Raw genomic sequence first — 107,340 nt, 5'->3', positions numbered from 1 at the left:
CCTTGGACGAATTCCAGCACGTTTACAACACCCAACGACCGCACCGGGCACTGAATCGAAACACGCCAGAACAGTGGTACCAGCGCACCCTCAAAGCACGCCCCAACCTCATAGCTGTAACCCGTGATCGCGAGTTTCGCATCCGCTACGATCGCATCGACACGGACGGCAAAGTAACCCTGAGGCACGAAGGAAAACTGCACCATTTAGGGGTACGCAAAGTCCATCGCAGAAAGAAAGTCATGATGCTCATCGACACCGTCGAAGTCACCGTGCTGGATCTCGAGACCTCAGAAATCCTGAGCAGACATTTGATTGACGCGGAGCGAAACTACTGGCCGGATAAGCAGAAATCCCCCGGCCGGTGGCCGAGGGATTCCGATCAAAATTTGTAAAGTATGTCTCGACTCATCTGTCAACGATGTCTCGACTCTTCACACTCTATTTTCCGTAGAACGTTTTTGCTTTACCGTTTCCATTGCTCTTTGCGTTGGGGTTAAACGCGACCCACTTAGTGTAGGCTTCCGTTCCACCAGTCCCCCATTTCCGCCCAGAACTCGTGATCGCTCCGCTATATGGCCAGTAGTGAACGAGTTGAGCCGTGGTATAGTGCCGGGTTCCAGCCCACGTAGTCCAACCGTGGGAACGCTTGTGCGAAGTTCCGCTAATTACTTTCGATTCTGCTTTTCCAGTGTGCTTCACAGACGAAGCCATGGAAAACAAGATCGGTGCCGTTGCGGGTTGTGCAATATTGTCACTCCCCTCTGTCCAGCCACCCAAAACTCCAGGTGATGCCTGAGCTGCAACTGTACTCGCACCTATCAGAAGTGCGGCCGCAGCGCTTGCTGAAATAACGCGTGTAAATCCACGCATAGAATTACCTACTTGAATGTAGTAACCAGATCGACCCAGTTATTGTGTCGACTGAGTTGATATTACATAATCAAGTGGAGTTAAACAGAATAGCTTTCATACATGTCTCATCCTTGACTTCACGGTCGAATATAACTGAGGCTTGATGCGTGTTTTTTGTTCCGGACTCCCGCGGATCAAGAAAGAGTTTGTGTATATCTAATGAAATTATGGATACAATGGGTCAGCTGGGCAATGACGTCCCAAAATCCGTGGCATCTGTAAAAGCAGGTTCAAGACGACTGTAGGTGCCAGGCATACGAAAACTTGAGTTAGGAGCTCATGTGTGGACCTATCCTCATGCCGGTAATCGTACTGATTCAGGGCAACTGGCGAGTGGGTGTTCCGGCTAACGCATTTGCTTCTACTGCCGAAGCGCGAACCCATAGTTGCATCGGTATTCGAAACTACAGGTCAGCCGTCATAGCGTTTTTGCGAGCACCGTCTCAAGATCACATGCTCTTTGGATCAACATGCGTGACTTCGTGGATAGCAAGTACTCATCTACCGCGATAATCTGTAGCAATTCGACCCATTACGAGTTTTTCTACCTTCAGTGCAGGATCTCTAAACGAAGATCAATAGACCAGCTACCGGTCTAGTCTCGCGATACGTTACCCAGCAGTCACGTACCTAAGTTTGCATGAAGCCTCAACACTTTACGAGGCGCTGGACTCGCTCTCGCCAAGTCTCGCCACTGAACAGGGTATAAGCCGGTCGGGAACTAAACCACTAGCCCGGATTTTTTCATAGCGGCTACAACGGCCACCGAAATCCACTCCCAAGGGATCCCCGGCGCCCGTCTCCGCTTCTGCCCACGACATGAGTGCCCGAACTACCAGAGCTGAATGCCAGGCTCCACCAACCCGGGGTGAAATGACCTTTCGAAACCAAAGAAACAACAGGGCAACCACTAGTTCAGGCGGCCAACTCGCCGTGCCGCCACCGCTGGAACAACATATCGATGCCTTCGTGCAACTGGAATAACAGCTTCGCTTCAGGCGCTTTGTCTGGAATCAGCAGCCGACGTTGCCGACCGCCGCTGACGACTTTCCCGGCCATCGAGAACAGCCGGTACCGCCACCGCTTCAGATCCCACACCGAGGCTTCATGGCCAACAGGCAGCACAGCAAGTTGCAGCCACGACACCAAATTCAGTGCGAACATCGCCAAGTCAGCCCACGCCTGGTTCGCGACAAAAGACCAATACGGCAACTTGCCCAACCCTGCGCTCTTCAGCGTCTTGATGTGGTTTTCGCACCGGCCCCGCGCCCTGTGCCGGGCATCGAGGAAGGCCGCGTTGAACCGCGGGCTGTTGGTCAAGAATGCAGTGACGCTGTTCCCGTCCGTATCGAACAAGGTCGCTTTCGCTCCGGGATGCAACGGTTCAGCCCGCAAATAGATCCGGGTTCTTGGAGGGTAGTCCTTCAGCTCGATCACCTTGGACGCGTCGATCACCCACGCATCATCGCGCTGGTCTCCGTCAGCGGTCAGCACTGGTTCCCAGTAGTTCTTCTCATCGATACACCGGATGAACCGCTCCTTGAGCACCGGCAGCGAATACGAGGTGGAGAACTGGATCCCCAACGGATCCAGGTAGTGCAAGAACTCACGAGAAGAGCCGGCGCTATCGGTGCGGACCAGGACCTTCTCGCCACACAGGTTTCCGTGCTCGTCATAGAAATCATCAGCCAGCTGTGCCAACGCCTGGTTGAGGACCTCGATATGGGACTTTGCGGAATTCGCGCCCCGATTGCCCGGACGCAACTGCACGGCGAGGACTTCGCCGGTTCCATTCGTCTTGCCGTAGTCGGCCATCGCGATCATGGGCGCGAACCCGTACCCGCCCTTATACGTGCCGGCACTGTTCTCTTTATCGGAATGGACGTGCACCAAGGAGGCATCGATGTCGATGACCAGCGGATGAGCTGGCGTAGCCAGCCGGGCAGGGCTCCGTGGCCCGGCCGCAGCCCAGACTTTGGTGCGCAGGCTGCGGGTCATGGTGGCAAACCCGTGGGAGAAAGCGTCTGGTTGTTCCTTGATCCGTCCCATGAACCTGCTGACCGTGGCATCCGACGCTACGGGTCCGAAGAGCTCTGGTGCGGTTCGCAGCTGGTCGATGTCGGTGGCTTGCTCGCCGCCGGCGGCCAGGGCCAGAGCGCCGAGGATTTTCCCGGCCGGTGGGTTGCGGTGGCTGGCACGAACTGGCTGAACCGGTCTTCGCAAAGAGCGCGGAAGCCCACCGCGTTCAAGAAACTGGTGAGCACCGACAGCCCAGCGTGGGAGACGAGGGTTTGGCTGGTGAGTTGGGTCGGGATGGCAGGGAAAAAGCGAGGTAGAACGGTCCACCGAAAAGGTGATCCTTCGATTTGGTGATTTAGTGTTTCGACAACTCCTATTTGTCCAGTTCAGGTCATCTTATCGTCCTTTGTGTCAGTTATTGACTGTCGTTGTCATGAAATACCCGGGCTAGTAGGATCTGATTATGCCTCCCAGCCCGACAAATCAAGAATCCGTAGCAGCCGAATATTCGATTGATCCACAGTCCCTGCGCGAAATAGTTACCAATCGGTCAGGTGCGGAAGCAAGAATTCGCCAGCTTGAAGAGCTGGGGACATCAGGCGAAGCAGAACGTGTCGGGTGGCTGAGAATGATTGGGCGACTGGAAGAAGCCGAAGAGCTCGCGTGGACCTGCCTGCATCGAAGCGGCTTTGACAGCCACGATCTCGAAGGCGGCAGTCCTCTGCCCTATTCTGGCGTTTCTGCGGCGCTTCGACTGGCGCACGTTCTGCATTGGCAAGGTCGTTTTGACCGAGCGCATGCGCTCTTTGAGTCAGCGCTCGTGTCCATTCAGAATACGGATTGCCCCTCAAATGCCGAGAAACGCGTCGCCTCCACCCTTGAAGCTTTCGCCCTGCAACATCAGGGCAAGCTCTATTTTGACGAGGGCCAGTTTGGACAGGCCTTGGATTGTTTCCGCAGATCCTTGTCCATCAGGCAGTCGATCAACGCCTCTGATGACCAACTCGCGTCATCGCGTCTAGCTATCACCGCAGCTGAATCCCGTCTCCAGGGCTAAACTTGGTTCTCGCGGAACCCTCGGCCTTCTGAAACGAAGTTTGCCCTCCTGCCGAACCGGCATAGGCTGAAGCCATGGGTCCTTCACTGGTGCTTACGCTGATGGCCACGACGGATACGGATTTCGTTGCACGCCTCGCGGCAGATGAACGCGTCACGGCCTTTATCGGAGATGGCAGTGCCTGGAGCCACGAATACACCGCGCAACGCGTGGAGCACGCTCTGAGCGATCCGGCGATCTCCTGGTTCATCGCGCGCCGCCAGAATTCACCGGTTGGCCTCTTCACCGCTACCGAACGCGGACAGGCCACCGAAATCGGCTATTGGATCGACCCGGAGTACTGGGGCCAAGGCCTGGCGAAGGCAGTCGTCGGCGAAGGGCTCTCACAATTGCAGGAATCCGGCCGCAGCGCTTTTATCGCACGGGTGGACGACTCGAATATCGCGTCGCTGAAAGTGCTTGCCCGCTACGGGTTCATCGCCCAGGCGAAGGAAAGACCCGGGCTCATTACGCTGACACGGGCTATGCCCACCGTACCGATGCCGCCTGCCAGCTAGGGCGTGAACGTTTCCGAGGGGCGAAGCGGATCGGGTGCTTCTTCCTCCACCGAAACGCTCGGGGTGGGCGGCTCATCGAGGTGGGTTCCTGCACCGCGCTGGATAAACAGCACCGCCGCCCATCCGGCCGCGATGAGCACGGCAACGGCCAAGATGCCGAGGAAGAACACCAGCAGCACAGCACCGCAAGAACGCAATCCCTTCACTTCCAGCCTCCTGCTGCATCTCGACGCCGTGTCGGTTCATCCCAGATCAAGTGTAGACCTCAAACATGCAGTCCCTGTGCACGGCCAGAACGCGAAATGCCCTGCTGCTATCCCGATTCCCGGGATAGCAGCAGGGCATGCGGCACATTCAGGGCCTAGCGCTGGGTGGCACCGAACTTCTCAGTAGCCACGGCCACTGCGGCGGCGCGGGCCTCGGACGCCTCATCGGCGGTCAAGGTGCGGTCGGCGGCACGGAAACGCAGGCCGAAGGCCAGAGACTTCTTGCCGTCTTCGATGCCCTGGCCCTGGTACACGTCGAACAGCGCGATGTCCTCGAGCAGTTCACCGGCACCTTCACGCAGCGCGTCGCGCACATCGCCGGCCACGACGTCCTGGTCGACAACCAGTGCCACGTCCTGGGTAGCCAGCGGCTGTGTGGACAGGTGCTGCTGGGCGACCACCACGGCAGGTGCAGCGGCCATCATGGCAGCGGCGTCCAGTTCCATGGCGACGGTTCGCGCTGGCAGGTCCGCATCCTTCAGCAGCGCCGGGTGCAGTTCGCCGGCGTAGCCAACGACCTCGCCGGCAACCTTCAGCGCCGCGACGCGGCCCGGGTGGAAGGCCTGGTGGCTGCCCTGGGCAACCTCCAGCTCGACGCCGAGGATATCCGCCGCGCAGTAGGCGGCATCCAGTGCGTCGGCCCAGTCCCAAGCACGCGGTGCGAAGCCGGCAGCAGGCGTTGCCTCGCGGCCGGTGAGCACTGCGGCCAGGTGCCATGGCTGGTTCGGGACGCCGTTGAACAGCTCGGCCAGGACCTCATCGCTTGGCTTGGCGCCCAGCGGAGGCAGCACCGAGGAGCCCAGCTGCTCACCTGGCAGGAAGACGAGTCCGCCCTCGTACAACGCCAGATCGCGGAAGCCGCGGCCGATGTTGCGGCGTGCGGTGTCCAGCAGGCCTGGCAGCAGCGAGGTGCGCAGGAAGCGGAATTCCTTGGAGATCGGGTTGGCCAGCGCAATGGACTTCACCTCGGTCCCCGCCTGCGCAGCACCGAAGGTGCTGTTCTGCGCTTCAGAAACGAACGGGTAGTTCAAGACCTCGGTCAGCCCTGCATCCGCCAATCCCTGCAGCAGGCGGCGGCGCTGGGACTGGGTGCGGGTCAGGCCGCGGCCCGGAGGTGCCACCGGCAGGGTTGCCGGAATCTGGTCGTAGCCGACGACGCGGGCTACTTCCTCGACCAGGTCTTCCTTGATGGCCAGGTCCGGGCGCCAGCTAGGCGCGGTGACGGCGAAGCCCTCGGCGTTCTGCTCGACGCTTGCGCCGATGCCTTCCAACGCGGTAATGGTCTGCTCGTCGGTGTAGTCCACGCCGACCAGTGCGCCAGCGAAACCGGCCGGCAGCTGGATCGTGGTGTCGGCAGGAATCTGGCCCGCATCGGTGACCTTGGCGGTCTCGGTGCCGCCGGCCAGCTCCACCAGCAGGTCCACTGCGCGCTGCGCGGCGATCTGCATGACGCGCGGGTCCACGCCGCGCTCGAAGCGCTTGGAAGCTTCGGACGGCAGCTTGTGGCGGCGGCGCGAACGGCCGATGGACACGGCATCGAAGTGCGCGGCTTCGATCAGCACGCGGCTGGTCGAATCCGAGACCTCGGTGGCCGCGCCGCCCATGACGCCGGCAATGCCGATGGCGCCGGACTCGTCGGTGATCAGCAGGTCCTCGACGGACAGCTCGCGTTCCTTGTCGTCAAGGGTGGTGAGCTTCTCCCCTGCGGCGGCACGGCGCACGGTGATGGCACCGGTCAGCTTGTCAGCGTCGTAGAAGTGCAGCGGCGCGCCGAGTTCCAGCATCACGTAGTTGGAAATGTCGACCACCAGCGAGATCGAGCGCATGCCGGCCAGCTGCAGGCGCGATGCCATCCAGCGCGGGGTCGGACGGCTCGGGTCGATGCCGGTGACCTCGCGGGTCACGAAGCGGGTGCAGCCTGGCACGCCGTAGATCGGCGCCTCATCGGCCAGCACGACCTCATGGCCGGCTTCTGCCGCGTCGGAGACGACCACCTTCGAAGCCGGATCGGTGAAGGAGGTGCCGGTGGCCAGCGCGTACTCGCGGGCTACGCCGCGGATCGAGAAGCAGTAGCCGCGGTCCGGGGTCACGTTGATCTCCGCCGCCTGGTCATCCAGGCCGAACAGCTCCATGACGTCGGTGCCCAGCTGAGGGTCCAGGCCCAGGCGGGAAAGCACGATGATGCCGTCGTGGTCCTCGCCGATGCCCAGCTCGCGGCTGGAGGCGATCATGCCGGCCGAGGTGTGGCCGTAGGTCTTGCGCGGGGAGATCTTGAAGTCCCCGGGCAGCACGGCACCGGGCAGGGTGACAACAACCTTGTCGCCTTCCACGAAGTTGTGCGCGCCGCACACGATGCCCTGCACGCCGGACGGGTCGATGCCCTTGCCGGCCAGGGTTTGCTCGGCCCCTTCGGGAACCACGCGGACCTGGCACCAGTTGATGGTCTTGCCGTTGGAGGCGACTTCCTTTTCCAGGGACAGCACCTGGCCGACCACGATGGGGCCCGAGAGCTCATCGGAGGGGCGGTGGACGTCTTCTTCCTCCAGGCCGACCTTGACCAGGTCTGCCATGACGTCTTCAGCCGAGGCGTCGGCCGGTACCTGCGCGTACTCGCGCAGCCAAGATAGTGGAATACGCATTGCTTAGATCTCCATCCCGAAGTGCTGGCTGAAACGGATGTCGCCCTCGATCATGTCGTGCATGTCGGGGACATCGTTGCGGAACATGAGCGTGCGCTCGATGCCCATGCCGAAGGCGAAGCCGGAGTACTCTTCCGGATCAATGCCCGCAGCGCGCAGCACGTTCGGGTTGATCATGCCGCAGCCGCCCCACTCGATCCAGCGCGGACCGCCCTTGGCGCCCGGGTGCCAGATGTCCAGCTCGGCCGATGGCTCGGTGAACGGGAAGTAGGCAGGGCGCAGGCGGATCTGCGCTTCGGCGCCGAACATCTGCCGGGCGAAGTGCTCCAGGGTGCCGCGCAGGTCTGCCATGGTCAGGCCCTTGTCCACGGCCAGGCCCTCGAACTGGTGGAAGACCGGGGTGTGGGTGGCGTCGAGCTCATCGGTGCGGAAGGTGCGTCCAGGGCACAGCACGTAGACCGGCACATCACGCTCGAGCATCGAGCGGACCTGCACCGGGGAGGTATGGGTGCGCAGCACCAGGTGCGCGTCGGCAGGCTCCACGAAGAAGGTGTCCTGCATTTCGCGGGCCGGGTGATCCGGCTTGAAGTTCAGCGCATCGAAGTTGAACCATTCGGATTCGACTTCCGGGCCCTCGGCGATTTCCCAGCCCATGCCGACGAAGATGTCAGCGACACGGTCCTGCAGCACCGAGAGCGGGTGGCGGGCGCCGACGCGGCGGCGGCGAGCAGCCGCGGTGACGTCCACGGTTTCCTCGATGAGGATGCGGGCGGCTTCGGCTTCCTCCAGCACCACGGTGCGGGCGGCCAGCGCCTTGTTGACCCGTCCGCGGGCACCGCCCACGAGCTTGCCGGCCACGGCCTTTTCGGACTTGTCCAGCTTGCCGATCTGCCGGTTGGCCAGCGACAGCGCCGACTTTTCGCCGGTATGGGCCAAGCGGGCTTCCTTCAGTTCGTTCAGGTCGCCAGCTGCCTCGATGGCTGCCAGGGCGGCGTCGACCGCATGCTGGATGCCTGCTTCATCGGTTGGGTGCGGAACATTTGACTCCCCGACAGGAGCTTGTTCAGTTGTCTGATCAGACATGGGATCGATCGATCCTTACTCTTATCTTGTACTTACGCGTAGAATTCTCTGCTTCCATTCTATGGCTAAGGGCCCGTGATCGTTTCACCGATGACGGGCCCTTGGCGTGAAGCTTCTTACCTTGGAGCGGGGTTGCCGCTTTCTAGTGAGCTTCCTTGGCGGCCTTGGGTGCGAATGCAGCCACGAAGACCAGGCTCAAGACCAGCAGCGCACCGCCGAACACTGCGGAGTAGAACATGGCGTGGTTGACCTTGCCGGTGGCCTCGTAGGCGGCGGCGCCCTGGATCATGTCGAAGGTGACGGTGTGGTGCTCAACGGTACCCGGGGTGTGCGAGGTGACAGCTCCCGGGAAGGTGACGTGCAGGTTAGCTTCGGTGAAGGAGGAATCCACGGCTGCCTTGTCGCCCGGCATCGAGAAGGTGTATTCCTGCCCGTCGTCGCTCAGGTTGATCTCGAAGCCGAAGAGGCTGAATGCGTCGGCCAGTTGGACGTAGGTCATCGGGCTGGTGGTCTCGAAGCGCAGGCCCACGTTCTCGCCATCATCAACGTTGCTGTAGCTCCACTGGTCCCCCAGCTGCTGTTCCATCGCTTCGATGTCGATCTGGCTGTTGAGCACTTCCTCGAAGCTGACGCCGTTGAGCGTCGACTTGTGCAGGGTCAGCTGCATGGCCCCGGCGACCTTGTCCTTGCCCAAGATGTCTACTTCTGCGTTCATGTTGACGCAGCCGGAAAGTGCTAGGACGGCGGCGAAGGCCAGAGCGATAACGCTCATAATTCGCTTCACGAAGTGTGCTCCTCAAAAAATATCGGCGATAGGCAATATGCCAGATGTTGGCGTGGTATCAAGCTTACGGGTGTTTAGCCCTGCGCCCCTGCACGTGCCTGGGCCAGGCATGCCGCAACGATCGGCGCATCGGCTGAAATCCATGGGACGATAGCGCCCAGCGAGTCATCGAGCTGGAGCCAGGACAGCTGGTCATGCCCGTCCAGGGGTGCTGGTTCGCCCTCGGTGATCTGGGCGAACCACATGCGCATGGCGGCCTTCTCGTTCAGTTGCCAGCCTTGCGGATGCGGGCCCGGGATCGGGGCGCCAAGACGCAGCTGCACCCCGAGTTCTTCGCGCAGTTCGCGGTGCACGGCCTGGATTTCGCTCTCCCCCGGTTCGACCTTGCCACCGGGAAATTCCCAGAGTCCGGCGAGGGCTGCTGGGCGGTTGCGGCGCGCGGCCAATAGCTTGGTGGGCTTCGCCAGGTCATCGACGATGGCCACGGCGACAATTTGCTTGAGTTCAGTGCTCATGGGTATTCAGGACGCTCTTCTGCGCTTAGCGCTGGGCTCGGGCGGAGGCGTACAGGCAGACGGTGGATGCGGTCCCCACGTTCAGGGATTCGGCGACACCGTAGAGCGGCACTGCCACGCGGTAGTCGGCGGCGTCCTTCTCGTGCTCGTCCAGGCCTTGGCCTTCGTTGCCGAACAGCCACAGGGTGGGCGCTTCGAGCACCGGCTGGCCTTCGGGTGTGGCGGTGCCTGGCTGGTGTGCGCGCAGCGCGGCGGCATCCTGCAGGGTATCGAGGTTGTGGGCGGCATAGCCGTCGGCTGCCAGGACCTGGCTTCCGGTGCTCTTCGCGGCGGCGACCAGGTGGTCGAATTCGATGTTGCTCAGCACCGGCAGATGGAACAGCGAGCCGGCGGTGGAGCGCACGGCTTTCGGGTTGTAGATGTCCACGCTGCCCTTGGTCAGGATCACCGCATCAGCTCCGGCGGCATCGGCGGCGCGCAGGATGGTGCCGGCGTTGCCCGGATCCTGCACGCGGCAGAGCACGGCGATCAGCTTCGGCTTGGTGTCCAGCACCTCGCTCAGCTGCGGCTGGGACATGGCGACGACCGCGAGAATGCCCTGCGGGGTCTGGGTGTCGGCCATGGCGTGCAGCACCTCGCCAGTGACGATGCGGGTTGGCACCTTCGCCTCGTCGAGCAGCTGCGCGAATTCCTCGTGGCTTTCCAGGAACCCGCCGACGGCGTAGACGCCTTGGACCAGGTTGTCGTCCTCCAGATGGGCCTTGAGCGCTTCGCGAACAGCCTGCGGGCCTTCGGCGAGGTATTCGCCGGTGGCTTCGCGGCCCTTGCTCTTGGCCAGCCGCGCGATGGCCTTGACCCGTTCAGCGCGTGGATTGGACATCACTTCTGGAGGAAAACTGCTCATGACTCGAGAATACCGGTAGATACACGCAAAGGACGGGTCCGCGCTATGCGCGGGACCCGCCCTTCGTTGTGATCTGTCCTACCTGAGCCTCAGCTCAAAGGGAGAAGAGATTTACTTCATCTGCTGACGGGATTCTCCGCCAGCTGGTTCGAAGCCTGCAGCCTTGGCAGCTTCGATGGAGTTGAACCAATACTCTGCTTCAGTCTGCTCGTACCAGGTCGAACCTGGAACGTGGTACTTGTTCGAGCCGGCGTTGCCCTTGATGACGAAGCCCTCAGGAGCGTCTTCGCCTTCAACAGCCTTGATTACGCCTTCACCCTCGACAGCCTTGGCAGCAGCCTTTGGAGCCTTCTCAGCCTTAGGGGCAGCAACCTCAGCAGCAGCCTTTGGTGCGTTGACGTCAGCTGGAAGAGCGTCCTTTGCAACCTTCACCAGGGTGGCGAAAGCGTTCGAGTCCGAAACAGCCAGCTCTGCGAGCATGCGGCGGTCAACCTCGATCTGAGCAGCCTTCAGGCCCTGGATCAGGCGGTTGTAGGTCATGCCGTTGGCGCGGGATGCAGCGTTGATGCGCTGGATCCACAGGCGGCGGAAGTCGCCCTTGCGCTTGCGGCGGTCGTTGAAGCTGTAAACGAACGAGTGGAGCAGCTGCTCCTTGGCCTTACGGTACAGGCGCGAACGCTGACCGCGGTAACCCTTTGCGCGTTCCAGAACGACGCGACGCTTCTTGTGGGCGTTTACTGCCCGCTTCACACGTGCCACGTGTGTACTCCTTCAAGTCAGTTCCCCAGTGCCCGCAATGCCGCGGGATGGGTGAAATCTATGGGTGGTGGGGTATTGCTTCCCCGTAGTGCGAAAGGGAGAGCTTAGAGGCCCAGCATCCGCTTGATGGTCTTCACATCGGCCTTGGCGACGATCTGGTCAGAAGCCAGGCGACGGGTAACGCGCGAGGACTTGTGCTCCAGGTAGTGGCGACGGTTGGCCTGCTGGCGAGCGAGCTTACCGCTGCCGGTGAGCTTGAAGCGCTTCTTGGCGCCACTGTGAGTCTTGAACTTCGGCATAGCTGCCGTTCTCCTTACGTGCTCCACCCGGTAAGGCACCGGGTGGGGATCATCCGAAGCGGGCCCCGATAAAGGTGACCGCTGTTGTTCTCTTGTAGTTGGATCTTCCCGAAGGAAGTTCCTTCACCGTGAACGGTGACGGGCCCGAAAGCCCAACAGGCTTGGCTAGGCGTCGCCTTCAGCTGCCTGACGTGCCTGCTCCAGCTTGGCGCGGGCGTCATCATCCATGGAAGCTGCGACATTCTGGCCCTCGGTCTCAACCGGAGCGTCGGTGCGGATCTTGCGCTTGGCCGAATTGCGGCCACCCGACTTCTGCTGCTGCTCGCGGCGAGCCTCTGCCTTGTTCTTCAGCGGACCAACAACCATGACCATGTTTCGGCCATCGATGCGCGGGCTGGACTCAATGACCCCAACTTCGGCGACGTCTGCTGCAAACTTTTCAAGCAAGCGGATGCCCATTTCTGGACGCTGCTGCTCACGACCACGGAACTGGATCATGGCCTTGACCTTGTCGCCTGCGCCCAGGAAGCGCAGTGCGTGGCCGACCTTGGTCTCGTAGTCGTGGGTGTCGATCTTCAGGCGGAAGCGGACTTCCTTCAAGACCGTATTGGTCTGGTTCTTACGAGCTTCGCGAGCCTTGACGGCGGCTTCGTACTTGTACTTGCCGAAATCCATCAATTTGCACACTGGAGGCTTGGCGCTGGGTGCCACCTCGACCAAGTCCAGATCGGACTCGAGAGCAAGACGAAGCGCGTCCTCAATGCGGACGATGCCTACCTGCTCACCATTAGGGCCGACGAGACGTACCTCTGGCACGCGAATGCGCTCGTTAATGCGTGGATCGCTGATGTGTCACTCCTGAAATTCGTAATCCATGACCGCAAACAAAGAAGGCCTCCGTCTGCGATTGCAGGCGAAGGCCAGAAAGAACGACATAGCCGAACACGGGAAAGTTCCCGCGTAAGCGCTAGGGGATCGCATTGCTGCGATCCTGCCGAATTACCCGGAAGCCTGAAACGGCGACAGCGGGTGGGAGTTGGCCTCCACTTGCATGGCTCAATACTAGTACGAATCCCTCATCCAGGGCTAACTGGAGAACTGCGAGAAGTACCGGCATCGAGTCGGTCTGTGACAAGCTTAGCAGTATGACTAACGAAGACACCAACTCGCACCAGCACTCTGTGGACCAGCAGGTGCGCGATATCGCTGAAGTTGCAGCAGTTGAAATCATCACCACCGCCGCTGTCCACCTGATGAGTGCAGCAGCAGTCAAGTGCGGCCTTGCAGAAGGCGAAGATGCCAATGAGCTGAAGGATCTCGACGAGGCACGCAAGCTGATCACCGCGCTGGCAGGCCTAGTCACCGCCGGTGCGCCGGAGATCGGCTCGCAGCACGCAGCGCCTTTGCGCGACGGCCTGCGCAGCCTCCAGCTGGCCTTCCGCGAAGCTTCGATCATCCCCGATGCACCAGGCAAGGGCCCGGGCGAGAAGTTCACCGGACCGGTCAACTAGGTAATATTGGCTGAATTTTAAGAGATTAACATCATGGACTCGTTTCCTTCGGGAAACGGGTCCATTGTTGTTTGGATCACCGGCTAGGTTGGAAGCATGAAGATGCTCGAACAGCCAGTGCTGGACGCCGGGGCCTACCGCCTGCGCCCCTTCCAGCCCAGCGACATCCCTGCCGTGCGGCAGGCGTCCGCCGACCCGTACATTCCTCGGATCACCACTGTCCCGGCACAAGGGACCGAAGCGGACTACGCAGCATTCATCAAACGCCAGCACCGCCGGGTCGCCGAGGGCAGCGGCTACTCATTTGCCATCGCCGACGCGGCGACAAATGCTGCCGTCGGGCAGATCGGCCTCTGGCTGCGCGATGCCCATCAGGGCCGGGCCAGCATCGGATACTGGATCGCCCCGGGGTTCCGGCGCCGGGGCATTGCCAAGCAGGCGTTGATGGCGCTGGCGGCCTGGGGCTTGGAGCATCCGGGCATCGAACGGGTGGAGCTCTACGTGGAGCCCTGGAACGAGGGGTCGTGGCGGACCGCCGAAGCCTGCGGCTTCCAGCGCGAAGGGTTGCTGCGCAGCTGGGAACGGGTGGGCTCCGACCGCAAGGACATGTACATGTACTCGCGGCTCAGGCCAGCGCCTCGCGCCTAGGCGATCGTTTCCAGACGACGGCGGCGGGCACGGCGCACGCGACGGCGGATCTGCTGGGCGATCAGCGCGATCACCACAACCAGCGCGGCCATCGTGCTGATGCCGATGAAGGCCGGGGCCGGACCGAGGTTGTCGACGAAGATGCCGGTGATTGGAGAGCCCAGCGCGGTACCCGCGGTCATCGCCGAACCGTACCAGCCCATGGCTTCGCCGCGGCGCTTTTCGGCCACCAGGTCGGTGAGCCATTCGGAAGCCGCCGACAGAGTTGGCGCGCAGAGGAAGCCGGGCAGGGCGGACAACAGCGCCAATGACCAGGTATCCCACGCAAAATACATCGGTATGGTCAGCACTGCCATGCTCAGCAACAGCACCAGCGGAGAGATGACCCGGGTCATCGACCCGTAGATCAGGCCGCCGATCAGCGAGGCGCCGCACCAGAAGAAGAACACCAGCCCAAGCTGGTGGCTTTGCGCCGACGCATCCAGTTCGGCCACGATGGCCACCTCGGTGCCGGTGAGCAGCATGCCCGCTCCGGCCGAGGCGATGAAGACCGCCAGGACCGAAGCGCTGACCCAGTTGAAACGGTTCTTGAAGTTGCGTCCGCGCTGCTTGATCCGGGCACGGGCGGATTTCATGCCGGCGGCAATCAGCTCGCCTTCGACTTCGGGCACGCCCATCGGTGCGGCGGCAATGAAGCTGGCTTCCGCGCCCAGGCGTTCTTCGTGCACGTTGGCCCGCGAAGCAATCGCCTTGGGGTCGTCGCTGCGTGTTGGCGGATTCAGGATCATCAGCGCCAAACCGGCCACCGTCGAGGTTACGCCAATTACGCTCAAGCCGATGACGCTGCTGACCTGGGTGGCGACAATGCCGGCACTGGCCGGGCCGACGATGAACACCAGTTCGGTGGCGGTTGCGTCCAGGGCGAAGGCGGTACGGCGCTGCTCACCGGTGGTCATGATGCCCAGGGCGGTACGCACCACGGAGAAGACCGGCAGTGCGAAGAGCCCGCCGATGAAGGCCAAGGGGTAGACCCAAACCAGCGGAACATGGGGCACCGTGCACCAGACGAGGGTTTCGACGATCACCGAGGGGATCATCGCGCGGCGCAGTCCCCAGACATCCACGCGGGCTCCGCGCCAGGGGGCGCCGATGGCGATGCCCAGGGTCATGACTGCCGTGACCAGGCCCGCTGAAACCCAGGATTGGTCGAGGTTGTTCACCAGATGCAGGAGCAGCAGCATGCTCAAGGCAGAGTGCGGCAGGCGGGCAATCATGCCAATCAGCAACAACAGTGAGATCTGCGGCTGGCGCAGGATCTGCCAATAGCTTTTCATGCCCGGAAAGTTCCTTATCTGGTCAAAAGGAGCCCGCCGGTCTAGCTCGGCGCGCTGTGCAAACTGAGTTCGAGGGAATCCACTGCTTCAGCGAATTCGGTGTTCTGGGACAAACGCCCGTGGATTGCGCGAGTTGCCTCGCGTGCGTCGTTCTCGCTCGTTCCAGGAGCAAAGACGAACTGCAGGTTGAGTTCCGGTCCGGAACCTCCGCCAAGGACAACTTGCCCGTCCTTGCTGCGGGAGCCGACTCCCCTGCCCGGGGCAACCTTGACGGTCTGCAACTGGCTGAAGCCTTCGGTTGCATCCTGCACCAGGTTGGCGATCTGCTGATTCTGATAACTCGGAATCCACTCGATCTGCTTAGCCAGGTTCCAGACCCCGGGTCGTCGAAGCACGAAGGTGAAATCGCTTCCGGGATCGAGGACCAGCAGCTGGCATTCCTCGCTGACTGCCGAGAGGGCCGCCCGCGGGGCGTAGACCGCCACCGGCCGGGCTTCCTTGTGCCACGTCTGAAGCCGTTCAACTGTGGTGAAGATCGGCAGGGCCATGCGGCCATCCGGAGCCTTGATCTTCACCAGCGCCATATCGGCTTCCTTATCGGAGGCGAAGCCGTGTTCAGTCATCGCTTCTTCACCGAGCTGGGCGACCACCGCAACGAAAACGCGCGCCTGTGACAAGGATTGATGCACTTCGCCCTCCCCCGCGGTGCCGGCTCGCAAGGCTGCCAAAGCGGCAACGACATTGGCGTCGGCCTTGCCGTCGTCCTTGTCGAAGTTATGCAGGGGGTTGCCTTCGCCGCTCAGGTCGCGGCCTTCCCAATCCTGGCCGGCAGAGTCGGTTTTTGAACCTGCCTGCGCCAGCGCAGCGACAATATGTCCCGGCAGATGGCGTTTGGGTGCAGATTCAGGTTGCTCGGTGCTCATAGCTCCATGCTATCGGTGGTTTCGAGGTTGTTGGCAGGAAGTTCCAAAACTGCATTCATGAGCTTGGACACCCCGAGCGGGGCATTTCAGATTTCATCCCCTGCCGGCTGTGCGCCATCGCTGCCAGGAGAAGGTATTGCAGGAATCTGGCTTCACAAATGGAAAGGCGATTCAGAAGCAGGGAGCTTCTGAATCGCCTTTCGCGGATGGTGCTTGGTGCCTAGCGGCGGCCTGCCACATCGAGCGCTTCTTGCAAGGTGAACTGGCCTGAGTACAGCGCCTTGCCCATGATGGCGCCTTCGATGCCTTCAGGAACCAGCTCACGCAAGACGCGGAGGTCTTCGAGCGAGGAGATGCCGCCCGAGGCGACAATCGGCTTGCTGGTCTTGGCAGCGATTTCGCGCAGCAGTTCAACGTTTGGACCGCGCAGCGTGCCGTCCTTGGTCACGTCGGTGACAACATAGCGGGCGCATCCGGCGTCTTCCAAGCGAGCTAGGACGTCCCACAGGTCGCCGCCGTCCTTGGTCCAGCCGTGGCCGGACAAGGTGGTTCCGCGCACGTCCATGCCCACGGCGATCTTGTCGCCGTGGCGGGCGATGGCCTGCTTCGTCCATTCCGGGTTTTCCAGTGCGGCGGTACCGAGGTTGACGCGGGTAGCACCGAATTCCAGTGCACGTTCCAGGGAGGCGTCGTCGCGGATGCCGCCGGAGAGCTCGACCTTGATGTTCAGTTCCTTGGCAATGCGCTGGACGATCTCGACATTGCTTCCGCGGTCGAAGGCTGCGTCCAGGTCAACCAGGTGCAGCCATTCGGCCCCGGCGTTCTGCCAGGAAAGCGCAGCTTCCAGCGGGTCGCCGTATCCGGTCTCGGAACCGGCTTCGCCCTGGACCAGGCGCACTGCCTGGCCGCCGGCGATATCTACCGCAGGCAGGAGTTCGAGGATTGGTTGCTCGCTCATGATGTCCTTAGTGAAGAAGTAAAAAGTGGTTAGTAGGTCAGGGCCCAGGCTGCGATCAGGCTCATGCCTGCAAGCACCCAGAGCGCGATGATCCATGAAATATGGGCCTTCTGGTTCTTCAGCGAAATGGCCCCGCCGATCAGGAAGGCCCCGATAACACCCAAGATGAGGCTCCACATGCCTAGAGTGTCCCCAACCAGTTGCGCAGCAGCTGTGCGCCAGCGTCGCCGGACTTCTCCGGGTGGAACTGGACTGCCGAGAGCGGGCCGTTTTCGACGGCGGCCACGAATGGCGTCCCGTGCGTCGACCAGGTCACCTGCGGCGGGGTCATCGCCGGCTGGGTGACGTCGAATTCCCATTTCTGCACAGCGTAGGAGTGCACGAAGTAGAATCGCTCGTCCTCGATGCCTGCGAAAAGCTTGGATCCTTCCGGCGGGCGCACCGTGTTCCAGCCCATGTGCGGAATGACATCCGACTGGAGGCGTTCAACCTTGCCCGGCCATTCGCCGATGCCTTCGGTTTTCACCCCATGCTCCACGCCTTCTTCAAAGAAGACCTGGTGGCCCACGCAGATCCCCAAGACCGGCAGGCCACCGGCGATGCGGCGACCGATCCAGCGCAGGGAACCGGTTGCGGTCAACTGCTCCATGACCGAGGCGTAGGCGCCGACTCCCGGGACTACCAGTCCGTCGGCAGCCACGATCTTCTTCGGGTCTGCGGTCAGTTCCACCTCGGCGCCGGCGGCTTCCAAGGCGCGCACGGCGGAACGGACGTTGCCTGAACCGTAGTCCAGGACAACTACTGTTTTCTTCTCCACTTACAGGGCACCCTTCGTGGATGGGATCTTGTCGCCCATGCGCTCATCGCGCTCTACGGCTTCGCGCAAGGCGCGGGCGAAGGACTTGAATTGCGCTTCGACAATGTGGTGCGGGTCGCGGCCCGAGAGCACCTCGATGTGAGCGCAGATCTGTGCGTGGAAGGTGATGGCTTCGAAGACGTGGCGGGTCATCGAGCCGGTGAAGTGCCCGCCGATCAAGTGGTATTCCTGGCCAGCAGGCTCGCCGGAGTGCACGAGGTATGGCCGGCCCGAGACATCGACGACTGAACGGGACAGCGCCTCGTCCAGCGGAGCGTAGGAGGTGCCGAAGCGGCGGATGCCTGCCTTGTTGCCCAGCGCCACGCGCAGCACTTCGCCGATGGTGATCGCGGTGTCCTCAACGGTGTGGTGGACATCGATGTGGGTATCGCCGGTAGCACGCACGGTGAGGTCGATGAGCGAATGCTTGGAGAGCGCAGTCAGCATGTGGTCATAGAACGGCACCGAGGTGCTGATCTCCGAGACGCCGGTTCCATCGAGATCCAATTCAACGAATACGGACGATTCGCTGGTCACGCGTTCCATGCGGGCGCGACGTGCGCCAATCAATTCGGCAGACATGTCTTCCTTCGCTTGTCTTTGATTACTTCTGCGAGCCGAGCAGTTCGGCAAGTCGTTCCAAGAAGGCTGTGGTTTCTGATTCTGTTCCGGCCGTAACACGCAAGGTCCCCGGAATTCCATTGTCGCGGATGATGATGCCGGCTTCCAACAGGCCTTCCCAAATAGCGTGGGGGTCTTCGACGCCACCGAAGAAGACGAAGTTGGAGTCGGAGACCGATGGCTTCAGGCCCAGTTCCTTCAAGCGCGCGACGATGCGGTCACGTTGGGACTTGATGTCTTCGACCTGCGCCAGGAGCAACTCGATGTTCTTCAAGGCGGCGATCGCCGTTGCCTGGGTCACGGCCGACAGGTGGTACGGCAGCCGCACCAAGCGGATGGCATCGGTGACCTCTGGCGCAGCGGCCAGGTAGCCGACGCGTGCGCCGGCCAGGCCGAATGCCTTGGACATGGTGCGCGAGACGATCAATCGCTGGCGGCCTTCAAGCAGGCTCAGTGCGGACTTGGTGCTGGCCAAGGAGAATTCGGCGTACGCCTCGTCAACGATCACCATGCCGTTGTGCTCGCTCATGGCTTCGTACACGGCCGTGATGACATCAAGGCCAAGCGCGGTGCCGGTGGGGTTGTTCGGCGAGCACAGGAACACGATATTCGGCTTGTGCTCGCGGACCTGCGCGGCTGCAGATTCGGCGGACAGGGTGAAATCCTCGGCGCGTTCACCGGCGATATAGGTGGTATCAGTACCACTGGCCAACAGCGGGTACATGGAGTAGGTGGGGCCGAAGCTCATCACGGTACGGCCTGGACCACCGAAGGCTTGCAGGATCTGCTGCAGGATTTCATTCGAACCGTTCGCGGCCCAGATGTTCTCCTTGGTGAGCGAGTGGCCGAGGTAATCGGCAAGAAGTTCACGAAGCTCGGTGAACTCGCGGTCGGGATAGCGATTCAGAGTTGCCGCTGCCTTGGCCACTTCCTGGGCAATGGCGTCTACGACTACCGGTGGCAACGGATGGGTGTTCTCGTTGACGTTCAACTGGATCGGCACGTCAATTTGCGGTGCGCCATAAGGGGATAGCCCGCGGAGATTCTCACGCAAGGGCAGCTGACTCAAAAGTTCACTGCGGTCATTCACGCATCAAGTCTACGTGCGCAGCGAGCCCGCCAGTGAATCCGCTACGGCTGCAGGTAACAAACACTGGACAGCGGGGGAAGCTAGCCGGCAAGGACCGGAATCGACAAGGTATCTCCAACCTGGATTTCGCTGCCGTCCAAGGCGTTGAGCTCCGCGATGTGGCCAACTGCGGAAGTCACGTCGTAACCGGTGGCATAGTCGCGAGCCAAACTCCATAGCGTATCTCCGGGGATCACGGTGACATCGATGGTTCCAACCCCAGCAGGATCTTCTGCCGCGGCATGCGCGTCAGAGGCGAACATGGAGAAGAAGAAAGCAGCAGCGATCGTGAGTGCGAAAACGGGCATCCCCACCAGCACAGCCCAACCGCGGCGGTTGATGCGGATTTTCAGCGGCGCTTGGGTCTGATCTGAGTCAAGTGCGACGGTAGCCATGACGTTGTCTCCTCAAGAAATTCAAGTGATGCGAATTTTTATTCGAAAGAACTGATTCGAAAACTTGTTCGAACCTCGTATATCTGTTCTAACAGAGATTCGCGGAACTTGTCCAGAAGTTTTCGAACAAATCTTTGAAAGAAGCTCGCTTATCTACTAAGATTTCGAAGTAGACGAGCAATGAAAACATCTCACCATCTAGCTCCGACAGTTTGGACACGCAAACTTTCGAATGATTGCTAGGGAAGGCAAAATCTCATGTCAGCATCACAACGCACTCCCCGATCGAATGCACGTTCGCTGACGATTCGCCAAAAGAAGATCCTTGAGACGATCCAGCGGTCTATCGGCAAGAACGGTTATCCGCCATCGATGCGTGAGATTGGCGACGCTGTCGGACTCAAGAGTCTGTCGAGCGTGACCCACCAGTTGAGCCAGTTGGAAAAGCTCGGCTATATCCGTCGAGACCCACGCCGTCCGCGCGCGATGGAAATCCTGCTGCCGCTGCAATTGTCCGACGATGCCGAAAAGGCCGAGGCCTCGGAGCCGGTCGAGCCGGCTGCCAGCGAAGACGCCAAGATCATTGAGCTGAGCACTTCTGCTGACACCACCATGGTTCCGCTGGTTGGCCGTATTGCTGCTGGCGGTCCGATCCTGGCAGAACAGTCCGTCGAGGATGTTTTCTCGTTGCCTCGTCAGCTCGTGGGCCACGGCGAACTGTTCATGCTCAAGGTGTCCGGCGATTCAATGGTTGACGCCGCGATTTGCGACGGCGACTGGGTAGTTGTCCGCCGACAGCAGACGGCAGACAACGGCGACATCGTCGCAGCCCTGCTGGACGAGGAAGCGACCGTCAAGACCTTCCGGCAGCGTGATGGGCATACTTGGCTGCTTCCGCAGAACTCGCGCTACGAACCGATTTTGGGTGATGCAGCAAAGATCATGGGACGCGTCGTCTCGGTCATGCGCTCGCTCTAGATTTCGTGTGGATATTGCGCTGGTGCTTGGCACCAGCGCAATTTTCGTTTAATCAGCTACTCGCCGGCCTCGAGCTCGATCTGGGCGGCCGCGGCGAAGATCATCCAGCGCTGGACTGCCGTCGAGAGCCGGCGCGGTTCCTGGTCGATCAGATGGCCTGCAGTTGCCGTGACCAGTTGCCTGGCCTGCTCCCTGCTTGCTGCTTCCAAGCGGTGATCTTTCGCGGCGAGGGCCAGATACCGGCACAGGATTCCGGCAAAAAGGTTCCCGTCTCCCCCGCGGTTGAACGCGAGTACTCCGGGCGCGGAAGACAGCGAGTGCGTGGTCGCATCGATCAGCACCTGGGCGTGAGCCAGATCGGCTGGCTCGCCAAGCTCAAGCAACGCGCCTAGCACCGTGCCCTGGTTATAGGTATAGATCGCTGGCTCCACCGTATGCCCCTGGCTGGCCAACCGCAGCCCGTCCAAATACAGCCCACGCTCGGCGCTGAACAGGTTCTTCTCCAGCCATTGGAGAACCTGCCGTGCGGTGTCCTTCTGTCCGGTTCGGCCGAAGAACAGGGCTGCCGGCCCATTGGCCGGCGTATTCTTGAAATCCCGTTTTTTCGACCAGTACAGGCCGCCGCCCAGCACCTCGTCCATGCCAGCTTGAAGCTGTTCTCCCAGCACCCGCATTGCAGTCCGAGCAGCGTGGTTTCCTTCTCCCGTCACGGCCAGCGTGAACTGCGCCAGACGGCCGCTGGCCAAGGCAAGCCACGCCATATCGTCGAAGAAGTAGTTGGGCAGCATCCCGAAGTTGCGAATTCGAATGCCACGCAACAGATGATTGGCCCGGGCCAGCTCGGCACGCGCCGATTCCGCGTCGCCTGCTGCCAGATAGGAGTGGCCGTCATCAATGATGGCATCCAGATAATGCGCCTGCCACCAATAGTTCCACTCCGAAAACGGGTGCGCGCAGCCATTGAGATCGCTGAGCAAGCTTCCGTCGCGCAACCGGTGCGCCCTGCTGTAGTTCTGCCCAATCCAGGTTCCGGGCAGCCGCAAGAGGCGCCGTCCGAAACGCTGGTGGGTGTCGATGGCGGCTTGGTGTGCCAATTCCTGCATGGACTCCATGGTGCCTTCCGGTTCACGCGGCATCAGTTCTTGTCACAGACCTTAGTGCATCTCCAACCATCCTGCTGATAGTGCTTAAAGAACTTGAGCTGCCCCAAGTCCAAGGACAGCTCAAGTTCATGCTCTGGCTGCAGCTATTTCCCGTCCGGGTTCAAACGCTGGAGAACTCCGGTGATGACCTTCTTGTCGACAGTCGGCCACATCGGCGGCAGGGTCGCTTTCAAGAAGCTGCCGTACCGTGCAGTGGCCATGCGCGAATCGAGGATCGCCACCACGCCCTTGTCCCCGACCGAACGGATCAGGCGTCCAGCGCCCTGGGCCAGTCGAATCGCGGCATGGGTGGCGGCCACCTGCATGAAGCCGTTGCCGCCATGCTTGGCCACGTCCTCGGAACGGGCTTTGGAGATCGGGTCGTCCGGGCGCGGGAACGGGATCTTGTCGATGATGACCAGCCGGCAGGAATCTCCTGGCACGTCCACGCCCTGCCACAGGGTCATGGTTCCGAACAGGCAGGTGTCGCGTTCGCTGCTGAACTGCTCGACCAGCGACTTCATGCTGCCCTCGCCCTGGCACAGGATCTCCACGTCCAGGCGTTCGCGCAAGATGCTTGCCGCTTCTTCGGCGGAGCGTTTCGAAGTGAACAGAGCCAGTGCACCGCCGCCGGAGGCCTTGATGAGATCCTCGATCTCATCCAGCGTCTCGGCGGCCAGTTGGCGGCCCGGCTTGGGCAGATGCTTGGCTACGTACAGGATGCCCTGCTTCGGGTAATCGAAGGGACTGCCGACGTCCACGCCGGTCCAGGACGGAGCCCCGGCGCCCATCAGACCCAGGGAGCCTGCGACCGAGTCGAACTGCGAGCCGATAGCCAAGGTAGCGCTGGTCAAGACGACCGTGCGCCCGTCGAAAAGCCCTTCGCGCAGCTTGCCGGCAACGGACAACGGAGCAACGTTCAACGTGGCTGGCTGGGTCTCGTCAGCTTCGACGTAGCCCCGGCCTTCGACAAACTCCCGCGGACGGGTGGTGTACAGCACCTCGCGGCGCTCTTCGGATTCGAGCATGCGAATCGCATCGTCCATCACCGCCTGCAGCTGGGAGCGGGCGGTCTGACGGCCACCGTCAGCCGGAGCATTGGCTTCGGGCTTGGACAGCGCCAACGCCAGCCGGGCCTGTTCCACGATGTCGTTCAGGGCAATGCCCATGTCTTCGCGCAGGCCATGTTCCAGCAGTCCCGTGGGCACACCGGTCAACGACTTCTCCAAGCGGTTCGCCGCCTTGACCATCTCGTCCACGTTCACTCCGCAATGGCGTTTGGCGCCGCCAGCCGCGGTGAGCACCATGCGTGCGGAGAGTGCCCCGGACACCGAGCTGGTCACGCGGTCTTGCAGTTCGTGGGCCTCATCGATGATTGCGACTTCGAAGTCCGGGAGGACCGAAAGCCCCTCGAAGGCCGATACCGCCAGCAGGGCGTGGTTGGTAATGACCACGTCCGCCTCCGCGGCACGGGCACGAGCCATCTCCGAGAAGCATTCATCAGCCATCGGGCACTTCTGCGACCCCAAGCACTCCATGGCCGAAACCGAGACCTGCTTCCACGCCTTGTCGCTGACCCCGGGCACCAGCTCATCGCGGTCACCGGTCTCAGTCTCTTCAGCCCATTCGCGTAGCTTCATGACCTCGCTGGCCAACGGCGAATAGGTGGTGCCGGCAGGAGCTGCCGGCTCATCCATCGAGAAAAGCGTGCCTTCGTCATCTGGGTACCCGCCGCCGAGCTTGTACTGGCACAGGTAGTTCGAGCGTCCCTTGAGCAGGGCCACATCCATCGGGCGCGAGAGCTTGCCCTTGAGCGATTCGAGCAACCGCGGCACGTCACGGCCGACAATCTGCGATTGCAGCGCCAAGGTCGCGGTGGAGACGATCACCGGCTTGGCGCTGGTCTGCGCGTGGGCCAATGCCGGAATCAGGTAGCCCATCGACTTGCCGGTGCCGGTGCCTGCCTGCACCAGCAAGTGCTTTTCATCTTCCAGCGCGCTGACCACATGCTTGACCATTTCCTGCTGGCCGGTGCGCATGGCACCGCCCATGGAAGTGACCGCGGCCTCCAGGAGCCCCAGGGCCTGCTCTTGCTTATCCATGAAGGTTGAAGGTCTCCAACTCTGCAGCTAGGGAATCGCGCACCTTGACGATCATCCGGGTGCCCTCCTCCAGGTGTTCGCTTTCCAAGATCTCTGATTCGCTCTGGTGCAGCTTGGCGATCAAATCCCCGCGGTTGTAGGGAATGAGCACCTCAAGCTGGATGCCGGGGCGTGGAATCGATGAGCTGATCTTTTCGAGCAGCTCCTGGATGCCCTCACCGGTGTGCGCGGAGACGACCACGGTGTTGGATTCCCGGTTGCGGATGCGTTCGACGACGAACGGGTCAGCCACATCGGCCTTGTTGACCACGATGATCTCTGGAATGTTCAACGCGTCGACTTCGCCGAGTACGGTGCGCACGGCCTGGATCTGCCCTTCGGGATCAGGGTGGGACCCGTCAACGACGTGCAGGATGAGATCCGAATCGGCGATTTCCTCCAGCGTGGATCGGAAGGCTTCCACCAGCTGGGTCGGGAGGTTGGATACGAAGCCGACGGTATCGGCCAGCGTGTAGGTCAACCCGTCCTCGGTCGCCGACTGGCGGACGGTTGGATCCAGGGTAGCGAACAGCGCGTTCTCCACCAGCACCCCGGCGTTGGTCAAGCGGTTGAGCAGCGATGACTTGCCGGCGTTGGTGTAGCCGGCAATGGCCACGGCTGGAACCGCATTGCGCTTGCGGTTAGCACGCTTGGCTTCACGCGCAGGCTTCATGGCCTTGATCTCGCGGCGCAGCTTCGCCATGCGGTCGCGAATGCGGCGGCGGTCCATCTCGATCTTGGTTTCACCCGGTCCACGCGAACCGATGCCGCCACTGGCGGCACCTACGCGGCCACCGGCCTGGCGGGACATCGATTCGCCCCAGCCACGAAGACGCGGCAGCAGGTATTCGAGCTGGGCCAGTTCAACCTGGGCCTTGCCCTCGCGCGATTGGGCATGCTGCGCAAAGATGTCCAGGATCAGGCTGGTGCGGTCGATGACCTTGACCTTGACGATGTCTTCCAGGGCGCGGCGCTGCGATGGCGCCAGCTCTGCATCGACAATCACGGTATCGGCACCCGTTGACGCAACGATTCCGCGCAACTCTTCGGCCTTGCCCGAGCCGAGGAAGGTCGAAGGGTCCGGCTTGCTGCGGCGCTGCACCAGGCCATCGAGGACCTCGGAACCTGCGGTCTCCGCCAAGGCGGCGAGCTCGCGCAGGGAGTTCTCGGCGTCGGCGACGGTTCCATCGCTCCAGATGCCCGCCAGCACGACGCGTTCCAGGCGCAGCTGGCGGTATTCAACCTCGGTGACGTCTTCCAGTTCCGTGGACAGACCTGCGACGCGACGCAGCGCGCGGCGATCCTCCAGATCTTCCTGGTCCCCGTCGAAATTGCTGAGGCCTGAGGAAAAACGGTTCAGTGCAGTAGCCTGGCCAGCGAAAATGGAATTCTCTTCTTCGCCGAAGTGCTGAACCTGCGGGCTCTGCGCATCATCGGCTGCGAGAATTCGATCGATGGCGGCCTGGATCTGGGCATCATCCATCGATGCCGAATCGTGCTCGTGTGACTCGGAGTTAGTCATGGTCTCCTTAGAAGTACTTCGCTTTCCAGAATAGTGCGGGTGGACCCCACTTTGCGACGTGGCGCGTTCAGTTTCGGTTGGTTCATCAAACATTCGTGGTCCTTTGCAAGGAGTAAAGGTCTATGGGCAGACAGGTGAATGCATGGTTACCGGTAAGCAAAGGCGTGTGCGGGGTTCTGGAAAGAAGAACTGCCAGATAATGGGAAATGACTTTGCCGTCTGCTGATTCAGCCCGGTGGGCGCGCAAGAAGCGCGCGGCCAGCTCGTGGAACCGCGGGTAACCAAGAGGGCTACGTATTAGACGAAAATGAAAGTCATAGGGAAAACTCTATCAGTGATATCTGCTCACGCCCATATCGCCTTGCTCACGTTGCCGACGCTGATCTTTGGGGTATCCGTACTGGGCGATAAGCTTTGCCTATGACCTCGGATCACTACTTCACCGCCAGCCCGGCCTCGGCAGATGAACGGCGCACCATCGAAGTCGAGCTCAACGGCTCGTTGCGCAAGGTGCAGACGGCCTCGGGAATCTTCTCCCCCGCCGGTCTGGACAAGGGAACGGCGGTGCTGCTGCAGTACGTGCCAACCCCTCGCGGACGCATTCTGGATATCGGGTGCGGCTGGGGACCCATCACCCTGGCCGCCGCCGAGCAGTCCCCCCAGTCCGAGGTCTACGGCGTGGATGTCAATGAGCGTTCCATCGACCTGGCCCGCTTGAACGCCGCGGCGCTCGGCTTGTCCAACGTAGTTGTCGGCACCCCTGAGTCCGTGGATCCGAGCCTGCAATTCGACACCATCTGGTCGAACCCGCCCATTCGCATCGGCAAGGATGCCCTGCATGAATTGCTGATGCTGTGGTTGCCGCGGTTGGCCCCGGGTGGCGAGGCATGGATGGTGGTGCAGAAGAACCTGGGCAGCGATTCGCTGCAGAAGTGGCTGGTTGAGCAGCTTCCCTCTGATTGGAAGATCACCCGTGAAGCGACCGCCAAGGCCTTCCGCGTGCTGAAGGTAGCGCGTCCGGCCTGATTGCCAAAAGCAAAATCGCAGAATCGCTCGCGAGGCTATTCTGCGATTTTTGCTATAGAGCCGATCAGGTCTACTCCGAACCGATGATCCCGCGGGCAACCAGGTCTGCCGGGCCGCTGAGGATCGTATCTTCGCCGCCCTCTGCATTGCCACGGAATTCAACGCCGACGACACCGCCGGGCACCTTGACAGCCCACTGGTTGATCAGCGCGGTGCTGCGTGCCCAGTAGCGTACGGCTGCCGCGGCCGCACACGCACCGGTACCGCATGAGAGCGTCTCGCCGACCCCGCGTTCATGGACGCGCATCTGGACCTGGGCAACCCCGTCCTCTTCGATCAGCGGCTCGGAAGGAACCACGAATTCCACGTTGGTGCCGTTGGCCGGGACGGGAGAAACCTCTGGGGCTTGGAACAGGTCCAGTTCTTCAAGCATCTGGACGTCTGGCAAGGCAACTACGGTGTGCGGGTTGCCCATGGTGATGCTCAAGGCCGGCAGCGCCTGCTCCCAGCCTCTGGGCTTGACCATGGAGTCCACCGATTTTTCCGCGGCTTCCGGCTCGAAGATCAATCCCCAGGGGCCGAGGTTCACCGCGTAGCCATCAGCGAGTCGGGTAATTTCCTTGACGCCGGCACGGCTGCCGATCTGGAAACTTTGCCCTACCTGGAGGCTCACGAGCCCCTCGGCAATCAGGTAGTGAGCGAAGGCGCGTACGCCGTTGCCGCACATCTCGGCGATGGACCCATCGTTGTTCCGGTAATCCATGAACCAGTAGGCCTTGGGATGCTCCAGGAACTGCCCTTCGTATCCGGGAACCTTGGCGGTGGGCACGGCACGGATCAGCCCGTCACCGCCAATGCCGAAGCGGCGGTGGCACAGGGCGGCCACCTGTTCGGCGTTGAGATCCAGCTGCGCTTCCGGGTCGGCAATCAGCACGAAGTCGTTGCCGGTGGCATGGCCCTTGGCGAAACGTTGTCCGGCCAGCTGACCTAATTCGGTGCGGTACATCAATGCTCCTAGAGTTTTCGTTCGTACGTTGGCTAGCCGATGATCTTCAGTGTTTTTTCCAGCAGCCCAGGTTCCAGCGGGTTCAGCCAGTTGACCCGCTCATCTGCGTTGAACCAGGTGATTTGGCGTCGCGCGAACTTGCGGGTGGCAATGACCGTCTGGTCAATGGCTTCGTCCCGGGTGATCTGCCCGTCGAGGAAGTCGATGTACTGCTGGTAGCCGATGGCGCGCGAGGCGGTCTTGCCGTCGCGCAATCCCTGGCCGAGCAGTCCCTCGACTTCCGCGGCCAATCCCATGGCATCCATCTTGTGCACTCGGGTTTCCAAGGCCTCATGCAATGCCTGGCGGTCGTAGTTCAATCCGATCTGGATTGCCGGAGCGGCATACTCGCGTTGCGGCATGAAGGAGCTGAAGGCCCGACCGGAAATCTCGTGGACTTCAAGTGCGCGGATCGCGCGGCGCAAGTCAAGATTGCGTGCTGCGGATACCGGGTCAACCTCGGCCAGCCGGCGGCGCAGCGGTCCGTCTCCTTGAGCCTCGACCTCGGCCTCCAGCCGTTTCCTGACGTCTGGATCTGTCGGCGGGAAATCGATGACATCAAGGGCCGCCCGCACATACAGTCCCGAACCTCCGACCATCACCGGAACCTTGCCGCGGGCACGGATTTGGGCGAAGTGGTCGCGGGCTTCGGCTTGGAAGGCGGCAACGGATGCTTCCTCGGTGATGCCCATGGTGTCGAGCAGGTGATGCTCGATGCCCCCACGCTCATTCACCGGCAGCTTCGCGGTGCCGATGTCCATGCCGCGGTAGAACTGCAGGGCATCGGAATTGACGATTTCCCCGCCCAGTTCCTGCGCCACGGCGATGGCCAAGTCCGACTTGCCGGTACCTGTGGGGCCGACGATGGCAATCACCGGCAGGTTCGAAGTGGCCATATGGCTAGCTGCGCACTTTCAACGTCGGCATGCCCAAGCTCGTGCGGCCTTTCGATCCGTTGGCCGCCGGCGCTGGAACCCCGCAGCTTTCGGCCTGCGCCCGGTCCCACGCATCCCCGGCGCGTGAACGGCGCAGGGAGTACTGGTCCACGGTGGGATCCGAGATCAGGTGGAATGCCGCCACTTCGGTGATCGGCAGGGTTACCAGGTCGCCAGGGCGCGGGGCCTGGGCACCTTCAGGTACCGAGAAGTGCACCAGGCGCTGGTCCTGCGAGCGTCCGGATAGACGGTGGGTCTCTTCGGCCTTGCGTCCGGACTGTTCGGTGGCCATGACTTCCACGGTACGGCCCAGCTGCTTCGCGTTCTCCTCCTTGGAAATGCGGTCCTGCAACGCCGTCAAGCGCTCATAGCGTTCCTGCACCACTGCCTTGGGAAGCTGCTCGTCCAGGTCGGCTGCCGGGGTGCCCGGACGCTTGGAGTACTGGAAGGTGAAGGCCGAGGAGAACCGCGACGCTTCAACCACGTCGAGGGTGGCCTGGAAGTCTTCTTCGGTTTCACCCGGGAAGCCGACAATGATGTCGGTGGTGATTGCCGCATGCGGGATGCGTTCGCGGACCTTATCCAGGATGCCGAGGAATTTCTTGGACCGGTAGGAGCGGCGCATGTCCTTGAGCACCTTGTCCGAGCCGGACTGCAGCGGCATGTGCAGCTGCGGCATCACGTTAGGTGTTTCCGCCATGGCATCGATGACGTCATCGGTGAAGGCCGCCGGGTGCGGGCTGGTGAAGCGCACGCGTTCCAGTCCTTCGATTTCACCGCAAGCGCGCAGCAGCTTGCCGAAGGCCAGGCGGTCTCCGAATTCCACGCCGTAGGAGTTCACATTTTGGCCCAGCAGGGTCACTTCGATGGCGCCGTCGTCTACGAGGGCCTGGATTTCGGCGAGGATCTCGCCCGGGCGGCGGTCCCGCTCCTTGCCGCGCAGGGAAGGGACGATGCAGAAGGTGCAGGTGTTATTGCACCCTACGGAGATGGAGACCCAGCCGGCGTACACGGATTCGCGTCGGGTAGGCAACGTGGAGGGGAAGACATCCAGGGATTCAAGGATCTCCAGTTGCGCCTTCTGGTTGTGGCGCGAGCGGGCCAGCAGCGTGGGCAGCGAGCCGATGTTGTGCGTGCCGAAAACCACGTCGACCCATGGGGCCTTCTTGATGATGGTGTCGCGGTCCTTCTGAGCAAGGCAGCCGCCGACGGCAATTTGCATATTGGGGCGTTCAGCCTTCAGGTTCTTGAGCATGCCCAGGTGCCCGTACAGCTTGTTGTCTGCGTTCTCACGCACTGCGCAGGTGTTGAAGACAACAACGTCGGCGACTTCTTCGGCCAGCTCTTCCGGCTTGCGGCTCAGCCCTGCATCTTCCAGCAGGCCAGAGAGGTGCTCGGAGTCGTGGACGTTCATTTGGCAGCCGAAGGTACGTACCTCATAGGTACGGGGTAGTTCTTCGCTGCCGATGTTGCTCAAGGTATGTTGCTCAGTCACCCTTAAAGATTACCGAAGATCGGGTGCCGCTGAAATGTAGGCGAGCCTCCGCTGGACTCCTGGTTGCCTGCACGGCTACGGCCTAGTGGCCGTCGGTGCGCGCCTTCGGGTGGAAGGCCAGGAAAAGGAATAGGCTTTTCGATAGCTGATTCGGCGCATGAAAGGGCAATCTGTGGAAAACCATTCGCCAGGCAAGCACCAGAAAACCGGCAAGTACCGACCGTTGCGGTTGTCGCGCGGAATGAAGATCTTCCACTGGTGGATGGCAGGATTATCCGCGCTTTTCCTTCTCGCCATCCCGATCGCTATTGGCATCATCCCGCCCATTGATGGACAAACCGACAGCCTGCTGTTCAATATCGGTGTCGGCTCGATGCTTGCCGGGGTCCTGGTCTTGAGCCTCTGGGCCTACCAGGGCATTGACGATTGGCTTGAGCGTCGGAGAAACGCACCAGGGCGGCATCCGAAACGAAATCAGTAGCGATTGCCGAAGCGCTCTTCCCATTCCTCGCGGGCGACCCTGAACGCCATGCCGCCGTTGTAGCCTTTGCGGCCCAGCATCCCCACGAGCCGGCGCAGGGCTTTGTCCCGATCGGCGCCCATGGATTCGGGACGCAGCTTCGCGCGCACCAGTTCGCGGGCTCGCTGCTCCTCCGCTTCGTCATCGATTTGCTCCAGCGCTTCAGCGGCCTGCTCGTCGTCCACCCCCTTGGTGCGCAGCTCGCGCTTGATCGCACCGCGGGCTAATCCACGCGAGCGAGCGCGGGCAACGACCCAGGACTTCGCAAAGCGTTCATCATCCACGAGGTTGATCTCGGCATAGCGGTCGATGACCTCATCGGCAATGTTTTCCGGGCATTCATTCTCAAGGAGCTTGTCCTTGAGCTGTTTGGCGGTCTTGTCGCTGGCCGTGAGCTGGCGCAGCAAAATTCCGCGCGCCTTTTCCCGCCAATGGTCGTCGCTGAGCTCTTCAGGCTCCCCCGCTTGGCGGGCAGCTTTTCGCGCTTCGCGCGCTTCGCGGCGTTCCTGCTTCGACGGTTTGGCCGGCGCGGGCGCAGCCACAATCTGCTCCATGGCCGCGCGCAGCTCTTCGATGCTGCCCGGTTTCGCCGGCTGCTCGGAGAAGCTGGCAATGGTTCGCGAGGTGCTGCCGGCCGGCATTGCAGGCGCCGCAGCGCGCTGGGATGCCCGCTGAGTCGCCCGGTCCCGCTTGGCTAATTCCTCAGCCGCTTGGGCTTCCAATTCTTCCGGGCTGGGCCTGGCCCAGTCCGGCATGTCTTCGAGGTCGCCCTGGAACTCTTTGGAAACGGACGTAGCGTCCGACCCGGAATTCTTTCCGGGTCGGACGCTACGTCGTTGGAAGCCTGAGGCCACTACTGATCGCCCTCGACGACTCGCAGTTCTGTCTCGTCTTCTTCAACTTCTTCCATTGGCAGGACGCCGAGCTTCTGCAGGATCTGGCGTTCGAGCTCGTTGGCCAGATCCGGGTTGTCGCGCAGGAAGCGGCGGGCGTTTTCCTTGCCCTGGCCCAGCTGGTCTCCGTCATAGGTGAACCAGGCACCGGACTTCTTGACCAGGTTGTGCTCGACGCCCATGTCGATGAGCGAGCCTTCCTTGGAGATGCCGTGGCCGTACAGGATGTCGAACTCGGCCTGCTTGAAAGGAGGAGCCATCTTGTTCTTGACGATCTTGCAGCGGGTACGGTTGCCGACCGCGTTGGTGCCCTCTTTCAGGGTCTCAATGCGGCGGATATCGATGCGCACCGAAGCGTAGAACTTCAGCGCCTTGCCACCTGTGGTGGTTTCCGGGCTGCCGAAGAAGACACCGATCTTCTCACGCAGCTGGTTGATGAAGATTGCGGTGGTCTTCGAGGCCGAGAGGCGGCCGGTGATCTTGCGCAATGCCTGGGACATCAGTCGAGCCTGCAGGCCGACGTGGCTGTCGCCCATCTCGCCTTCGATTTCGGCGCGGGGAACCAGTGCCGCCACGGAGTCGATGACGATGATATCCAGTGCACCTGAGCCCACGAGCATATCCATGATTTCCAGTGCCTGCTCGCCGGTATCCGGCTGGGAGACCAGCAGCGCATCGGTGTCGACGCCCAGCTTCTTGGCGTATTCCGGATCCAGCGCGTGCTCGGCATCGATGAATGCCGCGACGCCGCCGGCCTTCTGTGCGCTGGCGACTGCGTGCAGGGCAACCGTGGTCTTGCCCGAAGATTCCGGACCATAGATCTCCACCACGCGGCCGCGTGGCAATCCGCCAATGCCAAGGGCGGCATCCAGGGCAACCGAGCCGGTAGGGATTACTTCAATGGGTGCGCGGGTTTCGTCGCCCAGGCGCATGACCGAGCCTTTGCCATAGGCCTTGTCAATTTGGCCCAGGACAGCCTCTAGCGCCTTTTCCCGATCATTTTTTGCTGCCATGGTTCACCTTTGCTCTTGCAAGCCTGCTACGTACTTGCTCATGATTTTTGTCCTGCAATAGACAGTATGCTTGCCCACCGACACTTTGGACTCCGATAGCCCAGAAGTGTGGACAATCCCAGTGCTTAAGTTCTTGGCGCAGTTTCCTGCGTTGTTTCCAGCATAACCCTATCCGAACAGGTGTTCGAAATTCAACACGGCGTGTTCGAAGAATTACTGCATGGGTATTCGAATGGAATCCCTACGATTGCTTCGGCTCGATATCCACGCCAAGCCAGCGTTCAGCCGGAACATCTTGCGCCCGGCACAGGGCTTCCCAGATCTGCTTGGGCTTGATGCCCCTATCGAGCGCCTGTGCTGCAGTCAGGCTGCCGAGTTCGGTCAGGGCCATGGAATCGGCCAGCACGCGGGAGTACCGCGGGCCGAACTCGTTTTCCATATTTCGCCAGAAATCGCTGATTTTCACCTGATAATTCTCCCACGCAAAGGCAAGGAGCCCGCGCATTTCGCGCAGGCTCCTTGCATGGCTGCCGGCAGTCTCGATTACTGAGTAGCGGCGGCCTGGAAAAGATGATGCTAGACCGAGGCCAGTGGCTTGCTGTTGCCCTTGGCGGCAAACTCGTCGGCCATATCCGTCGGGACGGTATCCGGGATCGCAATGCCCTCTGCCAGGGCAACGCGCTCGGATACTTCACGGAGCATCAATGACAATGGGATTTCCAGCGCCACGCAGATTGAGGAGAGCAGCTCCGAAGAGGCTTCCTTCTGGCCGCGCTCAACCTCGGACAGGTATCCGAGGGAAACACGTGCGCTGTGCGAAACCTCGCGCAGGGTACGACCCTGGCGCTGTCGGACGTCGCGCAGGACATCGCCGATTTCATGACGGAGTACTACCATTTTGTGCTCCTCCTTCTCGGGCTGGACCATATGGGCTTCTCCCATATCGCGCCAACGGACGACACCATTGACAGTTACGGGTTGCTTGACCATGAATTTAGCCTCTGCTCCTAGGTCCATCTCGAAGATCTAATCAAATACGGGGGCCATCCTTGCGGCCCTGCAATTCGTACAACGACAGGTCATACGATTTTGTTCCCGTACGTTCACCCTAATCGCATAAATGCGAGCTACGCCACATCCGGGATGATTTTTGCGTAATATCTCAGGAAGAAAAGTATTTCGTGTCTTACTGTGAAGAAGCTTTATCCAAGATGGCAGCGAACTGGTGAAGTGCCGCTTGGGTGCTCTGCTCGCGAATTTGCGCCCGGTCCCCCACAAAGTGGTGGGCCTCGGACCCGGAGTCGGCTCCCACGGCCCATCCAATATACACGGTGCCCACGGCCTTGCCATCGTGCGGCTCGGGGCCGGCGACTCCGGTTGCCGAAATCGCCGCGTCTGCGCCGCAGGCTCGCTGCGCGCCGACGGCCATCTGCCTGGCCACCTCGGGATCCACCGAGCCGTTGGCCGCCAGCAGTGCTTCGTCGACGCCCAGCAGCGAGGCCTTGACCTCGGAGGAATAGCTGACGACTCCCCCGCGCAATACGGCCGAGGCGCCGGGAACTTCGGCCAGGCGCGCGGCGATCATTCCGGCGGTCAGCGATTCCGCGGTCGCCAGCTGCACGGCGCCGTCGATGGCCTTGGCAATCACCTCGGGGGCTGCGGGCTTCATCTGTCCCTACTTCCGCTTCTTGGCGGCCGCCACCAGCTGGCCGGCCTTGATGAGGTATTCGATGCCGGTGACCAAGGTGACCGCCAGGGTTAGCAGCATCAGGTACCAGGCGGCGGTGCCCAGCCAGTCGATGGTGTGGGTATAGGGCAGCAGGTACACCCCGATCACGATCGCCTGCAGCACGGTCTTGATCTTCCCGCCCATGTTCGCGGCGATCACGCCGTAGCGGATGACCACCACGCGCAGCAGGGTGATGCCCCATTCGCGGACCAGGATCACGATGGTGACCCACCAGGGCAGCTCGGCCAGGATCGAGAAGCACACCAGCGCCGAGCCGGTGAGCAGCTTGTCCGCGATCGGGTCGGCGATCTTGCCGAAGTTGGTGATCAGCCCGCGGCTGCGCGCCAGGTCCCCGTCGAGCTTGTCGGTGTACATGGCCACTACGAACAGTGCCAGCGCGACCCAGCGCCACAGGCCCTGCTCGTGGTTGTCTGCCATCAGCGCCCAGATGAAGAACGGCACCATGATGATGCGGATGGTGGTGAGCACGTTGGCGATGTTCAGCGTCGGTACCGGTGGCTGGGCACTGCGGCCAGCTTGCTCGCTCATGGGTATCAGTTTCTTCCTGTCAGGTTCCAGGCGTCCTCGCCCGAATCGTCGTCATCGGAGCCGTCGAAGTAGTCCACGGCCTGCGGGCGATCCTCCAGATCCCTGGCGACCAGGTCCTCGGCATAGTCGGTGACCGGCTCGGCATGGTTCACATTGGCCTCGGCGACCAGCGCCGCCTCGGTGGCCGATGGGGTGCTGGTGGCTGGATCGTCCCCGCGCATCGCGGCCAGCACCATCGGCAGGTCGTCCGGCTGGATCAGCACGTCGCGGGCCTTGGAGCCCTCCGAAGGGCCGACCACGCCGCGCGATTCCATCAGGTCCATCAGGCGACCTGCCTTGGCGAAGCCCACGCGCAGCTTGCGCTGCAGCATCGAGGTGGAGCCGAACTGGCTGGTGACCACGAGCTCGGTGGCCTGCAGCAGCAGCTCCAGGTCGTCTCCGATGTCCTCGTCGATCTGCTTCTTCTTCTCGGCGGCCGGGATCACGTCGTCCCGGTATTCGGGCTGCAGCTGGCTCTTGACGTGCTCGACGACGCGGTGGATCTCCGATTCGGTGACCCAGGCGCCCTGCACGCGCATCGGCTTGGAGGTGCCCATCGGCAGGAACAGCGCGTCGCCCTGGCCCAGCAGCTTCTCCGCGCCGGGCTGGTCGAGCACCACGCGGGAGTCGGTGACCGAGGAGGTGGCGAAGGCCATGCGCGAAGGCACGTTGGCCTTGATCAGGCCGGTGACCACGTCCACCGACGGGCGCTGGGTGGCCAGCACCAGGTGGATGCCGGCGGCACGCGCCAGCTGGGTGATGCGCACGATGGACTCTTCCACATCGCGCGGGGCGACCATCATCAAATCGGCGAGCTCGTCGACGATCACCAGCAGGTACGGGTAGGGCTTGAGCACGCGCTTGGAACCCTCGGGAGGGTGCACCTTGCCGGCCTTGACCGCCTTGTTGAAGTCATCGATGTGCTTGAAGCCGAAGTTGGCCAGGTCGTCGTAGCGGGTGTCCATTTCGCGAACCACCCACTGCAGGGCCTCGGCGGCCTTCTTCGGGTTGGTGATGATCGGGGTGATCAGGTGCGGCACGCCCTCGTAGGCGGTGAGCTCCACGCGCTTGGGGTCGACCATGACCATGCGCACCTCGTCGGGGGTGGCGCGCATCAGGATCGAAGTGATCATCGAGTTCACGAACGAGGACTTGCCCGCGCCGGTGGCGCCGGCCACCAGCAGGTGCGGCATCTTGGCCAAGTTGGCTACGACGAAGCCGCCCTCGACGTCCTTGCCCACGCCCATCACCATCGGGTGCTCGGACTTGCGGGCGTTGGAGCTGCGCAGCACGTCGCCCAGGGCGACGACTTCCTTGTCGGTGTTCGGGATCTCGATGCCGATGGCGGACTTGCCCGGGATCGGCGAGAGGATGCGCACATCCGAGGAGGCCACGGCGTAGGAGATGTTCTTGGACAGCGCGGTGACCTTCTCCACCTTGGTGCCCGGAGCCAGCTCGATCTCGTAGCGGGTCACCGTCGGGCCGCGCGAGAAGCCGGTGACCTGCGCGTCGACCTTGAACTGCTGCAGCGTGTTGGTCAGCGCGTCGACCACCACCTGATTGGCTTCGGAGGCTTCCTTGGCCGGCGGGCCGGCAGGCAGGTAGTGCTCCTCGGGCAGGGTGTAGGTGACATCCCCGGAGAGCTGCAGCTGCTCGCTGCGCGCCGGGATCGGCGCCTGCGGGGAAGTTCCGAGCCCGGCGGCGCGCGAGGAGACCTGGTCCATCGCTGAGGTGGTGGCTTCGGGTTCGGCCTTCAGCCCGATATTGGCCATGATCTCGGCCATTTCGGCCTCGGCCTTGGTGGGGCGTTTGACCCCCGGCGGCGGGCCGGCCGGTTTCGGGATCGCCACTGTGGTGGCGTCTTCGCTGGCATCGGCGGGGCCGGAGCCATCCAGCTGCGGGCGGGCGATGGCCTGGGTGGCCGCCTCGTCAGCGTCGAAGATCTTGCCGGAGTTGCGGTTGACCGCAGGCATCGCGTCGGTGGCAGGATCATCCTCGCCGATGACCGCTTGGTCGTAGGCGATATCGCCGGAGCGGTCGGAATTCTCCGACCCATCCACGTCGTAGACTTCGGTGACCTTGCGGGCGGCGGCTGCACGGCGCTCGAAGAAGCCCGGCTTCTTCTTTTTCGGTGCCGGGGCCTCGGCCTCGGGATAGAGGTAGGACTGGTCGTGGTCCTCGCGGGTGGCATCCAGTTCCATCGCGGCGGTGGCCCGGGTGGCGCGCGGCGCATCCGGATCCTGCCCGAGCAGGCGGTTGTAGCCGGCGCGCACGCGCGCAGGAATCTGCATCACCGGGGTGGCGGTGACGATCAGGATCGACATGAACACCAGGAAGATGAACACCGCCATGGCGCCCGGAACCGAAATCAGCAGGCCCAGCGGGGTGCCCAGGATGGACCCGGCCATGCCGCCGGCATTCCACAGCGCTTCGAAGTCGTCGGTGACCGCCGGCGAGCCGTTGGCCAGCGAGGCGATGGACGAGCCGGAGAGCGTCATGATCAGCAGCCCGATGCCGATGCGGTTGTTCGCGGTGACAGCTTCGGGGTAGCGGAAGAGCCGGAAGGCGCCGATGAACAGGATGACCGGCAGCAGCACCGCCATGAAGCCCAGGGTGCCGCCGGCGACAGCGTGCACGCCGGTGCCGAACCAGCCGGCATCGCGCAGGCCCCACCATTCGATGACCGCGACAATGATCGCGATCAGCGCGAGGAACAAGCCGGTGCCGTCGCGGCGCAGCTCGTAGTCAGGCTTGACGGTTCCGCCGATGCGGCGGAACGCGCCGCCGAAGATCCGGGCAATGCCCATCCACACGCTGCGGATTGCGCGCAGCGGCAGGGCGAGTTCCGCCTCCGGGTTCTCGGGCGTTTTCTTGGAGGACGAGGAGCTGGACGCCTTGGGTTTGCGCGTCGCAGTCTTCTTCGTCCCCTGAGACTGGGTACGTGAGGCCATACTCCAAGGGTATCGCCATACGCTGGATGCACCCCGAATTTACACGTCTGCACGGGTGCTGCAGCGGCTAGATAATCATCACGCCGCAGGACCGGGCTATGGCGTGTACTCGATCACCAGGGTGTAGCCGCCGGGGCTTGGCATGCAGGCATGGCTGTCCACCTGGTAGCCGGAGGCCTCGAAGGCATCCACCGTGGCAGTTTCCATCATGGCGCAGGTGCCGGCACTGGAGACTTCCTGGGTGTAGGCCATGGTGCTGGCGTAGGCGGCCGGGATGGCTGCCAGTGCCCACGCCCCGGCCAGCATCGTTGCCGCGGCGCAGGCGGCGAGGCGGCTTGCGGACTTCATGCGCTCTCCTTCTCTGCGTTGGAACCGGCGCCTGGACCTGGCGCCCGCCTCCCAACCTGCCACAGCGAGCGGTGCTCGGCCAGCGGCGCCCAGCTGGCAACCAGCTGGTGCTTGGGCCGTCGCTCCCCCGAGATCTTCAGCCTCGGGCGGTGCAGCAGTTGAGCCCGGCCAGGATGGCGGATCCCGCGGCGAAGCACACCACCAGCAGCCCCAGGGCAGTACCGAGGAATGGTGCCGGATTCGTATCGCCCAGGCCCATGGCGGCGATCGCCACCGCGGGAAGCATGGCGGCGACGGCAGCTCCGAAGCCGGCGGCTGCCGATTGCCGGGTGCCACTGGCCTCCGGTTTCCCCGCGGCTTGGATTTCAAGGGCCGCATGCGCCCCGCTGCAGCAGATCAACCCCATCAGCACGCCGGCTATCGCGCCGTAGGCCAGCGGCAAGCCCAATTCGCCGAGGCTGCTGCCGTAGCCATCCTGGCCGATCGGCCAGAACATCCAGAGCACCGCCAGCATGCCCAGACCCAGGCCCACGCCCGCGGCGATCAGGAACATGCTGCCGGTCTTCGAGGTCGCGGTTCGCGCGGTATTCCGAGTCATGGCTTCAGCCTAGGACAGCGTGGCGCCATTGGCTACTGTCCTGCGGATTCATCTGCCGGCGGCCAGTGAACTGGCCGGCTTCGGCAGCTAGGAGAAATCCAGGCCGAGCAACGCGTTCTCGGTGACTTCCGGCAGGGCCGGGTGGATCCAGTACTGCTTGGTTGCCACCTCGCGCACGTCCAGACCGAAGGCCATGACGGTGATCATCTGCTGGATCAGCGTCGAGGCCTGCGGGCCCATGTAGTGCGCACCGAGCAGCTTGCCGGTGTCCCGGTCGGCGATGAGCTTTGCGATGCCGGTGCCATCTTCCATCGCCCAGCCGTAGGCCACGTCCCCGTACTTCTGCACCTTGGTGGTCACATCATGCCCGGCCTCGCGGGCTTGATCTTCGGTCATCCCGACGTAGGCGATCTGCGGGTGGGTGAAAACCGCGGCCGGCACGTGCTCGTGCGGCATCTTCACCATGTCCTGCGGGTTCAGCAGGTTGTGGCGCACCGCGCGCATCTCGGCGTTGGCCACATGCTTGAGCTGGAAGGGCGAGGAAATATCGCCCAGCGCCCAGACACCTTCAGCGGAAGTCGAGCGGCCGTATTCGTCCACGCTGACCTGCCCGTCGTCCGAGGCGATGCCTGCATTCTGCAGGTCCAGCTGGTCGCCGTTGGGCACCCGCCCGGTCGCCACCAGCAGCACCTCGGCGCTGGCGGTGGAGCCGTCATCCAGGGTCAGCACCACCCCGTCGCTTTCCTGCACGGCGCTGGCCACCGTCCGTCCCATGCGCACGTCATAGCGTTCGGCGGCCAGCTGGTTGAAGGGCTCGCGCAGGTCGGCATCCAGGTGGCGCATCAGCTCGGAGCGGGCCAGGATGGTGACCTTGGTGCCCAGCGCCTCGAAGACGTGGGCGAACTCCATCGCGATGTAGCCGCCGCCGATGATCACGATGGACTTCGGCTGGCGGGCCAGGCGCATGATGTCCTCGTTCGTGTGATAATGCACCCCCGAATCAATGATTTCCTGCGGAATGAAGGGTCGCGAACCGGCGGCCAGGACAACCTGGTCCGCGCTGATGGTCTTGGCTTCTGCTCCCTGCCCGGTGCGCAGGGTGCGCTCGCCGACAAAACGCGCGTGCTGGTCATAGACGTCGATGTTCGGCGTCTGCTCGCCGCGGCGATACTCCTCTCCACCCCGGGCGATCGGATCGATGCGCTTGCCGAAGACCCGGCTGACGATGCCGGGCCAGTCCACGGAATTGACTTGGGCGTCGATTCCCAGCCTCGCCGATTCCCTGGTTTCCAAGGCGACGTCTGCGGCATAGACATACATCTTGGTCGGGATGCAGCCGACGTTCAGGCAGGTGCCGCCGAAGGCGCCCTTCTCGATGATGGCAATGGACTGCCCGTCGAATTCGGGACCGGGAATGGAATTGCCCGATCCGGTGCCGAGGATGATCAGATCGTAGTGCTTGTCTGCTTCGATAGCGGCGGAAGACGTCATGGCAGGTGTACCTTTCACGGTCAATGCTTGGGGCCCGGCAGGCAGGCGCGCTGACAGCGCTTGCCTACCGGGCAGGCTATCATCCGGGCACCGGACTTCCGCTATGTTGCAGTTCTGGCTCATCGGCCAGGCTGAACACCAGCTGCAGGATCCCGTAGACCTGCAGCAGGAGTTCGGGCGCCAGCACCTGGTGGGGCGTCCCCGCGGCGATGATTCCGCCGTTGGCCAGCAACACCAGCTTGCTGCAGTAGCGGGCGGCCAGATTCAGATCGTGCAGCACCACCACCGTGGTGGTTCCCAGTTCTCCGACCATGCGCAGCAGCTCATGCTGGTGGCGGATGTCGCTCGACGCGGGAGTGCATGTCCTTCACCGAGCCGGCGGCTACCTGTTCGGTGCCGAAGAGCTGTCCGTAGGATTCCACATCCTTGTAGATCTGGTCGAAACCGCTCAGTCCTCCGGTGGATCGATCCTCGAATCCAGCGCAGTACCCGCTGACGGTCAGCATCTTCACTCCGGCGCTTTCCAAACGCTCTGCCAACGAATCCAGATCGATTCCGGCTGCGATATCGGTTCCGATCACCACGTCCGCACCCGAGTCCAGGATCATTTCATAGGAGACGTCATGGGAGTCTTCGGTGATCCGATCGGCCTTGCGCACCACCGCCATGGTTTCTTCGTCGAAAGGCACCTGCATGCTGCCTGCGTAGTGCGTGAGCTTGTCTCCCGCTCCAGCGGCAGTCAATAGGGCTGGCGCTTCCGAGCCCACAGCGAGAACGCTTTCCGGGGCCTTGTCGAAGACTACTTGCCTTCCGCAGCTGTCTAGCACAAGGTTTGTCGCCTCGGCACCCTGTGGCGCGCCGTTGGCGGATCCGGCCGGCGTGCTGCACCCGGTTACCAAAGCCAAGGCTGCAACTGGCACGGCCAGCTTCCAGGGGTTGAGTTTATTCATCTATCAGTGCTCCATTCATGGCAAGCAGGCGTCGACCGCCGAATTCCAGGGAGTCCTCAGCCAACAACACTAAACACTAATGAGAATCATTATCGATAGTCAAAATATGTCAGCACCGCGCTCTTCCCAGCCCTAGCCGTTTTCGGGCAATGAAAAGCAGCCGCACTGCCCGATATTGAACGGGCGGCACGGCTGCCGTGATGCTGCTTTTCTGTGCTGGATTGCGGGCTAGAGTCCCTCGGAAGCCAGCCAGGCCGAAGCGATGTCGGCTGCCGATTTCTTGTCCACGGTGCTTTGGACATTCAGGTTCACCAGAACCTGCGCCGTCAGTTTCTCGCTGACCGGATTGAGGACTTCCGCCAATTCCTCGGATTGATCAGCAGCCACCAATGGCACGACGTTTGATGCCAGGAACAGCGACTTCGGATCTTCCAGAACCACGAGGTCCTCGGTCTGGATGCGCGGATCGGCGGTAAAGACGTTGGCAATGTTCACCGTGCCGGCGACCAGGTCTTCAACGGTCGTATCGCCCGTTGCAGAGAACTCCGCCTTCACGCCGTAGGTGCTTTCCAAGCCCTTGGGGCCGTAGGGGCGCTCAGCAAGTTCGGGCGGGCCGCCCACGGTCAATGGTTCGGAGATGCCGGCAAGGTCCTCGATGCTGGTGAGGCTGTTGGCTTCGGCGAATTTTTTCGTCACCGTATAGGAGTCCTGGTCCGAAGCCTCGGCGGCTTCGAGCACCGCGAGTGATTCAGGCAAGGACTTCTTCAGCTCGTCATAGACTTCCTCGGAGGAACGTGCTTCGGTGTCTTCCTTGTAGAACTGCAGCAGGTTGCCCGTGTATTCAGGGAAGACGTCAATGCTTCCGTCTTCCAGCTGAGGCATGTAGGCATCGCGCTGCCCGATGCTGAATTGCCGTTCTACTTCCATGCCGGCTCCTTCAAGTGCCTGGGCATAGATCTCGGCGACAATTTCATTTGAGTAGTAGGCCTGCGAACCTACCACGACCGTTGTCCCGCCATCCTGGGCGGCATCGCTTTCCGTGGCCAGCGGGTCCGCACTGGAGCATCCGGCCAGTACCAGGCTTCCGGCCAGCACGAGAGCGCTTGTGGAGAAAAACTGCTTCCTGTTCATGACATTTCCCTTTCGAGGGTGATTTGGTCATCGGTATAGTGGAACTTCTTCTTCGTGCGCGCACCCAGACCGCGCGGTACGGCAGCTTTCTGGGCCATGGCAAATGCCAAGTCCAGCACAAGGGCCAGCGCCGCAACCATCAAGGCTCCACCCAGGACCATGTCGAAGCGCCGCAGGTTCAGTCCGGTGATGATGGGCAAGCCCAGGCCGCCGAGGTTCACGTAGGCGGCGACAGTTACCGTGGCCACCACTTGAAGCACTGCGGAGCGGATCCCGCCCACGAGCAGGGCGAGGCCTAGTGGAATCTCGACCTTGAAGAGTGTCTGCCATTCGGTCATCCCCACGGCCCTGGCAGCGTCAATGGTTTTGCGGTCAATGGCTTCGAAGCCGGTGTAGGCTCCCGCAAGCAGTGATGGAATCGCCAGCACAACGAAGGTCAGCAGGGCCGCTTCTGGCTTGTGCAGTACACCGAGCAGCAGCACCAGCAGGATCAGCAAGCCGAAGGATGGCACCGCCCGGGCAATGCCGGCGATGCCGACCGCAATTTCGCGCCCTTTGCCAGTGTGCCCGATTGCCCATCCGGCGGGGATGGCAATCACGCCAGCGATCAGCACTGCCAGCACGGTGAACAGCAGGTGCTGCCCCAGCAGGGCAGCCAGTCCCCCATCGCCCTGCCACTGTTCAGCTGCGAAGATCCATGACAGCGCATCGGAAATCAGATTCATGATGCCGCCTGTTCAGTGGACTTCGGCGCCGGCGTTCGCCGCTTCAAGGTGCTCGCCGTGGTCCACGGCATCAGCCAACGACCCGCCAAAAGCAACAGCAGGTCGACCAGCAGGGCGATCGCTGCCACTGCGATAATGCCGGCCAGGACTTCCTCGATAATGCGGCGCTGCAAGCCGTTGGTGAACAAGTAGCCCAAGTTGGTGACGCCGACCAGGATGCCAACCGTCGCCAGCGAGATCGTGCTGACCGCGGTCACGCGCAATCCGGCCAGAACCACGGGACCGGCCAACGGGAGGTCAACAGCAAAGAAACGACGTGCCGTTCCGTAGCCCATGGCCGTTGCCGCCGACCTGGTTGCCGGGTCGACCGAGTTCAGCCCGTCGACCACGCTGCGCACCATGATGGCGACCGCGTAGATCGCCAGAGCGAGAATCAAGTTGGCTTCGCTGATCGCGCTCATCCCGGTGAGCACGGGCAGTATCATCAGCAAAGCCAATGAAGGGATCGTGTAGAGCAATCCAGTGAGGCTCACGACTGGTCCGCGAAGGAGCTTGTATTTCCAGGCCACCCAACCCAGCGGGATCGACGCAGCGAATCCGAGAACGATTGCTATCACGGACTGGCGCAGGTGCTCCAACGAAAGCGACCCAATGAGTCCGAGGTTTTCCAGGATCCAGTTCACTGGACTGTTCCGTCCTCGACAAGCTTGCCCTGCGTCCGACCTTGCGCATCGATAAGGACGGTTCCATGTTCCGTCTGCTTCAGGCTCAATGCCCGGGACCCGCGCTGCGCACCGATGAAGGAGGCGACGAAATCATTGGCTGGATGCTCAATAATTTCACTGGGGCTGCCTACTTGGAGCTTCTGTGCGCCGGCCGCCAGAATCACTACCTGGTCTCCCAGCAGGAAGGCCTCGTCAATATCGTGGGTAACAAAGACAATGGTCTTGTCGAGTTCTCTTTGGAGTCGAAGCAATTCTTCTTGCAGCTCGGCGCGAACGATAGGATCAACCGCGCCGAAGGGCTCATCCATGAGCAGGATGTTCGGGTCCGAGGCAAGTGCCCTGGCGACACCGACTCGCTGCTGCTGGCCTCCCGAGAGTTGGTGCGGATAGCGGTCGGCCTGCACAGGAATTAAACCTACGGTTTCCATGAGTTCGAGGGCTCGTTTGCGTGACGCGGCTTTGGACATGCCTTGAAGCCGCGGCACGGTAGCGATGTTCTCCGCGACGGTGAAATGCGGCATGAGTCCCGAGTTCTGCATGACGTAGCCAATGCTTCGACGCAGTTCCACCGCTGGCTTGTTGGTGATGTCCTCCCCATCGATCCGAAGCACTCCATGGCTCGGATCAACCATGCGGTTTACCATCCGCAGCAAGGTCGTCTTGCCGCAGCCTGAGGATCCCACGAAGACTGTGGTGCGGTGTGCCGGAATTTGCAGGCTGAAATCCTTGACGGCAACCGTGCCATCCGGATAGTGCTTCGAGACGTTCTCGAACTCAATCATGCGCATTCCTCCTGGGCGGTTTCATTCCGAACCTTGTGCGATGTTTGAGCATGTTTCGTCTCCTTGAGCTGACGTTGAGCCCAATTCTGCCTCAAAAGCGCTGTGACAGCACCCAATGCCGGGAATCATTCAGCTTCAAACAGTTTGGCGCTTACCGTATTCCTACCAGAATGTCGGTAGACTGAGCCAAAAGCATTTATACGGCATTTGGAGAATGCATTGCACAAACGCTCGAAATTCATGGCTACTGCCGCTTTGGCAATTGGTGCCTTGGCTCTATCGTCACCAGCAATAGCTGACACGCAAGGTTTTACCCCAACCGGTGATTGGGACAGCGCAGTTATCATGGACACTCGCACCGGAGAGGTTCTGGAGCGGATCGATGCGGACCAGTGGGATTCGGTCATTGTCATGGACGCGCAAACGGGGCACGTCGTGCCGCAAAGTCCTGCTCCGGCAATCGAACGGCCTGACTGGCCGAAGCCTGCATTCTTGAGTTTCGTTGGATGACACTGAATTTCTACACAGGCACTGTTGGAGCTGTCCAAAAAATTATTGCCTCGAACCATAATTGGTTCGAGGCAATAATTCCGGAAGTCTAGGCTTCGAGCACTACCGGGACGATCATTGGGCGGCGGCGCAGCTTGCGCGATACCCACGAGCCGATCACGCGGCGGGTGATCTGCTGCAGCTGGTGCGTGGTGTGGTTCGGGTTGTTGCCCACTGCTTCCACAATCGCGGCTGCAATCTTCGGCTTGATCTCGTTGAAGACCGAGTCCTCTTCCGCCACACCGCGTGCGTGGATATCCGGGCCGGAGATGATCGTGCCGTTCTGGCGGTTGATCACGGTGATGACCGAGATGAAGCCTTCCTCGCCCAGGGTGACGCGGTCCTTCAGGTCATCGTCGGTGATGGTGCCGACCTTGGAGCCGTCAACGTAGACGTATCCGCATTCGACCTGGCCGACGAGCTTCGCAACGCCGCCCTTCATGTCGATGACCGAACCGTCGTCTGCCAGCAGCACGTTGTCCTCCGGGACACCGGCCTGCGCGGCCAGCCGGCCGTTGGCAATCAGGTGGCGGGTTTCGCCGTGCACCGGGAGCACGTTCTTCGGGCGCAGAATGTTGTAGCAGTACAGCAATTCGCCAGCCGATGCGTGGCCGGAAACGTGGACCTTGGCCATGCCCTTGTGGATGACCTCCGCGCCCAGGCGCATTAGGCCGTTGATCACGCGGAAGACCGAGTTCTCGTTGCCCGGGATCAAGCTGGAGGCCAGGATGACGGTGTCGCCCGGGTTGACCTGGACCTTGTGCTCGCCGTTGGCCATCCTGGACAGGGCGGCCATCGGTTCGCCCTGCGAACCGGTGGACATCAGCACGACCTTGTGGTCCGGCAGCGAGTCGATCTGCTTCAGGTCGACCAGCACGCCCTGCGGCACGTCGAGGTAGCCCAGGCGTTCGGCGATGCCCATGTTGCGCACCATCGAGCGGCCAATGAAGGCGACCTTGCGCCCGTGCATCGCGGCCGCATCCAGCACCTGCTGCACGCGGTGCACGTGCGAGGAAAAGGACGCGACAATGATGCGGCGGCGGGCGCGCGCGAACTTGGCTTCGAGGACCGGGCCGATCTCGCGTTCGGCCACGGTGAAGCCAGGGACTTCGGCGTTGGTGGAGTCCGGCAGGAACAGGTCCACGCCTTCCTCGCCCAGACGCGCGAAGTGGCGCAGGTCGGTGATGCGGCCGTCCAGCGGCAGCTGGTCCATCTTGAAGTCGCCGGTGTGCAGCACGGTGCCGGCCTCGGTGCGCAGGAATACTGCCAGGGCGTCGGGGATCGAGTGGTTCACGGCAACGAATTCGCATTCGAAGTTGCCAACCTGCGCGATCTCGCCCTCCACCACGATGTTGGTGTTGGCCTTGATGCGGTGTTCTGCCAGCTTTGCTTCAACGAAGGCCAGGGTCAGCTTGGACCCGTACAAAGGGATGTCTTCGCGCAGGCGCAGCAGGTAAGGAACAGCACCGATATGGTCCTCGTGGCCGTGGGTCAGCACGAGGCCCACCACGTCGTCCAGGCGGTCCTTGATGTAGGAGAAGTCCGGCAGGATCAGATCCACGCCAGGCTGGTGCTCTTCGGGGAAGAGCACGCCGCAGTCGACGATCAACAGTTTCCCGTTGAGTTCGAATACGGTCATGTTTCGGCCGACCTCGCCCAAGCCGCCGAGGGGAACAATGCGCATTGTCCCCTTCTTCAGCTTCGCCGGAGCCTGCATACGCGCAGCGTCAGCCTTGCCTACTGAACTCTCAGTCATATGTGGTTAGTCCCTTTCGTTACAGATCCCATCCACCTTCACGTAGGTCCGCGCGGATGGCATCTAGCTCTGCGTCCGACGGTGCCAACAGCGGCAGCCGGACGACGGTGTTCGGCAGGACACCCTGCCAGTGAAGTCCATATTTTGCGGCAACGGCGCCCTGAATGTGGCCCATGATGCCGCGCTGGATCGCGTCCAGCTCAAAGTGTGTGGTGCGTGCAGTTGCCAGATCTCCTGCATGCATTGCATTAACTAGCGTACGGTACTTGGCGGCTGCAACGTGAGCGGTGACCGAAACCACGCCGACCGCACCGGCTGCCATCAGCGGCAGGGTCAGGCCGTCATCGCCCGAGTACACGTGCAGATCGGTGTTGGCCAGCACGGTGGTGGTGGACTGGTAATCCGCTTTGGCATCCTTCAGCGCAATGACCTGAGGAATCTTGGCCAGCTCGATAATGGTTTCCGGTGCCAGCGCAATGCCGGTGCGTCCAGGGATGTCATAGAGCATGATGGGCAGCTCAACAGCTTCGGCGATGGCCTTCACGTGGGCGATAACGCCTGCCTGGCTTGGCTTGTTGTAGTACGGGGTGGTCAACAGCACACCGTCGACGCCCGCTTCCTTGGCAGCCAGCGACAGCTTGATGGAGTGGCGGGTGTCGTTGGTGGTGGAACCGGCCAGCACCGCGGCCCGGCCGCCCACCGCCTCGGCGACGGTACGGAACATCTCGATGTTCTCTTCATCGGTCAGGGTCGAGGTCTCGCCGGTGGTGCCGGTGACAACCAGTCCGTCGCAGCCATCATCAACCAGCTTCGTTGCCAGTTTTGCGGCCAACGCGTAATCGACTTCACCCGCTTCGTCGAAGGGCGTGACCATAGCGGTCAGCACGGTTCCGAACGGATATGCCTGATTATCAATTGCACTTGTAGCCATGGGATTAAATCTACACTCGCGCATGTTGCATTGGCATCCCTGGCACTATTCGTGGTGCGATGATTCCATGAACGATTCGGGTAGTTCCCAGCGCCTCCTGGGCGTGGATGCGGCGCGGCTTGCCGCCATCCTCGGCATGTTCGCCGCGCACGTCTTCGCACTGTATAAAATCAGCGGCGCACCCGCCTACTCCCCAACGTTTACCGGGGCTGTCGTCTCCGGACGGGCATCAGTTCTGTTCATGGTGCTGGCCGGATTATCCCTGGGTTTGCTCTCGAAATCCTTGGCCCGAAAGGGGTTCTCCCACCCTAAGGTTTACTCAGTCCTTGTGCTGAGAGCATTAATAATTGCCGTGCTCGGAATGGCCATTGGGTCAGTAAATGAAGCCATCGCAGTCATCCTTGTCCACTATGGGCTACTATTTCTATTGCTTCCACTGGCCCTGAAGCTCTCAAGAATAACCATTTGGGTAGTCTCGGCCCTCTGGCTGCTGCTGATGCCGGTTCTTTGGCGACCGCTGGCCAACAGCTGGATGGGGAATTCCCTAGGCCATAATCCAAGCTTCGGCGACGTTCTGACCCCGCAACTGCTGTTCAAGGATCTGGCCGTCACCGGATACTACCCGTTGCTAATCTGGTTCGGATTCGGCCTGCTGGGAATAGCCATCGGCCGATGCGATCTTCGCAGCGCTAAAACTGCAGGCCTGCTGACTGCGGGCGGGACTCTCATCGCCGCGGCGACCTATACAGCGGGACATCTGGTGAGCATGAAGAATGCCGGGATCATAGCCCAAGAACTGGGTCTGGACTTATCCCTCGTTCCAACAATGATCACCACCGGGCGCTTGCCGGGCACCAATCTCGATCCGCTCCTGGATAATCCCGCCTACCTCTGGTTGCCAACCGGCCACAGCAATTCCTTGCTGTCCACGCTGCAAAACGCCGCCTGCGCTGCCGCTATCATCGGACTGATATCGCTGCTTATTGGCCGACTTGGCGTGCTGGGCCGGATTCTGGCTGGCGCCGGCCGCGCACCACTGACCCTATACGCCGGACACATCATCTTGCTGCCGGCGATGAAAGAGAACATGGATCCGACGGCCATCTGGTGGATTCTCTGTTCAGCCACTGCCGTCTGCGGAATTTGGCTCGGCTTCAGCCGGGCATCCGGTCCACTGGAATATGGCGTCAGGGTACTCAGCGGAGCTGACACCGATCCCGAAACGAAGATGAAGTTCTAGATCGACGGCCCGGGCTCGTAGGAGCCCGGGCCATCGGCAAGATGCTGGTATTCGTGATTTCTACTGGCTGACCTTCTGATCTGCTTGCCAAAAGGTGATCGCCCTACGCATGGATTTGCGAGCCCGCGGCTTATCGCCACAGGCTTCATATGCCAGCGCCAGGCGGTACCAGGATTTCCATGACTCCGGGTTCTCTTCCACGTCCCGCTGGTGGTTGGGGAAATCCGCGTCGGCGGCCGAACGGATGAAGCGTCCCGATGGCATGCGGGGAAGATCTTCTGGCAGCTCACCCGAAGCGGCTAAGGCCTTGCCCATCTTCTCGGTGCGTAAACCGAATAGCACTTCGCGAATCAGTATCCAGACGCACAAGGCAGGAATCACCAAGATCGCAATGCCCATGATCTGGGCGACCAGCTCCCCGGTATTCAGCAGTCGGATGGCCTGGGTGAATGTCATGCCAATGTACAGCGCGAACAGCAGCAGAATGCCGCCTACCCAGAGTTTGGTTTTCACTGGCCCAGCTCCAGGTAGCCGTCGAGCCCATAGGTCAACCCCGGACGGGAACCAACGGTGCGCAGGCCCAGAAGGACGCCCGGCATGAACGAGGCACGGTCAAAGGAATCATGGCGCAACGTGAACTGCTCGCCGGGTCCACCAAAGAGCACTTCCTGGTGGGCTACCAAGCCACGCAAGCGGACCGAATGGACGTTGATTCCATCGACAACTGCACCGCGGGCACCGTCGAGCTGGGTCTCGGTAGCATCAGGGCTGGCTGGTACCCCAGCGGCTTCACGCGACTTGGCGATCAGTTCAGCGGTACGCACCGCGGTGCCGCTGGGAGCGTCCACCTTATTGGGGTGATGCAGTTCGATGATCTCGACGGATTCGAAGTACTTCGCTGCCGTGGCAGCGAACGCGCTGGCCAGCACGGAGCCGAGGGCGAAGTTGGGCGCAATCAGCACACCGGCTTCGGGATGCTCGCTCAGCAACGCTTCCAGATTTGCCCGGCGGGCATCATCCCAGCCGGTGGTGCCGACGACCGCATGCAGTCCATGCTCAACGGCGAAACGCACATTGTCTTCGGTGGATGCTGGCACGGAAAGGTCAACGATGTGGGTTGCTCCGGCTTGGAGGATCTGCGACAGGTCGTCGCCTCGCCCCAAGCTTGCAACCAGTTCCATGTCTGCAGCCTCAGTCACGGCCTTGACCGCTTCCGAGCCCATTCGTCCTGCCGCGCCGAGCACGGCCACCTTGATCTGTGCACTCATGGGCTTAAGCCTATCCTCCTGAACGCACCAGTCCTGCCAACGATGACGTGATCTCTCTCGAGTTTTGCAACGGCTTCTCAGCAGGGAGCAGTCGGCAAATCATTGCGGAGGCACCCTACGGCCAGTCCAACTTGTTTTGCCCAGCAAATAGGGGAAAAATATGTGTCAGGAGTTCCCCAATAGTGAGCAGGGCCATGGGTCAGAAAATTAAGCGTATCGGTTTCGGCATCGGTGCAATCCTCGCCGCGACCTTCGCATGCACTTCCTGCGGTTCTGGCAGCGAACCGATCACCCTGTCGGATGACGAACGAGCATCAATCATCGATATCGTCCAAGAGCAGGGAACAGTTATCGATTCACCGACATGCCAGGTAGAAGTTTTCCGAATCGAGGATTCCACGACCTACGGCTGGGCTACCTGCGCACCCGATAGGCAGGAATCCGCGGATGCCGCGGCTCAAGCCGACGCCTTCCCATTCCGCATCGACGGGCAAGAACTGCGTCGTCCAAGTGACGGTTCCGACTACGAAAAAGACGTGAAGGAACTCTTCCCGGAAGATCTCCGTTCCGCCATTAATCAGCATTCAACCGGGGTGGGCGGCTAGCTCCCTTGGTGCTCGTCTCGCCATTTCTGGCGAGCATGCCGATTTTCCCTACCGATAGTATGTGCGCACTTTTCGCACGATGAAAGGCTGGCGTGCGCCACGAGTACTTTGGGCATTTGCCCGAATCCTTGAAAACCAGGCTCTCGGTTCGAGTCGCGGGCCACGGGCCTGACGTGGTGCTTCTGCATGGGCTCGGAGCTTCCAGCCGCTATTTCACTCCGCTGGCAAACATCTTGGCGCAGAAGCATCGGGTGATCGTTCCCGAGTTGCCCGGCCATGGCAAGAATCTCGATGATGGCCGCCCGGTGACCGTACCGCGTTTTGCACACGAAGTGGCACTGGCGTTGCGCGAGCTGAAGGTTGAGAACGCAATTGTCCTCGGGCATTCCATGGGTGCGCAGGTTTCCATTGAGCTGGCTCGCGCGTGGCCGGATCTGGTCAAGCACCTGATCATTGCAGCTCCAGCGGTCAACGACCGCGAGGCGACGCTCTTCAGGCAGGCACGCCGGCTCTTCGAGGATTTACCGTATGAGTTGAACTCGGTGAAGGCAATCTTGCTCGTCGACTACCTGCGTTGCGGTATCCCCTGGTGGGCCAAAAGCTGTGCCCAGATGCTGGATTACTCCACCATCGATTTGCTCCGCACGGTGCACTGCCCGGTTGATGTCGTATGCGGCACCCGGGATCCGCTATCTCCCCCGGAATTCGGTCTTCGCTTGGTCGCCAAAACACCGCAGGCCAAGCTTACTGTCATGCGCCATGGTGCGCATGGTTTCAATTTCTCCCACGCGCCCGAGCTTGCGGCGCTAGTAGAATCCGCAGTTTGAACCAATAAAACGGCAGTGCCCCGTGAATCAAGATCCTCAGATTCGATTCAAGGGGCACTGCCGGTGGATTCTAAAGGCCTATCGCGGCTTCATTCTCAAACGGTCCTACCACGGTGATTACGCGATCCTTGGCCGCCAGTTCCTGGGCCAGCTGCTGCACGTCCTGGGCGGTGACTGCGTTGACTCGAGACAAGGCTTCGTCGATGTCTTGGAATTCGCCGGTAATCATTTCTGCCCGGCCCAAACGGGACATGCGGCTTCCGGGATCTTCCAAGGCCAGCACTGTTCCGCCGGATAGTTGGCCCTTGGCCTGCGCCAATTCAGACTCGCTGATGCCGTCCTTGGCCAAGCGATCTAGCTCGTCGCCGAGCAACCCGATAACTTGAGCCGCCTTGGCCGGGGCACAACCGGCGTACATGCCAAAGTATCCGGCATCCGTATAGGCGGCGGAAAAAGAATAAGTCGAGTACACCAGTCCGCGCTTCTCCCGGATTTCCTGGAACAAGCGCGAGCTCATGCCGCCGCCGAGCACAGCGTTCAGCACCGCGAGCACCTGGCGCCGGTCGTCGTGGCCGGTGATGCCCGAGCAGCCCATGATGATATTGGCTTGCTCGCCCGGGCGGTTGATGACTTCCAGCCCGGCCTTCGAGGTGATCTGTGCCGGCTCGCCCATGCGGCGTGGCTCCGGTACGGCCATCGGGTCCAGTTCCCAGCCAGCTTCAGCCAGCGCCTTGAGAACCAGCTCGCACAGCTTGTCGTGCTCCAGGGAACCTGCGGCAGTAACAATCAGCTCGCTTGGGCGGTAGTGCGCACGGTAGTGCTCCATGACTGCCTCGCGGGAGATCTCCATGATCTCTTCTGGAGTTCCGCCAATAGGCCGTCCCAGCGGGTGATCGCCCAGGACGTTGGCAACGAAGCGCTCGTGGGCGACGTCCATCGCGTCATCTGCATCCATGGCAAGTTCTTCGATGATCACCCCGCGCTCCTGCTCCAGTTCCTGCGGATCGATCACCGCTGAGGTGACCATGTCAGCGATGACCTCCAGCGCCATCGGCAGATCAGTATCCAGCACCCGGGCGTAATAGCAGGTCGATTCCTTGGCGGTGGCTGCGTTCGATTCGCCGCCCACTGCGTCGAAGGACTGGGCAATTTCCAAGGCAGTTCGCTTTGCAGTGCCCTTGAAGAGCAAGTGCTCCAGGAAGTGGGTGGAGCCGTAGTGTCCTGCTTCCTCGTCGCGGGAACCGACCGGAACCCAAAATCCCACAGTGGTGGACCGCTGTCCGGGCATCGCTTCCGTCAGAACCCGTACGCCACCGGGCAGGATGCTGCGCCGGACTTCAGAGCCGCCTTCGCCGCGGTGGACCAACGTCGGGTCCGCCGGGTCAATCGGAGAAAACTGCGTGGTCTCCACCGAATGCAACGGCAATGGAATCATGGCCACGAATATACGTCCTTAATTCGTCGAGAATAGCGATTTCAAGCTAAGTACACTGTCTTTCATTCTCCCATAGAAACGTTATTTGAAAGCAATAGCTCATTAGTGACGGGGCAATCACATTCTGGGAGATTTCGAGATCGAACCTCGGCTCTCGAAATACCGTCAGGCAGATTTGCAGGTCATGTCGCATCGAGATATCCGCGTTTCGCGGCATCAGCGCACACTGGGGTCTGCCGCGATGGGTCGCTGGAGGCGCAGGCAAGGTAAACGGTGTTCGCGGCATCTTCTGTACTCAATTCCAGATATCCCATTGATCCGGGATTATAGGAGACAGCAGTGCTCCACTCATCGAGGTCCTTGCAAGCACTAAGCGACTTTTTCTCGGCTTCGCCGATCATCTCTTGGGATGATTCAGGATCGGACCAGGCTTCGTTCTGCCGCTGGATTGCCGACTGGCATTCCTCGCCGATGCTGGATGTCCTTGCCGCATCGAAATCCATGCATCCGCTAATAGCCAACGACATGGCGCCCAGTACCGCTGCCAAGGAAAGAACTCTGCGCATGGTCTTCATGCTACCGACTGCTCGCAGTGATTCTGCGGCTTATTTGCGGCTTGGCGCCTGCCTTTCTGCCAGGCGAGGAAACAGCCAGACAAGGAAAATCCCGTGCGTCCCCAACGGAACACACGGGATTTCCAGTTCTCAAGCTACGGCTTAGGCAATCTTGGAACGATCGAACGCGTCAAGGCTGATGCCCTGTTCCAAGACGACCTTCGCCCATTCGCGAGCCGAGTGCAGCGAATGGTCACGATAATTGCCGCAGCTCACGGCTTCGGTTCCCGGAACATCCTCCCAGGTAACCTTCTCGGCAATGTCTTCCAGCGAGCTCTTGATGGCAGCGGCGACAACCGCCGGGGTCGGTTCGCCCCACAAGATCATATGGAAGCCGGTGCGGCAGCCAAATGGGGAGAAATCAATCAGGCCGTCAATGCGGGTACGCAGCAAACCAGCCATGGTGTGCTCGATGGTGTGCAGGCCAGCCGTTGGAATCTCACCGTGGTTTGGCTGGACTAGACGGATGTCGTAGTTGGTGATGGCATCGCCCTTGGGACCGTGTTCCACCCCGATTTTGCGCACATACGGCGCCTTCACCTTGGTATGGTCCAGTGCAAAGCTTTCAACTTCAGCAAGTTCAATATCACTCATATGCAAAGTCTATCTGCTCACCGACTGGCGAATCGAGACCTCAGCGAAGGAGGTAACCGATAGACTTCTTAGGACGTTCGGGGCAGCACTCCCCGAGCAGATTTCTTTAGAGGGGAAGTTCATGTCGGACCAGAAGTCCTTGCTCGTCTTTGCGCACGCAGACGAAGCCGTAGCCTTTGCAGATGTCGAGCACCTAGTTTCCGGTGTTGGCAAGATCAACGCATCGGTAGCCTTGGCTGGCGCGCTTGCTGAAGGCAACATCAAGAACGTCGTAGTACTGGGCACCGCCGGCGTTGTCGGCCATGCCGGTGAAGATCGTCCGAGCCTGGACACCATTTACCAGGTCACCAAGCTGATCCAGCACGATTTCCCGCTGCCTTCGGCAGATGTGGATCCAGCAGGTGAAATCCTGCTTCCCGATTTCCAGGCCACCATGGCTACCGGCGACGTTTTTGTCTCGGATGACGCGCAGCGCATCCACATCAAGTCCTTAGGTGCCTCGCTGGTCGATATGGAAGGCTACGCCTACGCCAGCATCTGCCAGCGCTTCAACGTACCGTTGCAGATCTTCAAGATCCCCTCCGATTACGCCGATGATTCGGCGTCGATCGACGAATGGGATGACATCGCCAAGCAGAAGAGCGTCCAGCTGCGCGAGTTCTTCGACAAGCATCTGAGCTGAAATTCAGGCACTGGCCCCAGAGCCAGATTCAACCTGCACTGGACACTCGGCTGGTTTCCAGCCGGGTGTCCTGCTTAACTGGGTCGTCTCGCGGAATTCTTCCGCTCCGTGCATGAGCAGGTCGGCCCGGGTTCTCGGAGCCCGGGAATTCCTGGCGTAAACTCACCTCAAGAAAATGTCTAGCTCAGCCGCCACCGCTTTGAGCAGCCGACTAGGAAAGTAATGCCTTCATGCTGCGAACAGGGGGCACAAGGAGGATTCATGGTAAGAGCACTGAGCTACGCAAAGCAGTCGCTGCGCGGAATCTGGTTCCGGGCCACAGTATTCACCGTAGCTGGAATCCTTCTGGCCATCGCCGCACCAGCACTGGGCAATCTCATTCCGGCGAACCTGCTGGAAGCGCTCGGCAACGATGCTGCCGCGACACTGCTGCAGATCCTGGCCACTTCAATGCTGGCTGTCACGACGTTTTCCCTGACCACGATGGTCTCGGCATACTCCACTGCCACGCAAATCGGCACTCCCCGCTCCATCCAGCTGCTGATTGCCGACCGGACCTCGCATACTGCCCTGTCCACCTTCGTGGGGGCTTTCGCATTCTCCATCGTCGGGATCATCGCCTTGTCCTTGGATGTCTATTCCAGCTCGGAAAAAGCGCTGCTGCTGTTGGGAACCATCCTGGTCATTGCCGTGGTGCTGGTGACCTTGCTGCGCTGGATCTCGTTCCTCACCACTTTCGGCCGCATGGCGGACATCATCGACCGGGTCGGCGATGCCGCCTCGCAGGCCATGTCGGACTACGCCGAGCAGCCGCTGCTCGGCGGACGGCTGTGGGTTGATCCGCCCGCGACAGCCATCCCGCTGGAATGCGACCATCCAGGATTCGTGGTCAAGGTCGACGTGGCAGCGTTGCAGCGCATTGCCGAGCAGGAAAACTGCCAGCTCTGGGTCGAACGCCGCCCAGGCTCAAGGATCTTTGCCGGTCATCCCATTGCCTACCTGAGCGGCAAGGTGTCGGAAGAGAGCCAGGAAGCGATCCAGCGGGCCTTCGTGATCGCCAACCACCGGACTTTCGAACAGGACCCGCGGCTCGGGCTGCTCGCGCTGTCGGAAATCTCCAGCAAGTCGCTCTCCCCCGGAATCAATGATCCGGGAACCGCCATCGAGGTCCTGGAAGCAACGCACCGCGTACTGGACATCGCCATGCGGGCAAGGATTCCGGATTCCCCGGACGCCGGGCGGGTCCACCTTCGCCTGCTTGAGCCGCAGGACATGCTCCAGGATGCCTTCCGGGCGACCTCGCGCGATGGCGCTTCGGACGTCGAAGTCATGATGCGGATCCAAAAGGAACTCGGTGCCCTGATTGCGCGCTCCGATGCCCCATGGACGGCAGCCTTGAAAGCTCAGGCAAAGGATTCCTTCGACCGGGCCGAGCGGGCACTGGAGCTGGAAGAGGATCGCCGCGAGGTCGAAGTCCTGCACTTCGAGGCGCTGAGCGCCACCGGCATCAGCAAGGATGCGGCACCCGCGTAGGCGCTGACCTGCCAGCCGTGCCAATCAAGCTGGTCTGAAGAGAAGGAAAACCCCGATTCACCAAAGTGAATCGGGGTTTTCCTGCAGGAATCTAAAGACTACTCAGCAGCTACTGCTTCTTCAGCTTCTTCCTCGACGACTGGAGCCAGCGACAGCTTGCCACGGTCATCGATCTTGGTGATCTCCACCTGCAGCTTCTGGCCAACGCCGACAACGTCTTCGACGTCCTCGACACGCTTGCCGTCGTTGATCTTGCGCAGCTCGGAGATGTGCAGCAGGCCGTCCTTGCCCGGGGTCAGCGAAACGAACGCACCGAAGGTGGTCAGCTTCACGACGGTGCCCAGGTAGCGCTCGCCGACCTCAGGAACCTGGGGGTTGGCGATGGCGTTGATGGCCGAACGGGCAGCCTCGGCGGATTCGCCGTTGGTTGCGCCGATCAGCACGGTGCCGTCATCCTCGATCGAGATGTCTGCACCGGTGTCTTCTTGGATCTGGTTGATCATCTTGCCCTTAGGGCCGATGACCTCACCGATCTTGTCCACTGGAATCTTCACCGAAATGATGCGCGGGGCGTTGACGTTCAGCTCATCCGGAGCGTCGATAGCCTGGTTCAGCACGTTCAGGATGTGCAGGCGTGCTTCGCGGGCCTGGGTCAGCGCGGCGGCCAGCACCGAAGCCGGAATGCCATCCAGCTTGGTATCCAGCTGGATCGCGGTCACGAACTCGGAGGTGCCTGCGACCTTGAAGTCCATGTCGCCCATGGCGTCTTCGGCGCCGAGGATATCGGTCAGGGCAGCGTAACGGGTTTCGCCGTCAACGGTGTCCGAAACCAGGCCCATGGCGATGCCTGCAACCGGTGCCTTCAGCGGCACGCCGGCATTCAGCAGCGACAGGGTCGAGGCGCAGACAGAGCCCATGGAGGTCGAGCCGTTGGAGCCCAGTGCCTCGGAGACCTGGCGGATTGCGTATGGGAATTCCTCGCGGCTTGGCAGCACTGGAACCAGTGCGCGCTCTGCCAGTGCGCCGTGGCCGATTTCGCGTCGCTTCGGCGAACCAACACGGCCGGTCTCGCCGGTCGAGTATGGCGGGAAGTTGTAGTTGTGCATGTAGCGCTTGGACTTCACTGGGGACAGCGAGTCGATCTGCTGCTCCATCTTCAGCATGTTCAAGGTGGTGACGCCCATGATCTGGGTTTCGCCACGCTCGAAGATGGCCGAACCGTGCACGCGAGGCAGCACCTCGACCTCGGCGGACAGCTGGCGGATGTCAGCCAGGCCGCGGCCGTCGATGCGGATCTGCTCGGTCAGGATGCGCTGGCGCACGATGTGCTTGGTCACCGCACCGAAGGCCTTGGAGATCTCGGATTCGCGGCCTTCGAAAGCGTTGCCTTCGCCAGCCAGCGATGCCAGGATCTCGTCCTTGTAGTCGCTTGCGGCGTTGTCGCGCTCCTGCTTGTCAGCGATGGTGTAGATCTCTGCCAGGCGGGTCGAAGCGGCAGCCTCGACAGCGGTGAAGGCATCGTCTTCGTAGTCGCGGAAGACCGGGAACTCAACGGTTTCCTTGGCAGCGCGGGCTGCCAGGTCGGCCTGGGCCTCGCACAGGACCTTGATGAATGGCTTGGCAGCCTCGAGGCCTTCGGCCACAACCTCTTCGGTCGGAGCCTGGGCACCGCGTTCCTTGATCAGTTCCCAAGCGTTGTCGGTTGCTTCGGCTTCCACCATCATGATGGCAACGTCATCGCCAGCGATGCGGCCGGCAACAACCATGTTGAAGACGGCGTTCTTCAGCTCGGAGTGCTTAGGGAAGGCAACCCACTGGGCGCCGTTTCCGTCATCAACCAGTGCAACGCGAACGCCGCCGATCGGGCCGGAGAATGGCAGGCCCGAAAGCTGGGTGGACATCGACGAAGCGTTGATTGCCACGACGTCGTACAGCTCATCCGGCTCGATGGACAGGACGGTGACGACAACCTGGACCTCGTTGCGCAGGCCCTTGACGAAGGCTGGGCGCAGCGGGCGGTCCATCAGGCGGCAAGCCAGGATGGCTTCGGTCGATGGGCGGCCTTCGCGGCGGAAGAAGCTGCCCGGGATGCGGCCGGCAGCGTACATGCGCTCCTCGACGTCCACGGTCAGCGGGAAGAAGTCGAAGCCTTCGCGCGGGTGCTTGCCGGCGGTGGTTGCCGAGAGCAGCGCAGTCTCTTCGTCGATGTAGACCATTGCCGAGCCAGCTGCCTGCTTGGCGAGGCGGCCGGTTTCGAAGCGGATGGTGCGGGTACCGTAGCGGCCGTTGTCGATCAGCGCTTCGGCGAATTGGATTTCTGGACCCTCCATTAAGGGGGTGCTCCTTTCGATCGCTCCCACGTGGTGGATGAGCGAACCGTATGGCCCTACCCAGATCTGGTCTTCGATCGAGACCCGCGCTGGGGCAGCTATTTGCCCTAGCGAAAGTCACTACCGAGGACCGGGAAACTGGCGGTCGGGACCAACGGTCAGTCAGTCCTGGGAGTTATTTTCATTCGGGGCCCGCACAGAACATGCAGACCCATGTACTAGCCTACCGGGAATTGGCAAAAGACGCAGTTCTTGAGCGATGGGCGCATGCCAGCAACTTGTGGGTTCGCCATTCACTGTTGCAGCGATGCGTTGCGATGCCTGAGCAACCAGCAGAGATCACGCGGCACCGTTGCGCCTGCGATCCGCGGGCGCAGCCAGCATAGATCTACGTCCATCACGGCTCCTCGCCAATCGGATGAGTCAATGATCCTTTGAGCCCGATAGCCTCCGGTGAAAGTCCAGATCGCCCAAAGGGCAGGCAACATGGAAAGCGCTACCGTTTGGCCAGTGCCGAGGCCCGTATCGACATGGGCTGCCAGTGCCGTGAGCGCCGTCCATAGGCTCCACCACAGTCCGCGGGAAAGCGAATTGAGGCGGATTTTCTGCAGGGCCAACTCCAGCAGATCCGAATGCATTTCCCGGTTTTGCAAGCTGGCGTGCTGCTGCAGGTCATCACCCCGTTCGCGTAGTTGGACGGCGTGATTCCGGGTGTCGGCAAGTTCCTGCCTGAGCCGTGCGTTCGCCTGCTCCAGCGACGAAGTCCGGGAACCCTGTACCGACAGTTCCCGGGCCAGCTGTTCTATCTTCGTCTTGAGCTGTTTGGAGGTCGGCTGGCCGGCGAACCAGCGCCGGTTGTTTTCCGTTCTGATCGCGATCCCGGCCGTTTGCGACACATCGAAGCTGGCCGTTGCCGCACGCGCAGCCAAGGGCACATGCTCACTGTGTCCAAGTGCGGTGATGACCGGAAGCGCGCATTGGCGAATAGCTTGGATCAGTTCGCGGTCGTCGAAGGCGACGAAGTCCGCATACGACCCCCCGCCGCGCAATACGATTACGGCATCGGCCTGGCCCGGTTTGAGGCTCGAAAGCTTACGCGAGATTTCGCGCACGGCACTGGGCCCTTGGACCCTGAGCTCGGCAACTTCGACAGCAACCCGTTTCTTCACTCCTTTCGGGTGCAGTCCACGAACAAAGTCCAGGAGCACTTGGTTGTCCCGGCCACACAGCACTAGCACCTTGGAGATCTTCCCGCCCGGCTCTATAGTCTCCAAGTTCTGGCTTGACTCTAGCGGGAGGCCGAATTCCCGGGATGTTTCTTGCCTGAGCAGCGCCCAAGGGCCTTTGTCTCTCGTTGCTTGAACTGCGAGTTGACCGTGATTCTCATAGTTACCAACGGCAACCCACACTGGATTTCGTCGCCAGGAGTCGATATTTGGCCTCGCTGTCACCGTCAGTTGGTGGCCATCTCCCAGCCATGATGGGCACATGGCCGCAGGGAATTCGACTTCCACTGCACAGTCGCCGTCAAACAGCGTCGCCCATCTCTTCGATCCCATTTTTCTGACTCGTCCCACGATTTCACCTCGAAAATGCGCCGGAGGCATTCTCAAAACACTGTCTGCCAGGCTCTTTCGCAGCTGTGTTAGGGATTGAACTTCCTGGATTGCCAAATCGCTTGAATTTCTCGCCATGGCACCGACTCTAAAGGCGACCTCCGACACTATGGAAGCGCTGGATGAAGAGCTTGTGCAGGGTTGAACACCAGTTTGGCAGTAACTGATCAGCATTATTCCTATGGAGGCAGCGGAACGGCGTGGGAAATTTACTCAGACCGGGATTATTCATAGCCTGCCGATTGTTGTTCTCCATGGGCCACGCCCTGATGGACTGCGGCGATCGCCGCAGCCCAGAACATTGCCAGTCGCAACCCGCAAGACAAAGGAAATACCCTGATGGCAACTATGGTCAACGCATACGCAGCGCACTCTGCGGCTGAAGGACTCATCCCGACACAGATTGAGCGCCGTGCTGTAGGTCCGCACGACGTCTTGATTGATATCAAGTTCTCCGGCATCTGCCACTCCGATATCCACACGGTCCGCGGTGAATGGGGAAACCAGAACTATCCGCTGGTCCCGGGCCACGAAATAGCTGGCATCGTCACCGAAGTCGGCTCAGCAGTCACCAAGCACAAGCTGGGCGATCGCGTTGGCGTGGGCTGCCTAGTCAATTCCTGCATGGAATGCGAAAACTGCCTGGCTGGCGACCAGCAGTTCTGCGAGCAGAGCGTGGGAACCTACGGTTCGCTCGACCGTGATGGCAGCATGACCCAGGGCGGCTATGCAACGCACGTCGTGGTTGACGAGAACTTCGCCTTGAACATCCCCGAAGGCATCTCCTTGGATGTCGCCGCACCCCTGCTCTGCGCCGGCATCACCACCTTCTCCCCGCTGAAGCACTGGGGTGCAGGACCGGGCAAGAAGGTTGCCGTGGTGGGACTCGGCGGCTTGGGCCATATGGCAGTCAAGCTCGCCAGTGCCATGGGCGCTGAGGTCACCGTGCTGTCGCAATCGCTGAAGAAGAGGGAGGACGGCCTGAAGCTGGGCGCCAGCGATTACCGGGCCACCAGCGACGAGAACACCTTCAAGGATCTGCGCAAGAGCTTCGATCTGATCATCAACACCGTCAGCGCCTCGATCGACATCAGCTCCTACCTCGGACTGCTGCGCGTGAACGGCACCTTGGTCAACGTTGGAGCGCCGGCTGAACCATTGCCGGTCAACGCCTTTGCTTTGATCGGCGGACGCCGTTCCTTCGCCGGTTCGCAGATCGGCGGCATCGAGGAAACCCAGGAAATGCTGGACTTCTGTGCCGAACATGGAATTGGCGCAGAAATCGAGGTCATCGGTGCCACGCAGATCAACGAGGCCTACGAGCGCGTGCTGGCGTCCGACGTCCGCTACCGCTTCGTGATCGATACCGCGACGCTGGCCTAGCCTAGCGATCCCAACGCACGCGCATCACGGGAACGGCGCCGGTGCTGCCTCTGCATTGCAGGGCAGCACCGGCGCCGTTTACTTTCTGCCAGATTAGCGGCTATTCGCCGCGGCGCGAGCGTCGCGTGCGGGGACTGCCCGTTTGGTTCCCGAGCTCCGTGACACCTGCTGTTGTGGCGGGCGCTGGCAAGATCGCCTTTATCTCGGCGAGCTCGGCCTGCAGTTGCACCACCGTACCGCGGAGATTCAGCATCTCCTTCCGGCGCCGGCGGGCAGCCCGGAAAGTCCGGATCATAATGGCAATGATCAATGGAATGGCCACGAGCAGTGCCCAGCCGCTGCGCGTAAAGAAGTCGAGAGCCACCGGCAGGGCCTGCCTGAATTCCCAGAAGGAGTTCACTCCCCCGGCGATTGCTTCCAAAGCCGATTCCAGGGGAACCAGTTGCTGGCCCACGATCGGGGTTCCGGATAGTTCCGGTGCGCTCACCGGGGGCTCGCCTGCGGTCCACCGCGGATCACCCAGCCGTTTCAGGATATAGATCCCGGCGCCGGCGTTGAGAGTAGCGAACAGGAGCACCGAGGCAAGCGCGACAGCCACCAGTTGGCGCCGGCGCCATAAACCCACAGCGACGGCAAAGGCCAGCACCAGAATCCAAATCCACAGTCGCAGTTGCTCCAGGCCAATGCCGGTCAAAATTTCCATGAGCCTTACCTTATAGTTCTTGGCCGTCATGGCCCCATTTGCGCGGGAATTTATCCCTCGTAGGTAGCGTATCCCCGGTAGCGGACTATCTGCCGCTTGGCTGGTTAGCGGCGTTCGAAATCGAGGTGTCCGAGAGGTTCTGTGTCATCTCTGGCATCAGATGGGGTGGCGCAGCCTTCCAAGCCAAAGACCCGAGGCGCGTTGGCCACCAGCTCTTGCCGAGAATCTGGTTCCCGTTGCCGCACTGGTCCATCTTCTGGGTTAATGGGTCTGGGTCTGCTAATCGGCGGATCATCCGAAACCCCGGAGGCAGGCATTGACGGAACCTAATTTCGCCGAGTACTACTGGGAGTTCCTTGAACGGGGAACCATCTTGGCAGTAACGCTCAGCGGACCGGCCAATCTCCGATTGATGGATCCAGAGAATTTCGCGGCGTTCCAAGACGGAGAAAAATTCGAAGCATACGGTGGGCTGGCACGCCGGGCACCCTACCGGATCAAGGTGCCTAGATCCGGCCCCTGGTTCCTGGCGATTGATTTGGCCGGTCTTGGCGTGCGCAGGGTACGCCACGAAGTCAGCGTCGTGCCTCCGCAGAAGCTGGAGTCGAGGCGCACTTCCCGCAACTAGCGGGATCCCCGGACAGCGACCTTAGCCTGCAAGATCGTTTGAAATATCGATGAGCTCCTGCATCCGCATTCCGGGCCAACCGTGGACCATCTCCACCCAGTCGTTTGGAATGCTCTGCAAGCCGGAGGCCGCGCCGATAAGCGATCCGGCGATGGCTGCCACGGTGTCGGTATCCACGCCTCCACGTACGGCAGCTTCCACCACCGGAACCAAGCGGGCTTTCCCGTCCACCGCATCGGCGGTGGTGACGGCGCTCCAGGCCGCCTGGAATGCTTCAACAACCCAGCCATTGTTGCCGAAGTCCCGAGGCCGTTGGGTTTCGGCCTGCCCGATGCGCTGTTCCCACACGTGGGCGCGATCTGGCTTGAGAAGCTCAAGCCCGATGCGAATATCAAGTTCTCCGGTGAGCACCGCGTGCTGAATGGCGACGGTCCACAGACCGCACGCTTCAGCGGCTTCGTCATCGAAATGGGTCAGCTTGCTGATGGCTGCCGCTGCGTCGAATGCGGCGGCTGGCGTTCCGGACAGATAAGCCAGTGCAACCGGTGCTGTGCGCATCAGGCTGCCGTTGCCTCCCGAGCGGCCGGTTCGCCGGTGGATCTGCTCGGAACCGGCGAGCGCATCTGCGGCGTTGGGTTCAGTTCTCCCGTCAGCAGACGCGGTGTTCTGGGCATAGGCGAGGACGGCACGGGTCTGGTTGCCGACGTCCGGTGCTTTCACCGCCCATTTGGCCCATTCGCGGACCATGTAATCGCTTGCGTCGCCGTCAAGCTGGCCCTTGGAACCCAACAGGCCCTGGGCAACGACTATCGCCATCGAGGTATCGTCGGTCCACTCCCCGGGTGCAAAGTTGCCCAGCCCTCCGCCGATCATGTCCACTTGCGCGGAATCGGGCAACGGCGCATTGAATTCATAGCCCGCGCCCAGGGCGTCGCCGGCAGCCATGCCGGCCATGACCCCGAGAATCCGATCTTGCACTTCTGATGGATATGCCATGCGTGCCTTTCAATGGGTGGTCGCCAAGGCAGCGGAGAACTGCCTGGGTTCACTGTACCGATGCGCACCGACACCATGGCAGGCCGCGCGGTTTCGGATTACCGCAGCCGCAAATGGCCAATGCCCTGCAGGAACCGGGTTCCTGCAGGGCATTGGATGTCTTGGCTTGGGTCACGGTGTCTGGCCGAACCCAGGTGATGGCGGGGTCGTCGGGTCTGAGGGGTGCCCCGGTGGCGGTTGCGTGGGATCCAGCGGACCTGGAGGCGCCATCGGGCCGTCCGGGTGCGAAGGGCTCGGCGGCGCATCCGGGTGGGATGGGCTTGGAGGTGCGTCGGGAGCCGGCGGCTGCGCGGGAGGCTCAGGCTGGTCGGGAATACTCGGATCGCCCTGCACCGGAACACCTGATTCGTTTAAATGGTTCATGGGAACCTGCCTTCCTTCATATCGATCCGACCATTCAACGACGGATCACCGGTGCGACGCAACGGCATTCAGGCTTCGCAAAGCTGGGACAGCAGCAGACCCGGGCGGAAGCCGCCCGGCCCAGCTACAAGAGCAGGCGCACGATCGGTGTCGCGATGAGGATTGTCAGGACAACGCGCACGAACCAGATGGCAACCATTTGCGGGATGTTCAGCGGAATCTGCGTCGCCAGGACGCATGGCACCAGCGCCGAGAAGAAGATGATCGCCGAGACGCAAACAATGGCGATCACCATGCGCAGCTCGATCGATTCATGTCCCGCAACCAGGGTCGCTGGAAGGAACATTTCGGCAATGCCGGTCGCCGACGCCTTGCCGGCCAGCAGCGAATCTTCCAACCCGACGATCCAGGCGAAGGGAACGAACAGGTAGCCCAGCCAGTCGAAGACCGGAGTGAAGCGGGCCACCACCAGCCCGAGCAGTCCGACGGAAAGAATGGATGGCAAAATCGCCATGGCCATTTTCAATCCGTCCCACACATTGGCGCCGATGTTCTTGGCCAGCGACGGTGCCCGCCGAGAGGCGGCCAGTGCTTCGTTCCAGGCAACGCGTGCCCGGTTGCCCGTCACCAGTTTTTCCTTGTCGTGCTCCATGCCCAGGTAGGTGGTGTCCGGGACCCGGCTCAACGGCGGAATGCGCACCGAAATTGCAGTCACCGCAAAGGTGACGACCAGCGACAGCCAGAAGTACAGGCTCCAATGGTCCATCAGATCCAGCGCCTTGGCAACGATCACCATGAAGCTGGCTGACACCGTGGAAAAGCCGGTGGCGATGATGGCGGCTTCCCGACCGGTATAGCGGCCGCCGCGGTACATGCGGTCGGTGATCAGCAATCCCAGCGAGTAGCTGCCGACGAAGGACGCCACGGCATCCACGGCCGAGCGTCCTGGGGTTCGCCAAATCGGGCGCATGATCGGCTGGCAGAAGACGCCGAGGAATTCCATCAGGCCGTAGCCCACCAGCAGGGCCAGGAAGATGGCACCCACGGGAACGATCAGGCCTACGGGAATCACCAATTTTTCCAGCAGGAACGGCCCCATGTCCGGATCGTTGAGCCATGCTGGGGCGAAGTCGAACAGCAGGGAACAGCCGACAACCAGGCCGAGGATGTTCAAGAACGCAAAGAGGCCCCGGACCTTTGATGCCTTCCAGCCACCGGTGGCGAAGGGAAGAACCGTACCGCAGACGAGCATCAGCACGATGATGTACGGAACCACCGGTGCCGCAGCCGTCTGGATCCAGGTAATCAGGTGGTCCAGCGGGATGGTCCTCTTGCCGTTGATGGTGATGGGCAGGAATGAAGAACACGATGCCGATGAGGCTGTAGACCACGAATCGCAGAACGACTGGAAACGCGCCTTGGGTTTCAACGCTTGAAGTTGTCATTGGATACCGCTTTTCGATGAGGACAGGGCCATCAAAATGAATCGATGCGATATCCATTACAAGGCGATCTTCACCCTCGGATGTGACGGAGATCACTTTTCTTGTCTGGAGTTTCAGACTTGTTTCTCATCAGCTGTGCGGATGGAAGAAAGGCCACAGGATGAGCGGCCCGCTTTTCATGATTCTCTTAGGACTAGTCTGTAGGATCGATATAGTCTGCATAGATCCTGCATCTAGCTTTCGGCTGAAAACTCGCGCTCAAGTGCGTCTTGGCGCGATGCAGGGAATAACCTAGGGAGCATACATACGCAGCCCTGGGCACTTTCCCATCGGCACAGACGTTTCAACGCAGTACGCAGCATATAGATAGTCCAGCAGAAACGAAGGCACCATTTTGAACGGCAATGCCACCTTTAAGCACCACAACGTTGCGCTTTTATCAGTGAACAGCGTTCTCGCACCAGAGGTGGTGAGCTCGGCAGAATTCGATGAGCGGCTGGCTCCCAGCCTGAAACGCCTGCGCCTGTCCAAGAAGCTTCTGGAACGTGTCTCCGGTGTCAAGGAACGCCGTTGGTGGTCCGACGGTGTCGGCTTTGACGATGCCGCGATCATGGCCGGCAAGAAAGCCCTGGATGCCGCTGGTGTCGATGCCAGCAGCATCGGACTGCTCATCAACACGTCGGTGACCCGCCGCAACCTGGAGCCATCGGTGGCCTCCAAGGTGCACAACGGCCTGGGCTTGCCCTCCTCGGCGATGAACTTCGACGTGGCCAACGCCTGCCTCGGTTTCGTCAATGGCATGAGCCTGGCGGCGAACATGATCGACTCGGGCCAGATCAAGTACGCCCTGATTGTTGCCGGCGAAGATTCCAAGCCGACCCAGGAAACCACCTTCCAGCGCCTGAACGCCGAGAATTCCACGCGCGATGACTACATGCGTGAATTCGCCACCCTGACCCTGGGCTCCGGTGCCGCGGCTGCGGTCATCGGCCCGGCCGATGCGCACCCGGATGCGCACCGCATCCTCGGCGGCGTCTCGCGAGCCGGCACCGAGCACCACGAACTGTGCGTCGGAGGCCCCTCGGGCATGTACACGGACACCAAGGGCCTGCTGGACAACGGCCTGGAACTGGTGGTGAACGCTTGGAACGAAGCCCATCAGTCGGGTTGGAACTGGAAATCCATGGACCGCTACGTCACCCACCAGGTGTCCAAGTCCTACACCAACGCCATCATCAAGGCCGTCGGACTGGTCAAGGACCGTGTGCCGATCACCTTCTCCAAGTGGGGCAACGTCGGTCCGGCTTCCCTGCCGATGACCCTCTCCCAGGAAGCTGATTCGCTGAAGAAGGGCGACCGGGTGCTCTGCATGGGCGTCGGTTCCGGCCTGAACACCGCGATGATGGAGATTGCCTGGTGACCGAGCTGTTCCCCGGTGTAGATGCAATATACTCGGCGTATCTTCAAGTGCCGTCCACCTCGCAGGTGGACACCCCGGGCAGCACGCACCGGTGGCACATCCTGGACAACCATGAAGAACTCCAGCAACGTGGCATCGATCCTGTTGGCACCTTGCTGTGCGTGCATGGCAACCCCACCTGGTCCTACCTCTGGCGCAGCCTGCTGAACCACGTCAGCGAGCACTCATTGCCGTGGCGCGTGGTGGCAGTCGACCAGCTGGACATGGGCTTCTCCAAGCGGACCGGTACCTTCCGCCGCTTGGCCGACCGGGTCAACGACCTGGGCGACCTGACCGGCGCGCTGGGGCTGACCGGCAAGGTCACCACCGTGGGCCACGACTGGGGCGGCATCATTTCCCTGGGCTGGGCCGTCTCCCATCAGGAGCAGCTGGAAAACGTGGTGCTGACGAACACCGCAATCCACCCGGCAGGCTTCGAGCTTCCCGCCGCGCTGAAACTCGCCTCCCACCCTGCGGTGCATTCCTGGGGCACCAAGACCTCCCCTGCTTTCTTGCAGGTCACCCACTCGCTGGCGCAGCCGGCCTTGGATCCTGAGGTCCGCAAAGCCTTCATGGCCCCGTACACCAGCGCCGCGAAGCGCGATGGCGTTGCCAACTTTGTCGCCGACATCCCCTTCTCCCCCGAGCACCCGAGCCGTCCTGCCCTGGACGAGATCTCGCAGGCCGTGCGCTCGCTGAAGGTGCCGGCCCTGATGCTCTGGGGTCCGAAGGACCCGGTCTTCTCCGACCGCTACCTGCGCGATCTGCTCTCCCGCCTACCGCACGCCCAGGTGCACCGCTTCGAGGGCTCCAGCCATCTGGTGGGCGAGGACAACGACATCGCCACCCCGATCTTCCAGTGGCTTGCCGGCGAGAAGGAATCCAGGAACACCTCGCGGGCCGAGTCCCTGGGCGATTACCTTCCGATGCTTGCCGAACTCGATTCGCGCACCAATGACCATTCGGCAGCTGTGGTGGACATCAACCCTGCGCGCTCGCTGTCCTGGGCCGAGCTGGGGCAGCGGGTGAACGCCCTGGCCACCGGCTTGCGGCAGATCGGGGTGAAGGCCGGAGACCGGGTGAATCTGCTGGTGCCCCCGGGCATCGAGCTGACCTCACTGATCTACGCCTGCCTGCGCTTGGGCGCGGTCATCGTGGTGGCTGATGCAGGCCTGGGCACCACGGGCATGGGACGCGCCATCAAGGGTTCCGGCCCCAGCTTCCTGATCGGCATCGAGCGTGCCCTGACCGGCGCACGGCTCTTCGGCTGGCCAGGCACCAGGATTTCTGCAGACAACCTGCCAGCTGCCAAGCGCAAGCTGCTGGGCGTCGCCCACACTCTGCCCGAGCTCTATGCAGCCGGCGGCAAGGCAGCCACCGGTTCCTCGGCGTTCGAGCCGGCCGACCCGGATGCCGACGCGGCAGTGCTGTTCACCTCCGGTTCCACCGGCCCGGCCAAGGGCGTGGTGTACACCCATCGCCAGCTGGCAGCCATGCGCGATACCCTGCGCGAAACCTACAACCTGAAGGCCGGTTCCGCACTGGTGGCAGGCTTCGCTCCGTTCGCACTGCTCGGGCCTGCGCTGGGCGCCACCTCGGTCACCCCCGACATGGACGTGACCGCCCCGCGGACCTTGACCGCACAGGCATTGGCCGACGCGGCGGCCGCCGTGCACGCGACCACGGTCTTCGCCTCCCCCGCGGCGCTGGCCAACGTGCTGGAGACCAAGGATGCGTTGGACCAGTCCCAGCGCGAATCCTTGGCCGGGGTCTCGCTGATGCTTTCTGCCGGGGCGCCGATCCCCGAGCCGTTGCTGGCCAAGGTGCAGGAACTGGTTCCGCAGGCAAAGGTCCACACTCCCTATGGCATGACCGAGGCCTTGCCGGTCACCGATATCGACCTTCCCGGCATCCGCACCGCCGGCCAGGGCAATGGCGTGTGCGTCGGCACGGCTGTCGCCGGGGCCACGGTTGCCATCGCGCCGATTGATGCGTTGGGCGTGGCCGGCGATAAGCCGGAATTCACCCCGAATGCCACAGGCGAGATACTGGTGCGCGCGCCACACGTCAAGGACCGCTACGACCGCTTGTGGATCACCGAACAGCACAGCAGCTCGATCCCCGGCTGGCATCGCACCGGCGATGTCGGGCACCTGGATGACCAGGGCCGGCTCTGGGTCGAGGGCCGCCTGGGCCATGTGCTGCGCACCGCCAAGGGTGCCATCACCCCGGTGGCGGCCGAGCACGCTGCCGAGTCGGTTGCCGGGGCCGGCCGTGCCGCGCTGGTTGGCGTAGGACCCGACGGAACCCAAGCGGCGGTCGTCGTCATGGAGACCGTGCCCCCGGCCCGCAAGCCGGGCCCGGCCAGCAGCGAGCTGGCGCGCCAGGTGCGCTCCGCGGTCGCTGCCACCGGCACCGACGTGGCAGCCGTGCTGGTGGTGCCCAACCTGCCGACGGATATCCGCCATAATTCGAAGATTGACCGTGCCGCGCTAGCCGACTGGGCCGCAGCTACGCTCGCCGGTGGAAGGATCCGCAACCCGTGAGTGCTCCTGAAACTGCTTCGACCCCGCGCCGCGTGCTGGTCACCGGCGCCAGCGGCATGCTCGGTGGCGCCGTGGCACAGCTGCTGCGCGACAACGGCCACCACGTGCGCACCTTCCAGCGCGGTGCCTCGGCCGGTGCCACCGATGAAGTCCGCGGTTCGCTGACGCATCTGGACGCCGTGGCTGCTGCCGTAGAGTCCATGGATGCGGTCATCCACCTGGCGGCAAAAGTCTCCTTTACCGGCCAGTGGGAGGATTTCGTCGCCACGAATATCGACGGAACCAGCAATCTGCTGGAAGCCTCCAAGGAATCAGGCGTCAAGGATTTCGTTTTCGTTTCCACGCCATCGGTAGCCCACTTTGGCGATTCGCTGGCCGGTGCCGGGGCCGGCGAAGCCGATCCGCAGCAGGCGCGTGGATTCTATGCACGCTCCAAGGCGGCCGCCGAGCTGGAGGCCCTGGGCAACGATTCGCCTGGGTTCCGGGTAACAGCGATCCGCCCGCATGTGGTGTGGGGGCCAGGCGATACCCAGCTGGTGGAGCGGGTCATCGCGCGGGCCAAGGCCGGACGGCTCCCGTTGCTGGACCATGGCGCGGCGTTGATCGACACCACCTATATCGACAACGCGGCGGCTGCCATCGTTCGCGGCTTGGAGCGCATGGACCACGCCCATGGACGTGCCCTGGTAGTCACCAATGGCGAACCCCGTCCGGTGGGCGAATTAATTGCCGGCATCTGCCAGGCCGGCGGGGCCCCTGCCCCGAAGCTCAACGTTCCGGGCTGGCTGGCCCGCGGTGCCGGTTCAGTGATCGAGAAGTTGTGGCTGGCCGCCGGTTCGCGCAACCTCGTGCACGATGAGCCGCCGATGACGCGTTTCCTCGCCGAGCAACTGTCTACCGCGCACTGGTTCGACCAGCGGGCAACGCATGAAATCCTCGATTGGAAGCCCGAAGTCACCATCGACGAGGGACTGCAGAAGCTCGCCGCGCACTACCGGAACTAATTGGCCTGCGGGGCGCCCGGCAGCAGCCTCGACGTCATCTGCTTTCTCCGATTCCGGCCCCGCCATGGCGCTGGGATATGTTGGTTCAATGCGCAAGAAGATTTCCTACCAGGGCGAGGCCGGCTCCAACTCGAACATGGCCTGCATGCAGCGTTTCCCCGAGATGGAAGCCATTCCGTGCGCCAGCTTCGAGGATGCCTTCGCCATGGTGGAAAACGGCGAGGCCGAGCTGGCAATGATTCCGATCGAGAATTCCATTGCCGGCCGCGTTGCCGATATCCATGTCCTGCTGCCCGAATCGGATCTGCACATTGTCGGCGAGCACTACCTGCGGATCCGCTTCGATCTGCTCGGGCTGCCTGGCAGCAGCATCGCCGAGGCCACCGAGGTGCACAGCCACATCCACGCGCTGGGCCAGTGCCGCAAGATCATCCGCGAGCACGGGCTGACCCCGGTGATTGCCGGCGATACCGCAGGTTCGGCGCGCGAAGTGCGCGACTGGAATGATCCTGCCAAGCTCTCACTCGCACCTCCCATGGCGGCCGAGCTGTACGGCTTGGAGGTACTGGCCTCCGGGGTCGAAGATGACCAGACGAATACGACCCGCTTCGTAGTGCTCGCCCGCGAGCAGCAATTGCCGCACCGTTCGCAGCTTCCGGACTCGGTGATTACCACCTTGGTGTTCCAGGCACGCAACGTGCCCAGCGCCCTGTACAAGGCATTGGGCGGATTCGCGACGAACGGCGTGAACATCACCCGTCTGGAAAGCTACATGGTCGGTTCGTCCTTCGCCGCCACCACCTTCATGGTGGACATCGAGGGCCACCCCGAGGATTTGCCGGTGCGCCTGGCTTTGGAAGAATTGGAATTCTTCACCTGGGAAATCAAGATCCTCGGCACCTACGCGGCCAGCGAGCATCGCCAACGCAATTCGGCGGCATTCGTCTAGGCCAGTCTCTGGAGAACTATGCCCGCCAGGAGTAGCGGCGTTCGGGCCTGCCAACTCCCCCGTAGCGCAGATTCACCTGCGCCAAGTTCTCTTCGGCAAGATACTCCAGGTACCGGCGAGCGCTGACCCGGGAGGTTCCGAGCTTTTCAGCCGTTTCGGTGGCCGAGATGGGTTCGGCGGTTTCCTTGACGATGTTCTGGACCAGCTCCATGGTTTCGGCGCTGCAGCCTTTGGGCAGCGGGCGGCGCTGCTGTCCGGCGAGGCCGAAGAGCCTGTTGACGTCGGCCTGCTGCAGTTCCTGGTCGGTGGCCTGCCCCAGCGGCTGGTAGGTCCTGGCGTAGTGCTCCAGGCGCTCGCGCAGGTCCTCGCGCGAGAAGGGCTTCATCAGGTAGTGGACAATCCCTCCGCGCAGCGCACGGCGCACGGTCTCCATTTCCCGCGCCGCGCTGATCACCAGGACGTCGAGTTCCGGCTGGACTTCGCGCAAACGCTGCAACAGGTCCAGTCCATTCATGTCGGGCAAGTGGATGTCGAGCAAGATCAGATCCGGAGATAGCGCGGCGGCGGCCTTGAGCGCGTCGCTCGCGGAGTGCGCCACGCCGACCACGGTAAATTCAGGCTCGCTGTTGACGAACCCTGCGTGCACCTTGGCGACCATGAAGTCATCGTCGATCACCAGTACTTTGATCACTTCTTGCTTCCTACTTCCTGAGCGTGGCGGTAAACCGGGCACCGTGGTCATTGGCTGCGGCCAGCTCCCCGCCGCGGCGCCGGCACACGAGGCGGCTGATCGCCAGGCCGAAGCCCCGGCCGCCGGAGACCGAGCTGTCTTTCGTGGAGAAACCCTGGGTGAAGATCTCGTCGATGGCAGCTTCGGCGATCCCTTCTCCATTGTCGCTTACGATGACGCGGACCAGCTCGTTGGTTTCCTCGATGCCGACCTTGATTTGAGGCGTGGATGCCGAGATGGCCGCGTCCATCGCATTATCGACGAGATTGCCGATCACCGTGGTCAGATCCCGCGCCAGCTGCTCCTCGCACCGGCCCAGCGCCGAGTTCGGCACCATCGCCAGGTGCACCCCGCGTTCGGTGGCGACGCTGGACTTGGCAATCAGCAGCGCGGCAATCGTGGGTTCTGCGATGCAGGCGGAGACGTCCTCGAAGATCTTGCTCCTGCTGAAGCTCACGCCATCGATGAAGCCCACGACCTCGTCGTATTCCTCGAGCTGGATCAACCCGGAAATCGCGTGCAGCTGGTTGGCGAATTCGTGGGTCTGCGCCCTGAGCATGTCGGCCGTGGCCTTGCTGTCGCCCAGTTCCTGCTCCAGCAGGGTCAGTTCGGTCTTGTCGCGGAAGGTGGTGACGGAGCCCAGGTCCCGCCTGGCGGTCTTGACCGGCATGCGGTTGAACACCAGGACCCGCTCGCCGACAAGGAATTGGCGGTCGGGCTGCTCCTGGCTGGTGTTCAGCGCGTGCCGCACCTGCGGCGCCACCTCCAATTCGTCCAGGGTCTTGCCCACACAGTCATCAGGCAGTTGCAGCAGCTCGACGGCGATGTCATTGGCCAGCATCACCCGGCTGTCCGGAGACACCGAGATGATGCCTTCCTTGACTCCGTGCAGCAGGGCCTCTCGGTGCTCGAACAGCTCCGCGATTTCGCCCGGTTCCATCCCGCGGGTCTGGTGCTTGACCCTGCGCGAGAGCAGCACCGAGCCGGTGGTTCCCAGCACCAGGGAAATGAGCAGGGTGGCCAAGGCGCTGGGAGCGATATCCTGGATCATTTCGCCGGTACTGGGATAGCTTTGGCCTGCGCTGACAATGCCGACCATCTTCCCGTCGTTATCCAGCACCGGTACCTGGGCAATCAGCACATGGTTGCCATTGCGCCAGATTTCCCCGGTCCATCCGCGGCCTTCGGCGACAGCGGATTCGGGGTGCAGGATCGAGGTTCCCACTTCATCGGGGTAGCTGGAGGTGATGACGGTGCCCTGGGGATCGGCGATGATCACGAATTGCAATCCCGAGGTGCTGCGTACCGATTCACCCATGGCAGGCAACGCCGAGCCCATTTCCGGCTCCGCTTGCGGAAGCAGAACGCGCAGCAGCGGGTTGGCGGCCAGCGATTCTGCTGCCGAGAGGCTGCGGCGCCCCTCGATCTTCTCGAAGTTATTGGTGGCCTGGGTCAGCGCGACCGTGATGACTCCGGCGAGCACCACTGCGATAATCAGCAATTGCAGGACCAGGTACTGTCCGGCCAGGGTCATCCTGCGGCGCGGGTACAGCTGAGCGAGAAATAAACGCATGGACTTCATTGCCTCGCCCCCCCAAAAATCCAGAATTCCACTGCGCCCACGGCAAACCCCCGCTGGGCGGCTTGCAGCTGGCACTGTGCTACCTTACCGAAGATTTGAATGGTTCAGATCACAATTTCCGGTTACACAATGAACAGTATTTTCTTTGAGTACGCAAGAGTGACCTGATTCACCATCGCGCATAGGTTGGAATCACTCGCAACCCCGATGAAAGCAAAGAGGCTGAGTCAACATGAAACCATTCAAGTCCTTCCGTGCGCTGACGGCGCTGGCCGCGGCTGCCGCGCTTGCACTGACCGCCACCGGCTGCGGCGTGACCTCCGAGACCTCCAGCACCGACGCTGCAGAGTCCAAGGGCCCAATCGCGAACCTTCGCATCATGGTGCCGAACACCCCAGGCGGCGGCTACGACACCACCGCTCGCGTTGCTGCCAAGGTGATGGATGACGCGTCGCTGGCCAGCAACCCAGAAGTCTTCAACCTTGCAGGTGCCGGCGGTACCGTCGGCCTGGCGCGCATTGTCAACGAGAAGGGCAATGGCGATTTGGCCATGCTCATGGGCCTGGGCGTGGTCGGTGCCAGCTACACCAACGAAACCGACGCCAAGCTGACCGATACCACGCCGATTGCCAAGCTCATCGAAGAGCCCGGAGCGATCATGGTGTCCAAGGATTCGCCATACAAGACCATCGACGACTTGGTGAAGGCCTGGAAGGAGGATCCGAGCAAGCTCTCGGTCGGGGGCGGCTCCTCCCCTGGCGGACCTGACCATCTGCTGCCGATGCAGCTGGCCGAAGCCGTGGGCATTGATCCCAAGGACGTGAACTTCGTATCCTACGACGGCGGCGGCGATTTGCTGCCTGCCATCCTGGGCAACAAGCTGGCCTTCGCGGCCTCCGGTGCCGGCGAGTACATGCAGCAGATCGAAGAGGGCTCCGTGCGCGTGCTGGCCACCAGCGGCGAAGAGCGCCTCGAAGGCGTGGACGCGCCAACCCTGAAGGAATCAGGCATCGACCTGGTGTTCTCCAACTGGCGCGGCTTGGTGGCTCCACCGGAGATCTCCGAGGAGGACAAGGCCAAGTGGGTCAACCTGATCACCGAAATGCATGATTCGGCCGAATGGCAGGAAGCCTTGAAGACCAACGGCTGGAGCGACGCCTTCATGACCGGCGATGAGTTCTCCGCCTTCCTCACCGAGCAGGACGAGCGCGTTGCCAGCGTCCTGAAGACCCTGGGTCTGGCGTGAGCGAGGTAAGCACCGCAAAGAAGAAACGCGTCGAACTCCTGTTCGCCGCGTTTCTTCTTCTCGTCGGAATCATCGTGTTTGTTGATGCGTCGCAGCTGCATGTGACGTACTCCCAAGCAGACGTGGTCGGCCCCAAGGCCCTGCCCTACGTCGTCTCGGGCATTCTCGTACTTTCAGCCATTGCCTTGGCCATCACCGTGATGCGCGGAAACCTCGCCGAGGGCGAAGAAGGCGAAGACGTGGATCTGAGCCAGCCCTCGGACTGGAAGGTCCTGCTGCCGCTGATCGGCGTCTTCGTGCTGAACCTGCTGATCGTGAACTGGGCCGGCTGGGTCATCTCGGGAACCATCATGTTCTTCGGTGCGGCGACCTGCCTGGGCGCCCGGCGCTGGGTTTTGACCCTGGTCATTTCCCTCGCACTGGCTCTCGGTTCCTTCTACGGCTTCTACCTTGGCCTGGGCATCAAGCTTCCGGCCGGAATCCTCTCGGGGGTGCTGTAAGTGGAAACTCTTGACCTCTTGATGGGCGGCTTCGCCTCGGCGCTGACCCCGATCAACCTGCTCTTCGCCTTCGCCGGAGCCCTCCTGGGCACCGCTGTCGGCGTGCTGCCGGGCATCGGCCCGGCCATGGCCGTGGCCTTGCTGCTGCCCCTGACCTTCGGCATGGAAACCTCCAGCGCCCTGATCATGTTCGCGGGCATCTACTACGGCGGGATGTACGGCGGGTCGACCACCTCGATCCTGCTCAATACCCCTGGCGAATCCGCGACAGTCATCACCGCCATCGAAGGCCACAAGATGGCCAAGGCGGGCCGGGCGGCGCAAGCTCTGGCCACCGCGGCCATCGGCTCGTTCGTTGCCGGCACCATCGGCACCGCGCTGCTGGTGACAGTTGCCCCGATCGTCGTGAAGTTCGCGGTGAGCCTGGGCGCACCGAGCTACTTCGCAATCATGGTCCTCGCTTTGGTCACCGTGACCGCGGTGCTGGGTTCTTCCAAGGTCCGCGGTTTCGCCGCCTTGGGCCTGGGTTTGGCCATTGGCTTGGTCGGCATGGACCCGGTCTCCGGGCAGAGCCGCCTGACCTTCGGCTTCGCGCCACTGGTCGACGGCATGGACATCGTGGTGGTCGCCGTGGCGATCTTCGCCATTGGCGAGGCGCTGTGGATTGCCGCGCACCTGCGCACCAGCCCTGCACGCACCATTCCGGTGGGTGCCCCGTGGATGGGCAAGGAAGACTGGAAGCGTTCGTGGAAGCCCTGGCTTCGCGGAACCGCCTACGGGTTCCCCTTCGGCGCGCTGCCTGCCGGCGGTGCCGAAGTTCCGACCTTCCTCTCCTACGTCACCGAGAAGAAGCTCTCCAAGCATCCGGAGGAGTTTGGCCACGGCGCCATCGAGGGCGTTGCCGGCCCTGAAGCGGCGAACAACGCCTCGGCCGCTGGCACCCTGACCCCGATGCTGGCTCTCGGCCTGCCCACCAACGCCACCGCTGCGGTGATGCTGGCGTTCTTGACCATGAAGGGCATCCAGCCCGGTCCGCTGCTCTTCGAGAATGAACCCGACTTGGTGTGGGCGCTGATTGCCAGCTTGTTCATCGGCAACACGCTGCTGCTGCTGATCAACCTGCCGTTGGCACCGCTATGGGCTAAGTTGCTGAAGATCCCGCGCCCCTACCTGTATGCGGGCATCTTGTTCTTCGCTACGCTGGGTGCGTTCTCGGTGAACATGCAGGTCGCCGACCTCTGGCTGCTGCTGATCATCGGCTTGCTGGGCTTCGCCTTGCGCCGCTTCGGCCTCCCGGTGCTTCCGCTGATCCTCGGCGTGATCATCGGCCCGATGGCCGAGGAACAGCTGCGCAAGACCTTCCAGCTCAGTGCCGGCGAGGTCTCGGGGCTGTGGAGCGAGCCGCTGGCCGTGGGCATCTACGTGCTCATCGCGATCCTGCTCCTGCTGCCGGTGCTGATCTCCATCATCCGCCGCAAGCGCGGAACCGGATCGGACGCTGCAGAAGCCCTGCTGGGCGAGAACTCAGCTGGCGGCGACCAGACCGAGCTGGCAGAGCCTGCCCACCGCAATGAGCACAACCAGGGTGCTGGAAGGAATGAATCATGACGATCGTTGTGGGCTACATCCCCTCGCCTGAAGGCGAAGCCGCCCTGGAACGGGCGATCATCGAGGCTAGGCGCAACGAGGCGCGATTGATCGTGGTGAACTCCTCCAAAGGCGACCAGCTGGTGGACGACAGGCTCATTGATGCGAAGCAGTATCACGAGCTGGAAGCCCGGCTTGCTGAGGCAGGCATCGATTTCTGGATCGAACGCCATTCCCAGGGAGCCGATGCGGCAGACCAGATCCTGCACATCGCCGAGGCGCAACGTGCCGAGCTGATCGTGATCGGTCTGCGCAAGCGCACGGCCATGGGCAAGTTCCTCATGGGGAGCAACGCGCAACGGATCCTGCTCCAGGCCTCCTGCCCGGTGCTCTCGCTGAAAGCATCCAGCGACTGGTAATCCTGCCAGTCCTTCGCGCGAAACGGCCGATGGCCCGCACCAGTGGTGCGGGCCATCGGCCGTTGTCCCTACTTCTGGTAGGGGTTGGCTGGCGGAGTGTTGTTGCCGCCATTGGCAGTTGGATCCTGCGGCTGCTGCGGAGCCGGAGGATTGCCCGGGTGCGGGCGGTAGCCGCCGTCTGCCGGCGGGATGCCACCGGCCAGGCGAACCAGTTCAGTGGTGTTCTCCGCGGTGCGGATCTGCGCCAGCAAGGATTCGAGGCTTGCACGGACCAGAACCAAGTAGACCAGGGACACCAATGGACCGACGATCAAGAGCATCAGGAAGCCGAGCATCGCGTCAGCCATGAACCCGGTAATCACCAGTCCGAGGTAGCCGATAGCCAACAGGACCATGATCAAGATGTAGACGATCTTGATGATCGATGGCGTGATGAACTGCCTGAAATCCAAGTCGAAGAGGGACTTCACCGTATTTCCTGCTTTCTTTAGAGAAATCGTGCTGTCACGCCCACGCTATCGAATTTCTCAGGAATCGCACAGTAGCTGGAGCGGAATATCATCATTTGTTGCAAAAAATTTCGCCAACAATTCCCGAACAGTCACTGCAGCTATTCTCCCAAGCTACGCCAGGGCCTAGACTGGTGGAATGCCAAGCCCACTGAAGCCGACCGTCATCCCTGCCCGAATGCAAGCCGGAGACGCCGTCAGGGTCATCGCGCCCTCGTGTTCCCGCACCTTCGTGATGGAATTCGACAATACGCAGTGGGTCAATGAACGCTTCGATGCCATGGGGTTCAAGCTGGAATTCGGCGAGCACGTGGATGAGAATGACGATTTCGACAGCTCGTCCATTCCATCGCGCGTGGCCGATCTGCACGCCGCATTTGCCGATGCATCTGTCGCCGGGATCATCTCGGTCATTGGCGGCTTCAATTCCAACGAACTGCTCCCCCACCTCGACTGGGAGCTCATTGCCGCCAACCCCAAGGTCTTCTGCGGCTACTCGGATTTCACCGCCCTGGCCAACGCCGTCCACGCCAAGACCGGGTTAGTGACCTACGTCGGCGCGCATTGGTCCAGCTTTGGCATGCGCGATCATTTCGAGCCGACCGGCCAGTGGTTCCGGGCCGCAACCCACGAGCATGCATGGAGCATCGAGCACGCCACTGAATTCACCGACGACCTGTGGTTCATGGACCAGGACAATCGCACCGCCAACGCAACCAGCGGACCATGGATCCTGAACGAAGGCGCTGCCACGGGCATGGTGATCGGCGGGAATCTGGGCACGCTGAGGCTGCTGCAGGGAACCGAGTTCATGCCGCCCTTGGACGGGGCTGTGCTGTTTGTCGAGGACGACGACGCCGCAGACGTCCACGAATTCGCGCGCAGCCTTGCCTCGCTGCTGCAGATTCCTGGAGCCGAGAACATCCGCGGCCTTGCCATCGGCCGATTCCAGCTCGAATCCAGCATTTCGCGTGACCTGCTGGAACAAATCGTTGCCAAGCATCCGTTGCTCTCCACCGTGCCGGTGGTCGCCAACCTCGACTTCGGGCATACCTCGCCGATGTTCACCATCCCCATCGGCGGCATCGCCCGGCTCGAAGCCCGAGGTCTGGTGCCCCGCATGGATTTTGCCCACGTGGCGCACCAGCTGGATTAGCAGGCATTCCCAGCCGCACGGGCGGAGCACCTGATGCTCCCGCGTGCTTCTAGTGCTGCAGCAGGTAGCGGGACAGCTCGGCCAGCCGCGGGTTGAGCTCTTCCTTCTTGTCCTCCCGGTGCAGCCGGTACTCCAACAGCCGTTCGACCAGGTACCACTCTTCGACGCTGGGCAGCCACGATTCGCCGTTGACCGGGCGTTGCTGGTTCGGGTCCCAGTAGCCGAAAATTTCCAGGATCTCGGACCTGTCCAAGAAGAACTCCGGCTGCGCCGAGTGGCGTTGCATGCGATCCGGGATGTACCCACCGGCGCGGATGAACCACCCGGCGAACGTCGAGTCGCACTCGATGTTCCGGTCCCGAACATCATTGCCCTTGTACTGTGCCAGGCGCGAGGCCATATGCTCCGCCAACGCCGTTGGATCATCCATGAGCTTGCGCCCACGCTGGGTGGTGGTGAGCACTCCCTTGGCCTTGCGCAGAAGCCCCATGCGCTGCGCAGCTTCGCGAATCCTGGCCACGGTCAGCATGTTGTTTTCGCGCTTGGAGGACCCGCTTTCGAAGTCGATGCCTTCCAGGTCTGAACGTTCCACGAGATCGCCGACAACCTTCGGCGGCATCCAGCCAGCCTTGGTGAGAATCAGCCCGTCGCTGCACAGCTCGGCGAGCACCGTGAAGGGCCGCACCAGTTGAATGAACCAGGACGGCGGCGGCCCGCCGGCCGGCTGCAAGCCCAGGCCGATTTGGGCGGCAGGTACGGACATGGCCAGGCGCAACTCCGGATCCATCGACTCGAACCAACGGCCCAGGCCATTGACGCCGGCGCCCTGGGCGGCGAGCAGTTCCAAGCGCCGACCGGCTACTTCGGCATCGAAGACTCCGGGATTGAACGGATTCCAGCGCCCACCGCGCCAGTGCATCCAGGCGATGATCTGCTCCGCTTCATCGTCCTCGAGGTCTTCCCAGCTGTCGGGCGCTGGATTGCCGTTGAAGATGCCCAGCTTCTCGTACCAGCCGTGGATTCCGCCGCTATCCTCCAGCGGGGCACGCAGCTCGCCGTCCACGACCCGGTAGGGCGGATCGCCAGCCGCCTTGGCGTGCTGCGATACCACCGTGATCTTGTGCATCCAGCCGTCGCCGAAGTCGTATTCGAAGTAGAGTTCACCTTCGGCCGCCTTGAGCGCCTGGCCCAGGGTGGTGGTCTCCTGGGCTTCGCCCAGTCCGATCTCCAGCCGGCTCTGTTCCTCGTACCAGGTGATGGCCTCGTCGGTGCGCGATCGGAGATGCGGGTTGATGCTGTGGAAGGCCTGCAGGTGCGCGTGCTCCCAGCCCATCGCGCACTGCAGGGCCAGTCCCGCCTCGTCGAGCATGAGGCTGTCGTCCATGTCCATGGTGCGCCAGATCAACGGGTCGGACCCGACAAGTTCGATTCGCACGGTCAGCATTCGTTGCAGTGAAATCACACCAGTCATGGTCTTGAGCATATCTGCCCACTGCCCGAATCCAGAACGGCGAGTACGGAAGAAGACGCGGCAAGCATCCGCGAAAAGGTCGAGGGACCCGCCCGGACAAATCCCGGCGGGTCCCTCGACAGCAAAAGTGGGCGATCAGGCCTTGGCGATCGCTTCCTTCAGCGCGGACAGCAGCAACGCCACCGACCCCGGATTCGCATTGGGGCCCATCATGCCGATGCGCCACACGGTGCTCGCGTACTTGCCCACGCCGCCGCCAATTTCAATATTGAAGCGGTCAAGCAGGTAGCCGCGGACCTTCGCCGAGTCAACGCCTTCAGGAACGTAGACGGTGGTCAGCTGCGGCAGGCGGTACCCTTCCTGGGCAAAGAGCTCCAAGCCCATGTCCTGCAAGCCGGCTTGCAGCAACCCGCCAGCTTCCTGGTGGCGTGCAGTCACCGCTTCCAGGCCTTCGGCCATGATCCGGTCGATGCCTGCTTCCAGCGAAGCAACCATCGCGACCGGTGCGGTGTGGTGGTAGGTGCGTTGGCCGCCGGTAGAACCGGTGGCGTAGCCGCCGAGCAAGCCCAGATCTAGGTACCAGGACTGAGGCTTCTGTACCCGGCGTTCGAAAGCGCGGTCCGAAATCGTGAATGGCGCCAGGCCGGGAGCCACGCCGAGGCATTTCTGCGTGCCTGCATAGCCGACGTCGATGCCCCATTCATCTGCCAGCACTGGCATGCCGCCAATGGAGGTCACTGCATCGGTGATCAGCAGGGCGTCGCCCTTGATCGCTCCCAGCGCGGCAATATCGGAAACAACGCCGGTACTGGTTTCGGCATGCACGCCGGCAATAACGGTTGGGTTCGGGTGCGCCGCGGCAACACGCTCGGCATCAATTGGAGTTCCGTATTCATGCTCTACGCGGACCACTTCTGCGCCAGCGCGCGAAGCAACTTCGCACATGCGCTCGCCGAACAAGCCGTTGATGGCAATGACCGCCACGTCGCCCGGATTAATGGTGTTGACGAAAGCGGCTTCCATGCCGGCTGATCCCGTGGCGCTCAAAGGCAGCGTACGTGAGTTCTTGGTTCCCCAGAGAGTGCGCAAGCCATCGGCAACGCGGTCCATGCGTGCGATGAACTCCGGATCCAGGTGCCCCAGCAGAGGCAGGCCGAGTGCCGCCGTGGCTTCTGGATACGGGTTGCATGGGCCTGGTCCGAATAGGTGGCGCTGAAGAACAGTCTTGCTCATGACGACTCTCTTTCATCTCAATGGGATGTTCCAACTAGAGCCCAGCTTATCCCTCATTCCATGCCAAAACGAAACATATCTTCCGCATTGCAAAATTTTCACAAGGGACTAGGCAGCCTCGGACTCGATGGCCGCAAGATACTCTGGCAGCTCTGCGACCGACTCGAGAATGGCGGCATGCGGGTGCCGCTCCAGGTCCTCGCGGCCCAGTTTGCCGGTAAGCACGCCGATCCCATGGACTCCCGCATGATGGGCGGCCAGCAAATCATTGGCGGTATCCCCGGCGGCAACGACCTTGGCTACATCGCGGACTCCGGTCAGTTCCATGGCGCGATGGATCATGTACGGAGCGGGGCGCCCGGCGGCGGTTTCATCCCCGGCAACCACAGCATCCAGAAGCTCGCCAGGACCCACCTTCCAGCCCAGGCCGTCAAGGATGATATCGGCGACATCGCGTGAGAAACCCGTGGTCAATGCGGTCTTCGTGCCACTGGCAGCCAAGTGCTGCAGCGCTTCGACGACTCCTGGCAGGGCAACGGGTGGGTTCTCCTGGTAATAACCGAGCAGCAGCTCGCGGAAATGGTCGAATTGCGCTTGAACCTGCTCATCGCTCGCGCTGCCGCCACCGAGTTCAATCAGCGCCTTGATCGCTTCCTTCTTTTCGGCGCCCATCCAATGCTGCAGGTCTTCTTCCCTGACCTCGACGCCGAATTCGCGCACAGCATTCTCCAGTGCCCGGTAGACGTCGGCATGCTCGTCAATGGTCGTTCCAGCCATATCGCAGGCGATGAGTTCAAACATTTCTTCTCTTTTCGTCGTGTTTTCTGTTTCAGCCAGCAATGCTTCGCACACGGCTTAATGAGGCACGCTGCTCACTGGTGTTTTCAATGGTGAAGTTGGCAAGGTGGGGCAGATACCGGTCATCGGAGAACTCGAGTTTCTGCCCCGATTTGGAAGACGTCACGCGCTGCTCGCGCAGCAGAGGGGCGCCGACGGGCACGCCGAGCAGCTGCGCGTCCACTTCATCGGCCGCCACCGCATCAATGGTGTGCTTTCCGCGGTAAAGGTCAACCCCTTGTTCGCGCAGGTACTCGAAAATCGACCCGCTATCCGTATCGAAGTCGAAGAGCAACCGGCCAACTTCTTGCGGAAAGCTGGTCCGCTCCAGCATCGCCGGGCTCCCGTCGAGCAAACGCAGGCGCAGGAGCTGCACCACCTTGGCGTCTTCGTCGAGTTCAAGCCGCTCGGATACGAAGGCTTCGGGCCGGCGCTGCGCCAGTTCCCTGGTGTCTTGCCCAGCTTCCAAGCCGATGGAACGCGCCCAGTCAGTGAAGGACATGAACGTGGTGAACGATTGGGATTGAACCTGCTGCGCCACGATAGGCGGCTTGCCTTGCCCACCGGCGATGAGTCCCTCCGATCGCAACTGGGCGAGTGCATGCCGAACCGTGCCGCGCGAGGCATTAGCCCGTGCGCAGAGCTCGGACTCGCTGGGCAGGACATCTCCTTCATGCCAGGTGCCGGCCGCGATTTCCTGCCGCAACCAGGTGGTGAGAGCTTGGTACTTGGGTTGCTTCTTGTTCTCCATCACCACTTGATCATACAAGCCGGTTCACCGATAAATCAGCGATTCATGTGACATTTTGGTGAACTGAATATGAACGAACGGGCCTCATTCTGAACACTTGGAAAACTTGTCCAGACAAGTGCAGATCTGGCTTGATTCCCTGTCTTTCGAGCATGGATGATCACTGTCGTGAGCAACGAAAAAACTTCCCCGCAAACCCAACCAGGCACTAACCAGGCAGACGTGCTGGTTATCGGCGCAGGCATTGTCGGCATGGCCCATGCCGCCCGTTCCCTGGACGCAGGCCTGTCCGTCATCGTCATCGACCGCGACCATGAGGCCGTCGGTGCATCGGTCCGCAACTTCGGCCACTGCTGCATCACCGCACAGTCCGGAGAACTCTACGACCTCGCGCAGTCGGGCCGTCCCTTATGGCTCGACTACGCTGAACGTGCCGGTTTCTGGGCCGTCGAATCGGGTGCCGTTGTGGTGGCCACGACGGAAACAGAATTGCAGGTGCTGCGCGAGCTGTCAGCGCGCCGCGTCACCGGCCAGGTCGAAATGCTCAACGCGCAGGACGTCGCCGAACAGCTCGGACGCGAAAGCACCGAAGGCATCCTCGGCGGAGCGTTCCTGCGTGATGATCTCCGGGTCGATCCGCGCACCACGGTAGCCAAGCTGGCCCAGTGGGTTGATGCCCACGTTGCTGGCAGCGTCCAGTTCAACACCAGCGCCTTGGGATTCGGTGCCGGCAAGCAACGCCGTGCCAGCGTGCACACCAATCGCGGCAGCTTCGAGGCCGACCAGGTGTTCATCTGCGTCGGGCACGATGTCGACTACCTCTTCCCGCAGATCGCGCAAGATCACCAGATCACCCGCTGCGCACTGCAGATGCTCCGCGCAGAAGCATCCGAGGATCTGGAGGTGAAGCCAGCCGTGCTCACCGCCACCTCCATGCTGCGCTACGAAGCCTTCACCGAAGTGCCAGCGGCCCAGGCCCTGCAGGCTGAAGTTCTCGCCGAGCACCCAGAGCTGCTGAGCATCCAGGCGAACGTCATGTTCACCCAGCGGCCCGACGGCACCCTGCTCATGGGCGATTCGCACAGCTACGCCGCAACCCAAGCGCCCTTCCTCAAGGAATCGACCTCGGAAACCTTGCACTCGGCCATCGCCGGCTACCTGCAGGGCACCGAGCTGAAAGTCATTGAACGTTGGCAAGGAATCTACGCGTCCAGTGCTGTCGCTCCCCTGCTAATCCGCAATGTTGCCGACGCCATCACCATCGTCTCCGTCACCGCAGGTGTCGGCATGACCCTGTCCTTCGGCCTGGCCGATAAGAACGTCAACGAAATCGCCATCCCGGCAATCGCTTCCCCGATCAACGCCTAACTCAGCTACAGAACACTTTGGAGCACACCATGAAGATCTCTTCCATGATCAAATTCTCTGCCATTTCGCTGGGCCTGCTGGCCCTCACCGCCTGCGGGTCCGCGCAAGCAGATGAGCAGGCCAATTCCGCGGCTCCAGCGTTCTGCGCCGACGGTCCGATCAATTTCGGCATCGAGCCGTACGAGGCCCCTGCCAAGCTGGAACCAGCCTACGGCGTGCTTGCCGACGCGTTGGAACGCGAACTCGGCTGCGAAGTCGAGATGCTGGTCGTCGAGGACTACGCCGCAGAAGTACTGGCAATGCGCAATGGAAAACTGGATCTGGGCCAGTTCGGACCCGTGGGATACGTGTTCGCCAGCCAGCAGGCGGGCGCTGAACCGCTGGTGTCCTTCGGCACCGCCGAGGGCGAGCTCAGCACCTACACCGGCGGCATCTGGGTGGCGAAGGATTCAGAAATCAAGACCCTCGAGGATCTGCGTGGAAAGGACTTCGCATTGGGCGGCGTGGGTTCGACGTCCGGAGATGTCCTGCCGCGCTACGCGCTGAAGACTGCTGGCATTCCCGAGTCCGAGATCAATTTGAACTATTCAGGTGGCCATCCCGAAGCATTGCTCGCACTGACCAACGGAACCGTCGACGCAGCCCAGCTCAACTCGCAGACCCAGGCCGTCGCCGAAGAAGAAGGCAGCTTCAACCCAGAGGACTACCGGCAGATCTGGACGTCGGATCCCATCCCGAACGACCCGATCACTATCAGCGCCGATGCCGACCCTGAATTGAAGAAGGCCGTCAAGGATGCGCTGCTGAACCTGTCCAAGGAAGACATCGCCCAGGTCGGCGCGTTCCTTGATGTCACCCCTCCAGGCCCGCTGCTGGAAGTCACCAAGGAAACCTACGCACCGCTGTTCGACCTGGCGTCCAAAATGGGCCTCACCGAGGATGACATCTAGCCATGAACACTACGCAGAATGCCGGCCCGGCTCTCTCCGTGAAGTCCCTGGCCAAGTCCTACAACCAGCGCCGTGTGCTTGACGACGTCGATTTCTCCGTCAACCGCGGCGAGCTCGTAGCCTTCCTGGGCGCCAACGGCTCCGGAAAATCCACCACCCTCAAGTGCGTCGCCGGATTGACCACTCCGGATACGGGCAGCATCGAATTGGATGGCGTCCACCTCGCTGATCTGCATGGACGAGACCTAACCCGTGCACGATCCCGGGCAGCCATGGTGTTCCAGAAGATCCATCTGGTGCCCCGCCGTACTGCGCTGGACAATGTCTCCGCTGGCGCCCTGTCCCGCGTCTCCGGCTTCGGTTCGCTCTCCCCCGCATTCTTCTCGCGCGAACTGCGCGAAGAAGCAATGGCCTGCCTGGACCGGGTCGGCATGGCTGACCGGGCGCTGGACAAGGTCGGACGCCTTTCTGGCGGACAGCAGCAGCGTGTAGCCGTCGCCCGGGCGCTGTGCCAGCGCGCTTCAGTGCTGCTTGCCGATGAGCCGGTTTCCGCGCTGGACCCGCATGCGGCCGAGAACATCATGGAATTGCTCGCTACCCTGGCGCACGAAGAAAATCTTGCAGTTGCGGCGGTTTTGCACCAGCCAGAACTTGCCCAGAGGTACGCAGACCGCGCCATCGGGCTGCTGCACGGGCGCATCGCCTTCGACGGTCCGATCCAGAATCTCGGTGACGACTTCCTCGACGTTCTCTACTCTCCCGAGAGGATTGCAGCATGAGTCTCCATACCCCAAGCAGCGTCAAGGAGCAGGCAGTGGAAAGCACTACGCACATCACCGCGGCAAAGATCGCGCCGGCACTGCCCAAGGACCCGCACAAGACAGCACGACGCACCCTCTGGGCGACCGGAATCGCCGTCATTGCCGTCCTTCATTATCTGGCCATCACCGGAACTGATTTCGATCCGGCGCTGCTGGTGGACGGCTGGCGCGGGATGGCACGATTCATCAGCGATGCATTCCCACCGGACCTGAGCTGGGACAAGGTCATCCGCCCCGGCCTGGAGGCCACGCTGGTCACCTTGTGGATCGGCCTGCTGGGCACCACCCTCTCCATTCCCACGGCCTTGGTGCTCGCAGTGCTGGCCTGCCGGACGACGACGCCGCATCCGCTGGCCTACCAAACGGCACGCAGCATCCTGTCGTTCTTCCGCGCGGTCCCCGATATCGTCTTTGCGCTGATCTTCGTCACCGCGGTGGGACTGGGTCCGTTCGCCGGCGTGCTGGCGTTGATCTGCCACAACACCGGCGTGATGGGAAAGCTCTGGGCCGAGTCCCTGGAAGAAACCGACCAAGGACCGCAAGAGGCTCTGTCCACCACCGGCGCATCACGGCTGCAGCAGTTGGCTCATGGATCATTGCCTCTGGTCATCCCGCAGTTCGTTGGCCTGCTGCTGTACCGCTTCGATGTGAATGTCCGTTCCTCGCTGGTCCTGGGCCTGGTTGGTGCCGGCGGCATCGGCCTGCTCATCAACCAGGCGATCAAGTCCTTCCAGTTCGATACGATGCTCACGCACATCATCATCGTCCTGATCTTGATCATCGTGGTTGACCAGGCATCGGGCTTTATCCGCCGGAAGCTGGCGGTTTAGCTACTGGCCATGTGGCGCAACGGTCTTGAGCCCCAGCAGGTGTCCGTGGTCCGGAAAGGATCACAGGCACCGGCTGGGGCTCTTGGCGTCGGTCGGCTTGCCGCGGGCCGGTGAACCCCTCCAGCACCTTGGACTTGGCGCCATTGGTCATGCAGCTACGCAAAGCCGCAGCCAAGGCCACCGCGTCCATTGCCCCAACGGTTGTGTTGACTCGAATCTTGGTGCATGGTTCCGCACAACTTGCTGGCAACTTGCGCGCCCCCTCTTGCGACAGCCTGCAGGTTGTACAAGGGTGGAAGGACGAATGCGAAAGGAGCACACCTTGAAGAAAATCCTCATGGTCCTGACCAGCGTTTCCGAAATCGGGGAGGACAAGGAGCCTACCGGTTACAACGTCGCCGAGGCCGCGCACCCATGGAAGGTGTTCCGGGATTCCGGGCACTTCGTCGACTTTGCGTCCATCAAGGGCGGACAACCCCCGCGCGACACGGTGGACCAGGATGACCCGATCCAGGTGCAGTTCACCCAGGATGAGACAACCCGTGCCGGCTTGTACAACACGGCTCGCATTGAGGTTGTGGATCCTGCGCAGTACGACGCGGTGTATCTCGTGGGCGGCCACGGCACCATGTGGGACTTCGCTGGCAATGCTGGCCTGCAGAAGGTGATCAGCGATATCTACAACAAGGGTGGCGTGGTCGGTGCCGTCTGCCACGGTCCGGCTGGACTGCTGGATGTCGAGTTGCATCATGGCCTGAAGCTCCTGAGCGGTAAGACCGTTGCAGCGTTCACCAACGACGAAGAAGTGGCCGTCGGCAAGGACAAGATCATTCCGTTCTTCCTTGCTGACAAGCTCACCGAGCAAGGCGCCACGCATATCGCCGCCGATAACTTCGAAGAGAATGTACAAGTCTCCGAACGCCTGGTGACCGGGCAGAACCCGGCGTCCGCAGCGGGTGTCGCGAAGGAGATGGAGAAGCTCCTGGCTGAGGTGATCCACCAGGAAAAGGCCGAAGAGGCCGCGGCAGCCGAGGCTGAAACTGAGGCCAAGGCAGAGTAAACGGCGACGCGGTTCAGCCTGGAGCAGCGCGGACAGCGCTCGCGCCCAACCGCGGCTAAGCGGATCTTCCCCTGCTGGGCAAGAAAAATCCCCGCCTCCTGGAACGGAGGCGGGGAGTTTCTTGTTCTGAAGCCAAGGACTACTTGCGCAGGCCCAAACGCTCGATCAGCGAACGGTAACGCTCGATGTCGGTGTTCTTCAGGTAGCCGAGCATACGACGACGGCGACCAACCAGAGCCATCAGGCCACGGCGGGTGTGGTGGTCATGCTTGTGCATCTTCAGGTGCTCGGTCAGGTCCGAAATACGGCGGGACATGACGGCAATCTGAACCTCAGGCGAACCGGTGTCACCCTCGTGGGTAGCGTAAGCCTTGATGATTTCGTTCTTGATAGTGGCATCCAATGCCATAACAAACTCCTAGAGTTGGACCGCGTTCATAAGTCAGTGCGAACGCCGAGGCATTCACAGGGGAAACTCGCAACCGCGGACTGCAGCGAGAACCATCGTCAATCATATCACCGACGGGGACGCCGGCGGGACCTCCAAGCATGGGTGAGATACGGCACCTGCACCTTCTTATCTGGCTCATGCCCCAAATGCTCATGCCAGTACCATGCCAAGTTCGCTTCGACCTTGGCCCGCGTGGTGTCCGAGGACTTGCGGTAGTAGCTGCGTGATTTGGTCAGCTCGATAATCTCGTGGAAGTCCAGCTCCATGGACCAATGCCAGATGCCATGCTCCGGCTTCTGGAACTGCGGTCCCAACGGCGGCTCCAGCTCGGGCCGGTGCACGTCGCCTGCATGCATGATCCGTGCCAAGCGGTGCACCCAGGGAACTGTGACATCCAGCTGGTTCCACAGCAACGTCAGCCAACCGCCGTCATGGAGCAAGCGCGCCGCTTCGGCACTGGCTTGCGGGTGGTCAACCCAATGCCATGCCTGCGCATAGGTCACCAGATCAAAACTGTCAGCGGCCAAACCGGTAGCTTCACCAGCAGCGCAGGCCACCTCGATGTGCGGCAGGCGCTTGGACAGGACCGAGAGCATGTCCGCGGACGGATCTACGGCTGTGACTTCCAAGCCTGCAGAAACCAGTTGCTCGGTGAAGATCCCCGAACCGCAACCGATATCCACCGCAGTTGCCGGTCGGTGCTGCAACGTGAAATCCAGCGCTTCCTGGGGATAGGACGGACGGATCTTGTCATAGCTTTCGGCATCCGATTGGAACGCCGATGCCAATTCTTCGCGGCGCTGTGCTCCCACAACGAAGGCGCGTTGCGGCAACGAAGGTATTTCAGCCATGATTCCTAGTGGCGTTCGGCAGCCAGTACCGCACGGGCCTGGTCGACATCCTCGGTCATCTGCTCAATCAAGGCTTCAATGCCGCGGTAGGCGACCATCGGACGCAGATGGGAAATGAACTCGACGACAATCTGCTGGCCATACAGGTCGAAATCTTCCACACCTTCTTCGGGACGGTCGATCACATGCGCCTCGACCACGCGGGAGACACCATCGAAGGTCGGGTTCGAGCCAACGGAAATTGCCGCCGGCCAACGCACCTCGGCCTCGTCGATGACCCAGCCGGCATACACGCCATCGGCAGGGATGATGCCGGTGGCTTCGGGATCCAGATTTGCGGTGGGGAATCCCAGCTCGCGTCCGCGGGCGTGGCCATGCACTACTTCGCCGCGCATGCGATGCGGCCGGCCGAGGATCGCGGCGGCGGCCTCAACGTTGCCAGCCGCCAGTTCCTCGCGCACCCAGGTCGAAGACAAGCGCCGCTTATCCCCCACGTCTTCAACGCCGATGACCTCGAAACCGTATTTGGCTCCCAGCTCCTGCATGTAGCCGAAGTCTCCGGAATTGCCGCGGCCGAACCGCACATCGTGCCCGACAACGACGGCTACGGCGTTCAGCTTCTCCACGATGATGGAACGGACGAACTCTTCAGCGCTTTGATCCGCGAATTCCAGGGTGTAGTGGATCATCAGCGTGGCGTCCAGGCCAACGCTGGCCAGGGTGTCGATGCGGTCGGCGATGCCCATGATCAATTCAGGAGCACTCTCGGGACGGTGCACCAGCGCCGGGTGCGGGTCGAAAGTGATTGCCACCGATTGTGCAGAGCGCGCTTTGGCCTGTGTGACAGCTGCATCCAGCACTTCGCAGTGGCCCAGGTGGACACCGTCAAAGTTGCCAATGGTCACGACAGTGGGCGCCATATCCGCGGGGACGGCATCCAAGCCCTTCCAATAGTGCACTTTGCTCCTTCAGAAATTCTGCTGCGGTGGATGGAAAACCCACCGAGGTAATTCTTGCACGTCTTTAGGCGTGACGCTCATTACGATTACGGTACAGCCACCACAATCCGATGAGCGGCAGAACCAGCGGAACGTATCCGTACCCTTCGCCAAAACCGCTCCACACCGATGGATGCGCGAATTCTTCGGGGTGGGTCAGCGACAGGATTCCCACGACAATCACGCCCACCAATTCAATGGCTACCGCATACAGCGAGACCAGCCAGGCGCCACGCTTGGCCGAGGACAGCGAGAACGTGGCCAGGATGTAGATCAGGCCGGAAACCAGCGACAGGCTGTACGCGATCGGAGCCTCGTCGAATTTGCTCATGATCTGGTAGACCGCGCGGACCGTCGCCGCAAGAGCGAGGATGCCGTAGACGGCAATGATCACGCGGCCCAGGCCGGTGGACCGGCTCGGCTTGGGGGCCTTGTTGGCGCTGCGCGCCTCGGCGGCCTGCATGATGCGCGAGTTGCGCTGCTTTTCACCCATGGGGTACTCCTACTGCCAGATCTGTTCCATGCGGAACACCATAACGAAAGTGACCGCGGCTGACGCGGCCAGCACGGCGTTGGACCAGCGGCTCTTCTCGCTGATGGCCCAGAAGAAGGCGATCGGCGGCATGATCAGCGCCGTGATGAAGTAGCCCCAGAATTCCACCGGGTCCCCCTGCACCGCGTTGCCGCCAGCCTGGCGGATCACCGCCGCAATGCCGTAGGCAATCAGGAACAGCTCGGTGGCCACCGCGCCGATCAGCGCCCAGTCATCAGGGTGCTTGCGGATTGCTGTTGCAGTCGCTGCCACCAGAAACGCCAGCGCACAGACCACCGCGCCAGCGATGAAGAATCCATTCAGGGCAATCAAGCCAGGTCCTTTCGGGATTACTTGGCGGTGAAGACCAAGGCGGTACGGGCCTTGTCGCCCTTGTCTTCCAGCAACGCGACGAGCACGCCGTTGGGCGCGAACGCGGCAACGGTCTGGCCTTCGGCGATGTCCATGCTCAAGTGCGAGGCGGGGATGGTACGGCCAAACGATAACTCGACTGCTTCGTCGACGCTGACCGTGCGGTTGGGGAACAGCGCCGCGGCAGCCTTTTCAATGGGGAGGATCTCGAATTCCTGGGCCAGCTGCTCCAAGGTGCGGGTGAGCTCGATCTTGTACGGGCCCACCTCGGTACGGCGCAGCGCGGTGAGATGCCCGCCCACGTTCAATGCTTCGCCCAGATCGCGGGCCAGCGCACGGATGTAGGTTCCGGATGAGCAGGAGACGGTGACGTCCACGTCGAGGATCTTTCCGCCATTTTCGCGGCGCACCTCGTGGATCTCGAAACGCGAAATGGTCACTGGACGGGCCTTGAGCTCCACTTGTTCGCCGGCGCGCACGCGGGCGTAGGAACGCTTGCCATCGACCTTGATGGCCGAGACCGAGCTCGGGGTCTGCTGGATGTCGCCGCGCAGCAAGGCCACCTCGCGTTCGATGTCCTCGTCGCTGACAGCTGCTGCGATGCGTTCGGAAATGATCTCGCCTTCGGCATCGTCGGTGACGGTGTTCTGCCCGAGGCGGATGGTGGCGGTGTAGGTCTTGTCGTGGCCCACGATGTAAGTCAGCAGGCGGGTTGCCTTGTTCACGCCGATCACCAGCACGCCGGTGGCCATCGGGTCCAGGGTGCCGGCATGGCCGACTTTCCTGGTCCCAGCGAGTCGGCGGATGCGGCCCACCACGTCATGGGAGGTCATTCCCTGGTCTTTGTCGACTAATACGAGGCCTGATGCCTGCTCTTGCGTGTTCTGCCCGGCTTTACTCACGCCTTCCAGTATATGGGCTGTGCAGAGAATAAGCCTGCCGCGGGTTCCAAGCGTGGCAGATCCCACGTGCGGACCAATCCCCCGCCGATAGCGTGGCTGCAGGCCCGTCCGGACGCCGCGTCACAGAGGGACTGGAAAATTATTTTGACGGGATTCCAATCCGCCAGGCATCCGGCACCGAATGCTCCATGACAGCCTGCTCCGCACGGACAGGAAAGGAACCGACGACAATAGTCGCGGCGAAGCAAGGAGAAAATCATGAAGCGCACATACAGCAAAGCCGCTGGAGTCTTCGGGCTCATCGCAGTCGCCGCTATGGGACTGAGCGCCTGCTCGACAGGTTCGGAAACCATGGAATCGCCCACCGCTTCCGCTTCGGAAAGCAGCTCTCCCATGGCCAGCGAGTCGGCCATGGATCCAGCCGGAAATCTCGTTGGCCCAGGCTGCGCAGCCTACGCCGAAGCAGTCCCGACCGGTGATGGCTCGGTAGAAGGCATGGCGCAGGATCCAGTAGCCGTCGCCGCCTCGAACAACCCGCTGCTGACCACGCTGACCTCGGCGGTCTCCGGTGAGCTGAACCCGGACGTGGACCTGGTCGATACGCTCAACGGCGGCGAATTCACCGTCTTCGCACCGGTGGATGACGCCTTCGCCGAGATTCCGAAGGATGACTTGGCAGCAGTGGCCAAGGACGCCGACACCCTGACCGGCGTGCTGACCTACCATGTGGTTTCCGGCCAGATCGCACCGGCTGATCTTCCCGGAACCCACAAAACGGTCCAGGGCGAGGATCTTGAAGTCACCGGCAGCGGTGATGATCTGGAAGTCAACGGGGCCTCGGTCATCTGCGGCGGCGTGCAAACCGCCAACGCGACCGTGTATCTGGTGGACACCGTCCTGATGCCGCCGGCCAAGAAGTAGCACCCCCCCCGGAAACAGCAGGTCCGCCGGCATGGAGGTGGTGCGTGGAATACCTTCCATGCACCACCTTCGCCGGTGCTGCGGGAACGTGGTTCCCGCAGCCCAGCTATTCCCCGAACGCCACGCCACCGCAGAGCGCCGCTGAGGCACAAATGCATGAGACTCTAGGATTCATGAGTTCCAATAGACTCGACGCCATGGAAGACGATTCCGTGCAAACGCCAGACGACTTGTTGCAACAAGTCGCGCTGGGGGCCGAATCTGCCTTCGAATCGCTCTATGATGCCATGGCATCGCGGGTCTTCGGCCTCGTGCTACGGGTGCTTCGCGACCAGGCGCAGAGCGAAGAGGTCACCCAGGAAGTATTCGTCGAAGCGTGGCAGCAGGCCAAGCGCTTCGATCCGTCCCGCGGAACCGCTGCGTCCTGGCTGCTGACCATAGCCCACCGCCGAGCCGTGGACCGGGTGCGCTCCAGCCAAGCGAGCCAAGCCCGGGATCTGCGCATTGGAATCAAGGAATTCCAGGACAGCTACGAAGACGTGGAAGAGAACGCCATCTTGCACGACGAGACCGTACGCGTTGCCCGGGCACTGCAACAGCTCAGCGCACCGCAACGCGAAGCCATACAGCTGGCCTACTTCGGCGGATACACCCACCTGGAAGTCGCTGAGCTGCTGAAAGTACCGGTGGGAACCGCTAAAACGCGAATACGCGATGGCATGGGCAAGCTTCGAGAACTGATGGGAGTGGCGTAATGGAAAAGCATGAGAACGAGCGGACCGACAGCTTCGCCCTGGAAGCTCTGGGAGACGAGGACCGCGGCAAGCTCGCGCACCAGGACTCAGATGCCGCCCAGGCCCGCCACGAGCTGGATGCCTTGCAGGAAACTGCTGGACTGATCGGCTTGGCAGCGCAGCCGGTTGCTCCCCCAGCACGGCTCAAGACCGATGTCATGGCAGCTATCCGCGCCACCGAGCAGCTGCCGCCCGTCCAGGACCAGGAGCCTGCCTCGGGCAGCTCCCCCGCCAGTGGCTCCACGGCTGGTGCGGAACGTGAATCCGATGCCCCGGCTACGCCCCCGGCGCCGCAGCCCGGGGCACCGCGCGGCAACCAGCGCTTCTTCGCCTTGGCCGCCGGCATCCTGCTACTGGCAGCGGCGGCGTTGGGCGGCTTGGCCATCCAGCAGAATTCCGAGCAGCGCGAGCTGGAAAGCAAAATGGCAGCCATGGCCGAACATCAGGAAGAGCTCGCCCGGATCCTGGGGGCTCCCGATGCCAAGTCCAAGACGCAGACCTTGGATGACGGGGCAACGATCACGCTGTCCTATTCCGCGGCCGAAGGACTGATGGCGGTTTCCACCTCGGGCATGCCGGAGCTGTCCAGCGACAAAGGGTACGAGCTGTGGCTGATTTCCGCCGACGGCGCAGTCCCGGCAGGAATGCTCACGGGCAGCGATGCCAACGGCATGATCATGGTTTCCGATCCGATGCAGGGGATCACTCATTTCGGGATCACCGTCGAGCCGGCCACCGGCTCCCCCGCCCCGACGACGGATCCCATCATGCTGCAGTCGCTATGAGATCGCAGAAAATCTTGTAGCCGGTTCCAATCTGCTGTGCGTCCCGTTCCGAAAACACTGTGAGTGGTTGTTCCCCCGCATTAGGGAGGGGAACATGGAACGAAACGCATGAGGTGAGTGGCAGTGGGCTTCAAGAACAAGCGCGGCAGCAGGGTTTACGTTTTCCACGCGGTAGCCGGAATATGTTCGGCAGCGCTCATGTTTGCCGTCGCCCAGTTGGCCTCGGCATTTTTCAATAGTGCTTCCTCGCCGTTTTTCGCACTGGGGTCTGCCATCATCGACTTGACGCCTCCATGGCTCAAGGACTTCGCCATCGCCACCTTCGGGACCAATGACAAGCTGGCGCTGTTCATTTCCATCGGCGTGGCGGCAGCGGTGCTCTCTGCCCTGATCGGCCTGCTGGCCAAGCGGAGTTTCGCGTTGGCCTGCACCGCCATCATTGCTTTGGCGCTGGTGCTTGCCAGCGCTGTGGCCGCCCGCGCGTCCACCAGCCTGCTGGATGTTGTCCCTACGGTGCTGGGCGCAGTCGCCGGAATCGGAGCTCTTCATTGGCTGGCCCGGCTGGCTACAGCCACCGTCCCCGAACCCGGCCAGGGCACGGCAGCTGCCGGCCCAAGCCGCAGAATATTCTTGCGCGGCGCGGTCCTGTCCTTGGCGGCCGCGGCACTGGCCACCGCGGTGTCCACCTCCGTCTCCGCTACACGCAATATGGCTGTCGCCGCCCGTAACGCCCTGCGCCTGCCAGCGGCCCGGACGAAGGCCAAGGCCCTGCCCGAAGGAGTGCAAATAGAGGAGGCGAATATGCCCCGCTTCGTTACTCCCAACCAGGATTTCTACCGCATCGACACCGCGCTGTCGGTGCCGCAGATCGACCCGAACCAGTGGTCCTTGCGCGTGCACGGCATGGTGGAGAATGAATTCACCATCGGCTTCGACGAGCTGCTAGGCGAGGAACTCGTGGAAACGTATCTGACCCTGACCTGCGTATCGAATCCTGTCGGAGGAGATCTGGTAGGCAACGCGAAGTGGCTGGGCTACCCGCTGCGCAAGGTGCTGGAGCGCGCGGTTCCCCAGGCCGGCGCCGATATGGTGCTTTCGACTTCTCATGACGGTTTCAGCGCTTCCACACCGCTACAAGCGCTGACCGATGACCGGATGGCCTTGCTGGCTATCGGCATGAACGGCGAGCCGCTGCCCTTCGACCACGGATTCCCCGTGCGCATGGTGGTTCCCGGCCTCTACGGCTATGTCTCGGCCACCAAATGGGTGATTGATTTGGAGGTGACGCGTTTCGAGGACAAGGCCGCCTATTGGACTACCCGCGGCTGGTCTGAACGCGGTCCCATCAAGATGTCCTCCCGCATCGACACACCTCGGCCCTTCGCCGAGGTCCCTGCAGGGGAAGTTGTCTTGGGCGGAACTGCTTGGGCGCAGACCCGGGGCATTTCACGCGTGCAGGTGCAGATCGATGACGGCCCGTGGGAGGATGCGCAGCTGGCCGCCGAAGCGTCGCTGGATACATGGCGGCAGTGGCGCTTCGTGTGGAAGGACGCGGCACCGGGCATGCATGCGGCGTCGGTGCGAGCCTATGATGCGCAGGGCAAGATGCAGACCCGCGAGAAAGCCAACCCTGTGCCCAATGGCGCCAGTGGTTGGCAGCGTCTGCAGTTCACCGTGCAGTAGCCTTGCTCACCAGCACCCTATTCGTCGCGCAGCGCCTTGATAGCTTTCTCGACCCGGCGCGTCCTGGTGTCTTCGCCGCGGGCAGCCACGATGGGCTCCACATGGCCTCGTTGTTTGCTGTAGGACAGCTTGTTCCACGCTTCAAGGAGCTGCGGCTCGGCGGAGAGCAGCACGGCCAGTGGCTCGGGAATTTCGACGGTCCGCGGTTCTTCATCCAATTCGAGTTTCACGCTGATCTCATCGCCTGCGCCCTTGCCCGTGGCAGCGCGGGTTTCAGCGTTGAAGGAAATCAGGAACTGGCCACGCATCGATGAAATGGTGTTCCGGTAGCTATATCCCCCGTCAATGGTTACCAAGACAGGAACGCGCTTGCCACGGCCGAATCCGGCAACGACGTCATCTGGAACGACAATTCCGACGTTGTTCCCGCCGGTGGCACTGAGCACGGTGATGAATTCTGGCATTCTCGGGACCCCTGTTTCGGCTTATGCTGGTGATGGCTACGCTATCCCACGAACTCCGACCGGGTCTATGGGCCCGCACGGTTCCATGAGTGCTCCCGGCACGACTCAGCCAGCACATCACACCGGTCCAGAGCATCAGAACGGCCAGCTGCCGCTCGGGGTTCGCGAGCACTTTAAATGAGTCGCGACGGACCCTTGACCACCCCTGTGCCCCGGCCTAGAACTCGATTCATATGAGCGCATTGCCACGCGCCACCGCTGGGCTCGACATCCATGGGGGATGCCGCCAGGACCGTGTTCCACGGATTCAGCAGGCTCGTGCCATGGCTCTGGAAGCATCTGGTACTCAGCGGGTTCAAGTCTGCGTCTTCTTCGCGGCCGTCATCTGGCCGTGGCTCACTCGCACTCCCAGGAGAATCTCCCATGAAATCCCGAGTTCTCGCTGCCCTCGCGGCGGGATCGCTACTTACCGTGCCGCTCGTCGCTGCCCCGGCCCACGCTGCCGGTGCGTCCGAGCACAGCAAGCCGTCCATTGATTCGGTGCAGTCCGTTGCCGAGGGACTCGTCGGTCCGCTCAAGGTGGCTTTCGGTCCCGAAGGCTCGTACCTTGTCGCCGAGGCCTTCGGCGGAATCCTGTCATCCATCTCAACTGATGGCACCCGCCAGGTCTTGGTATCGGCTCCCGGCAAGGAAATCGCGGGCGTCTCGCATGACCGTGGCAACACCTATTACTTCGAGAACCTCGCCGGCACGGATGAAGATCCGCAAGCCGAAGGGCCCGCACTGGTCAAGGCCATTGATGCCCAGGGATCCACCCGTACCTTGGCGGACCTGTTCAAATACGAGGTGGCCCACGACCCGGATGGCCAGACGCTCTACGGCGTACGTGACGCCTCACCCGAATGCCTGGCCCAGGCCCCGTACCTCCAGACGCATGGCGAGGGTACTCGCACCCGTACTCCAGCGTTCCGGCCGCCAACGGCCTGTACGTGGGCGATGCCGGAGGCAACGCCCTCTACCACGTCGCAGCCGACGGCACGGTCACCCTGCTGAAAACGTTGCCGGCTGAGCCGATCAAGATCGCCGAGCAAGTAGCGGCTTTGGCCGGGGAAATGGGCTTGGCCGTTCCGGAGTGCATGATGGGCCTGGATTACTGGGCCCAGCCGGCGCCTACCGACATCACCGTGCACAAGCAGTGGCTCTACTACGCCGTCTTGCCCGGCGTTCCGGGCGAGGGCCTGTCGATGGGCAAGGTCTACCGGATGAACATGCACAGCAAGGTCACGCAGCTAGTGGCCACCGGGCTGAATGCCCCGACCGGGGTGGCGGTCGATGACCGCGGCCGGGTGTTCGTGGCCGAGCTCTTCGGTGGCGGCGTGGGAGCCATCCGGCACAGCGAGTCCATGACGGTGCTGCCGGTGCCGATGGCTTCTGATGTGGCAATCGACGGCACCAGGGTGGCGGTCACCGCCAACGCCCTGACGCCTACGGGCACCCTGCTCAGCGCCCGGATAGCCCGCTGATCGCCGGCATCCACCGGAGGGCTTGCCGCGACGGAAACTCATGAATTAAAAATGCTGGGGATCGCACCATGGTGCGATCCCCAGCATTGCATCCGGGCGGAAGGATTCCGGGAAGCTCCTAGGCTTCTTCGGCGTCCTCGTCCTTCTTGTATGGGTCCTGGTCTCCGGCGAAGTCCTTGCCTTCGCGCAGGGCCGCGACCTCAGCGTCCTTCTCGCGGGCCTTGGCCAGCAGTTCCTCCAGGTGCGAGGCACCCTCGGGAATCTCGTCAGCGACGAAGGCCAGCGTCGGGGTCAGGCGGATGGTGAGGTTCCGGCCCAATTCCTTGCGCAGGGCGCCGCCACGCTTTTCCAGCAGGGCGGCGATGTCCTTCTTCATCTCGTCATCGCCAAAGACGGTGTAGTACACCGTAGCGTGCTGCAGGTCGTTGGTGACGCGGGCATCGGTCACGGTGACGTTGTCGATGCGCTCGTCCTTGATGACGTTGCGCAGCGACTGGGCCATGAGGACCTGTACGCGCTTAGCCAGGCGTGCGGCGCGGGCTGAATCAGCCATGGTTTTCTCCTAATGGTTCAAAACTCGTGGGCGCTTGACCAAAGCTTATCGGTCAAACGCCCACGAATCAGTGAGTCACACTGCTAATTGCCTGTCGGCAATTAGTCGCGTGGCTTTTCGCGCATCTCGAAGGTCTCGATGATGTCGCCTTCCTTGATGTCGTTGAACGACCCCAGGCCGATACCGCATTCGAAGCCCTCGCGGACCTCGGTGACATCGTCCTTCTCGCGGCGCAGCGAATCGATCGACAGGTTGTCGCCCACGACGTTGCCGTCGCGTACCAGGCGGGCCTTGGAATTGCGCTTGATAGTGCCCGAGCGGATGATCGAACCGGCAATGTTGCCGAACTTCGAGGAGCGGAATACCTGGCGGATCTCGGCGGTACCGAGGGCCACTTCTTCGTATTCCGGCTTGAGCATGCCCTTGAGCGCTGCTTCGATGTCGTCGATCGCGGAGTAGATGACCGAGTAGAAGCGCATGTCGACGCCTTCCTTGTCGGCCAGTTCTGCCACGCGCTCGGCTGGGCGGACGTTGAAGCCAATGATGATGGCGTTGTCCACGGTTGCCAGGTTGACGTCGTTCTGGGTGATCGCACCGACACCGCGGTGGATCACGCGCAGCTGCACGTCGTCGCCTACCTCGATCTTCATCAGCGAGTCTTCCAGTGCCTCGACAGCACCGGAAGCGTCACCCTTGAGGATCAGGTTCAGGGTATCGATCTTGCCATCGGCAACAGCCTTGTCGAAGTCTTCCAAGGTGATGCGCTTGCGGCGCTTGGCCAGCAACGCATTGCGCTCTGCGGTCTCGCGCTTGTCAGCGATCTGGCGGGCGGTGCGCTCGTCTTCGGTGATCAGGAAGCCGTCGCCAGCACGCGGAACCGAGGACATGCCCAGGACCTGTACCGGACGCGATGGCAGTGCCACGTCGAGGTTCTCGCCGTTCTCGTTGAACATTGCACGCACACGGCCGTGGGCGGTGCCCACCACCATGGTGTCGCCAACGCAAAGGGTACCGGACTGGACCAGGACGGTGACAACCGAACCGCGGCCCTTGTCCAGGTTCGCTTCGATAGCCACGCCGCGAGCGGACTTGTCCGGGTTCGCCTTCAGTTCCAGGACATCGGAGGTCAGCAGGACAGCGTCCAGCAGCTCTTCGATACCCTGCTTCTGCAGTGCAGAAACCTTCACGAACATGGTGTCGCCACCGTATTCCTCGGGAACCAGGCCGTACTCGGTCAGCTGGCCCATGACCTTGTCAGGGTTGGCGCCTTCCTTATCGACCTTGTTCACTGCGACGATGATCGGCACGCCGGCAGCCTGTGCGTGGTTCAGCGCTTCCACGGTCTGCGGCATGACGCCGTCGTCCGCTGCGACAACCAGCACTGCAACGTCGGTGACCTCGGCACCGCGGGCACGCATGGCGGTGAACGCCTCGTGGCCCGGGGTATCGATGAAGGTCATCGCGCGCTGGCGACCCTCGTGCTCATGGTTGATCTGGTATGCACCGATGTGCTGGGTGATGCCGCCGTGCTCGCCCTCGATGACGTTCGACTGGCGGATGGCATCCAGCAGTCGGGTCTTACCGTGGTCGACGTGGCCCATAATGGTGATGACCGGGGCGCGCTCTTCGAGCACGTCTTCGCCTTCGGCCTCAAGTTCGGCTTCCAGGTCCAGTCCGAAGCCTTCGAGCAGCTCCTTGTCCTCGTCCTCTGGGGAGACGACAAGCACCTTGTAGCCCAGCTCTTCACCGAGCACCTCGAAGGTCGCCTCATCCAGCGACTGGGTTGCGGTAGCCATTTCACCGAGGTGGAACAGCACGGTCACCAGTGCGGCCGGGTTGGCGCCAATCTTGTCAGCGAAATCGGTGATCGACGCGCCGCGGCGCAGACGGATCTCGGTGTCACCGGTGCCGCGCGGAACATTCACGCCGCCCAATGACGGAGCACTCATCTGCTCCAATTCCTGGCGCTTTGCGCGCTTGGACTTGCGCTGCTTGCCGCGACCGGCGCCTCCCTTGCCGAAAGCGCCGCCAACGCCACCGCGGCCGCGTGGTGCGCCTGGGCGGAAGCCGCCACCGGTGCCGCCACCGCCGCCGCCACCTGGGCGACCGCGTCCGCCGGCACCTGCACCCGGACGTCCGCCGCCTGCTGGGGCTGGACGATCGGTGCGGTTAGGCATCATGCGCGGGGTTGCAGTGGTGCCTGCGCCTGGGCGTGGACCGCCTGCACCAGCTGGGCGTGGAGCGCCCTGGCCTGCTGGGCGTGGGCCGCCTGCGCCGGCTGGACGTGGACCGCGCTGGCCATCGCGTGGCGGGCGTGGGCCGCCCTGGCCGTCGCGGGCCGGGCGTGGACCGCCAGCACCAGCTGGACGTGGACCGCGCTGGCCGTCACGTGGCGGGCGTGGGCCGCCCTGGCCACCTTCGCCGCGCATGCCCTGCTGCGAGGAGAACGGGTTGTTGCCTGGACGTGGACCGCCCGGACGTGGGGCACCTGGACGTGGGGCACGACCGCCTTCGCGGCTGCCGCCGCCACGGCGTTCGCCGGACTCAGCGCCGCGCATTCCCTGCTGGGACGAGAACGGGTTGTTGCCTGGGCGTGGGGCGCCTGGCTTTGGAGCCGGCTTGGCGCCTGGCTTCGGTGCTGGGGCTGCACCCGGCAATGGAGCGCCAGGGGTCGCCTTCGCGGTTGGAGCGGCAGGTGCTGCTGGTGCAGCAGGAGCCGGAGCTGGCTTGGCGCCTGGCTTCGGCGCCGAGGCACCTGGGGCAGCTGCCGGCTTCGAGGCCGGCTTCGGAGCTCCAGGGGTCGCTGGCTTGGCGGCGGCTGGCTTTGCAGCTGCTGCCGGCTTGGCGGCACCGTTGGAACCCGGGAATGCGTCGCGCAGCTTGCGCGCGACTGGTGGTTCAACGGTCGAGGAAGCGGAGCGAACGAATTCGCCCATGTCCTGCAACTTGGTTAGTGCTTCTTTTGAAGTGATTCCGAGCTCTTTGGCGAGCTCGTGAACGCGGGGTTTAGCCACATCTCTCCTGTGTCGATGTGATCTGCTCAAACCCCGGTATCAAAAGATAAATCTTTGGATCAGCGGTCTGGCAGATCAGCTGTGTAATTCGTGAAATTCTTCCGTCGCACGGTGGATCACGCAGAACTGATAATTCATCGTTGTGCGCTCAGCATTGCCGACTCATCGGGTTGCCATCAGATTTCTGACCCGCTTTCATCATGTTTGCCAGATAGCTGGCTTGCTGCCAGCTGATCTTCGTATGCAGTGAATTCCTGCAGTACCTGCGAATCGTCTACCGCGGACCTGAAGGTCCGCGCGAACGCTCGGCGCTGCACTGCTTGCTGCACACACTTTTCGGTCCCGTGGGTCCAAGCGCCCCGCCCGAAAGCGGAACCTCGCAGATCCAGGCTCACCGCACGCAGCGGTGCACCGTCTTTCAGGACCCAACGGAGCAGCTCGTTCTTATTGGTTACGGTTCGACAGCCAATGCACGTGCGTTGCTGATGCAGCTTCATGCGAGCGCCGTCGCCACCTTCCCAAGTTATTACGAGCCATCTACTAGTCTAGCGCGTTTGGACGCCTTAGCACGCATGAGATGCGCCTCACAGGCAGCCAGGCGTCCAGCACGCTGAACTGGAATTCTTCGGCAGCTGCCTACAGCTGCGGTTCCTTGCCGCCCGATGCGGCCAGGATGTCGATGCGCCAACCGGTCAGCTTGGCGGCCAGGCGGGCATTCTGCCCTTCCTTGCCGATCGCCAGCGAGAGCTGGGAATCGGGGACAACCACGCGGGCACGGCGTTCGCTTTCGTCCAGGATCTCTACCGAGATGACCTTCGACGGGGACAGGGCCGCGGCGATGAACTTCGCCGGATCCTCGTTGTAATCGACGATGTCGATCTTCTCGTCGTTCAACTCGTTCATCACAGCGCGCACGCGGGTTCCCATTTCGCCAATGCAGGCGCCCTTGGCGTTGACGCCGGCCTTGGTTGCACGCACAGCAATCTTGGTGCGGTGGCCAGCTTCGCGGGCCAGGGCCTCCACTGCGACGGTGCCGTCAGCAATTTCCGGAACTTCCATTTCGAACAGCCGGCGAACCAGGTTCGGGTGGGAGCGGGACAGGGTAATGGCCGGGCCCTTGTTGCCGCGCTCGGCCGAGACAACGTAGGCGCGCAGGCGGTTGCCGTGCTGGTACTTCTCGCCTGGCGACTGCTCGACCGGTGGTAGCAGCGCTTCCAGGTCGCCGAGCTTGACCTGCACCATGTGCGAGGAGTAGCCCTGCTGGATGACGCCGGAGATCAAGGTGCCAACACGAGCCGCGTACTCGCCGACGACCTGCGCATCTTCTGCTTCACGCAGGCGCTGCATGATCACCTGGCGGGCGGTCGAAGCGGCAATGCGGCCGAAGCCGTGAGGAGTATCGTCGAATTCGCCCAGCAGCACGCCGGCGTTATCGCGGTCTTCCACCAGGATCGCCACATGGCCGTTGCTGCGCTCAATGTGCGCGCGAGCGCCAGGCATGGCGCCTTCGGTCTTGTTGTAGGCCAGCAGCAGGGCCGACTCGATGGTTGGAATCAAGACATCCATCGGGATGTCGCGGTCTTTTTCCAGGATGCGCAGCGCATTCATGTCAATATCCACGCTTAGCCCTCCAAATCTTCAGTATCGACAGTTTCCAAGAGCGCGTCGTCGAAGTTCAGTTCTGGATCGACAACTGCTTTGCGGATATTTTCAAATGCATGGGTCGCAGGTTCGAGCACCTTGACCTTCATGCCCTTCTTGGCCGGCTCGCGGTGCTCGGCAACCAGCACGTCATTTTCGTTGACCTCCAGCAGGCGTCCGCGAAGCTTCGTGCCGTCAGCCAGTGAAAGCTTGACCATGCGGTTGATGGCGCGGATCCAATGGCGCTGGGCAGTCAACGGGCGGGACAGTCCCGGGGAACTGACTTCGAGTTCGTAAGGAGCCGCATTCGCATAGACGGCGTCCTTGTCCAGGGCATTGGAGATGGTGGTGGTGACTTCACCAAGTTCATCGAGATCCAGCGTTTCATGCCCGTCGGCCTTGTCGACGATGATCTGCAAGATCATCTGCTTGCCAGAGGGACGCAAGGTGACTTCTTCTAAGAGAAGCCCGTGGGATTCTACGTCTTTGGAGAGCAATGCAGCCAGACGCTGCGCTTCCTGTTCGGTATCGGCCGGCATTCCGGTCATGGATATCCTCCCACGCTATTCGATATTGTCCTTTAAGCCTATATTGCGTTCCGCTCATTGAGAACATCCAAACGGGCACAGGTGAAGGAACTCACGCCCATTTTCCATTCATCGTGGCGCGCGGCACCGCCAATGCCCTCATTGCCCGCGTTGATCATGGCATGATCGAAACGCTATGACTGAAGAAACGCCTTATTCCTCTCCTCGCACCGACAGGCCAGTACGCCGCGCTCCGGGCTGGATTGCTCCGGCCTTGGCTGGTGCAGTTGCCGTGGCGGTGACGTGGGGAATAGGCAGCACGCTCTTTCATGGGGCCCTGGTCGAGCGCGGACTGCCCGAACAAGTCAGCGAGGCCAGCGCCGATGAACGCACGATGTGGGAACAGGGAGCAAAGCTCGCGGATCTGGCATCCCAGGCCCAGGCTTTGACCAAACTGGCACCCGAGGAAAACGCCTCGCAGCTGTCCGCACTGGCAGCTTCCTTGTCGCAGGGTTCAGCGCTGCTCGGCGAATTGCGTTTCGATGACCAAGAGCCTGCGGCGTTGCCGCAAAGCTACTCCCCCGACGCACTGGTTGCGCTTGCCACGAATGTCGCCAATGCCTCGGCGCAGATGCCTGCATTCGAGGAGCCTTCGCTTCCCAGGGATTCGAAGCTGGCCGAGATTGCCTTCCAGGTCAATCTGGATGCCCGCCGTGCAGTTGCATCATCAGGCGAAGAGCGCGACGTCGACTTGGCCCTGCCGCTGAGCAAAGCCGCGGACGCGGAAAAGCAAGATGACCAGCAGGTAGCCTGCCTGCCGCATGCAGATCTGCTGGACCCGGCGGTGGAAATCACCGAAGCGCAGGACATCGAGCCAACGGCCGTCGCCCGGGCACTGGACCGCGGCTACGCGCTGGATTTCCTTCTGCAGCTCAAAGCTGCTCGTGGCGCCGAGTCAGCCAAGGATGCCATTGAAGATCGGCGCAGCGAATTGGGAAATCAGCTTCGCGGCCTGCGCGACGTCGTTGACGACCGGTGCGCAGACCTGCGCGAGCCCGCCTATGCATTGCCCGAAGACGGCCTGGAAGAACTAGCCACGCTCTCTGCAGCAGCCGAGGAAGATTTTGCTGAAGCGCTGGTCGTGGCAGCGGGAAATACCGATGGCGCTGCAGGATTGAAAATTTCCGCCCTTGCATTCGAAGCTCTCAGTGATCGCCACGGATCAAGTAGCGACTACCGTATCTTGGAAACTGCCGGGTCCAAGAAATAGCCTAAGTTTCAGCAGTTTTTTCTGGCATATTTCCCACGTCGTTGATTTATCACGAAATAATTACAACAGCGATTCTCACGGCGAATTATGGCGAGGATTGGAACAGGCGTTTCTGTCGAGTTGAAGCGTGCAATGCTTCAACGATCAGTGGTTTTTAACCTTGCCCCTCGTTGAAACTGGTATGCCCAATACCGGTTTTTCGTAATCGACAGTATTTTCAGCTACCAGCCTTCCCCATTCTCTCCACCATGGAATGAAGCTGCAACTATATGAATTTCATTCCTATTCAACTGCTCTCGATATTCACCGCCAAAGGGTCTATGGTGAATAATAAGTGCTTAAGATTCGGCATTCAGCTCCGCTAAAAATGGAGCGAAATTCTCCGCTTTCTTCCACTTATTGGGGAACTAACCACTTGCAGCTAGGTCGTCAATCGGAGGTAGTGAAATGTCAGGTCGACACATGCGTTCGACGATAGCTGAACTGGTCAGCGAAGTGATCAGTTCACGGCAAGGCCGTGCACAGCTCAGCGCACACGGTTGGATTCAGGGAATGCCCATTGTCATCGCGCAATCCGGAGAATCAGTCAACGA

General features: G+C 61.9%; 108 protein-coding genes and 1 pseudogene (1 of these 109 running past the window's edge). 38 read left to right on the top strand and 71 right to left on the bottom strand.

The window, feature by feature from the left end; genetic code table 11:
• Positions 1-395, top strand: a pseudogene (locus EKH49_RS16520) (IS481 family transposase); the annotation flags it as partial.
• 1,435 nt (positions 396-1,830) lie between these two features.
• Here EKH49_RS16520 and EKH49_RS04705 read toward each other — a convergent pair.
• On the bottom strand, positions 1,831-3,138 hold the full coding sequence (locus tag EKH49_RS04705; RefSeq protein ID WP_236641033.1) for an IS1380 family transposase: 1,308 nt from the start codon (positions 3,136-3,138) through the stop codon (positions 1,831-1,833).
• Positions 3,139-3,397: 259 nt separating this feature from the next.
• Between EKH49_RS04705 and EKH49_RS04700 the strand changes: the two genes are divergently transcribed.
• Both EKH49_RS04700 and EKH49_RS04695 read left to right on the top strand, forming a co-directional pair.
• Positions 3,398-3,991 carry a tetratricopeptide repeat protein gene (locus EKH49_RS04700; RefSeq protein ID WP_128469894.1) on the top strand — a complete coding sequence of 198 codons (594 nt, stop codon included), beginning with the start codon at positions 3,398-3,400 and terminating at the stop codon, positions 3,989-3,991.
• Between the two features lie 74 nt (positions 3,992-4,065).
• Complete coding sequence (locus EKH49_RS04695) at positions 4,066-4,548, top strand: GNAT family N-acetyltransferase (RefSeq protein ID WP_128469893.1); 483 nt, start codon at positions 4,066-4,068, stop codon at positions 4,546-4,548.
• Here the strand turns inward: EKH49_RS04695 and EKH49_RS04690 are convergent.
• The 9 genes from EKH49_RS04690 to infC all read right to left on the bottom strand — a co-directional run bounded on the left by EKH49_RS04690 (position 4,545) and on the right by infC (position 12,613).
• The gene (locus EKH49_RS04690; RefSeq protein WP_038993684.1) at positions 4,545-4,754 is read right to left on the bottom strand and encodes a hypothetical protein; all 210 of its coding nucleotides are present in this window, start codon (positions 4,752-4,754) and stop codon (positions 4,545-4,547) included. The two genes, EKH49_RS04695 and EKH49_RS04690, sit on opposite strands and share 4 nt — an antisense overlap.
• A gap of 155 nt (positions 4,755-4,909) precedes the next feature.
• Positions 4,910-7,453, bottom strand: coding sequence for a phenylalanine--tRNA ligase subunit beta (pheT, locus tag EKH49_RS04685; protein WP_128469892.1), 2,544 nt, complete (start codon positions 7,451-7,453; stop codon positions 4,910-4,912).
• 3 nt (positions 7,454-7,456) lie between these two features.
• On the bottom strand, positions 7,457-8,536 hold the full coding sequence (gene pheS / locus EKH49_RS04680; RefSeq protein WP_128469891.1) for a phenylalanine--tRNA ligase subunit alpha: 1,080 nt from the start codon (positions 8,534-8,536) through the stop codon (positions 7,457-7,459).
• Between the two features lie 142 nt (positions 8,537-8,678).
• Positions 8,679-9,320: an LppM family (lipo)protein gene (locus EKH49_RS04675; RefSeq protein ID WP_128469890.1), complete on the bottom strand. Its 642-nt coding sequence runs from the start codon at positions 9,318-9,320 to the stop codon at positions 8,679-8,681.
• A gap of 74 nt (positions 9,321-9,394) precedes the next feature.
• The gene (locus tag EKH49_RS04670) at positions 9,395-9,835 is read right to left on the bottom strand and encodes a (deoxy)nucleoside triphosphate pyrophosphohydrolase (protein WP_128469889.1); all 441 of its coding nucleotides are present in this window, start codon (positions 9,833-9,835) and stop codon (positions 9,395-9,397) included.
• 25 nt (positions 9,836-9,860) lie between these two features.
• Positions 9,861-10,739 (bottom strand): TrmH family RNA methyltransferase, encoded by an 879-nt coding sequence (locus tag EKH49_RS04665; protein WP_128469888.1) that lies wholly within the window; start codon positions 10,737-10,739, stop codon positions 9,861-9,863.
• A 111-nt stretch (positions 10,740-10,850) separates the two neighbouring features.
• Positions 10,851-11,498, bottom strand: coding sequence for a 50S ribosomal protein L20, sunset domain variant (gene rplT / locus EKH49_RS04660; protein WP_038993693.1), 648 nt, complete (start codon positions 11,496-11,498; stop codon positions 10,851-10,853).
• Positions 11,499-11,602: 104 nt separating this feature from the next.
• Positions 11,603-11,797 (bottom strand): 50S ribosomal protein L35, encoded by a 195-nt coding sequence (gene rpmI / locus EKH49_RS04655; protein WP_013348480.1) that lies wholly within the window; start codon positions 11,795-11,797, stop codon positions 11,603-11,605.
• A gap of 165 nt (positions 11,798-11,962) precedes the next feature.
• A complete protein-coding gene (infC, locus tag EKH49_RS04650; protein WP_038993694.1) occupies positions 11,963-12,613 on the bottom strand; it encodes a translation initiation factor IF-3 in 651 nt (216 codons plus the stop codon).
• A 329-nt stretch (positions 12,614-12,942) separates the two neighbouring features.
• Between infC and EKH49_RS04645 the strand changes: the two genes are divergently transcribed.
• Together EKH49_RS04645 and EKH49_RS04640 are read left to right on the top strand one after the other, a co-directional pair.
• Positions 12,943-13,308, top strand: coding sequence for a DUF1844 domain-containing protein (locus EKH49_RS04645; RefSeq protein ID WP_038993696.1), 366 nt, complete (start codon positions 12,943-12,945; stop codon positions 13,306-13,308).
• Between the two features lie 96 nt (positions 13,309-13,404).
• Positions 13,405-13,956, top strand: coding sequence for a GNAT family N-acetyltransferase (locus EKH49_RS04640; protein ID WP_128469887.1), 552 nt, complete (start codon positions 13,405-13,407; stop codon positions 13,954-13,956).
• Here the strand turns inward: EKH49_RS04640 and EKH49_RS04635 are convergent.
• The 8 genes from EKH49_RS04635 to EKH49_RS04605 form a co-directional block, all read right to left on the bottom strand.
• Complete coding sequence (locus EKH49_RS04635; protein ID WP_128469886.1) at positions 13,953-15,290, bottom strand: MFS transporter; 1,338 nt, start codon at positions 15,288-15,290, stop codon at positions 13,953-13,955. The genes EKH49_RS04640 and EKH49_RS04635 overlap by 4 nt on opposite strands.
• A gap of 41 nt (positions 15,291-15,331) precedes the next feature.
• Positions 15,332-16,213 carry an SseB family protein gene (locus EKH49_RS04630; RefSeq protein WP_128469885.1) on the bottom strand — a complete coding sequence of 294 codons (882 nt, stop codon included), beginning with the start codon at positions 16,211-16,213 and terminating at the stop codon, positions 15,332-15,334.
• 220 nt (positions 16,214-16,433) lie between these two features.
• Positions 16,434-17,171 carry a bifunctional 1-(5-phosphoribosyl)-5-((5-phosphoribosylamino)methylideneamino)imidazole-4-carboxamide isomerase/phosphoribosylanthranilate isomerase PriA gene (gene priA, locus EKH49_RS04625; RefSeq protein WP_038993701.1) on the bottom strand — a complete coding sequence of 246 codons (738 nt, stop codon included), beginning with the start codon at positions 17,169-17,171 and terminating at the stop codon, positions 16,434-16,436.
• 29 nt (positions 17,172-17,200) lie between these two features.
• A complete protein-coding gene (locus tag EKH49_RS16675; protein ID WP_162989234.1) occupies positions 17,201-17,350 on the bottom strand; it encodes a hypothetical protein in 150 nt (49 codons plus the stop codon).
• Positions 17,351-17,352: 2 nt separating this feature from the next.
• Positions 17,353-17,988, bottom strand: a complete 636-nt coding sequence (hisH, locus tag EKH49_RS04620) for an imidazole glycerol phosphate synthase subunit HisH (RefSeq protein WP_038993703.1) — start codon at positions 17,986-17,988, stop codon at positions 17,353-17,355.
• The gene (gene hisB / locus EKH49_RS04615) at positions 17,989-18,609 is read right to left on the bottom strand and encodes an imidazoleglycerol-phosphate dehydratase HisB (RefSeq protein WP_013348471.1); all 621 of its coding nucleotides are present in this window, start codon (positions 18,607-18,609) and stop codon (positions 17,989-17,991) included.
• Positions 18,610-18,631: 22 nt separating this feature from the next.
• Positions 18,632-19,738 carry a histidinol-phosphate transaminase gene (locus EKH49_RS04610; protein ID WP_038992594.1) on the bottom strand — a complete coding sequence of 369 codons (1,107 nt, stop codon included), beginning with the start codon at positions 19,736-19,738 and terminating at the stop codon, positions 18,632-18,634.
• Positions 19,739-19,818: 80 nt separating this feature from the next.
• The gene (locus tag EKH49_RS04605; RefSeq protein ID WP_052253918.1) at positions 19,819-20,172 is read right to left on the bottom strand and encodes a LysM peptidoglycan-binding domain-containing protein; all 354 of its coding nucleotides are present in this window, start codon (positions 20,170-20,172) and stop codon (positions 19,819-19,821) included.
• A 258-nt stretch (positions 20,173-20,430) separates the two neighbouring features.
• Between EKH49_RS04605 and lexA the strand changes: the two genes are divergently transcribed.
• Positions 20,431-21,150 (top strand): transcriptional repressor LexA, encoded by a 720-nt coding sequence (gene lexA / locus EKH49_RS04600; RefSeq protein WP_038992596.1) that lies wholly within the window; start codon positions 20,431-20,433, stop codon positions 21,148-21,150.
• Between the two features lie 56 nt (positions 21,151-21,206).
• Here the strand turns inward: lexA and EKH49_RS04595 are convergent, their stop codons facing one another.
• From EKH49_RS04595 to hflX, 3 genes are all read right to left on the bottom strand, one after another.
• A complete protein-coding gene (locus EKH49_RS04595; protein WP_128469884.1) occupies positions 21,207-22,253 on the bottom strand; it encodes a glycoside hydrolase family 76 protein in 1,047 nt (348 codons plus the stop codon).
• A 143-nt stretch (positions 22,254-22,396) separates the two neighbouring features.
• Positions 22,397-24,394, bottom strand: a complete 1,998-nt coding sequence (locus tag EKH49_RS04590) for an ATP-dependent DNA helicase (protein WP_128469883.1) — start codon at positions 24,392-24,394, stop codon at positions 22,397-22,399.
• Complete coding sequence (gene hflX / locus EKH49_RS04585) at positions 24,387-26,048, bottom strand: GTPase HflX (protein ID WP_442903497.1); 1,662 nt, start codon at positions 26,046-26,048, stop codon at positions 24,387-24,389. Before hflX ends, EKH49_RS04590 begins: the two co-directional genes overlap by 8 nt.
• 327 nt (positions 26,049-26,375) lie before the next feature.
• Between hflX and EKH49_RS04580 the strand changes: the two genes are divergently transcribed.
• Positions 26,376-26,981, top strand: a complete 606-nt coding sequence (locus tag EKH49_RS04580; protein ID WP_038992599.1) for a class I SAM-dependent methyltransferase — start codon at positions 26,376-26,378, stop codon at positions 26,979-26,981.
• Between the two features lie 70 nt (positions 26,982-27,051).
• On the opposite strand, the gene dapF is transcribed toward EKH49_RS04580, so the two are convergent.
• Genes dapF through miaB form a run of 3 tightly spaced genes read right to left on the bottom strand, consistent with a single transcriptional unit; the run spans position 27,052 to position 30,456 of the window.
• Complete coding sequence (gene dapF, locus EKH49_RS04575) at positions 27,052-27,987, bottom strand: diaminopimelate epimerase (RefSeq protein WP_128469881.1); 936 nt, start codon at positions 27,985-27,987, stop codon at positions 27,052-27,054.
• Positions 27,988-28,019: 32 nt separating this feature from the next.
• Positions 28,020-28,922 (bottom strand): tRNA (adenosine(37)-N6)-dimethylallyltransferase MiaA, encoded by a 903-nt coding sequence (miaA, locus tag EKH49_RS04570; protein ID WP_128469880.1) that lies wholly within the window; start codon positions 28,920-28,922, stop codon positions 28,020-28,022.
• A 4-nt stretch (positions 28,923-28,926) separates the two neighbouring features.
• A complete protein-coding gene (miaB, locus tag EKH49_RS04565; protein WP_128469879.1) occupies positions 28,927-30,456 on the bottom strand; it encodes a tRNA (N6-isopentenyl adenosine(37)-C2)-methylthiotransferase MiaB in 1,530 nt (509 codons plus the stop codon).
• A gap of 157 nt (positions 30,457-30,613) precedes the next feature.
• Here miaB and EKH49_RS04560 point away from each other — a divergent pair, with 157 nt between their 5' ends.
• Positions 30,614-30,937 carry a hypothetical protein gene (locus EKH49_RS04560; RefSeq protein ID WP_128469878.1) on the top strand — a complete coding sequence of 108 codons (324 nt, stop codon included), beginning with the start codon at positions 30,614-30,616 and terminating at the stop codon, positions 30,935-30,937.
• Here EKH49_RS04560 and EKH49_RS04555 read toward each other — a convergent pair.
• From EKH49_RS04555 to EKH49_RS04480, 16 genes are all read right to left on the bottom strand, one after another.
• The gene (locus tag EKH49_RS04555; protein WP_236641032.1) at positions 30,931-31,830 is read right to left on the bottom strand and encodes a regulatory protein RecX; all 900 of its coding nucleotides are present in this window, start codon (positions 31,828-31,830) and stop codon (positions 30,931-30,933) included. The genes EKH49_RS04560 and EKH49_RS04555 overlap by 7 nt on opposite strands.
• Entirely contained in the window at positions 31,830-32,882 is a 1,053-nt protein-coding gene (recA, locus tag EKH49_RS04550) for a recombinase RecA (protein WP_038992608.1), read from the bottom strand. Before recA ends, EKH49_RS04555 begins: the two co-directional genes overlap by 1 nt.
• Positions 32,883-33,123: 241 nt before the next feature.
• Positions 33,124-33,348, bottom strand: coding sequence for a DUF3046 domain-containing protein (locus EKH49_RS04545; protein WP_038992632.1), 225 nt, complete (start codon positions 33,346-33,348; stop codon positions 33,124-33,126).
• A gap of 110 nt (positions 33,349-33,458) precedes the next feature.
• Positions 33,459-33,872 carry a helix-turn-helix domain-containing protein gene (locus tag EKH49_RS04540; RefSeq protein WP_038992609.1) on the bottom strand — a complete coding sequence of 138 codons (414 nt, stop codon included), beginning with the start codon at positions 33,870-33,872 and terminating at the stop codon, positions 33,459-33,461.
• A 196-nt stretch (positions 33,873-34,068) separates the two neighbouring features.
• A complete protein-coding gene (locus tag EKH49_RS04535; RefSeq protein ID WP_128469877.1) occupies positions 34,069-34,551 on the bottom strand; it encodes a CinA family protein in 483 nt (160 codons plus the stop codon).
• A 6-nt stretch (positions 34,552-34,557) separates the two neighbouring features.
• Entirely contained in the window at positions 34,558-35,160 is a 603-nt protein-coding gene (pgsA, locus tag EKH49_RS04530) for a CDP-diacylglycerol--glycerol-3-phosphate 3-phosphatidyltransferase (protein WP_128469876.1), read from the bottom strand.
• 5 nt (positions 35,161-35,165) lie between these two features.
• A complete protein-coding gene (locus tag EKH49_RS04525) occupies positions 35,166-38,150 on the bottom strand; it encodes an FtsK/SpoIIIE family DNA translocase (protein WP_128469875.1) in 2,985 nt (994 codons plus the stop codon).
• Positions 38,151-38,246: 96 nt separating this feature from the next.
• Positions 38,247-38,498, bottom strand: a complete 252-nt coding sequence (locus EKH49_RS04520; RefSeq protein WP_128469874.1) for a hypothetical protein — start codon at positions 38,496-38,498, stop codon at positions 38,247-38,249.
• Between the two features lie 136 nt (positions 38,499-38,634).
• The gene (locus tag EKH49_RS04515) at positions 38,635-39,096 is read right to left on the bottom strand and encodes a hypothetical protein (protein WP_128469873.1); all 462 of its coding nucleotides are present in this window, start codon (positions 39,094-39,096) and stop codon (positions 38,635-38,637) included.
• A gap of 87 nt (positions 39,097-39,183) precedes the next feature.
• A complete protein-coding gene (gene mtr / locus EKH49_RS04510; RefSeq protein WP_128469872.1) occupies positions 39,184-40,587 on the bottom strand; it encodes a mycothione reductase in 1,404 nt (467 codons plus the stop codon).
• 79 nt (positions 40,588-40,666) lie between these two features.
• Complete coding sequence (locus tag EKH49_RS04505) at positions 40,667-40,900, bottom strand: ABC transporter ATP-binding protein (protein WP_236641031.1); 234 nt, start codon at positions 40,898-40,900, stop codon at positions 40,667-40,669.
• 10 nt (positions 40,901-40,910) lie between these two features.
• A complete protein-coding gene (locus tag EKH49_RS04500) occupies positions 40,911-41,537 on the bottom strand; it encodes an ABC transporter substrate-binding protein (protein WP_128469871.1) in 627 nt (208 codons plus the stop codon).
• Positions 41,538-41,765: 228 nt separating this feature from the next.
• On the bottom strand, positions 41,766-42,668 hold the full coding sequence (locus EKH49_RS04495; RefSeq protein WP_128469870.1) for an ABC transporter substrate-binding protein: 903 nt from the start codon (positions 42,666-42,668) through the stop codon (positions 41,766-41,768).
• Positions 42,665-43,393, bottom strand: coding sequence for an ABC transporter permease (locus EKH49_RS04490; protein WP_128469869.1), 729 nt, complete (start codon positions 43,391-43,393; stop codon positions 42,665-42,667). The genes EKH49_RS04495 and EKH49_RS04490 overlap by 4 nt, the downstream gene beginning before the upstream one ends.
• Positions 43,390-44,076, bottom strand: a complete 687-nt coding sequence (locus tag EKH49_RS04485) for an ABC transporter permease (protein ID WP_121866463.1) — start codon at positions 44,074-44,076, stop codon at positions 43,390-43,392. Before EKH49_RS04485 ends, EKH49_RS04490 begins: the two co-directional genes overlap by 4 nt.
• Complete coding sequence (locus tag EKH49_RS04480; RefSeq protein ID WP_128469868.1) at positions 44,073-44,900, bottom strand: ABC transporter ATP-binding protein; 828 nt, start codon at positions 44,898-44,900, stop codon at positions 44,073-44,075. The genes EKH49_RS04485 and EKH49_RS04480 overlap by 4 nt, the downstream gene beginning before the upstream one ends.
• A gap of 207 nt (positions 44,901-45,107) precedes the next feature.
• Between EKH49_RS04480 and EKH49_RS04475 the strand changes: the two genes are divergently transcribed.
• Positions 45,108-45,410: a hypothetical protein gene (locus EKH49_RS04475; RefSeq protein ID WP_128469867.1), complete on the top strand. Its 303-nt coding sequence runs from the start codon at positions 45,108-45,110 to the stop codon at positions 45,408-45,410.
• Positions 45,411-45,498: 88 nt separating this feature from the next.
• Here the strand turns inward: EKH49_RS04475 and EKH49_RS04470 are convergent, their stop codons facing one another.
• Positions 45,499-47,205, bottom strand: a complete 1,707-nt coding sequence (locus EKH49_RS04470; RefSeq protein ID WP_128469866.1) for a ribonuclease J — start codon at positions 47,203-47,205, stop codon at positions 45,499-45,501.
• Between the two features lie 19 nt (positions 47,206-47,224).
• On the bottom strand, positions 47,225-48,136 hold the full coding sequence (gene dapA, locus EKH49_RS04465; protein ID WP_128469865.1) for a 4-hydroxy-tetrahydrodipicolinate synthase: 912 nt from the start codon (positions 48,134-48,136) through the stop codon (positions 47,225-47,227).
• 103 nt (positions 48,137-48,239) lie between these two features.
• Between dapA and EKH49_RS04460 the strand changes: the two genes are divergently transcribed.
• Positions 48,240-49,376 (top strand): heparan-alpha-glucosaminide N-acetyltransferase domain-containing protein, encoded by a 1,137-nt coding sequence (locus tag EKH49_RS04460; RefSeq protein WP_161567446.1) that lies wholly within the window; start codon positions 48,240-48,242, stop codon positions 49,374-49,376.
• A 60-nt stretch (positions 49,377-49,436) separates the two neighbouring features.
• Here EKH49_RS04460 and EKH49_RS04455 read toward each other — a convergent pair whose 3' ends face one another.
• Both EKH49_RS04455 and dapB read right to left on the bottom strand, forming a co-directional pair.
• A complete protein-coding gene (locus EKH49_RS04455) occupies positions 49,437-49,889 on the bottom strand; it encodes a tetratricopeptide repeat protein (RefSeq protein ID WP_128469863.1) in 453 nt (150 codons plus the stop codon).
• The gene (gene dapB / locus EKH49_RS04450) at positions 49,886-50,644 is read right to left on the bottom strand and encodes a 4-hydroxy-tetrahydrodipicolinate reductase (protein ID WP_128469862.1); all 759 of its coding nucleotides are present in this window, start codon (positions 50,642-50,644) and stop codon (positions 49,886-49,888) included. Before dapB ends, EKH49_RS04455 begins: the two co-directional genes overlap by 4 nt.
• 194 nt (positions 50,645-50,838) lie before the next feature.
• Between dapB and EKH49_RS04445 the strand changes: the two genes are divergently transcribed.
• Entirely contained in the window at positions 50,839-51,249 is a 411-nt protein-coding gene (locus EKH49_RS04445; RefSeq protein WP_128469861.1) for a hypothetical protein, read from the top strand.
• A 92-nt stretch (positions 51,250-51,341) separates the two neighbouring features.
• A complete protein-coding gene (locus EKH49_RS04440; RefSeq protein ID WP_128469860.1) occupies positions 51,342-52,076 on the top strand; it encodes an alpha/beta fold hydrolase in 735 nt (244 codons plus the stop codon).
• Positions 52,077-52,146: 70 nt separating this feature from the next.
• Here the strand turns inward: EKH49_RS04440 and EKH49_RS04435 are convergent, their stop codons facing one another.
• The 3 genes from EKH49_RS04435 to EKH49_RS04425 all read right to left on the bottom strand — a co-directional run bounded on the left by EKH49_RS04435 (position 52,147) and on the right by EKH49_RS04425 (position 54,719).
• Positions 52,147-53,517 (bottom strand): M16 family metallopeptidase, encoded by a 1,371-nt coding sequence (locus EKH49_RS04435; protein ID WP_442903496.1) that lies wholly within the window; start codon positions 53,515-53,517, stop codon positions 52,147-52,149.
• 176 nt (positions 53,518-53,693) lie between these two features.
• Positions 53,694-54,077, bottom strand: a complete 384-nt coding sequence (locus tag EKH49_RS04430; protein WP_128469859.1) for a hypothetical protein — start codon at positions 54,075-54,077, stop codon at positions 53,694-53,696.
• A gap of 150 nt (positions 54,078-54,227) precedes the next feature.
• On the bottom strand, positions 54,228-54,719 hold the full coding sequence (locus tag EKH49_RS04425) for an S-ribosylhomocysteine lyase (protein ID WP_038989613.1): 492 nt from the start codon (positions 54,717-54,719) through the stop codon (positions 54,228-54,230).
• A gap of 121 nt (positions 54,720-54,840) precedes the next feature.
• Between EKH49_RS04425 and EKH49_RS04420 the strand changes: the two genes are divergently transcribed.
• A complete protein-coding gene (locus EKH49_RS04420) occupies positions 54,841-55,401 on the top strand; it encodes a phosphorylase family protein (protein ID WP_128469858.1) in 561 nt (186 codons plus the stop codon).
• A gap of 261 nt (positions 55,402-55,662) precedes the next feature.
• On the top strand, positions 55,663-56,934 hold the full coding sequence (locus EKH49_RS04415; protein WP_161567445.1) for a DUF2254 domain-containing protein: 1,272 nt from the start codon (positions 55,663-55,665) through the stop codon (positions 56,932-56,934).
• Positions 56,935-57,032: 98 nt separating this feature from the next.
• Here the strand turns inward: EKH49_RS04415 and EKH49_RS04410 are convergent, their stop codons facing one another.
• Both EKH49_RS04410 and EKH49_RS04405 read right to left on the bottom strand, forming a co-directional pair.
• The gene (locus EKH49_RS04410; protein ID WP_128469856.1) at positions 57,033-59,264 is read right to left on the bottom strand and encodes a polyribonucleotide nucleotidyltransferase; all 2,232 of its coding nucleotides are present in this window, start codon (positions 59,262-59,264) and stop codon (positions 57,033-57,035) included.
• Between the two features lie 293 nt (positions 59,265-59,557).
• Entirely contained in the window at positions 59,558-60,958 is a 1,401-nt protein-coding gene (locus EKH49_RS04405; protein WP_161567444.1) for an exodeoxyribonuclease VII large subunit, read from the bottom strand.
• Between the two features lie 261 nt (positions 60,959-61,219).
• Between EKH49_RS04405 and EKH49_RS04400 the strand changes: the two genes are divergently transcribed.
• On the top strand, positions 61,220-62,263 hold the full coding sequence (locus tag EKH49_RS04400; protein ID WP_038989630.1) for an NAD(P)-dependent alcohol dehydrogenase: 1,044 nt from the start codon (positions 61,220-61,222) through the stop codon (positions 62,261-62,263).
• 100 nt (positions 62,264-62,363) lie between these two features.
• Here the strand turns inward: EKH49_RS04400 and EKH49_RS04395 are convergent, their stop codons facing one another.
• A complete protein-coding gene (locus EKH49_RS04395; RefSeq protein ID WP_128469854.1) occupies positions 62,364-62,966 on the bottom strand; it encodes a hypothetical protein in 603 nt (200 codons plus the stop codon).
• A gap of 316 nt (positions 62,967-63,282) precedes the next feature.
• Between EKH49_RS04395 and EKH49_RS04390 the strand changes: the two genes are divergently transcribed.
• The gene (locus EKH49_RS04390; protein WP_128469853.1) at positions 63,283-63,594 is read left to right on the top strand and encodes a DUF1883 domain-containing protein; all 312 of its coding nucleotides are present in this window, start codon (positions 63,283-63,285) and stop codon (positions 63,592-63,594) included.
• Positions 63,595-63,615: 21 nt separating this feature from the next.
• On the opposite strand, the gene EKH49_RS04385 is transcribed toward EKH49_RS04390, so the two are convergent.
• Together EKH49_RS04385 and EKH49_RS04375 are read right to left on the bottom strand one after the other, a co-directional pair.
• A complete protein-coding gene (locus tag EKH49_RS04385) occupies positions 63,616-64,590 on the bottom strand; it encodes an ADP-ribosylglycohydrolase family protein (RefSeq protein WP_128469852.1) in 975 nt (324 codons plus the stop codon).
• Between the two features lie 547 nt (positions 64,591-65,137).
• Positions 65,138-66,442 (bottom strand): YjiH family protein, encoded by a 1,305-nt coding sequence (locus EKH49_RS04375; protein WP_128469850.1) that lies wholly within the window; start codon positions 66,440-66,442, stop codon positions 65,138-65,140.
• 410 nt (positions 66,443-66,852) lie between these two features.
• On the opposite strand from EKH49_RS04375, the gene EKH49_RS04370 reads away from it, so the two are divergent.
• From EKH49_RS04370 to EKH49_RS04355, 4 genes are all read left to right on the top strand, one after another.
• Positions 66,853-67,878 carry a 3-oxoacyl-ACP synthase III gene (locus EKH49_RS04370; protein WP_038989634.1) on the top strand — a complete coding sequence of 342 codons (1,026 nt, stop codon included), beginning with the start codon at positions 66,853-66,855 and terminating at the stop codon, positions 67,876-67,878.
• Positions 67,872-70,463, top strand: a complete 2,592-nt coding sequence (locus EKH49_RS04365; RefSeq protein ID WP_201739560.1) for an alpha/beta fold hydrolase — start codon at positions 67,872-67,874, stop codon at positions 70,461-70,463. The genes EKH49_RS04370 and EKH49_RS04365 overlap by 7 nt, the downstream gene beginning before the upstream one ends.
• Before the next feature lie 56 nt (positions 70,464-70,519).
• Positions 70,520-71,467, top strand: coding sequence for an NAD-dependent epimerase/dehydratase family protein (locus tag EKH49_RS04360; protein ID WP_236641037.1), 948 nt, complete (start codon positions 70,520-70,522; stop codon positions 71,465-71,467).
• Between the two features lie 88 nt (positions 71,468-71,555).
• The gene (locus EKH49_RS04355) at positions 71,556-72,416 is read left to right on the top strand and encodes a prephenate dehydratase (RefSeq protein WP_128469847.1); all 861 of its coding nucleotides are present in this window, start codon (positions 71,556-71,558) and stop codon (positions 72,414-72,416) included.
• 16 nt (positions 72,417-72,432) lie between these two features.
• On the opposite strand, the gene EKH49_RS04350 is transcribed toward EKH49_RS04355, so the two are convergent.
• Both EKH49_RS04350 and EKH49_RS04345 read right to left on the bottom strand, forming a co-directional pair.
• Complete coding sequence (locus EKH49_RS04350) at positions 72,433-73,107, bottom strand: response regulator (RefSeq protein WP_128469846.1); 675 nt, start codon at positions 73,105-73,107, stop codon at positions 72,433-72,435.
• A gap of 10 nt (positions 73,108-73,117) precedes the next feature.
• Positions 73,118-74,719: a sensor histidine kinase gene (locus tag EKH49_RS04345; protein WP_330857406.1), complete on the bottom strand. Its 1,602-nt coding sequence runs from the start codon at positions 74,717-74,719 to the stop codon at positions 73,118-73,120.
• Between the two features lie 241 nt (positions 74,720-74,960).
• Between EKH49_RS04345 and EKH49_RS04340 the strand changes: the two genes are divergently transcribed.
• From EKH49_RS04340 to EKH49_RS04325, 4 genes are read left to right on the top strand one after another with little or no spacing between them, the layout of a single operon-like run.
• The gene (locus tag EKH49_RS04340) at positions 74,961-75,974 is read left to right on the top strand and encodes a Bug family tripartite tricarboxylate transporter substrate binding protein (RefSeq protein ID WP_128469845.1); all 1,014 of its coding nucleotides are present in this window, start codon (positions 74,961-74,963) and stop codon (positions 75,972-75,974) included.
• Positions 75,971-76,474 carry a tripartite tricarboxylate transporter TctB family protein gene (locus EKH49_RS04335; RefSeq protein ID WP_038989643.1) on the top strand — a complete coding sequence of 168 codons (504 nt, stop codon included), beginning with the start codon at positions 75,971-75,973 and terminating at the stop codon, positions 76,472-76,474. Before EKH49_RS04340 ends, EKH49_RS04335 begins: the two co-directional genes overlap by 4 nt.
• Before the next feature lie 21 nt (positions 76,475-76,495).
• Positions 76,496-78,082 (top strand): tripartite tricarboxylate transporter permease, encoded by a 1,587-nt coding sequence (locus EKH49_RS04330; RefSeq protein WP_128469916.1) that lies wholly within the window; start codon positions 76,496-76,498, stop codon positions 78,080-78,082.
• Positions 78,079-78,480: a universal stress protein gene (locus tag EKH49_RS04325; RefSeq protein WP_073706764.1), complete on the top strand. Its 402-nt coding sequence runs from the start codon at positions 78,079-78,081 to the stop codon at positions 78,478-78,480. The genes EKH49_RS04330 and EKH49_RS04325 overlap by 4 nt, the downstream gene beginning before the upstream one ends.
• A gap of 68 nt (positions 78,481-78,548) precedes the next feature.
• On the opposite strand, the gene EKH49_RS04320 is transcribed toward EKH49_RS04325, so the two are convergent.
• Positions 78,549-78,950 (bottom strand): DUF4282 domain-containing protein, encoded by a 402-nt coding sequence (locus EKH49_RS04320; protein WP_038989647.1) that lies wholly within the window; start codon positions 78,948-78,950, stop codon positions 78,549-78,551.
• 178 nt (positions 78,951-79,128) lie between these two features.
• Here EKH49_RS04320 and EKH49_RS04315 point away from each other — a divergent pair, with 178 nt between their 5' ends.
• Positions 79,129-80,145 (top strand): S66 family peptidase, encoded by a 1,017-nt coding sequence (locus tag EKH49_RS04315; protein WP_128469844.1) that lies wholly within the window; start codon positions 79,129-79,131, stop codon positions 80,143-80,145.
• A gap of 49 nt (positions 80,146-80,194) precedes the next feature.
• Here the strand turns inward: EKH49_RS04315 and EKH49_RS04310 are convergent, their stop codons facing one another.
• The 4 genes from EKH49_RS04310 to EKH49_RS04295 all read right to left on the bottom strand — a co-directional run bounded on the left by EKH49_RS04310 (position 80,195) and on the right by EKH49_RS04295 (position 84,437).
• Positions 80,195-81,580 (bottom strand): plasmid pRiA4b ORF-3 family protein, encoded by a 1,386-nt coding sequence (locus tag EKH49_RS04310; RefSeq protein ID WP_161567443.1) that lies wholly within the window; start codon positions 81,578-81,580, stop codon positions 80,195-80,197.
• A 171-nt stretch (positions 81,581-81,751) separates the two neighbouring features.
• Complete coding sequence (locus EKH49_RS04305; protein WP_128469842.1) at positions 81,752-82,849, bottom strand: pyridoxal-phosphate-dependent aminotransferase family protein; 1,098 nt, start codon at positions 82,847-82,849, stop codon at positions 81,752-81,754.
• A 108-nt stretch (positions 82,850-82,957) separates the two neighbouring features.
• Positions 82,958-83,650 carry a phosphonatase-like hydrolase gene (locus tag EKH49_RS04300; RefSeq protein WP_128469841.1) on the bottom strand — a complete coding sequence of 231 codons (693 nt, stop codon included), beginning with the start codon at positions 83,648-83,650 and terminating at the stop codon, positions 82,958-82,960.
• A 28-nt stretch (positions 83,651-83,678) separates the two neighbouring features.
• The gene (locus EKH49_RS04295; RefSeq protein WP_128469915.1) at positions 83,679-84,437 is read right to left on the bottom strand and encodes a GntR family transcriptional regulator; all 759 of its coding nucleotides are present in this window, start codon (positions 84,435-84,437) and stop codon (positions 83,679-83,681) included.
• Between the two features lie 168 nt (positions 84,438-84,605).
• Between EKH49_RS04295 and EKH49_RS04290 the strand changes: the two genes are divergently transcribed.
• From EKH49_RS04290 to EKH49_RS04270, 5 genes are all read left to right on the top strand, one after another.
• The gene (locus EKH49_RS04290) at positions 84,606-85,805 is read left to right on the top strand and encodes a TIGR03364 family FAD-dependent oxidoreductase (RefSeq protein ID WP_236641029.1); all 1,200 of its coding nucleotides are present in this window, start codon (positions 84,606-84,608) and stop codon (positions 85,803-85,805) included.
• A 29-nt stretch (positions 85,806-85,834) separates the two neighbouring features.
• Positions 85,835-86,755 carry a phosphate/phosphite/phosphonate ABC transporter substrate-binding protein gene (locus EKH49_RS04285; protein WP_128469839.1) on the top strand — a complete coding sequence of 307 codons (921 nt, stop codon included), beginning with the start codon at positions 85,835-85,837 and terminating at the stop codon, positions 86,753-86,755.
• Between the two features lie 2 nt (positions 86,756-86,757).
• Positions 86,758-87,534: a phosphonate ABC transporter ATP-binding protein gene (locus tag EKH49_RS04280; RefSeq protein ID WP_128469838.1), complete on the top strand. Its 777-nt coding sequence runs from the start codon at positions 86,758-86,760 to the stop codon at positions 87,532-87,534.
• Positions 87,531-88,406 (top strand): phosphonate ABC transporter, permease protein PhnE, encoded by an 876-nt coding sequence (gene phnE, locus EKH49_RS04275; protein ID WP_083515484.1) that lies wholly within the window; start codon positions 87,531-87,533, stop codon positions 88,404-88,406. The genes EKH49_RS04280 and phnE overlap by 4 nt, the downstream gene beginning before the upstream one ends.
• Positions 88,407-88,728: 322 nt before the next feature.
• The gene (locus tag EKH49_RS04270; RefSeq protein WP_128469914.1) at positions 88,729-89,466 is read left to right on the top strand and encodes a type 1 glutamine amidotransferase domain-containing protein; all 738 of its coding nucleotides are present in this window, start codon (positions 88,729-88,731) and stop codon (positions 89,464-89,466) included.
• Between the two features lie 139 nt (positions 89,467-89,605).
• Here EKH49_RS04270 and rpsO read toward each other — a convergent pair whose 3' ends face one another.
• From rpsO to truB, 6 genes are all read right to left on the bottom strand, one after another.
• A complete protein-coding gene (rpsO, locus tag EKH49_RS04265) occupies positions 89,606-89,875 on the bottom strand; it encodes a 30S ribosomal protein S15 (RefSeq protein WP_013348393.1) in 270 nt (89 codons plus the stop codon).
• A 107-nt stretch (positions 89,876-89,982) separates the two neighbouring features.
• A complete protein-coding gene (locus EKH49_RS04260; RefSeq protein WP_128469837.1) occupies positions 89,983-90,768 on the bottom strand; it encodes a class I SAM-dependent methyltransferase in 786 nt (261 codons plus the stop codon).
• A gap of 5 nt (positions 90,769-90,773) precedes the next feature.
• Positions 90,774-91,727, bottom strand: coding sequence for a bifunctional riboflavin kinase/FAD synthetase (locus EKH49_RS04255; RefSeq protein WP_121866442.1), 954 nt, complete (start codon positions 91,725-91,727; stop codon positions 90,774-90,776).
• A 64-nt stretch (positions 91,728-91,791) separates the two neighbouring features.
• Positions 91,792-92,259, bottom strand: a complete 468-nt coding sequence (locus EKH49_RS04250; protein ID WP_201739554.1) for a hypothetical protein — start codon at positions 92,257-92,259, stop codon at positions 91,792-91,794.
• Positions 92,260-92,268: 9 nt separating this feature from the next.
• Complete coding sequence (locus EKH49_RS04245; RefSeq protein ID WP_128469836.1) at positions 92,269-92,631, bottom strand: hypothetical protein; 363 nt, start codon at positions 92,629-92,631, stop codon at positions 92,269-92,271.
• A 17-nt stretch (positions 92,632-92,648) separates the two neighbouring features.
• Entirely contained in the window at positions 92,649-93,572 is a 924-nt protein-coding gene (gene truB / locus EKH49_RS04240) for a tRNA pseudouridine(55) synthase TruB (protein WP_128469835.1), read from the bottom strand.
• A 258-nt stretch (positions 93,573-93,830) separates the two neighbouring features.
• Here truB and EKH49_RS04235 point away from each other — a divergent pair, with 258 nt between their 5' ends.
• From EKH49_RS04235 to EKH49_RS04220, 4 genes are all read left to right on the top strand, one after another.
• A complete protein-coding gene (locus EKH49_RS04235) occupies positions 93,831-94,493 on the top strand; it encodes a fasciclin domain-containing protein (protein ID WP_128469834.1) in 663 nt (220 codons plus the stop codon).
• 173 nt (positions 94,494-94,666) lie between these two features.
• Positions 94,667-95,248, top strand: a complete 582-nt coding sequence (sigK, locus tag EKH49_RS04230) for an ECF RNA polymerase sigma factor SigK (protein ID WP_038990104.1) — start codon at positions 94,667-94,669, stop codon at positions 95,246-95,248.
• Complete coding sequence (locus EKH49_RS04225; protein ID WP_128469833.1) at positions 95,248-96,072, top strand: anti-sigma factor; 825 nt, start codon at positions 95,248-95,250, stop codon at positions 96,070-96,072. Before sigK ends, EKH49_RS04225 begins: the two co-directional genes overlap by 1 nt.
• Before the next feature lie 198 nt (positions 96,073-96,270).
• Positions 96,271-97,755: a molybdopterin-dependent oxidoreductase gene (locus EKH49_RS04220; protein ID WP_038990105.1), complete on the top strand. Its 1,485-nt coding sequence runs from the start codon at positions 96,271-96,273 to the stop codon at positions 97,753-97,755.
• Positions 97,756-97,772: 17 nt separating this feature from the next.
• Here the strand turns inward: EKH49_RS04220 and EKH49_RS04215 are convergent, their stop codons facing one another.
• Positions 97,773-98,219, bottom strand: a complete 447-nt coding sequence (locus tag EKH49_RS04215; RefSeq protein ID WP_052253498.1) for a YdeI/OmpD-associated family protein — start codon at positions 98,217-98,219, stop codon at positions 97,773-97,775.
• Positions 98,220-98,642: 423 nt separating this feature from the next.
• On the opposite strand from EKH49_RS04215, the gene EKH49_RS16830 reads away from it, so the two are divergent.
• Together EKH49_RS16830 and EKH49_RS04210 are read left to right on the top strand one after the other, a co-directional pair.
• Positions 98,643-99,272, top strand: a complete 630-nt coding sequence (locus EKH49_RS16830) for a hypothetical protein (protein WP_236641028.1) — start codon at positions 98,643-98,645, stop codon at positions 99,270-99,272.
• Entirely contained in the window at positions 99,209-99,742 is a 534-nt protein-coding gene (locus EKH49_RS04210) for a ScyD/ScyE family protein (RefSeq protein ID WP_236641027.1), read from the top strand. The genes EKH49_RS16830 and EKH49_RS04210 overlap by 64 nt, the downstream gene beginning before the upstream one ends.
• 118 nt (positions 99,743-99,860) lie before the next feature.
• Here EKH49_RS04210 and rbfA read toward each other — a convergent pair whose 3' ends face one another.
• The 5 genes from rbfA to rimP form a co-directional block, all read right to left on the bottom strand.
• A complete protein-coding gene (rbfA, locus tag EKH49_RS04205) occupies positions 99,861-100,295 on the bottom strand; it encodes a 30S ribosome-binding factor RbfA (RefSeq protein ID WP_073706748.1) in 435 nt (144 codons plus the stop codon).
• 101 nt (positions 100,296-100,396) lie between these two features.
• On the bottom strand, positions 100,397-103,309 hold the full coding sequence (gene infB / locus EKH49_RS04200; RefSeq protein WP_128469831.1) for a translation initiation factor IF-2: 2,913 nt from the start codon (positions 103,307-103,309) through the stop codon (positions 100,397-100,399).
• Positions 103,310-103,485: 176 nt separating this feature from the next.
• Positions 103,486-103,806: a YlxR family protein gene (locus EKH49_RS17160; protein WP_128469830.1), complete on the bottom strand. Its 321-nt coding sequence runs from the start codon at positions 103,804-103,806 to the stop codon at positions 103,486-103,488.
• Positions 103,807-103,945: 139 nt separating this feature from the next.
• Positions 103,946-104,929: a transcription termination factor NusA gene (gene nusA / locus EKH49_RS04190; RefSeq protein ID WP_038989667.1), complete on the bottom strand. Its 984-nt coding sequence runs from the start codon at positions 104,927-104,929 to the stop codon at positions 103,946-103,948.
• Between the two features lie 2 nt (positions 104,930-104,931).
• The gene (gene rimP / locus EKH49_RS04185; RefSeq protein ID WP_128469829.1) at positions 104,932-105,498 is read right to left on the bottom strand and encodes a ribosome maturation factor RimP; all 567 of its coding nucleotides are present in this window, start codon (positions 105,496-105,498) and stop codon (positions 104,932-104,934) included.
• A gap of 175 nt (positions 105,499-105,673) precedes the next feature.
• Between rimP and EKH49_RS04180 the strand changes: the two genes are divergently transcribed.
• Positions 105,674-106,747, top strand: a complete 1,074-nt coding sequence (locus tag EKH49_RS04180) for a hypothetical protein (protein ID WP_128469828.1) — start codon at positions 105,674-105,676, stop codon at positions 106,745-106,747.
• A gap of 552 nt (positions 106,748-107,299) precedes the next feature.
• Positions 107,300-107,340, top strand: partial view of a hypothetical protein gene (locus EKH49_RS04175; protein ID WP_128469827.1) — the start only. Its footprint extends 301 nt past the window's final position; 41 of the gene's 342 nt are visible here — the first part of the coding sequence; the start codon lies at positions 107,300-107,302; its stop codon lies beyond the right edge, outside the window.

Origin of the sequence: Glutamicibacter sp. HZAU, assembly GCF_004100365.1 — a bacterium.
Lineage (GTDB): Bacteria > Actinomycetota > Actinomycetes > Actinomycetales > Micrococcaceae > Glutamicibacter > Glutamicibacter nicotianae.
This window is presented reverse-complemented; position numbering and strand designations above follow the sequence as displayed.

Excerpts from the sequence above, each read along its gene's own strand:
- EKH49_RS04700 (WP_128469894.1), top strand. The coding sequence starts at position 3,398 with ATGCCTCCCAGCCCGACAAATCAAGAATCCGTAGCAGCCGAATATTCG.
- EKH49_RS04695 (WP_128469893.1), top strand. The coding sequence starts at position 4,066 with ATGGGTCCTTCACTGGTGCTTACGCTGATGGCCACGACGGATACGGAT.
- pheT (WP_128469892.1), bottom strand. The coding sequence starts at position 7,453 with ATGCGTATTCCACTATCTTGGCTGCGCGAGTACGCGCAGGTACCGGCC.
- pheS (WP_128469891.1), bottom strand. The coding sequence starts at position 8,536 with ATGTCTGATCAGACAACTGAACAAGCTCCTGTCGGGGAGTCAAATGTT.
- EKH49_RS04670 (WP_128469889.1), bottom strand. The coding sequence starts at position 9,835 with ATGAGCACTGAACTCAAGCAAATTGTCGCCGTGGCCATCGTCGATGAC.
- EKH49_RS04665 (WP_128469888.1), bottom strand. The coding sequence starts at position 10,739 with ATGAGCAGTTTTCCTCCAGAAGTGATGTCCAATCCACGCGCTGAACGG.
- rpmI (WP_013348480.1), bottom strand. The coding sequence starts at position 11,797 with ATGCCGAAGTTCAAGACTCACAGTGGCGCCAAGAAGCGCTTCAAGCTC.
- EKH49_RS04645 (WP_038993696.1), top strand. The coding sequence starts at position 12,943 with ATGACTAACGAAGACACCAACTCGCACCAGCACTCTGTGGACCAGCAG.
- EKH49_RS04640 (WP_128469887.1), top strand. The coding sequence starts at position 13,405 with ATGAAGATGCTCGAACAGCCAGTGCTGGACGCCGGGGCCTACCGCCTG.
- EKH49_RS04635 (WP_128469886.1), bottom strand. The coding sequence starts at position 15,290 with ATGAAAAGCTATTGGCAGATCCTGCGCCAGCCGCAGATCTCACTGTTG.
- EKH49_RS04630 (WP_128469885.1), bottom strand. The coding sequence starts at position 16,213 with ATGAGCACCGAGCAACCTGAATCTGCACCCAAACGCCATCTGCCGGGA.
- priA (WP_038993701.1), bottom strand. The coding sequence starts at position 17,171 with ATGAGCGAGCAACCAATCCTCGAACTCCTGCCTGCGGTAGATATCGCC.
- EKH49_RS16675 (WP_162989234.1), bottom strand. The coding sequence starts at position 17,350 with ATGTGGAGCCTCATCTTGGGTGTTATCGGGGCCTTCCTGATCGGCGGG.
- hisB (WP_013348471.1), bottom strand. The coding sequence starts at position 18,609 with ATGTCTGCCGAATTGATTGGCGCACGTCGCGCCCGCATGGAACGCGTG.
- EKH49_RS04605 (WP_052253918.1), bottom strand. The coding sequence starts at position 20,172 with ATGGCTACCGTCGCACTTGACTCAGATCAGACCCAAGCGCCGCTGAAA.
- lexA (WP_038992596.1), top strand. The coding sequence starts at position 20,431 with ATGTCAGCATCACAACGCACTCCCCGATCGAATGCACGTTCGCTGACG.
- EKH49_RS04595 (WP_128469884.1), bottom strand. The coding sequence starts at position 22,253 with ATGCAGGAATTGGCACACCAAGCCGCCATCGACACCCACCAGCGTTTC.
- EKH49_RS04590 (WP_128469883.1), bottom strand. The coding sequence starts at position 24,394 with ATGGATAAGCAAGAGCAGGCCCTGGGGCTCCTGGAGGCCGCGGTCACT.
- hflX (WP_442903497.1), bottom strand. The coding sequence starts at position 26,048 with ATGTTTGATGAACCAACCGAAACTGAACGCGCCACGTCGCAAAGTGGG.
- EKH49_RS04580 (WP_038992599.1), top strand. The coding sequence starts at position 26,376 with ATGACCTCGGATCACTACTTCACCGCCAGCCCGGCCTCGGCAGATGAA.
- dapF (WP_128469881.1), bottom strand. The coding sequence starts at position 27,987 with ATGTACCGCACCGAATTAGGTCAGCTGGCCGGACAACGTTTCGCCAAG.
- miaA (WP_128469880.1), bottom strand. The coding sequence starts at position 28,922 with ATGGCCACTTCGAACCTGCCGGTGATTGCCATCGTCGGCCCCACAGGT.
- EKH49_RS04560 (WP_128469878.1), top strand. The coding sequence starts at position 30,614 with ATGAAAGGGCAATCTGTGGAAAACCATTCGCCAGGCAAGCACCAGAAA.
- recA (WP_038992608.1), bottom strand. The coding sequence starts at position 32,882 with ATGGCAGCAAAAAATGATCGGGAAAAGGCGCTAGAGGCTGTCCTGGGC.
- EKH49_RS04540 (WP_038992609.1), bottom strand. The coding sequence starts at position 33,872 with ATGGTCAAGCAACCCGTAACTGTCAATGGTGTCGTCCGTTGGCGCGAT.
- EKH49_RS04535 (WP_128469877.1), bottom strand. The coding sequence starts at position 34,551 with ATGAAGCCCGCAGCCCCCGAGGTGATTGCCAAGGCCATCGACGGCGCC.
- pgsA (WP_128469876.1), bottom strand. The coding sequence starts at position 35,160 with ATGAGCGAGCAAGCTGGCCGCAGTGCCCAGCCACCGGTACCGACGCTG.
- EKH49_RS04525 (WP_128469875.1), bottom strand. The coding sequence starts at position 38,150 with ATGGCCTCACGTACCCAGTCTCAGGGGACGAAGAAGACTGCGACGCGC.
- EKH49_RS04520 (WP_128469874.1), bottom strand. The coding sequence starts at position 38,498 with ATGAAGTCCGCAAGCCGCCTCGCCGCCTGCGCCGCGGCAACGATGCTG.
- EKH49_RS04515 (WP_128469873.1), bottom strand. The coding sequence starts at position 39,096 with ATGACTCGGAATACCGCGCGAACCGCGACCTCGAAGACCGGCAGCATG.
- mtr (WP_128469872.1), bottom strand. The coding sequence starts at position 40,587 with ATGACGTCTTCCGCCGCTATCGAAGCAGACAAGCACTACGATCTGATC.
- EKH49_RS04505 (WP_236641031.1), bottom strand. The coding sequence starts at position 40,900 with ATGGTCGGAGAACTGGGAACCACCACGGTGGTGGTGCTGCACGATCTG.
- EKH49_RS04500 (WP_128469871.1), bottom strand. The coding sequence starts at position 41,537 with ATGAATAAACTCAACCCCTGGAAGCTGGCCGTGCCAGTTGCAGCCTTG.
- EKH49_RS04495 (WP_128469870.1), bottom strand. The coding sequence starts at position 42,668 with ATGAACAGGAAGCAGTTTTTCTCCACAAGCGCTCTCGTGCTGGCCGGA.
- EKH49_RS04490 (WP_128469869.1), bottom strand. The coding sequence starts at position 43,393 with ATGAATCTGATTTCCGATGCGCTGTCATGGATCTTCGCAGCTGAACAG.
- EKH49_RS04480 (WP_128469868.1), bottom strand. The coding sequence starts at position 44,900 with ATGATTGAGTTCGAGAACGTCTCGAAGCACTATCCGGATGGCACGGTT.
- EKH49_RS04470 (WP_128469866.1), bottom strand. The coding sequence starts at position 47,205 with ATGACTGAGAGTTCAGTAGGCAAGGCTGACGCTGCGCGTATGCAGGCT.
- dapA (WP_128469865.1), bottom strand. The coding sequence starts at position 48,136 with ATGGCTACAAGTGCAATTGATAATCAGGCATATCCGTTCGGAACCGTG.
- dapB (WP_128469862.1), bottom strand. The coding sequence starts at position 50,644 with ATGAGTGCACAGATCAAGGTGGCCGTGCTCGGCGCGGCAGGACGAATG.
- EKH49_RS04445 (WP_128469861.1), top strand. The coding sequence starts at position 50,839 with ATGGGTCAGAAAATTAAGCGTATCGGTTTCGGCATCGGTGCAATCCTC.
- EKH49_RS04430 (WP_128469859.1), bottom strand. The coding sequence starts at position 54,077 with ATGCGCAGAGTTCTTTCCTTGGCAGCGGTACTGGGCGCCATGTCGTTG.
- EKH49_RS04425 (WP_038989613.1), bottom strand. The coding sequence starts at position 54,719 with ATGAGTGATATTGAACTTGCTGAAGTTGAAAGCTTTGCACTGGACCAT.
- EKH49_RS04420 (WP_128469858.1), top strand. The coding sequence starts at position 54,841 with ATGTCGGACCAGAAGTCCTTGCTCGTCTTTGCGCACGCAGACGAAGCC.
- EKH49_RS04415 (WP_161567445.1), top strand. The coding sequence starts at position 55,663 with ATGGTAAGAGCACTGAGCTACGCAAAGCAGTCGCTGCGCGGAATCTGG.
- EKH49_RS04410 (WP_128469856.1), bottom strand. The coding sequence starts at position 59,264 with ATGGAGGGTCCAGAAATCCAATTCGCCGAAGCGCTGATCGACAACGGC.
- EKH49_RS04405 (WP_161567444.1), bottom strand. The coding sequence starts at position 60,958 with ATGGCGAGAAATTCAAGCGATTTGGCAATCCAGGAAGTTCAATCCCTA.
- EKH49_RS04400 (WP_038989630.1), top strand. The coding sequence starts at position 61,220 with ATGGCAACTATGGTCAACGCATACGCAGCGCACTCTGCGGCTGAAGGA.
- EKH49_RS04395 (WP_128469854.1), bottom strand. The coding sequence starts at position 62,966 with ATGGAAATTTTGACCGGCATTGGCCTGGAGCAACTGCGACTGTGGATT.
- EKH49_RS04385 (WP_128469852.1), bottom strand. The coding sequence starts at position 64,590 with ATGGCATATCCATCAGAAGTGCAAGATCGGATTCTCGGGGTCATGGCC.
- EKH49_RS04360 (WP_236641037.1), top strand. The coding sequence starts at position 70,520 with ATGCTCGGTGGCGCCGTGGCACAGCTGCTGCGCGACAACGGCCACCAC.
- EKH49_RS04355 (WP_128469847.1), top strand. The coding sequence starts at position 71,556 with ATGCGCAAGAAGATTTCCTACCAGGGCGAGGCCGGCTCCAACTCGAAC.
- EKH49_RS04345 (WP_330857406.1), bottom strand. The coding sequence starts at position 74,719 with ATGCGTTTATTTCTCGCTCAGCTGTACCCGCGCCGCAGGATGACCCTG.
- EKH49_RS04340 (WP_128469845.1), top strand. The coding sequence starts at position 74,961 with ATGAAACCATTCAAGTCCTTCCGTGCGCTGACGGCGCTGGCCGCGGCT.
- EKH49_RS04330 (WP_128469916.1), top strand. The coding sequence starts at position 76,496 with ATGGGCGGCTTCGCCTCGGCGCTGACCCCGATCAACCTGCTCTTCGCC.
- EKH49_RS04325 (WP_073706764.1), top strand. The coding sequence starts at position 78,079 with ATGACGATCGTTGTGGGCTACATCCCCTCGCCTGAAGGCGAAGCCGCC.
- EKH49_RS04315 (WP_128469844.1), top strand. The coding sequence starts at position 79,129 with ATGCCAAGCCCACTGAAGCCGACCGTCATCCCTGCCCGAATGCAAGCC.
- EKH49_RS04305 (WP_128469842.1), bottom strand. The coding sequence starts at position 82,849 with ATGAGCAAGACTGTTCTTCAGCGCCACCTATTCGGACCAGGCCCATGC.
- EKH49_RS04300 (WP_128469841.1), bottom strand. The coding sequence starts at position 83,650 with ATGTTTGAACTCATCGCCTGCGATATGGCTGGAACGACCATTGACGAG.
- EKH49_RS04295 (WP_128469915.1), bottom strand. The coding sequence starts at position 84,437 with ATGGAGAACAAGAAGCAACCCAAGTACCAAGCTCTCACCACCTGGTTG.
- EKH49_RS04285 (WP_128469839.1), top strand. The coding sequence starts at position 85,835 with ATGAAGATCTCTTCCATGATCAAATTCTCTGCCATTTCGCTGGGCCTG.
- EKH49_RS04280 (WP_128469838.1), top strand. The coding sequence starts at position 86,758 with ATGAACACTACGCAGAATGCCGGCCCGGCTCTCTCCGTGAAGTCCCTG.
- phnE (WP_083515484.1), top strand. The coding sequence starts at position 87,531 with ATGAGTCTCCATACCCCAAGCAGCGTCAAGGAGCAGGCAGTGGAAAGC.
- rpsO (WP_013348393.1), bottom strand. The coding sequence starts at position 89,875 with ATGGCATTGGATGCCACTATCAAGAACGAAATCATCAAGGCTTACGCT.
- EKH49_RS04260 (WP_128469837.1), bottom strand. The coding sequence starts at position 90,768 with ATGGCTGAAATACCTTCGTTGCCGCAACGCGCCTTCGTTGTGGGAGCA.
- EKH49_RS04250 (WP_201739554.1), bottom strand. The coding sequence starts at position 92,259 with ATGGGTGAAAAGCAGCGCAACTCGCGCATCATGCAGGCCGCCGAGGCG.
- EKH49_RS04235 (WP_128469834.1), top strand. The coding sequence starts at position 93,831 with ATGAAGCGCACATACAGCAAAGCCGCTGGAGTCTTCGGGCTCATCGCA.
- sigK (WP_038990104.1), top strand. The coding sequence starts at position 94,667 with ATGAGTTCCAATAGACTCGACGCCATGGAAGACGATTCCGTGCAAACG.
- EKH49_RS04225 (WP_128469833.1), top strand. The coding sequence starts at position 95,248 with ATGGAAAAGCATGAGAACGAGCGGACCGACAGCTTCGCCCTGGAAGCT.
- EKH49_RS04220 (WP_038990105.1), top strand. The coding sequence starts at position 96,271 with ATGTTTGCCGTCGCCCAGTTGGCCTCGGCATTTTTCAATAGTGCTTCC.
- EKH49_RS04215 (WP_052253498.1), bottom strand. The coding sequence starts at position 98,219 with ATGCCAGAATTCATCACCGTGCTCAGTGCCACCGGCGGGAACAACGTC.
- EKH49_RS16830 (WP_236641028.1), top strand. The coding sequence starts at position 98,643 with ATGAAATCCCGAGTTCTCGCTGCCCTCGCGGCGGGATCGCTACTTACC.
- rbfA (WP_073706748.1), bottom strand. The coding sequence starts at position 100,295 with ATGGCTGATTCAGCCCGCGCCGCACGCCTGGCTAAGCGCGTACAGGTC.
- EKH49_RS17160 (WP_128469830.1), bottom strand. The coding sequence starts at position 103,806 with ATGAAGCTGCATCAGCAACGCACGTGCATTGGCTGTCGAACCGTAACC.
- rimP (WP_128469829.1), bottom strand. The coding sequence starts at position 105,498 with ATGACCGGAATGCCGGCCGATACCGAACAGGAAGCGCAGCGTCTGGCT.
- EKH49_RS04180 (WP_128469828.1), top strand. The coding sequence starts at position 105,674 with ATGACTGAAGAAACGCCTTATTCCTCTCCTCGCACCGACAGGCCAGTA.